Consider the following 114,718-nt stretch of genomic DNA (forward strand, 5'->3'; position numbering starts at 1 on the left):
GTAACTGCCCAGTTCGGTGGTTGTGATGGAAAAATCCCAAATTGCTTGCCGATTGTCGACGGTTGGAATTATACCGTTCGGCTTTATCGCCCGGATCAATCCATTCTCAACGGCGAGTGGACGTTCCCTGAAGCCAAACCCTTAAACTAAAGCATATCGGCAATATGCGGGCACCATACGGACGGATGGTTGTCCGTGCTATTTCTTGAGGAGTAGGTGAATGTTGTCGAAGATCTATAAAATGACCTGCGTCACTGCCGTAGCATTATTGTCTGGCCAAACCATCGGTTCGGCGATCGCGGAAACAGCGGCTGGACCAAAGGTGACGGATCCACACTTTCATCTCACTCCCGGCTATCTGCAACCCAATGATTTGCCCGATAGCCGTGTTTTGCTGGGACCTCCTCCGGCGGCCGGCAGTGCGGCACTTGCGCGTGATGAGGCTGCAAGAGAAGCAACACTTGCGCTGCGCGGAACAGCACGCTGGGATCTGGCGCGAAAAGTTGCAGATTTGCAATTTCCCCAGCCTGCTAAGAATTTCTCTTGCGCTATGGGTGCAGAGATCAGCGAAGAGAAGACGCCGCATCTTTATGGTTTGATGCAACGGGTGCTAACCGATGCGGGGCTATCAACCTATGGCATTAAGAATGAATATAACCGAACCCGCCCGTTCGTCGCGCATAGTGAGGGCACATGTCAACCGGATGAGGAAGACGTGCTGCGTCATGACGGTTCCTATCCATCTGGACATACAGCTGCAGGCTGGGCATGGGCACTCACTCTGGCCGAAATAAACCCAAAGCGCGCTGATAATCTGTTCAAGCGCGGATTGTCATTCGGGCAAAGCCGGGTGATCTGCGATGCGCATTGGCAAAGTGACGTCGATGCGGGACGCATTATGGGGGCTGCAACCGTTGCTAGACTGCATAGCAGCCCCGAGTTCCTCGCTGATATTCAATCTGCTCGTAAAGAGTTAGAGACCGCGAGCGCTCCATCGAACGACTGTGGTGTCGAGGAAGTGCTACTTTCGTCACAGTAGCAAAGGTTATGTCGCATTTTTTTACTTCTGCTGAGCTATAACGCCACCGCTGTAGGGTAGTTTGGTGGACAGCTAGCGAATGACAGTTGATTTCGAAGGGGCTCATGCGCGTCAAGGCTTGAACCACACCGTCTCCCCAAAAGCCAATCTTCCAACTCGCTATCGCGATGTTTGAGGAACTCGCAGCATAAATTGCACCCAGAGGTAACGCAGCATTTGATCTAATCAAAAATTTGCTACAAAACCTTTCTTCGAAACCTGTGTCACACATGTCGAGCTTCTAAAATGCCTGCAATTCGCATCCTTCCGGCTGATGACAAAACCAATGGCTGGAGCAAAATACTGCCTGTCCGCAAGCCTTGCGCGGCATTGAAAGGCTATATCAAAGCCGACTGGATCGTGCTTGGTGCGGGTTACGCGGGCGTGGCTGCGGCACGAAGGCTGGCCGAAAACCGCCCTGATGATCAGATCGCATTGATCGACGCGCAGGAGGTCGGCAAAGGCACGTCAGGACGCGCTGCCGGTTTTGCAATTGATCTGCCGCACAATGTCAGCTCGTCCATGGAGGAACTGGCCAAGTCACACAGCTATCGCGCATTGGCACGCGCAGCCATTGATCACCTCAAACAGCAGATTGATCGCTTTAACATTGACTGCGACTGGCGAAAGGACGGCAAGTTTCACGCAGCCGTTTCCGATCAGGGTGTGCGCGACGTTCTCACACCGACCATCAAAGAACTGGAACGCCTCAAAGAACCTTTCGACTACCTTGAAGGCGATCAACTTGCCAAACGGCTTGGCACGAACCATTTCAAAGCAGCAATTTTTACCTATGGCACCTCGCTGCTCAATCCCGCCGCCTTGGTGCGGGGCCTGGCCGACAGCCTACCCGACAATGTCACGCTTTATGAAAACTCTGCCGTGATCAAAATCGATTATGGCGAGCATATTCTGATCACCACCGCTAAGGGCAGTATTCAGGCCCCGGCCATGATCCTGACGGTCAACGGCTTTGGTGAGCAGTTCGGATTTTTCAGGCGCAAGCTTCTGAATTTCGCAGCCCATGCAAGCCTCAGCCGCCAGCTTGAAGAGCACGAATATAAAGCCATCGGTGCGCCTGATCCATGGGGGCTGACACCAGCCAATTCTTTTGCTGGCATCACCATGCGCCTCACCTCTGACCGGCGCATACTGGTTCGGCAGAACGTGCATTTCTGCCCGTCGCTGCGCCAGTCAGATGCGCGACGGCAAACAATCAAGCGTGAGCACAAACGGCTGTTCGATGAGCGTTTCCCGATGCTGTCGAACGTGGATATGGAACACACATGGACCGGCTTCATCTGCCTGTCACGCAATGGTGCGCCGGGCTTTGGCCAGATAGCCAAGAATGTTTACACGTCGCTTTGCCAGAACGGCGTCGGCATCACCAAAGGAACTATCGGCGGCATCCTCGCAGCCGACATGGCCTGTGACGTGGATAATCCGCTGATTGATGACATGATGAAACTCGGTGGCCCAACGACACTACCGCCCCGGCCAATCCTTGATATTGGCGTTCGCGCACGTTTTGCCTGGGAGTTATGGCGTGCACGTAGCGAAGTCTGACCCGAAATTTACCGCTCAAATGTTGTAACAGGCGCACAGATCAATGTTCTTTGGGGCTTTTCGGCGGGTTTTCAGCGATAAAGCTTGCTTATTGGCGCTTTTGAGTTGTATCGGGAAAAAGATATAGCCAGAACAATCGCAAGCAATAAAATTGCGCATGAAAAACCGGGGAATGGTTCCAAAGGCAAATGTGTTTGGAACAAACTCAAATCAAAACCGGTCGTGATTGAAGCGGGTCTTTCGGACATGAAAGGGCAAATGCCTGAATGTGCGAGAGCCAGTGAATCGATGTGCCTGAAAAGGTACATTTCATTTTCAATGACGACAAAGAACAAGGAATCTCAATGTGAGTCAGATCGCCTTCTGGGGTGCGGTCGAATTGGGCCTCGTCTTCTCTTTTGTCGCTATCGGCGTCTATCTGGCTTTCCGCGTGCTTGATTTCCCCGATCTGACCGTGGATGGCTCATTTCCACTTGGTGCGGCTGTTACCGGCGTGCTGATCCTTGCCGGCTGGAATGCATGGCTTGCAGCAGGTGTTGCGATGATCGCGGGTTCGCTTGCAGGTCTTGTGACAGCCACGCTCAATGTGCGCTTCAAAATTCTCAACCTGCTGGCATCCATTTTGACGATGATCGCGCTGTTCTCGGTCAATCTGCGCATCATGGGACGTCCGAATATTGCGCTGATCAATCAGGACACGATGCTATCGCCGTTTTTCGGGCATGGCATCCCTGAATATTATGTGCGTCCGGCCTTCCTATTCGTGCTGGTTGCAATTACCGTTTTCCTCGTCTGGCGTTTTCTGGAAAGCGATATGGGCCTTGCCATGCGTGCAACCGGCGCTAATCCGAAAATGGCCCGCGCGCAGGGCGTACGCACCGATCGCCAGATCTATCTCGGGATGGCACTCTCAAATGCGCTTGTGGCACTTGGCGGCTCGCTTTTCGCCCAGACAAACGGCTTTGCAGACGTGACATCCGGCGTTGGTACGATCGTTGTCGGTCTTGCGGCGGTGATTATCGGTGAAACATTGCTGCGCACCCGTCTTATTCTGGTCATTCTCATCGGCTGTGTGTTGGGCTCGATCATTTATCGTATCGCCATTCAGCTTGCACTTTCCAATGGAAGTATGGTTGGCCTCCAAGCCTCCGATCTTAATATCGCGACGGCGCTTCTCGTTACATTCGCACTGATATTGCCGCGTCTGCGCCGCGGAGGAGCATCCTCATGATCGAATTATCCAATCTCGAGGTCATCTTCGGTCGTGGAACCCCACTGGAAAAGCAGGTGCTCAACAAAATCAACCTGACAATGGATAAAGGTTCTTTTGTCACGGTGATTGGCTCCAATGGGGCTGGCAAGTCAACCATGCTGGGCGTTCTGGCTGGCGACGTCATCCCTACGGCTGGCAAAGTGGTGATCAGCGGGCAGGATGTCAGCCGCAAACCAACCGCTGATCGCGCCGGTCTGGTGGCTCGCGTATTTCAGGACCCGTTGGCTGGCAGCTGCGGAACACTGACGATTGAAGAAAACCTCGCACTGGCTGCATCTCGTGGAACACGCCGCGGCCTAACCCATGCGTTGAACTCCACGCGTCGGGAATGGTTCCGCGGCCGAGTGGCTGGTCTTAATCTCGGTCTTGAAAACCGTATGCACGATCGCATGGAACTGCTGTCTGGAGGACAGCGTCAGGCGCTTTCACTGATCATGGCAACTTTGGCTGGCTCAGAAGTACTGTTGCTTGATGAACATACGGCAGCGCTCGATCCGGGTATGGCCGAGTTTGTCATGGAACTGACCCGCACTCTGGTCACTGAAAACAAGCTTACAACGCTGATGGTGACACATTCCATGCGTCAAGCACTTGATTACGGCGACCGCACGATCATGCTGCATGGCGGCAAGATCCTGCTCGACGTAACCGGCGACAAGCGTAAGACCCTTGGCGTTGAAGACCTCATCGAAATGTTCCGCAAAGTACGCGGTCAGACACTTGATGACGATGCGCTATTAATAGAATAGCACTTGCAAACAACTTTGTTCCACAGCCGCCGCGCTTCAAGACCGGCGGCTGTTTTGTTTGAAAGCGAATTGCGCTAGTTAATCTTCATGGCGCAGAAAAAAGCACACGAAGTAGACCAGTTCATTGGCAAGCCGAGCAGCTCGTTTCCGGTTGTGCTTCTCTATGGCCCGGATAAGGGGTTGGTGAGCGAACGCGCACGCCGCTATGCCAAGGCCACCAAGCTGCCGCTGGACGACCCCTTCGCCGTCATCCGCATGGAAGCAGACGAGATCGATGCCGATCCCGCAAAGCTCGCCGACGAAGCACGCACGATTTCCATGTTTGGCGGCGAACGGCTGATCTGGATCAAGAATGCTGCCGGACAAAAGAAGCTGGCCGATGCCGTGAAACTTTTGGCGACTGAGCCGCCGCATGAGACATATATTCTGGTTGAAGCTGGTGATCTGAAGAAGGGGGCAAGTCTGCGCAGCGCTGTTGAAAACGCTTCTGCTGGCATGGCCCTGCCCTGCTACAGCGACGACGCGCGCGGCATAGACGGTGTGATCGACGATGTTCTGACCGAGTGGAAAATGCAGATCACCATGGACGGGCGCCAGCTGTTGCGGGCAAGCCTTGGCGGCGATCGTTTAGCCACGCGCGGCGAGCTGGAAAAGCTGTGCCTCTATGCACGCGGCAAGGAACGCATTGATATTGATGACGTGCGTGAAGCCGTTGGCGATGTAGCCGGGCTTTCGACTGATGAAGTGGTTGATGCGGTTCTGATGGGTAACCTGCCGCATTTCGAGATTACATTTGACCGGGTTGTGAAATCTGGGACTGCACCCTTTCTGGTGCTGAATACCGCCGCACGCCAGTTCCAGCAGATACAGACGCTACGTCATATTTCAGACACCGAGCGCAAAAGCGCTTCTGTCGTGGTCGCTTCTGCCCGTCCGCCTGTCTTTTTCAATCGCAAGAAGCTGATTGAAAATGCTGTTAGCCGCTGGAATGCTGAAAGTCTCACCCGCGTGATGGAACGTCTGCAACGCGCCGTGCTTGAAAGCCGTCAGAATGCGGCTCTGGCGGTGCCGATTATCCGCCAATGCCTGCTCGCAATCTCTGTGGAAGCCGTGAAACTATCGCGCAGATAGGTTAAATGTTTCAAATCTATCCAAGCTTAACTTGTGTGCTTTCCTGATATTTCCGCCATAGTGAAATAAGCCAGCCGCCAAAATAGCCCGCTGAAGCGCCTGAGACCACAGCCGTTACATACATCAGGGTGGTATGTTCTTCTGGATGGATTACATTCAGAACTGCCAGCACATATTGCGCACAGAAGAAGATCACGTTCCGTATCAGCGGCAGCGCTGTGCCTGCGCGTTCTATGCGCTTGGTTTCACGATCGACTGCCAGAATGCGCGGCCCGGTCAAAAACCCCAGCGGCGCAAACAATGCCAGTCCTCCGAACCAGGCCATCAGAAAAGAACTGAACTGGTTCGACGTGTCATCAAAGTGCAAGAAGCCAACGCCGATAAAAATGACCGGCACAAAAAGCATTCTCCAGAGCGAAACTGTTTGTGTTTCACGCCCTTTGATCCCGGTAATGATCAGATAGACCAACAATCCCCATACGTAGACAGGCGTATGAATAATGATTTGCGTCAGCAGTTCCATGAATTGCGCTCTCTCCCCGCCCCTCTGATCTGGGCACTTTGACTCTCAATCATATAGGACTTTTAGCGCTTCGATGAAAAGCCGTTAAAAGCAGGCACAGTACAAAGGTCCAGAACCCGTTCAACAGGCTGTGAGATCATCATCGCGATCTTGAGATTGTACTTCTGTTCGTCAATATTAGAGCCAACGGAATAATCGACAATTCCCTTATTCTGGTCCCTTATTCCGCATCTCAGGTCAGGCGGCCATTCTTATACAAGTCATTGGAATAAATGCATGATTGGCTGCATCCCTCCTATTCTCCTGATCATGATCGGCGCAACTCTCGGCTGGCTGATTGGCGGCGACTACGGAGCTTTCTGGGGAGGTGCGGTGGGTGCTATCATTGGTGTTATCACCATGATCATCGTCGTCTTTGCGCTCATCAAGGCACGCACAAGATAAAGAAAAAGCCGTGAAACAAATCACTGTTCCACGGCTTCAGATTTCAAACGCTCAAAAGAAACGATCAGCTCTGCAAGCGACGGCAAATCTCATCAAGCTGTTCCAACGAGCTATAGCGCACTTTCACTTCGCCACCACGTTCGCGATGATTAATTTCCACCTTCATGCCCGTGACATCGGACAGCAGCTTTTCAAGTGCCTTGGTGTCAGCGTCTTTCTCAACAGGCGCACTCTTGTTTGGCTTGGGCTCTGCACCATTGCGTGCCTGCGACAGGGCTTCAACCTGACGCACGGACAAGCCTTCCTTGACCACGCGCTCCGCCAATGCGGTCGGATCTTCCATGGTGATCAGGCTACGCGCATGACCGGCGGACAAAGCACCGTCCGAGATGAAATCCTGCACGCGCTGTGGCAGCTTCAGAAGCCGCAAAGTGTTGGCAACATGACTGCGACTTTTGCCAATGACCTGCGCGAGATCATTCTGCGTATAGTCGTGATTATCGATAAGCTGCTGATATCCCATAGCTTCTTCGACTGAATTGAGATCTGCACGCTGGACGTTTTCAACGATTGCAATTTCAAGCGCGACACGATCATCGACATCGCGGATGATGATCGGGATCGTATCCACACCGGCACGCTGCGACGCACGCCAGCGGCGCTCACCGGCAATCAGTTCAAAGCGATCGGGCTCACCCGGTGCCGGACGCACGACAATCGGCTGAACAACGCCATGTTCCTTGATCGATTGCGCCAGATCTTCCAGTTCCACTTCAGAGAACATGCGGCGCGGGTTGCGTGGATTGCGCGTTACGAATTCAATCGGAACGTTGCGCTCACTGGAAATAGGCACCTTGCGCTCTTCCGCCGGGCGATCGATTTCACCAATCAGGGCAGCCAAGCCGCGGCCAAGGCGCTTTTTTGAAGGATCATCGTTCATCGTCATCAGTTCCTGAAATTGTTACGGTGTCGAATCGGTATTGGCACCGCCAGCGCGATGCTGGCTATTTATGCAGCTTTAAGTTGCCGCTCGCGTTGAATAACTTCGGATGCAAGCTGCAAATAAGCCTGACTGCCTGCACATTTCAGATCATAAAGAATGGCAGGTTTGCCATGCGACGGCGCTTCCGACACCCGCACATTGCGCGGAATGACGGTCCGATAGACTTTTTCGCCCATAAATGCTCGAACGTCATCCACGACCTGCGAAGCAAGATTGTTACGGCTATCAAACATTGTCAGGACAATTCCCTGAATTGTCAGCTCTGAATTGATACTGGAACGAACTTGATCGACTGTCTGCAAAAGCTGACTAAGCCCTTCCAGAGCGAAAAATTCGCATTGCAAAGGCACCATAACGGAATCAGCCGCAGCCATTGCGTTTAGCGTCAGCAAGTTCAATGATGGTGGGCAATCTACGAGAATATAGGAAAACTTTTCTGCAACGACGGAATCAAAGCGCAATGCATCACGCAAGCGACGGGTTCGATCCGGTGCCTGTGCAATTTCCATCTCGATACCAAGAAGATCAAGCGTAGACGGCACGATATAGAGGTTTGGCACATCGCTTTGCATCGCTGCATCATTGGCAGAAACAGCCTGAGTCAGCACATCATAGGATGACAAAGGACGGTTCAGGCGATCAATACCCAGACCCGTGCTGGCATTGCCCTGCGGGTCGAGGTCTACAATCAGCACTGTTTCGCCAATTGCCGCCAGCGCCGTGGCAAGATTGATGGCTGTCGTTGTCTTGCCAACGCCACCTTTCTGATTTGCAATGGTTATGATCCGAGATCTTTTGCTCATTACCGTCGCCCTGCTGCTTTCTGCCATATCGATTCCGGATTAGTCTGAGATACGTCGCAAATTGCTGATCTCAAGTATCACCGAATGGTTATCGATAGCACTTTCATGTTGTACCAGATCAAAACTCCAGCCGACACGGCTTTCATCGATTTCCCTCTGGTAATCCCGACCTTTTTGAAAAAGCGCCTTGGAACCGTTGGTCAACCATGGTTCGGTAAGCTCAAAAAGTAAATTCAGCGAAGCCAGTGCACGTGCCGTAACAACCTCGGGCGCTTCAATTTGATCCCACATCGCTTCTATACGCGATGCATGAACGCGCGCAGGAACACTCACATGCCCGGCAGCTGTGCGCAGAAAGGCCGCTTTCTTACCGGCGCTTTCGACGAGATCAATAGATGCGTCTTTTCGTTCGGCCAGAAAACACGCCGTAACAATGCCCGGAAATCCACCGCCTGATCCCAAATCAAGCCAGCGTTTCGCATCGGCTGCGAGTGGAAATACCTGTGCACTATCCAGAATATGGCGATTCCAAAGATCGGCAAGTGTGGATGGCGAGGCCAGATTTATCGCTGTCGACCACTTGCGAAACAATTCTTCAAAAGCAATCAACTTATCCACTGTTTCACGTGAAACAGTCGGAACAATCTTTTGAATACTCTTGTAGCGAGGATCCGCAATCATGCTGCGCCCTGTTCCGCTGTAAGATTAGCGGCGGCGCGCTCCCTTGCACCATGCTTTTTAATATGTGTAATAAGCAGAGCGAGCGCTGCAGGTGTGATGCCTTCGACGCGTTGCGCTTCGGCAATCGTCTCCGGCTTGCGCTGCTTAAGCTTAGCTTTAAGCTCATTCGACAGTCCAGAAATACCGTCAAAATCCAGCGAAGCCGGAATAAACAGACGCTCTTCACGTTCCATCACAGCAATATCACTTTGCTGGCGATCCATATAGACCGAATACTGCGCTTCGATTTCCAAAGCTTCGCGCGTCAAAGCATCAATGCTATGCAACTCAGGCCAGATCGTTTGCAGTTTAGCCAGATCGATGTTCGGGTAAGACAGAAGATCATAAGCCGAACGACGTACCCCATCCTGATTGAGATGAAGTTCGTGGTGACTCGCCTGATTTGGTGTAATAGACAATTCCTTAGTCTTCTCACGTGCCGCCGATAGCGCATCCTGACGATCTGCAAATTTTTCGCGGCGATCAGCACCCAAAATTCCGAGCTGATCAGCAAGCGGCGTCAGACGCTGATCGGCGTTATCAGCTCGCAGAGACAAGCGGAACTCTGCCCGCGATGTAAACATGCGATAAGGTTCACTAACCCCACGCGATGTCAGATCATCAACCATAACGCCGATATAGGCTTCTGTGCGCTGTATAATAACCGGCTCGTTGCCCCCTGCTCGCTTAGCAGCATTCAATCCAGCAAGCAAACCTTGAGCAGCCGCTTCTTCATAACCGGTCGTCCCATTGATCTGCCCGGCCAGGAAAAGACCCGTTACCCGACGTGTTTCAAGACTGCGCTTTAACTCTCGCGGATCAATAAAGTCATATTCAATCGCGTAACCAGGCTGCAGCATAATTGCCTTCTCAAGCCCAGGGATTGTCTTGAGATAAGCGAGCTGAACCTCTTCCGGCAAAGAAGTCGAAATACCATTCGGATAGACGGTGTGATCGTCCAGTCCTTCTGGTTCCAAGAAAATCTGGTGGCCATCACGATCACCAAACTTCACAATCTTGTCTTCGACGGACGGACAGTAACGGGGACCCACCCCTTCAATCGAACCTGAATACATCGCGGACCGATGGAGATTGGCGCGAATGATAGCGTGGGTTTCTGGGGTTGTGCGCGTAATACCACAATCGATCTGCGGTGTGGTGATCTTATCCGTCATTAATGAGAACGGAACTGGGTCCTCGTCTGCCGACTGCATATCAAGACTCTGCCAGTCAATGGTACGACCATCTAGACGCGGTGGTGTGCCTGTCTTCAAACGACCAACCGCAAAACCAATGCTGCGCAATGTATCGGAAAGGCCAAGAGCCGGTTTCTCACCCATGCGGCCTGCGGGAATTTTCTTCTCACCGATGTGAATAAGGCCGTTTAGAAAGGTACCCGTGGTCAACACCACAGCTGCACAGGCCAGCTCGCGCCCATCGCCAAGAACAACGCCCGTGATGAGGCCGTCAGTCACGCGAATATCCGATGCGCCACCTTCAACGACCGTTAGGTTTTTCTGTGCGGAAATCAGCTCTTGCATAGCAAGTCTGTAAAGCTTTCGATCAGCCTGAGTTCTCGGCCCGCGAACCGCTGGACCCTTACGCCGATTGAGCAGACGGAACTGGATCCCGGCCCTATCAGCGACCCGCCCCATCAACCCATCGAGCGCGTCGATTTCGCGAACAAGATGGCCTTTGCCCAAACCACCGATCGCAGGATTGCAGGACATAACGCCAATCGTATCAAAACGATGGGTGACGAGTGCCGTGCGAGCGCCCGCGCGTGCGGAGGCCGCTGCAGCTTCGCAGCCCGCATGTCCACCGCCAATGACAATAACGTCGAAGGCTGGCACTTCGGTAGAACTTGTAGTGCTCATCCAGATGCATCCGAATCCAAATTAGAAAGTAGTCTCTTTGACATGATTAGGCTTTTAACGAAAGGGCTAACCCGCCATAGCCGCGATCAACTCTTTGATAAACCTGAAATGAAACTCGACTCATGGATAAAGATGGGAGTCAACAAGCCAGTGAAGATTCCACAGATGTTTCACGTGAAACATTTCTTGCGGTCATCCGGCTATAGCAGCTGTTTCACGTGAATCACTCACTTGCCAATGCAGAACTGCGAGAAAATAACGTCGAGAATTTCTTCAACGTCCACATCTCCAGTGATGCGTCCGAGATATTGAGAAGCCCGGCGCATATTCTCAGCACGCAACTCCAATGGAAGGTCTTCGCGTTCAGCGGCGGTTTCAATTTCAGTGATCGTTGATTGAAGAAGATTAATGTGCCTTTGACGTGTGGGCACTGCATCATTGATAAGGCCGATCCGTTCTTCGGCGAATATCTGTAAGGCATTTAACAATTCGTCTAGCCCATCAGCGGTCTTGGTCGAGATACGATATTGCCAATTTACAGCATTAGTTGGGCTAAGATCAGCTTTGGTGCCAATGCTCCAAATGCCAGCAGCGCTTTTATCAAGAGATACCGGAATTGGGTTCTGCATATCTTCGAGCAGTAGAACCAGATCCGCTTCAGCAGCACGTTCGCGCGCGCGTTCAATACCAATGCGCTCGACTTTGCTTTCCGTCTCCCTCAATCCAGCCGTGTCTGTCACATAGACCGGGATACCGCCTAGATTGAGTTTAACCTCAAGCAAATCGCGCGTTGTGCCTGCCTCCTCTGAGATGATTGCTATTTCGCGGCCAGCGAGAAAATTAAGCAAGCTGGATTTGCCAGCATTGGGCGCTCCAGCAATCACAACATGCAAACCATCCCGGAGCATCGCGGCACGTTTGCCGCTTTCGATATGGCGGCTGATCTCGGTGCGTAAGGATTTAAGTTGTTCCCACACTTGGCCTGATACAGAACCGGGAACGTCGCTCTCATCGGCGAAATCGAGCTCCGCCTCAATGAGAGCGCGCGCACGAATAAGCCTTTGACGCCAATCGGTATAAAGTTGGCGTTGCGAACCGGATGCCACCTGCAATGCAAGGCGACGCTGACCTTCCGTTTCCGCGGCAATCAGATCGGCCAGACCTTCGGCAATGGTCAGGTCCATTTTACCATTGGTGAAAGCACGACGGGTAAATTCCCCGGCTTCTGCAAGTCGGCAATTTGGCAAAGTGCCGAGTTCTTCCAGTAGCTTTTCAACCACTGCTATACCGCCGTGAAGATGAAATTCAGCGCAATCTTCGCCTGTAAAACTGTTTGGTCCGGGGAAGAAAATTGCCAGCCCGCGATCAATCGCATCGCCATTTCGCGCACAAAATGTTTTATAAGCGGCGAAGCGCGGTTTTAACGGTTTTCCAATAATCGTTTCGATTACGAATCGAACTCGCGGTCCGGATATACGAACCACTGCAACGCCAGACGGAAGCCGTCCGCTCGACAATGCAAAAATCGAATCCTGAAGATGTTGCCGCTCGCTCATTTGATTTCCCGTTCTATATAGATAATCACGTGATATTCATTCGTGGCAGGAAAGAAAAGGCTTATGACAGATATCAGCAGCAACCGGCTTGGGCGCGAGCCAAGCGCCTATCTGCGTCAGCATGCCGATAATCCCGTTCATTGGCAGCCATGGGGTGAGGATGCACTACAAGCCGCGCAAGAAATGAACCGCCCTATCCTGCTGTCGATCGGATATTCCGCCTGCCACTGGTGTCATGTCATGGCGCATGAGTCTTTCGAAGATGCGCAGGTGGCGGAGTTAATGAATACACTCTTCGTCAATGTAAAGGTTGATCGAGAAGAACGGCCCGATATTGATCAAATCTATATGGCGGCTTTAAGCGCAATGGGTCAACAGGGTGGCTGGCCACTAACCATGTTCCTTCGACCAGATGGAAAGCCTTTTTGGGGTGGAACGTATTTTCCGCCACAAGCACGGCATAACCTGCCCGGTTTTACCGATGTTCTGAAGGCCGTAAATAATCTCTGGCAAGGAAATCAAGATAAAATTAACCATAATACGGACGCCGTATTTAGTCATCTTGAAGCAAAGCTCGGCGCACAAAGCGAAGCATGTGCAAACGAGGTTACACGCTTTAGCGATATTGCCGACCGAATTTATACAATGTTTGATCCCATTCGTGGCGGTATAGATGGGGTTCAAAAATTTCCCAACGCGCCATTCATGGATGCTTTGTGGCTCTCATGGCTTTATAATCAGGAAACAAATCACCGCGATGCTTTTGTTTTGTCGCTGAAAACCATGCTACAAGGCGGCATCTATGATCATCTCGGCGGCGGGCTTTGCCGCTATAGTGTTGATGCAAACTGGCTCGTGCCGCATTTTGAAAAGATGCTTTACGACAATGCTCAGCTCATTCGACATGCGACTTACGCTTATGCTGAAACGCAGGATGAATTGTTTCGTATCCGAATCGAAGAAATTATCGGTTGGCTGCTACGCGAAATGAGGCTACCTGATGGCAGTTTCGCATCCAGCCTTGATGCGGATAGTGAAGGCGAAGAAGGCAAATTCTATATCTTCACAGATACGGAAATTGAAACTGTACTGGGCAAAGAGGCCAAAAGATTTAATGAATTTTATGGGATAAAATCTGGTGGAAACTTTGAAGGCAAGACTATTCTCAACCGGCTTCATGCGGTTGATGAAACACCGGTGTTACCAGATGAGATTAAAGCCGCGAAAGAAAAACTTCTGAACTATCGCAACACGCGTGTTCGCCCGGGTCGTGACGAAAAGGCACTAACAGACTGGAACGCGTTTACAATCCGTGCACTGGCAGAAGCAGGGCGCAGCTTCGACAGGTCTGACTGGATCGAATATGCAATCATTGCCTATCGTTCGATAGGTTCATCTTTTCAAAATAGTCGGATGGCGCATTGCCGCATGGAAGAGGTGTTGCTGTACCCTGCCCTTTCATCTGACTACGCTTCTATGATGAATGCAGCATTGTCACTTTATGAAGCAACGGGAGACAAGACCTTTGTCCGGGATGCGATTGCGCTCAAAGACGCACTTGACGCGGCCAACAAAGACGCATCCGGCAATTACCGGTTTTCAGCGCTCAATGCCCAGGATGTCATTCTTCATGCCTATGGTGATTATGATGAGGCAATTCCAAGTGCGACCAGCCAGATCATCGAAGCCCTCACGCGCCTTTTTCTCGCAACAGGCGATCTGCATCTTTATTCTCAAAATGAACGACTGGTCGAACAGGCCATGGGACGCGCTCTGGTTCAGCAGTACGGTCAGATCGGTATATTGAATTCGAGCCGCTTTGCAGCCGAACCACTGTCTCTGGTCATTACAGATGAAGGTGCTGATGGAGCGCTTGTTTCAGTGGCACGACGAACACCTGATCCACGTAGACTGGATAAGTTTGTACAATTTGAAGCGGGTAAAACGATAGAGCTCCCAACAGGTGGTATAGCCCACGCAGAAAACCCCACTGCGTGGCTTTGTAAGGGCCAAGTCTGCCTTCCGCCGGTTGAGACCAAAGCAGCGCTCGAAATCCTTCTCAGAGGCCATTCCTGACTGTTTCACAGATCTACAAATAAAAACGCCGCGCCGAATTCTCAATGCGGCGTTTTCTAAACTGAACAATTGATCGTCTAGGTATTCATTGAATCGAAGAAATCGCCATTGCTCTTCGTCTGCTTGAGCTTGTCGATCAGGAATTCGATCGCATCGGTGGTTCCCATTGGAGCCAGAATACGACGCAGAACGAAAATCTTCTGAAGATCGGCGCGTGGAACAAGCAGGTCTTCCTTACGCGTGCCGGATTTGAGAATGTCCATCGCAGGGAAGATACGCTTATCAGCAACCTTACGATCGAGAACGATTTCCGAGTTACCAGTGCCCTTGAACTCTTCAAAGATCACTTCGTCCATACGCGAACCGGTGTCGATCAGCGCGGTTGCGATGATGGTGAGCGAGCCACCTTCTTCGATATTACGCGCGGCACCAAAGAAGCGCTTTGGACGCTGCAAGGCGTTCGCATCCACACCACCGGTCAGAACTTTACCTGACGATGGCACAACGGTGTTGTAAGCGCGGCCAAGACGGGTGATGGAATCAAGCAGGATCACGACGTCACGGCCATGTTCGACAAGACGTTTGGCCTTTTCGATAACCATTTCAGCAACCTGAACGTGGCGCGTTGCTGGCTCATCAAAGGTCGAAGAAACAACTTCACCCTTCACCGAGCGCTGCATGTCGGTGACTTCTTCCGGGCGTTCATCGATGAGGAGAACGATCAAATAGCATTCAGGATGATTTGCTGTGATCGAATGCGCGATGTTCTGCAACAGAACCGTTTTACCAGTACGCGGCGGAGCAACGATCAGACCACGCTGGCCTTTGCCGAGCGGTGCAACCAAATCGATAACGCGCGAAGAGAGATCCTTCGTTGTCGGAACTTCGAGTTCCATCTTGAAGCGCTCATTTGGATAGAGCGGCGTCAGATTGTCGAAGTGGACCTTGTGTTTGATTTTTTCAGGGTCGTCAAAATTGATCGTGTTGACCTTGAGAAGTGCGAAATAACGCTCGCCTTCTTTCGGACCACGGATCGGGCCTTCAACCGTGTCGCCGGTCTTCAGCGAGAAGCGACGCAATTGGGAAGGCGAAATATAAATATCATCCGGGCCGGGCAGATAATTGGCGTCGGCAGAGCGCAAGAAGCCAAATCCATCTTGCAAAACTTCCACAACGCCCTCGCCGATAATTTCGACGTCCTGAGCAGCGAGGCTTTTGAGGATCGCGAACATCAGTTCCTGCTTGCGCATTGCGCTCGCATTTTCGACCTCAAGCGTATCAGCAAATGCCAGCAGCTCGACCGGAGTTTTATTTTTAAGTTCTTGTAGTTTCATTTCCTGCATGGGTGAGGAACTCTTTTGAAATATAAGGAGAAAAATGCAGTTGTTCGGAAAGGTGGGTCACTTGGATCGTGACCGGCATCGAAGGCCTGCTGTCATGGTGGGAAGAGGACTCACTCATACCTTTTTGCGGTATGAAGAGCAAGTCTCAGATAAGGATTAACGATAGTTTCTTCAATAGGAAAAAAGTTGAAGCCCGGAAAAACAACAGAATTTCCGGGCTTCTTTAAAAAATCATTCGCAATTAGAATGGCTTCACGATCACCAGAATAACAATCAGGATCATCAAAACGGTTGGAACTTCGTTAACGATTCGCCAATGTTTGGCTGATTTCGTGTTCTTATCCTGCGCGAAAAGACGTGTAGCCTTCGACAAATAGCCGTGGACACCGGACATCAGCACCACCAGCAAAATCTTTGCGTGCAACCATCCGCCTTTGAACTCAAAGATTTCCCATGCGAGCCAGAGACCGGCAATCCACGTTACAATCATAGCGGGATTGATAATAAAACGCAGCAACCTGCGCTCCATGATTTTGAAAGTTTCTGACGTTTCAGAGCCAGGCATCGCAGCACTATGATAGACAAAAAGCCTTGGCAGATAGAGCATTCCTGCCATCCAGGCGATCACAGCAATAATGTGGATCGACTTGATCCAAAGATAAGCATCAGTTGGATTCACGTGAAACAATCCCCATAGACCCAGCGCCAAAATCACCAGAGCGACAACTGTACGGATCAGAGCAGCCTTGCCGCTGTTTGTTTTATCGGAAGCGTTCATCAGTAGCCTCCCCTGACCCGATTGATCATTCGTTCAACATTTTCAATGGGTGTTTGCGGAGTAATTCCATGGCCCAGATTAAAGATCAGCGGTCCGTGGCCGAGATTTTTAAGGATCGCATCCACACCTTCATCAAGCGCTTCGCCCCCAGCCACCACACGCAGCGGATCAAGATTTCCCTGCACAGGACCTTCATTTTGCAATTCACGGGCAAAGGACATTGGCACAGACCAATCAAGGCCCAAAACATCAACACCGGTCTTTTCGCGATAACCTGCGTAAAGCATCCCAGCGGCTTTTGGGAAACCGATGATGCGTGCTTCAGGATAAACAGCCCTTACCTTCTGAACGATACGGGCAACCGGACGCACACAGAAACGTTCAAAGCAATCTTCATCCAGAACGCCTGACCATGAATCGAAAATCTGCACAGCATCTGCGCCTGCATCAAGCTGTTCGATAAGATATTCGGCCGAAACATCCGCCAGATCATTCAAAAGCTTTTCAAATGCATCCGGGTGGCGATAAGCAAACAGACGTGCGGGAGCCTGATCCGGAGTGCCATGACCAGCGATCATATAGGTCGCAACGGTCCAGGGAGCGCCACAGAAGCCCAGCAGGGTAGTTTCGTCAGGCAGCTGCGCCCGCAACAGACGAACTGTCTCATAGACCGGCTCAAGCCTTTTGGCGACACCTTCTGTTTCAAGCCATAATATCTCATCTGCATCAATCGGGGTCATTAAAGGCCCCCTGCCTTCTTCAAAGCGCAAGTCTCGTCCAAGGGCGTGAGGGACAACCAGAATATCTGAAAATAAAATGGCTGCATCAAAGCCATAACGGCGGATTGGCTGAAGCGTTACTTCGACTGCCAGATCGGGTGAATAGCAAAGGTCGAGAAAGCTTCCTGCCTGTTTGCGCACTTCCCGATATTCGGGAAGGTGACGTCCGGCTTGCCGCATCATCCAGATTGGTGGTGGGAAAACAGCCTCACCGTCCATGACTTTCAAGACCTTGCGTTTCATTTCACTCCACCTTGTTGATCTTAGCCGATCTTATTTTTGGTTTTCCTGGTTTATGGTCGAGAGTTTTCCCCTGCGGTTTCCATAAAGAAAGGATGAATCTTGAATCTTTTGATTCTTAGAGTCTGTTGGAATCGGGGATTAAGCTTTGTCCGTCTTTTCCCCACAGTTGCGTTCCAACCATCTCAGCCTGTGCGAACATTCACTGATCATCTTGTCAAAAGCAATGAAAACTCAAATTTTTGATTGAATCTAAGGAGTTACCAATTGCCGCACTTTGGGGTTGTTTGTGGAAAAGCTGGGTATATCAGCTGGCTTTCAAAATGTTGCGAGTCTTGTCCACAAGTGTTCTCTTAAACTCCCCACATGTGCACTCGCTGTGGATGACTTGCCAAGTTTTCCACGACCTGCCATGGCTTGTGGATGGAGCCTGTTGTTTACGCACAGTCGTCAACAGGGGTGGGAGAAAACTGTGACCAGACCGCTTTCTTACTTTCATCTTCACCTGATTTCTGATGCGACGGGAGAGACTCTCCTGGCCGCAGGACGCGCTGCGGCGGCGCAATATGCCAATGCGCGGGCTATTGAGCACATCTATCCGCTCATTCGTACCGAGAAACAATTGCGTAAGGTTGTGGAGAATATCGATGCCGAGCCGGGCATCGTTCTTTACACAATTGTCGATCAGAAACTCGCAGCCATCATTGATGAAGCCTGCGCAGAAATGGGTGTTCCGAGCGTGTCGGTGCTGGAGCCCGTACTCAATACGTTTCAATCCTATCTCGGAGCGCCCGCGCATCGCCGTGCCAGTGCGCAACATGTCTTGAATGCCGATTATTTTCGCCGCATTGATGCGCTCAATTTTACCATGGAGCATGATGATGGCCAATTGCCGCTCGATATAGAAGAGGCAGACCTTATTCTGGTGGGAATTTCCCGCACTTCCAAGACACCAACCAGTATCTATCTGGCCAATCGTGGCATCAAGGCGACCAATGTGCCAATCGTGTTGGGCATCCCTCTGCCCGAGGTGCTTTTTACCGCAAAGCGTCCGATGATTATCGGGCTTGTGGCCACAGCTGAACGCATTTCGCAGATCAGGCAGAACCGTCCGCTTGGCACAGCGCCTTCCCTTGATACCGGACTTTATACAGACCGCGTTTCAATTTCCGAAGAACTGGCCTATGCCCGCAATCTCTGTAACCGCCACGGCTGGCCGCTGATTGATGTGTCGCGCCGCTCAATAGAGGAAACAGCAGCAGCCATTCAGTCGCTGCTGCGTGATGGCAAGAAGGAAGATCAGTCATGACCGCAAAACTTATTCTCGCCTCTAAAAGCCCGTTTCGGTCCGCACTTTTGAAAAATGCCGGCATCGAATTTTCGACTGCAAGCGCTGACATTGATGAGCGCGCAGTCGAAGCACCGCTTTATAAGACGGGTGCTGTGCCTGAAGAAGTGGCGCAGGTTCTGGCCGAAGCCAAAGCCTTATCGGTCAGCGAAAATAACCCCGATGCTGTGGTGATCGGCTGCGATCAGACGCTTTCGCTTGGGGATCAGATTTTCCACAAGCCTGTTGATATGGAAGCGGCACGCCGCCAGTTGCTGCAATTTTCCGGCAAGACGCATCAGCTGAATAGCGGTGTTGTGCTGGTCAAAAATGGTAAAACCCTGTGGCGGCATGTTTCAGTCGCGCGCATGACGATGCGTGATCTCGATCCGGGTTTTATCGGACGCTATCTTGGCCGCGTTGGTGATATTGCACTTTCCAGCGTCGGCGCTTATCAGGTCGAAGGTCCGGGCATTCAGCTTTTTGAGAAAATCGAAGGCGATTATTTCACCATCGTCGGGTTGCCGCTGCTGCCGCTTCTTCATGAACTCAGGAAAGAAAATCTGATCGATGGCTAATAAGGCTTTTGTCACCGGATTTCCGATTAAACATTCGCGCTCGCCGCTTATTCACAGCTTCTGGCTCAATGAATTTGGCATTGACGGTTCTTATGAAGCTATTGAAGTGGCACCCGAAAATTTCGGTGAATTTGCTGCCTCGCTTGCGGAAAATGGCTTTGCTGGCGGCAATGTTACGATCCCGCATAAGGAAGTGGCTTTTGAGAGCGTGGAAAGCCGCGATAGCGCAGCCGAAGCCATTGGCGCGGTCAACACGCTCTGGTTCGAGAATGGAAAGCTCTGCGGCGGCAATACGGATGCTTATGGCTTTGCCGCTAATCTTGATGCACTGGCTACAGGCTGGGACAACGCCGACACCGCGCTGGTTTTGGGCGCAGGTGGCGCAGGACGTGCGATTGTGCACGCTTTGCAAACACGTGGCTTCTCTCGCATTTTGATCGTCAACCGCACGCTGAGCCGCGCGCAAGAACTGGCAAGCCATTTCGGCGCAGGGGTTTCAGCGTATGGATGGGATGCGGCACAGGCTTTAGTCAAAGATGCCGGTCTGATCGTCAATACGACTTCGCTTGGTATGAGCGGACATGGCGAGGTGGAAGAGTTTCCGCTTGATCTAAGCCAGGCGCAAAAATCAGCCGTTGCGACCGATATTGTCTATATTCCGCTCAAGACGCCGTTTTTGACAAAGGCTGAAAGCGTTGGTCTCAAAACGGTCGATGGGCTTGGCATGTTGTTGCATCAGGCCGTTCCGGGATTTGAACGCTGGTTTGGCAAAAGACCGCAAGTGACAGAGGCGCTGCGTGAGCATATTCTGGATGATATGAAAAAGGCTGGCGCTTTATGATCATCCTCGGACTGACTGGCTCCATCGGCATGGGAAAAACCACTGCGGCAAACATGTTTGCAGACGCTGGCGTGCCGGTCTATAGCGCCGATGATGCCGTGCATCGCTTATATGCGGGCCGCGCGGCACCTCTGATTGAAGCTGCCTTCCCCGGAACTGTTTCGGACGGGACGGTTGATCGGACAAAATTATCAGGAGCGGTTCTTGGCAAGCCGGAAGCGCTCAAAAAGCTTGAATCGATCATTCATCCACTCGTGCATGAAGAAGAAGCGAGCTTTCTTGACCAAGCGCGTGCGGATGGTGCCGATATTGCCCTGATCGATATTCCGCTGCTGTTTGAAACAAGCGCCGAAAGTCGTGTGGACAAGGTAGCCGTCGTTTCGGCCCCTGCTGACATTCAGCGTGAGCGTGTTTTGTCGCGCCCCGGCATGAGCGAAGAAAAACTTGAAGCCATTCTTGCGCGACAGATGCCGGATGCTGAAAAGCGTGCGCGGGCTGATTTCATCATCGATTCATCGGGCAGTTTTGAACAAACGCGCCTACAGATTGAATCTATCATTGCTGAATTGCGTGGATAGCTTGCCATTCAGCCCTGAGAGCAGGCTCGGCTGTGTTATAAGGCAAATCAGATCGGTATCCTTAACCCATAGTTTTAACGCGCATCTTATTCGAAAACCGCTTCGCACTTTTCGGGACGCGCTTTGAAAGGTTTTTCCATGCGTGAGATCGTTTTCGATACGGAAACCACTGGCCTTGAGCGGCTGGAGGATCGCGTCATAGAAATCGGTGGCGTGGAAATGATCAATCGTTTTCCCACTGGCAAAACTTTCCACAAATTCATCAATCCGCAGGGACGCAAAGTGCATCCCGATGCATTGGCCGTTCACGGCATCACCGATGAGCAATTGCTCAAAGAGCCGAGCTTTGCGGAAATCGTTGACGAATTTCTGGATTTTTTCGATGGTGCGCAACTTGTCGCGCATAATGCCATGTTCGACCTTGGCTTTATCAACGCGGAACTGGATCGTCTTGGTAAGCCGGGAATTGCGGTTGATCGTATCGTCGATACACTGGCGCTCGCGCGCCGCAGAAATCCGATGGGTCCGAACTCGCTCGATGCGCTGTGCAAACGCTATGGCATTGATAATTCGCACCGCACATTGCACGGCGCTCTGCTCGATTCTGAAATTCTGGCGGAAGTTTATATCGAACTCATCGGCGGTAAGCAGACCGCACTTGGCTTAAGCAGCTCTGGAAATTCCGGTAACACTAACGGTTCGGATAATAATAGCGGTATCGTGCTGCGTCAGCGTCCAGTTCCGCTTGCATCACGTATTTCCGACAAAGAGCGCGCGGCACATGATGCGCTTGTGGCCAAAATAGGTGATAAGGCCATCTGGAAGAAATATGTAAACTGATTTTAGAATAAAAAAAACCCCGCTTTATGCGGGGTTTCCTTTTAGTACAGATCCAAGATCAGCTCTTTACAGCGTTCTTGGCTTCTTCTTCGGCCATACGAGCCTGGAACATCTGTGCGAAATCGATTGGATCGATCATCAGCGGTGGGTAGCCACCATTGCGGGTTGCATCAGCAACGATCTGACGTGCGAAAGGGAACAGCAGACGCGGGCATTCGATGAACAGCAGCGGGAGCATATGTTCCTGCGCGATCCCCTGAATGCGGAATACGCCGCCATAGGTCAGTTCAGTGTTGAACAGAACGTCTTTGCCATCAACCGCCTTGGCTTCGAGCGTCAAAACAACGTCGAAATCTGTTTCTGAAAGCGGATTGGCGTTTACATTCACATTGATATTGATCGAAGGAGCTTTGTCGCGTGGGCGCAGCGACAAAGGCGCGCCTGGGCTTTCAAAAGAAAGATCCTTGATATACTGGGCCAGAATGTTGAGGGAAGGCTGGGCGGTTGCGCCATTGCCATTCTTTACTTCGCCTGCAGTAGCCTTATCGCTCGGCGTTTTTGCCATTATTGGAATGCCTTCTATTAAAGTGATTAAACTCATTGCCTGTAAAGCAGTGATGCTTGGCTAGCATGTGTGTGGAGATGAGGCAAGGAACGCTTTATAGGTTAGTATTCGCGCAATCAGCGATCTTTGCGACCCGAATTCCATGGGGAGTTTTCATCGGGCTTTGTAGTGTAATCTTCCGGGTTGAGATCAATCACATTGCTGTCGTTTGGCTCGTAGGGTCGATAGGATTGCGAATAGCGCGTCGATGCGGTGGCAACAACAAGACGATTGCGTACAAACCTGTTCCAGACCAGATCGCGGATGAAAGGCACAAAAAGCAATAGTCCAATGGCACTTGTGACAAAGCCCGGCACGATCAACATTATGGCGGCGACAACGATCATCGCGCCATGCATCATCTCGCGGTCTGGCACGCGTCCGGCGGCACTTTCAGTGCGGATACGCTGCAACAGCCCAAAACCCTGCACACGCAGCAGGAAAAAGCCGAGCATGGCGCTCAGAATAATAAGGCCAAGTGTAGCCAGCACGCCTATTTCGCTGCCAACGATCACAAATCCGGCAATCTCGATGAATGGCATTGCCAGCATGACAAGAGGGGCTAAAGAAGAGGGCACGGCAGTTATGACCTTATGTTGGTTAGAGCGCGGTGTGATCTGGACGGGTAAGATCGGTGCTCTCATCATTTATCTTAAAGCGCATCTTTTCCGAAAACAGTTTCATATTTCGGGATGCGCTCTCGTGTTTGAGCCAAAGAAACGAATTTCAGGCAATCTATCATGAATTAACACATAGGTATTCGCGATCGGGATTTGAATGATCAATCAAGCCGATCTATATGTATATGTAGCAAAATTTATGACGTGAGGAGGGATTCGTCATCCCGATCCGGCAATTGGTGGCAGGCGGTATGGAATTTTTTGATTTTGGCACGATATTTTTCTTCATCGCAGCGGTGGTTATCTTTCTACAGCTGAGAAATGTTCTTGGTCGTCGTACCGGGAGTGAAAAACCGCCATCCGATCCCTATACATCTGCACGAAATACCGATGCACAGACATCGGGCGTTGAAGCCGACAATGTCGTTTCATTACCGCAGCGCCCCGGTGAGAAGGACTTTACAGCGATCGACAAGATCGCGCCGGTTGGAACATCTGTAAATGACGGCCTGCGCGCCATTCAGGCAGCAGATCCTTCTTTCAATCCCCCTGTCTTCGTCGATGGCGTGAAGATTGCTTATGAAATGATCGTCATGTCTTTTGCCGATGGCGACCGTAAGGTTCTGAAAAATCTGCTTTCGAAAGAAGTCTATGAAGGCTTCGTTTCGGCAATTGATGATCGCGAAACCCGTGGCGAAACTGTGCGTTCAACCTTCGTTGGCATCGATAAGGCGGAAATCGCCAATGCCGAAATGAAGGGCTCAGAAGCGCATGTAACACTCAATATCGTCAGCCAGATGATTTCTTCCACGCTCGATAAGGACGGCAATGTGATCGAAGGCGATCAGGAAAATGTCGTTGAGATCCGCGATCTCTGGACCTTTGCCCGTGACACACGTTCGCGTGACCCGAATTGGAAGCTTGTAGCGACGGAAGCGGAAGACTAAAGAAAGTTTATGAATCAGGGTCGCTAATTTAGCGGCCCTTTTAATTCTTGACGGATGTGGCTTGTGCATAATCTGGCGAAACTTTTACGCCCAGTCAGTTTTAGCGATTGTCCCGGCTGGTCGCGGGATGATCAGGCTTTGGCTTTTGCAGCCTTTCGCCGATCTGCTGATTATGCTGAGAATAACAATTATAATAGCGGCAGCCTCGGTATCAGTTTCGAAGCGCTGCAACCGGCTTTTGCTGCTGCGCGTTTGCTCGATAGTCCCGATGCATCTCAGGGCCGTGCTTTTTTTGAAAGACATTTTGTCCCCTGCCTGATCGAGGCAGACGGCTTTGTGACCGCTTTTTACGAGCCGGAAATCGACGCATCGCTTACGCCGGACGCGCATTTCACCGTGCCATTTCTCCGAAAGCCCGATGATCTTGTGAAGGTCACGGACGAAAACCGCCCTCACGATATGGATGTGTCATTCGTTTTCGGCCGACAGGTGCCGCAAGGCATTGTGGAATATCATGATCGCTGTGCGATCGAACAAGGCATTCTTAAAGATCGGGGTCTGGAGCTTGCTTATGTTGCCGACCGGGTCGATGCTTTTTTTGCGCATGTGCAAGGCGCGGCGCGTTTAAAGCTTAACGATGGCAGCACGATGCGTATCACTTATGCAGCCAAGACTGGCCATCCTTTTACTGGTATCGGGCGTATTCTGGTGGCCCAGGACGAGATTGCAGCAAAAGACATTTCGATGCAGACGATCCGCCAGTGGCTGAAAGAACACCCTGAAAAAGCCGATGACCTTATCTGGCAGAACCGCTCTTACATTTTTTTCCGAGAAGCCCCCGTCGATGATCCACATGTCGGACAGATTGCTGCCGCCAAGGTTCCGCTGACGGTTGGCCGTTCCATTGCGGTGGACCGGCTTTTGCATACATTCGGAACGCCGTTTTATATTGTTGCGCCGAGCGTGACCGTATTTGATCATGCGCCTTTCTCTCGACTTATGATCGCGCAGGATACGGGAACGGCCATAGTGGGCCCGGCGCGCGGTGATCTGTTTGCAGGCTCCGGCGATGCGGCAGGCGAAATTGCTGGCGCCATCAAGAACAAAGCTGATTTTTATGCGCTGGTTCCGCGCGCGCTTTTGCGGGCTTAGCCGATGACATCAAACAGCGAAAAACCAGCCAAAGACTATCTGCGTGCCGAGGATCGTATTCTGTGGGAAACCGTTGCAAAGACAGCCAAACCGCTTGCTGGCAAAAAGCCTCAGGCGGAAGAGTTTCCCGATTTCAAAGAGGTGATGGCGCAGGAGTTCAATAAGAAATCTGCCGCCAGATCACCCTCGCCTGTGGCTGCAACGGCAGAACCGAAAAAGAAGCTCAATACACTCAATGAAATGCCGATCCATGCCTTTGATCGGCCCACGCACCGCAAGATTTCCAAGGGACGTGTAGATATTGAAGCGCGGATCGATCTGCATGGGCTGACGCAGAACGATGCCTATGAGTTGCTCTACGGATTTTTGCTCAGCGCCCATGCGCGCGGGCTCAAGCATGTGATGGTGATTACGGGCAAAGGTCGCTCCTTTGGCAGTGAAGGCGTTCTGAAACAGGCTGTGCCGCACTGGTTTTCAACGCCGTTGTTCCGGCTTCTGGTCAGCGCCTACGAAGATGCAGCACATCATCATGGCGGGCATGGTGCGCTTTATGTGCGACTGCGCAAGCAAACGCAAAACGGAGGTCTTCTGCGATGACACCGTTTGGCAAGCGTTTGCGAGAGTTGCGTGACGAACGTAATGTTACCCAGAAAGAAATGGCAGCGGCTTTGCGCGTATCGCCAGCCTATCTCTCGGCGCTGGAACATGGACGGCGCGGCCAGCCAACCTGGGATCTGCTGCAACGCATCATCACCTATTTTAATATTATCTGGGATGAAGCGGAGGAGCTGCAAAATCTCGCGGCCGTTTCGCATCCGCGTGTGGTGATTGACACATCAGGCCTTTCCCCACAGGCAACGGAGCTTGCCAATCTTCTTGCACGTAACATCCGCATCATTGATCGCGAGACGATCAAGCACTTAAGCGATGAAATTGAAGCCGCCCGCAAGCGCCGCCGGGGCTTGAAGCCTTTAGCCTAAAACCTGCCCTAAAACAGCGCCTTCAGCTCATCAAGCTTGGTGTTGACCAGCCAGCCATAATAGTTTTCCTGCGGCATCACAGGTGCCTGACCAGATGCCTTGCGCTGGGCATTTTCATTGGCAAGTGCGCGGGCGCGAGAATCTGCACCGCCTGTATTATAAAGCGTTGCCGTAATGCCGGGGTTTTTTGAAATGTCGAAATCGGCAATCTGACGATAGGCGGTGATCGACTGTTTGAGCGTTGCCGCGATATAGGGCAGCGTCAGATCAGGGTCCATAATCGTCTTATAGACCGTGTTGCCGTTTTCAGCATTGAGCTTTGGAAGGCCAGATACACGATTGACCATATCCGACATCTGCAAGGCCGTCAGCGGATTGATCTGGCCCAGGCCAAAAGTCTGGCCAGCATAGAAAGGCTGGAAGAACACGGCGCTGAACCGGTTGTTGGGATAGGCTTTGCCACCCACCGATTTGCCGCGGAACTGCTTGTTCCAGATCGCTTCGCGGCAGCCCCACAGCGAATAGCTGTCCTTGAACTTGAGGCATTCCGAGAATTCAGGGCGCTTGACGAACTGACCGATGCTTTCACCATTATAACCAAAGCTCACGCCCTGGTTCACATAGGACATGGCCTTGACGTAATAGGTCTGGAGCCGGTCATAAACATCGACATTGTAGGTATGCTCGCCAACAATTGCCCCGACGATATGGATGGGGTCGATGCCGTAAGCCGAAGCTGTCGACTTGATTTTCGAGCGCAGCGAAGCGTCTTTTTTCAGGAGGTTATATATCTTGCGATATTTGGCTTCGTAGGTTGTGCTTAACTCGCGCGTGCGCTTAGCCGAAGCACCGGGAATGGGCGGCTGCTCGACATTGCGGTTTCCGGGCGGCACAGCAACCGCTGCAAAGGCGCTCTGGCAGGAGAAAGCGATGGCAAGGCAGATGCCTGCAATACGGTTCAGTCGACTGGTCATTGCGCGGAAACGGCCTCAATAAGGTAAATGATCTATAAATTTGGCCGCAAATTAAAAAAACCCCTCGATGAAGTCGAGGGGTTTCTTGTCTTTGTGCAGAATGCCACCGCAGCGTGGCTTTCCGGTCACGTTCGAAGTTTATAGAATGAAGCGCGAAAGGTCCGTATTTTTGGCAAGATCGCCAACAGTCTTGCGGACATAGTCGCCATCGACCGTGAAGGCCGAACCTGATTTATCAGGCGCATTATAGGAAATGTCATCAAGGACCTTTTCCATAACCGTCTGCAAGCGGCGCGCACCGATATTTTCGACCGTCGAATTCAGATCAACCGCAATATCGGCCAAAGCGTCAATGGCGTCATCGGTAATATCAAGTTTCACCTCTTCCGTTGCCATTAGCGCAATATATTGCTTGATCAGGCTGACCTCTGTTTCCGTCAGAATCCGTCGGAAATCTTCACGCGTCAAAGCGTTCAATTCTACACGAATTGGCAGACGACCCTGCAACTCCGGCAGAAGGTCGGAAGGCTTGGAAACGTGGAACGCGCCCGATGCGATGAACAGGATATGATCGGTTTTCACCGGGCCATATTTCGTCGCAACGGTGGTGCCTTCAACGAGCGGCAACAGATCGCGCTGCACGCCTTCGCGTGATACGCCTGCTCCCATTCCGCCTTCGCGCGAAGCGATCTTGTCGATTTCGTCCAGGAAAACGATACCGTCATTTTCGGTTGAGCGCAGGGCTTCCTGAATGAGCTGATCCTGATCGAGTAGCTTGTCAGACTCGTCGTTGATCAGGATTGCATAGGATTCCTTGACCGAGGTTTTGCGCGTTTTAGTACGCCCGCCCATCGCCTTGCCGAAAATATCGCCGATATTGATCATCCCGATATTGGCGCCTGGCATGCCCGGAATTTCGAAATTCTGACCGCTACCTGTATCGGCAACCTCGATTTCGATTTCCTTGTCGTCCAGTTCGCCTTCACGCAATTTCTTGCGGAAGCTATCGCGTGTGGCAGGGCTTGCAGTTTTGCCAACAAGGCCGTCCAGCACGCGCTCTTCGGCATTGATATGCGCTTTGGCCTTCACTTCCTCACGCTTCTTTTCACGTACGAGGCCGATTGCAGCTTCGACCAGATCGCGGATAATCTGTTCAACGTCGCGACCAACATAGCCCACTTCGGTGAACTTGGTGGCTTCAACCTTGATGAAGGGCGCGCCTGCAAGCTTGGCGAGACGACGGGAGATTTCCGTCTTGCCAACGCCGGTCGGTCCGATCATCAGAATGTTTTTTGGCATGACCTCTTCGCGCATCTGGCCTTCCAACTGCTGGCGACGCCAGCGATTGCGCAGAGCGATTGCCACGGCGCGCTTGGCATTGTTTTGGCCGATGATGAAGCGATCGAGTTCGGAAACGATTTCACGGGGGGAGAAATTACTCATAATTACAATCCACTTTGCCACTGCCTGATGAACTCGAACGGATGCAGCAGCATGATCACGTTGAGCGTAAGATTGTCGCGAATAATAATCAGCGCCAGAATTTCAAAGAAAAGCGCTATAGCGACGGTGATTTTGGTTGGCAGTTTTGCAGCCAGCAGAAAGCCGACAAGGGCAGCGACCGTGTCGGAAACTGAATTCACGATGCTATCGCCAAAATAGTCCACCGAGGACGTGTTGGCGCGATAGCGCTCGATGATGAAATTCGAGTTTTCGACCAGTTCCCAGACGGCTTCAACGCCAACGGCCATGGCAAGCCTCAAGCCCAAAGGTGCTTTTGGCGCGATGAATGTCAAAAGCCAGTAGAACAGAAAGCCATGAATGATGTGCGAGAGCGTATACCAGTCGGTGATATGCTGTGAATTCTCGGACATCAGCGAACCGGACCATAATTTTATGGTGCCGCATTCGCACATGGGTATCCGCCCATCGAGATAAAGCCAGAAGGCCTGTATCGCGAGAATGGCAAGAACAATCAGAGCACCTAAGCCCCAACGCTGTGTTTTAGAGGCTGAGGCTTGCACGCTTGCGGTCATTCGGCGTTGAGGCTTTCAAGGAGAATGCTGTGATTGGTGTAGATGCAGATGTCGGCTGCAATCCCCATTGCCTTGCGGGCGATTTCCTCGGCATCCAGATCGGTATCAACGAGAGCTCGCGCTGCGGCCAGCGCATAATTGCCACCAGATCCGATGGCCATAACGCCATGTTCCGGTTCAAGTACATCGCCTGTGCCGGTCAGTGCCAGCGTAACCTTGCTGTCGGCTACAAGCATCATGGCTTCAAGTTTGCGCAGGTAGCGGTCGGTGCGCCAGTCTTTAGCGAGTTCGACGGAAGCGCGCATGAGCTGGTCGGGATATTGCTCCAGCTTGGCTTCAAGGCGCTCAAGCAGCGTGAAGGCATCAGCCGTGGCACCGGCAAATCCGGCAATGACATTGTTGCCCTTGCCGATGCGGCGCACTTTTCGCGCATTGCCTTTCATGACAGTGTTGCCGAGCGATACCTGCCCGTCACCGGCGATAACGACCTTGTTACCCTTGCGAACGGTGACAATGGTCGTGCCGTAAATTGTTGTGGGATTGTGTTCGATCATGGATCACTCCTTTGGCGGCCTACAGGTTTCCATATGGCAAACGCATAAGCCCCTGATATGGGTCGAAGCCTTTTGAATCGGTTTCGTTGTGAATATTTAAGAACGAGCTGGCAAAATGCAAATGGGTTCAAGCGCATTCCAAAAAGTGGGAACCGGTTTTTGAATAAAATGCGCGTGCGGAAATAAGCGCATTCTAAAAAGTGGGAGCCGGTTTTTGGATAAAATGCGCGTTAACAGAAAAATCCAGATTATTGGTAGGTGGCCTAAAAGCATTGGCAAAAGCATCAAGCTGTTCTAGAACGCGAAAAGATTTCAACAGAGGAAATGCTATGACGGCTGAAAGCGCCCGCAAAGCAAGCATCGAACGTTCGACGAAAGAAACGAGCATCGCCGTTTCGGTCGATCTGGACGGTAACGGCAAGTTCGACATAACCACAGGTGTCGGCTTCTTCGATCATATGCTGGAGCAGCTTTCCCGGCATTCGCTCATCGACATGCGCGTGATGGCCAAGGGCGATCTGCATATCGATGATCACCACACCGTCGAAGATACCGGCATTGCGCTGGGTCAGGCTGTTGCGAAAGCGCTTGGCGAGCGTCGTGGCATCGTGCGTTATGCGTCAATGGATCTTGCCATGGACGACACGCTGACGGGGGCGGCGGTTGACGTATCGGGCCGTGCATTTCTGGTCTGGAATGTGAATTTCACGACGGCCAAGATCGGCACATTCGACACCGAACTGGTGCGCGAGTTTTTTCAGGCTTTTGCGATGAATGCCGGGATCACGCTGCATATCAATAATCATTATGGTGCCAACAACCACCATATCGCCGAATCGATCTTCAAGGCCGTGGCACGCGTTCTGCGCACAGCGCTTGAAACCGACCCGCGCCAGAAGGATGCAATTCCATCGACCAAGGGGTCGCTGAAGGGATAAGTTCATGGCGCAATTCGTCGTTCTGGAGAAAGAAAGCGCGAACAGCGCTGAAAACTCTGTCTTTGTGCGCGACGGATTCTACGCTTTGGCACTGATCCTGCCGGTTGTCTGGCTTTTGTCGCAGCGGCTTTGGTTTGAAGCAATTGCTGCTCTCGGCGTGACGATCCTGCTGGGTGTTGCGGGTTCCGCTTTTGGTGTCACCGATGCGGTTCCCCTGATCACTTTATTGTTTTCGCTCTTTGTTGCGCTGGAAGGCGTGAACTGGAAGATCGCAAAACTCAAGCGTCAGGGATTTACCGAAAAGGCCGTGATCGAAGCAGCCAATCTGGAAGAAGCGGAAATCCGTTATTTCTATGGTCTCGCTGAAGTTGATCAGCCTGAAACAGTCCCTGCGCAAGCGCAAGCGCCTGTATGGGCGCAACAGACCCCTCATCCCACTTATTCCTCATTTGGCTCGACGATAGGCTTTGTCGGTCATCGCGGAGAAAACTGAAAATGCGTGTTGCAATTATCGATTATGGTTCCGGCAATCTTCGCTCGGCCACCAAGGCCTTTGAGCGTGCCGCCCATGAGAGCGGCTTAAAAGCCGAAATCGAACTGACGGCAGATGCCGATCGCGTGGCGAGCGCTGATCGCATCGTGCTTCCGGGCGTTGGCGCTTATGCCGATTGTCGCCGCGGCCTTCATGCCGTTCCCGGCATGGTGGAGGCGCTGGAAGACGTAGTGCTGAAAAAGGCGCATCCGTTTCTTGGCATCTGCGTGGGCATGCAGCTGATGTCCGAACGCGGGCTTGAAAAAGAAATCACTAAAGGTCTCGGCTGGATTGAAGGCGATGTGCGTGAAATGACGCCGTCCGATCCGACGCTCAAGATTCCGCAGATCGGCTGGAACAGGATTCACGTGAAACATTCGCATCCGGTCTTTGACGGTATCGAGACCGGCGAGAACGGTTTGCATGCCTATTTCGTGCATTCCTATATGTTCAATGCCAAGAACAAAGCGGATGTGCTGGCCGTCACCGAATATGGCGGCGACGTTACCGCAACGGTTGGTCGCGACAACATGATCGGTACGCAGTTCCATCCAGAAAAGAGCCAGCTGCTTGGCCTTTCGCTTATTGCAAATTTCCTGAAATGGAAGCCTTGAAGATATGATCCTTTTTCCCGCCATCGATTTGAAAGACGGTCAATGCGTGCGCCTCAAGCTTGGCGACATGGATCAGGCCACTGTTTACAATGAAGACCCGGCAGCACAAGCCAAGGCTTTTGAGGATCAGGGCTTTGAGTGGCTGCATGTGGTTGACCTCAACGGTGCCTTTGCCGGTGAAAGCGTCAATGGCAAGGCGGTTGAGGCGATCCTGAAAGCCACCAAAAATCCGGTGCAGCTTGGCGGCGGTATCCGCACGCTTGCCCATATCGAAAGCTGGCTTTCCAAAGGTCTGCGCCGCGTCATTCTTGGTACGGTTGCCGTGCGTGATCCAGCGCTGGTGATCGAAGCCTGCAAGCAGTTTCCGGGTCAGGTTGCGGTGGGCATTGATGCCAAGGGCGGCTATGTCGCGGTTGAAGGCTGGGCGGAAGCATCCGAGCTCGGCGTGGTCGAATTGGCGAAGAAGTTTGAGGGCGCAGGCGTAGCTGCCATCATCTACACCGACATCGACCGCGACGGTGTTCTGGCTGGGATCAACTGGGATTCAACGCTTGGTCTTGCAGACAGCGTGTCCATTCCGGTGATTGCATCGGGCGGCCTTGCCTCCATGGATGACATCAAGCGCCTCGCTGCACCCGATGCGCGCAAGCTGGAAGGCGCTATTTCTGGTCGTGCGCTTTATGATGGCCGCATTGATCCGGCGGAAGCGCTGGCATTGTTGAGGGCTTCGGTATGACACTCAAAGCACGCGTAATTCCTTGTCTGGATGTTAAGGATGGCCGCCACCGCCTGCCCGCAACGAACAGTCCGGCGCAGGCCGGACCGCGAGGACAGGCAAAGCAAAAAAGAGACGCGGCAGATCGAGAACAACAATGCTGAAAGCAAGAGTAATACCGTGCCTTGATGTGAAAGATGGCCGCGTCGTCAAAGGCGTAAACTTTGTCGATCTGATTGATGCCGGCGATCCGGTTGAAGCAGCGCGAGCCTATGATGCGGCCGGTGCAGACGAATTGTGCTTCCTCGACATCACGGCGTCTTCGGACAATCGCGAGACAATTTTCGACGTGATCGCGCGCACGGCAGAACAATGCTTCATGCCGCTGACGGTTGGCGGTGGCGTGCGTCAGGTAGCTGACATTCGCAAGCTGCTGCTGGCCGGAGCCGATAAGGTTTCGATCAACACGGCTGCGGTTAAAAATCCGGAATTTGTTGCCGAAGCCGCTGACAAGTTCGGCAATCAGTGCATCGTTGTGGCGATTGATGCCAAGAAGGTTTCAGTCGCAGGTGAAAGCGACCGCTGGGAAATCTTCACCCATGGCGGTCGCCAGACGACCGGCATAGATGCAGTGGAATTTGCGCAGAAGGTCGTGAACCTTGGCGCAGGCGAAATCCTGCTGACGTCAATGGATCGTGATGGCACCAAGGCTGGTTATGACGTGGCGCTGACCCGCGCTGTGGCGGACAGCGTGCGGGTTCCGGTGATTGCATCGGGCGGCGTTGGCAATCTCGATCACATGGTTGCGGGTATCCGGGATGGTCATGCAACGGCAGTTCTGGCCGCATCCATCTTCCATTTCGGCACCTATACGATTGGCGAGGCCAAGCGATATATGGCCGAAGCTGGTATCCCGATGCGGCTCGATCCGGTCGCTTGAAAACAAGATTTGAGGAAATCCGATGACTGAGTTCACACTTTCCGACCTTGAACGCATCGTCGCGGAACGTGCAAATTCGACGGATGGATCGTCCTATACCGCAAGCCTGATCGCCAAGGGCCAGACACGCGCTGCCAAAAAGCTCGGCGAAGAAGCCGTGGAAACGGTGATTGCCGCAGTCGAAGGCGACCGCGCAGAACTGGTCACGGAAAGCGCTGATCTGCTTTATCATCTGCTGGTGGTTCTGAAGATTGCAGATGTGCCGCTTGATGAAGTTCTTGCAGAATTGCAACGCCGCACGGCACAGACAGGCCTTGAGGAAAAGGCCGGTCGTCCGAAGGCATAAAGCATGACTCCAAAAAGTAGGAACCGGTTTCTGGATAATGACATGCGTGAAAGCAACTGATCAGAGCATTTTCTCTGCTTTAAAATGGAAATGCTCTGAATGCAGATTAAACAGGATATATGTGAATTGGCGTTGAGGGAGAGCAGCGACAATATGTGGGAAAAAGTGGACCAGCTGACGCCGTCACGCTATTCGCCGTACCGTTTCTTTTCGGCGACCGAATGGGCGGGCTTTCGTGCTGATACCCCCCTCACCCTCACCTATGAAGAGGTCAAGCGGTTGCGCTCGCTGGGCGATCCGATTGATCTGGATGAGGTGCGGCGCATTTATCTGTCGCTGTCGCGACTGCTCTATGCACATGTGGAGGCCAGTCAGCTTCTGTTTCGCCAGCGTCAGCAATTCCTTAATATGGAGGACAGTTTCAAGACGCCGTTCATCATCGGTGTTGCCGGATCGGTGGCGGTGGGAAAATCCACGACCGCGCGTATTCTGAAAGAACTGCTCGCCCGCTGGCCTTCAAGCCCGAAAGTCGATCTTGTGACAACCGACGGCTTTCTCTATCCCAATGCAGTTCTGCGCACCCAAAACATGATGGAGCGCAAGGGCTTTCCCGAAAGCTATGACGTGGGTGCGGTTTTGCGCTTTTTGTCAGCTATCAAGGCGGGTATGAGCCAGGTGAAAGCGCCGCTCTATTCGCATTTGAGCTATGACGTTCTGCCGGGTGAATATCAGATTGTCGACAAGCCCGACATACTGATCTTTGAAGGCATCAATGTTTTGCAGGTGCGTGATCTGCCTGAAGACGGCAAGATGGTGCCATTCGTTTCGGACTTTTTCGACTTCTCGATCTATATTGATGCGCAGTCGGAACTGATCCACAAATGGTATATTGATCGTTTCATGCGGCTGCGTGAGACGGCCTTCGTCAATCCGCAATCATTCTTCCATCGCTATTCAGAGCTTTCCGAAGAAGCGGCCCGTTCCATCGGCGAAGGTCTGTGGAACAATATCAATATGAAGAACCTGCGTGAAAACATTCTTCCTACCCGCCCCCGCGCCGATCTTATCCTGCGCAAGGGCAGCGATCATCTGATCGAAGAAGTGGCGCTCAGGAAGATATGAAAAGGGCCGGTTGAACCGGCCCCTTTGAATTCTTAAGCCTTACAGCGGCGGAATGCGCAGCACCTGACCCGGATAGATTTTGTCCGGGTGCGTCAGCATCGGCTTGTTGGCTTCAAAGATGATGTCGTTCTTTGCGCCCTTGCCTTTGCCATATTGGGCTTCAGCGATCTTCCAGAGATTGTCGCCCTTCTTGACTGTGTAGAAGACAGGATCAGCCCCTGTGCCTGCGCCTTCAACCGTCAATTCCGAAGCTTCCACCTTGGAAACTCCAAGCGAATTGCCGACAGCGATAATCGCTTTTTCAAAGGCAGACTGGTCTTTCACATTGCCGGTGAGAACGGCTTTGTCGCCCTGAACGCTAACCTGCACGCCATCGGTGCCAAGATTATGCGAATCGAGTTCTTTCTTGAGGTCATCGGCTTTTGGCTCACTTTCCCCGAAACCAAGCTTGGTTCCGACCGACTTTACAAAATCGAAAATTCCCATGTAACAAATCTCCCTGCTTGTTGAAAATTCATAGCAATGCACTCTATGGATGCATAAGATTGGCACTTTAAGCCAAAAGTAAAGCAGATTTTGCTGGTGGTTATCCTATCCTATAGTGCAATCGCTTAAGAAGCGCATCAGATACCGATCGAAAATCGCTGGCGTTTCACGGAATGGCGCATGGCCGGCATTGTCGATGACGTGGGTTTTGCCTTCCCAAAGATTACCGAATTTTACCTTGGAGACGAAGTCGAGTTCGACGAAAGGTTCGTCGCGACCATTAACGACCGCTATGGGAAGCTTTGCTTGAGCGACGATGTCGCGCTGGTTGCCGCCGGTTCCATTGCCAAATTTTTCAAACATGATGCGGCGTGCGCGTCCATCCGTGCGGGCAACAATATCGAGAAGTGACGCCTCGAATGGTTCGCCACAGGTGCTGCGTGCGTAAGAATCCACATCGCGCTCGGAAAAGACTTCCTGTCCGGCAAGCGCCATGTCGGGTCCGCTCTTGAACCCCTGCCCCACTTCCTCACGCGCCACGGGTGGCGTTCCGGTAATCATCAGGCCACGCATTTCTGGATAACGGGCTATCATCTCGATACCGATATGGCCACCGAGCGACCAGCCGAAAACAACAGCATCGGCAATGCCGAGCTTCTGCATGACTTCCGTCATCGCATCCGCATAGCCTTCCATCGAATAGCTGTGTTCAGGATCAATCGCATCGGAAGATTTGCCATGGCCCGGAAGATCAGGCGAGATGACGCGCCATTTTTTGCCGATCTCGCCTTCGAGCTGCGGTGCGAAAACTGCGCCGGAACTTGAATTGCCATGTATCATCAGGAGAGGAGCGCCCTCGCCTTCACTTTCACGCACAGCAATGCGGCCATGGCTGGTTTCAAGCTCGTGATAATTGATAGTCATGTTGTGTGTTCCCAAAATGCGATAGTCTACTTGTTTTATCGCGCATCTTTTTCCGATCGAAGCGGGACCAGAAATCAGTCCGGTGAACTGATTTCCCCGCGTAGGCGGTTCCCACTTTTCGGGATGCGCCTAGTCGTAAGAAACCTTGCCACGGCCTCTCTTGATGTCCGAGCGCCCGGACTTGGCCTTGAGGCGACGTTCGACAGAGCCTTTGGTTGGCTTCGTCTTTCGGCGGGGCGGCGGCGGTGGAACGGCGGCTTCTTTGATCAGCGCGATCATCCGCTCGCGCGCATCTTCGCGGTTGCGCTCCTGTGTGCGAAAGCGATTGGCTTCGATCAGAATATCGCCGTCTTTGGTGCGTCTCTGACCGGCAAGCTTGAACAGGCGTGAGAGTACGTCTTCCGGTAGCCCGGAACGCGCCGCATAAAAGCGCAACTGCACGGCGGTTGAAACCTTGTTGACGTTCTGTCCGCCGGGTCCGGATGAGCGAATAAAGCTCTCCTCCAGATCATCATCATGGATGGTCAGGCGGTTGGTGATGCGGATGATGTTGCGGCTTTCTTCCATAAGGGCAAGTGATACACCGCTTTCTAACGCATGTCTCCCAAAAGTGGGAACCGGTTTTGGGATAAAGACATGCGCAAAAACAAATGGATAGAGCGAGCGAGGTGGATACGATCAAGCGCGACACGCTTTATCCATTGCAAAAAAGAAAAACCCGGCCTCTCGGCCGGGCTTCCCCTCCTCCTCAGGATGTCTATTTCGCTTATTCAGCCGCAATCCGCGTTGCTGGCGCTGCATCGCGCACATCGTGATCGACATGGCTCTCGAACTTTTCAAAGTTGTTCACGAACATATCGACAAGCTTTTTGGCCTGTGCGTCATAAGCAGCCTTGTCGGCCCATGTCGAACGCGGATCGAGAATGGCTTTATCGACGCCCGGCACTTCGACCGGAACGGCAAAGCCGAAATTCGGATCTGTGCGGAACTCGGCATCATTGAGCGAGCCGTCGAGAGCCGCAGCAAGAAGTGCGCGGGTTGCCTTGATCGGCATGCGCTTGCCGGTGCCATAAGCGCCGCCGGTCCAGCCGGTATTGACCAGCCAGCAATCGACGTTGTGCTGAGCGATCAGCTGACGCAGCAGATTACCATATTCCGATGGATGGCGTGGCATGAATGGCGCGCCAAAGCAGGTCGAGAACGTGGCTTCCGGTTCGGTGACGCCTTTTTCCGTGCCTGCAACCTTAGCGGTGTAGCCGGACAGGAAGTGATACATGGCCTGTGCCGGTGTGAGCTTGGCAATCGGAGGCATCACGCCAAAGGCATCGGCGGTGAGCATGATGATGTTCTTTGGCTGGCTGCCCTTGCCTGATGCGGATGCGTTGGGAATGAAATCGAGCGGATAGGCGCAACGGGTGTTTTCGGTGAGCGAACCATCGTCAAAATCCGGCTGGCGGTTTTGATCCAGAACGACATTTTCCAACACCGTGCCAAAACGTTGCGTGGTCGCGTATATTTCGGGCTCTGCTTCAGCTGACAAACGAATGGTCTTGGCATAGCAACCGCCTTCGAAATTGAAGACGCCGTGTTCGCCCCAACCATGTTCGTCATCGCCAATCAGCGTGCGCGTCGGGTCTGCCGAAAGCGTGGTCTTGCCAGTACCGGAAAGGCCGAAGAAAACAGCCGTATCGCCGTTCGGGCCTTCATTGGCCGAGCAATGCATTGGCATAACGCCCTTGGCAGGCAACAGATAATTGAGTGCTGTGAAGACTGATTTCTTCATTTCACCGGCATAAGAAGTGCCGCCGATCAGAACGATCTTGCGGGTGAGATCAACCGCGATCACCGTTTCGGTGCGCACGCCATAGCGTGCCGGATCAGCCTTAAACGATGGCAGATCAATGATTGTGAGTTCCGGCACGTAAGAAGCAAGCTTTGCTTCTTCGGGGCGGATCAGCAGATTGCGAATGAACAGCGAATGCCATGCATATTCGGTAACAACGCGCGCATTGATCTTGTTGTCTTGGTCTGCGCCGCCGATCAGATCCTGTACGAAAAGCTCCTTGCCCTTCGCATGATCAATGAAATCGGCATAGAGAAGCTCGAAAGCCTCCGGTGTCATCGGCTTGTTGTTGTCCCACCAGACCTGATCTTCGGTGTTTGCATCGCGCACAACGAACTTATCTTTCGGCGAACGGCCAGTGTGCTGACCAGTGCGTGCAACAAGCGCACCCTGTGCCGAAAGCTCTGCTTCGCCGCGCCGTATGGTCTCTTCATAGAGCCGTGCGGGGCCAAAATTATAATAGACTGCGGACAGCTCCTTCAGTCCTGAAGTCGCAATGGAAGCGGCAGAATTATGGATGCCGATCTCTTTCATGGTGTCTCCGCAATCTGGTTCAATAACGTTAGCCCCGACCTCTGTTTTAATTCGGGATGGCAGTCAGAAACAGATTAAATAAATAAAATCAAATATTTAATCGATTTAGAAAAATTGAAATATTTTTAAATCGTTTAATTATACCGTTATTGCGTGTATTGCGAAATTTATACACTGCGTGATTGCAGTGGCATATGTTCCTGCCAGCAATCTAGCTTTTCTGCGAAGTTTGAGCGCTGCCACATTTTGTACCTAATTTGTACTGCAAAAGCAGCGTGGTTATTATAGTATCGACGCGCCTAAGCATTTCCAGCAAAAGTGTGAAACGGTTTTGCGTAGGACAATGTGTAAAAACGCGTCGCGTGAATTATATCGCTGCTGTTTAAGGGCGATAAAAAAAGGAGAAGGTCCGCATGAAGGAAGCTTCGGCAACGCAGACAATCGCGCTGGTCGACGATGACCGCAACATTCTGACCTCCGTTTCCATTGCTCTGGAGTCGGAAGGCTATCGCGTGGAGACCTATACAGATGGGGCTTCTGCGTTGGATGGACTGACGGCGCGTCCACCGAACCTGGCGATCTTCGATATCAAGATGCCGCGCATGGACGGTATGGAACTGCTACGCCGTCTGCGCCAGAAAACGGATCTGCCGGTTATCTTTCTCACTTCCAAGGATGATGAGATCGACGAATTGTTCGGCCTCAAGATGGGTGCGGATGACTTCATCACCAAGCCTTTCTCGCAGCGTCTTCTGGTCGAGCGTGTGAAGGCTGTTCTGCGCCGCGTTGCTGCGCGTGATGGTACGGCAAAGCCGACCGGCCAGCAGGCAAAGTCGCTTGAACGCGGTCAGCTTGTCATGGATCAGGAACGCCACACCTGCACCTGGAAGGGGGAGCCGGTCACGCTGACAGTTACCGAATTTCTTATCCTGCATTCGCTTGCACAGCGCCCGGGCGTTGTGAAAAGTCGTGATGCGCTGATGGATGCGGCCTATGATGAACAGGTCTATGTCGATGATCGTACCATCGACAGCCACATCAAGCGCCTGCGCAAGAAGTTCAAGTCGACAGACGATGATTTCGAAATGATCGAAACGCTTTATGGCGTGGGTTATCGTTTCCGCGAAGCTTGATCGTTTTATTCTTTTTATTGCCGGGCATTGATTGTCCGGCAATGATTTAACAACATCAGACTGAGCGCGATGGTCGCAGAGATTAGCAAAGATAATGCTGCAAGCATGAGAGAACGCAGAGCGCGGCGGCAACGCTCGCTTTTTCTGCGTCGTCTTTTTGCGCCTTTCAGCAGGTTTCTTGGTCAGTTTCTGTTTTCCAGCCTGACGCGCCGTATCCTGTTTCTCAATCTGGCAGCCCTCGCTGTTCTGGTTTCCGGCATTCTTTATATGAACCAGTTCCGAGAGGGACTGATTGATGCCAAAATCGAAAGCCTGCTCACACAGGGCAAGATCATTGCAGCCGCAATTTCTTCATCGGCGACGGTCGATACCAACTCACTGATGATCGATCCGGAAAAGCTTCTGGAATTGCAGGCGGGGCAGAGCATCACCCCCTCGCCTGATTCCCCCGATAACTGGGAATTTCCGATCAACCCGGAAAAAGTTTCGCCGCTGCTGCGTCAGTTGATTTCACCGACCAGCACGCGCGCCCGCATCTACGATCATTATGCCAATCTGCTGCTTGATTCCCGTTCGCTTTACGCGCCGGCTTTTGCTTCCGGCGGTCCGGTGTTCCGTTACGATCTCCCCGCTATTGAAGAAGATGAGCCGAGCACGTGGGAACGCTTTACCGGCTGGTTCTCGCGTCTGTTTTATGGTGGCGGTCTGCCGCTTTATCAGGAACAGCCCGGCGGCAATGGTCTGGCCTATCAGGAAATCGTTCGTGCTTTGAGTGGCTCGCCGCAGACCGCACAACGGCGTAACCAGCAGGGCGAACTGGTGGTTTCGGTGGCAGTCCCAATTCAGCAATCCCGCGCAATCCTTGGCGTGTTGCTGCTTTCAACCGAAGGCGACGACATCGACAAGATCGTGCAGGGCGAACGCATGGCGGTTTTCCGTGTGTTCGGCGTTGTTGCGGCGGTGATGGTGATCTTGTCGCTGTTTTTGGCCTCGACCATTGCAAGCCCGTTGCGCAAACTTGCTGCCGCTGCCGACCGCGTGCGCCTCGGCGTGAAAAGTCGCGAAGAAATCCCAGATTTCTCCGAGCGTCAGGATGAAGTCGGCCATTTGTCGACCTCCATTCGCGCCATGACAGATGCGCTTTATACACGCATTGAGGCCATCGAAAGCTTTGCGGCGGATGTCAGCCATGAGCTGAAAAACCCCCTCACCTCGTTGCGCAGCGCGGTTGAAACGCTGCCGCTTGCCAAAAATGATGATTCGCGCAAACGCTTGCTCGACGTCATTCAACATGATGTGCGCCGTCTTGACCGCCTGATTACCGATATTTCGGACGCATCGCGTCTTGATGCTGAACTGGCGCGTGAACATTCCGATCGTGTTGATATGAAGTCGCTGCTCAACAACATCGTCAATGCTGCACGTGAAGTCCGCCGCAACAAGGTTGGTACCGAGATCGTGTTCAATACGGGCAAATTACCCACTGGCAAAAAAGGCTTTTTCGTCGCCGGCCATGATTTGCGTCTCGGACAGGTCATCAGCAATCTCATTGAAAATGCTCGGTCTTTTGTTCCAGAGGACACAGGACGTATCGTCGTCAATCTGGGTAGCGAAGGAAACTGGCTGCGCATTCTTGTCGAGGATAACGGCCCCGGCATTCCGATCGAAAATATTGAGCGTATTTTTGAACGCTTTTATACGGATCGTCCTGCGTCGGAGGCTTTTGGCCAGAACTCCGGTCTTGGCCTTTCCATCAGTCGCCAGATCATTGAGGCGCATGGCGGCACGCTGAGCGTTGAAAACATTATCGATGCTAAAAAGCCTGACGAGATGAAGGGCGCGCGCTTCATCATCGATCTGCCAGCGATTTCGTGATGCCGATATGACGCCAGAGCAGGAAAAAAGCGGGCTTCACGCAACGACAGTTCAGTTGCAGGGACATGGCGTGATGCTGATGGGTAAATCTGGCAGCGGAAAGACGGAGACTGCGCTTACTCTGATTGAGCGGGCGATCTTGCGTGGCGAACAGGGTTGTCTGGTTGCAGATGACCGGACGATTCTCATGAAAGATTCGGAAAAACTGATTGCCAGCGTACCGGAGCAGCTTCGCGGTGGGGTGGAAATTCGCGGTGCGGGCCTATTCACTGTTGCTTATGTGAAACAGACACCGCTTGATCTTGTGGTGATTCTCGTCAGTCAAGATGAAGCTGAACGCTATCCCAGTGGCAAAAACTGGCAGTTTGATGGTGTCGAAATTCCATGCCTATATCTTCCGGCTCTCTCGTCAAATGGCGATTCTAACGCGCTTTCGCGGGCGATTGAAGCCTGTCTGTTTTATAAACCATGGCCGTGAAACCGCGCTTGATCGTTCATTATATGTCAGGTCTCAAAAAGCATGCCCAACACTGCGGCATTTTGCTTTTTTCAAGGCAAATGTGAAATTTTTCACTTGCTATCAAGATTTGCCCTGCCAAGATGCACCACTCGCCAGTCTGCTACTGGTGGGAATTCGTATCATCTGCGCCTTTGACGGGTTGAAGCGGCGGGTACGCGACAGGAGCTTTTAAAGTATGATCGGACTCGTGCTTGTTACGCACGGAAGGCTGGCCGAAGAGTTTCTTCATGCTGTTGAGCATGTGGTTGGCCCGCAAGACAATTTCGAGACCGTTTGTATCGGTGCCGAAGATGATATGGAACAGCGACGTCGTGATATCGTCGAAGCAGTTTCGCGTGCCGACACCGGAGGCGGTGTCATCGTTCTCACGGATATGTTTGGTGGCACGCCGTCCAATCTGGCTATATCGGTGATGGAAGAAGGCAAGATCGAGGTCATCGCAGGCGTTAATCTGCCGATGCTGATCAAGCTTTCAAGCGTTCGAATTGGTGGTGACATCAAGACAGCCTTGCGCGAAGCGCAGGATGCGGGGCGCAAATACATCAATGTTGCAAGCCAGGTCCTCACAGGAAAGTAATTCATGCATCCCACGGTGGCCGTTACTGGCGAATACGATGCCGATAGCGCTCTGTCCCGGTCTTTTGAGATCGTCAATAAGCGTGGGCTTCATGCCCGCGCCTCGGCGAAATTCGTGCAGCTTGTGGATAGTTATGATGCACATGTGCGCGTCAGTAAGGATGGCATGACCGTGGGCGGAACATCCATCATGGGCCTGATGATGCTTGCGGCCTCTCCCGGCTGCTGCATTGATGTTCGCGCATCTGGCGAACAAGCCGATGCGGTGCTTGATGCCTTGGGTACCCTCATTGCCGATAAGTTCGGCGAAGAGTGCTGATTCCATCTAGCTTTTCTTTTTCTCTGGCGCGCATCTTTTGCGAAAGCCGTTTTACCCGTTTCGGGCTGCGCTCTAACTTCATTGATATGCACACATAAAGAACTCTTTATGTTGTGTTGTGCTGGTAGTGCTGATCTGCTAATCAGAACGCCAGACGAAGCCCTTTCGCATTTTTATCCGGGCTTCAAAATCAAATTGATTGGAGCAGATGATGACCGCAAGTCAGGATTTTGTCGTCAAGGATCTTAGCCTGGCCGATTGGGGCCGCAAGGAACTCGATATTGCTGAAACCGAAATGCCGGGCCTGATGGCTGCGCGCGAGGAATTCGGCAAATCGCAGCCTTTGAAGGGCGCGCGCATTTCCGGATCGCTGCATATGACGATCCAGACCGCTGTGCTGATTGAAACGCTGAAGGCACTCGGCGCCGATGTGCGCTGGGCATCGTGCAATATTTTCTCGACCCAGGACCATGCGGCCGCAGCGATTGCTGCAACCGGCACGCCGGTTTTCGCCATCAAGGGCGAAACGCTGGAAGAATACTGGACCTATACCGATCAGATTTTCCAGTGGTCGGATGGTGAGCCATCCAACATGATTCTCGATGATGGTGGCGATGCCACCATGTATATTCTGATCGGTGCGCGTGCTGAGGCTGGTGAAGATGTGCTTTCCAAGCCTGAAAGCGAAGAAGAAGAAGTTCTGTTCGCGCAGATCAAGAAGCGTATGACTGAGACGCCGGGCTTCTTCACGCGTCAGCGCGACGCGATCAAGGGTGTGACCGAAGAAACCACCACGGGCGTCAATCGCCTTTACCAGCTGCAGAAGAAGGGCCTCCTGCCCTTCCCGGCAATCAACGTCAATGACAGCGTGACCAAGTCGAAGTTCGACAACAAGTATGGTTGCAAGGAATCGCTGGTTGACGGCATCCGCCGCGGCACCGACGTCATGATGGCTGGCAAGGTTGCTGTCGTTTGTGGCTATGGCGACGTTGGCAAAGGCTCGGCGGCATCGCTCGCTGGTGCCGGTGCCCGCGTGAAGGTCACGGAAGTTGATCCTATCTGCGCGCTTCAGGCTGCAATGGACGGCTTTGAAGTCGTAACACTCGATGACGCAGCTTCCACCGCCGACATTGTCATTTCGACGACCGGCAACAAGGACGTCATCACGCTCGATCATATGCGCAAGCTGAAAGATATGGCCATCGTCGGCAATATCGGTCACTTCGACAATGAGATTCAGGTTGCAGGCCTGCGCAATCTCAAATGGACCAACGTGAAGCCACAGGTCGATCTGGTTGAATTCCCGGATGGCAAGCGCATCATTCTTCTTTCAGAAGGTCGTCTGCTCAATCTTGGCAATGCAACCGGTCATCCAAGCTTTGTGATGTCGGCATCCTTTACCAATCAGGTTCTGGGCCAGATCGAACTCTTCACGCGTCCTGACGCATATAAGAATGAGGTCTATGTCCTGCCGAAGCACCTTGATGAAAAGGTTGCGCGTCTGCATCTCGACAAGCTTGGTGCCAAGTTGACGGTGCTTTCCGATGAGCAGGCCGCTTATATTGGCGTCACTCCACAAGGCCCATTTAAGTCAGAACACTACAGGTATTAAGTATCTGTTAACCATACTGCTACATCTTGTAGGCCGGGCAATACAAAGTTGCCCGGTCTTTATTTTTACAACGAACACGCTTCACGTGGATTCACGGTGAGGGTATTGTGAAGACGAATCAATGTGTTTTGACGGGTGTTTGCGTTGGGCGTTTTTTGTCAGCAAAGGCAGAAGACGGGCGGCTTATTCACTCTGAGAGCGCATCCCGAAAAGTGTGAAACGGTTTTCGGATAAGATGCACCTCTTATAAAACTCGAAACATGTGTAGCTCTCAATTGCATTGTGGCGATGCGGGGCTGAGAGCAAAAGCATATTGAAATACGGCGGCGTTCTTTTGAATGGTGCTGCCGGGTGGCGGAGACAGGGAAAATATGCCAGTGGTCGGCTCATCGGGGAGCTTGCGGAGCAAATCCGCATTCAGCGCAGGCAGGCACCTGAAAGCTTCGCTTTCGCGTGGGCTTAGCCCTCTCAAACGGGTCATCCTCAAGGCAACAGTTTCCTTTGCCGCACTGGTTGCGGCGGCTCCCGCATGGGCGCAACACGCCACAAATTCCGCACGGATTGAACTGCCATTTGGCGGCAGCGTCGGCGCTTTCGAAGTTATTCAGTTTTCCATTTTTCTGGGTGCCATGGGTGCAGCCCTTTTGTCAGCTGGCTGGCTCATTCGCGATCGCTCGAAAATTGCCCACGAAAACAATGAATTGCGCACTCGCTTGTCCGATATGGGCCTCGTTGCGCAACGCAATGATGCGTTGCTTAATCTCAAAGATCAGCGCATTGTCGTCTGGGATGCACAGGGCACCCGCGCCGATGTCGTCGGACAATTGCCGATCGAGTGTGGTGCGCCGCAGGATCGCTCGAATTTTCTGGCCTTTGGGCGCTGGTTGCGCCCGCAAGCGGTCACAGAGCTTGAACGCGCGGTTTCGGCCTTGCGCGAGCAAGCCCACGCTTTCGATCTGACGGTTGAAACCGTCAATGGCACCTTGCTTGATGTTTATGGCCGCACGTCTGGCAGCTTTGCCGTGGTGCGGTTTTTAAGCCTTCAGGGCGTTCAGGCCGAACGTGCCGCCTTGCAGACGCAGAACCGGGAATTTTCTGAGAAGCTCGCCCTCTTCCGTCATCTGCTCGACCGCATTGAACAGCCGGTCTGGCTACGTGGCTCGGATGGACGTATCGAATGGGTCAATGGTGCTTACGCGCGCGCTGTTGATGCCGCAGATGGCACACAGGCAAGTTCAGAAGGTCGTGAGTTGTTCGGTGTTCAGGCACGCCAGCGTCTGGAACGTGATCGCTTTGCCGAACCGGATCTCTATGAAAAGCTGCCTGCCGTGGTGCGTGGCGACCGTCGTATCTATGACGTCACCGATGTGAGCACGGATGCAGGTTCTGCCGGTCTTGGCTTTGATCTGAGTGAAATCGAACAGGTTCGCGAAGAATTGAGCCGCACCTTGAAAAGCCATGCCGAAACGCTTGATCAGCTTTCTACGGCTGTAGCGATTTTCGATCCCGATATGAAGCTGCAATTCTTCAATCAGGCTTTCGTCTCGCTGTGGTCTCTTGATACGGCCTGGCTTGAGACGCGCCCAAGCAACACGCTGTTTCTTGATCGGCTCCGTTCCGAAGGCAAGCTTCCCGAGCAGCCGGAATGGCGCAAGTGGAAGGATTCGCTGCTTGCGGCCTATCGCGCGGTCGAGCCGGAAGAACACATGTGGCACCTGCCGGATACGCGCATCATGCGTGTTGTCGCCAATCCGCATCCGCAAGGCGGCGTGACATGGTTCTTCGAAAACATGACTGAGAAATTCGAGCTTGAAGGCCGCTATAACACGCTGATCAAGGTGCAGGGCGAAACGCTCGATCATCTGGCGGAAGCGGTTGCGGTGTTTGGTTCCGATGGCCGTCTGCGCCTTTCCAATCCGTCCTTTGCTGATCTCTGGTCACTGCCTGCGGCGATTGCCGTTGAAGGCACGCATATCTCCACCGTCGCCAAGCTTTGCAGCCAGCGCGGCGGCAACGGCATCTGGGACGATTTTGTTTCTTCTGTCACCGGCTTTCTCGATGAGCGCAACGGGCGCATGGGGCAGGTCGAGCTTGATGACGGTATTATCTTGTCTTATGCCGTGGTGCCGCTGCCAAAGGGGCAGACAATGCTGACCTTTATTGATGTCAGCGATACGGTGCGGGTGGAACGCGCACTTAAGGAAAAGAACGAAGCGCTGTCGCTTGCGCATCAGATCAAGAATGATTTCGTGCAGCATGTTTCCTATGAGCTACGCTCGCCGCTGACCAATATCATCGGCTTTACAGAATTGCTGCAAACGCCTGCTTTCGGCTCGCTCAATGAGCGCCAGCTTGAATATCTCGATCATATCGGCACGTCATCTGCGGTTCTTCTGACCATCGTCAATGACATTCTTGATCTTGCGACGGTGGATGCCGGGATCATGCAGCTCGATATTGATGATGTCTCGGTGATGGATGAAATATCGGCGGCTGCAAAACGGGTCAGTGAACGTCTGCAAGAACACGACATCGGCCTGAGCATCGAGATTGCCGACGATGTTGAAACATTCCGCGCCGATGCCAATCGCGTGCGTCAGGTGCTGTTCAATCTTCTGTCCAATGCTTCCAATTATGCGCCGGAAGGCTCAAGCGTTTCCCTAGATGTGAGACGTGACGGCACAGAGATCCTGTTTGCCGTGCATGATGATGGTCCGGGCATGCCGAGCGATGTGTTGGATACTGTTTTCAAGCGTTTTCAGGCTTATCAGAATGGCGGTCGCAAGCGCGGTGTAGGCCTTGGCCTTTCCATCGTCAAAAGCTTTGTCGAGCTGCATGGCGGGCGTGTCGAGATCGAAACCGGTGCAGATATTGGCACAACCGTCATTTGCCGTTTCCCATCGGAGGCGCGCAGCTTCCGTGTTGCCGCCGAATAAGGTAAATGGGGCTCATGAGCACCCCAATTCACAGTCTTGAGCTTTTCCTGCCCGATGAGACCGCCACAAAGCGCTTTGGCGAAGATTTTGCCTTGGCGCTGGTCAAGGGCGATCTGGTCACCCTGTCTGGCGATCTTGGCGCCGGTAAATCCTCGCTCGCACGCGCCGTCATTCGCGCGATTGCCGATGATGAGGGGCTTGAGGTGCCAAGCCCGACATTCACGCTGGTGCAAAGCTATGAAGCGTTGCGCTTGCCCGTCGCTCACGCTGATCTTTACCGGATTTCGCACGGCGAAGAGCTGGACGAGCTGGGGCTGGTCGAGTTTCTCGACGATGGCGTCGTGCTGTCGGAATGGCCGGAGCAGGCGGAGGGTTTTTTGCCGGAGCCTACCTTTGCCGTCACGCTTACTCATGAAGGGGCAGGGCGGCGTATTACTGTCGCGGGAGCGGATGTCGCAATTACACGTCTTGAGCGCACGCTCACAATCCGCAATTTCCTGGAAAACAATGACCGTGCAAAGGCCACGCGCCGCTATTTGCAGGGCGATGCTTCACCGCGTAAATATGAGATTATCGACAGTGCGCACGGCGTTGAAATTCTGATGAATGCGCTCGCGATGCCCTACGATCCGCCATTGCGCAACGGCAAGTCCTATCGCCAGCTTGCGCATATTGCAGAAAATATTCAGGCTTTCGTGGCCATTGATGATCTGCTTGCGAAAAATGGCCTGCGCGTGCCGCAAATGCGCGCTGTTGATATTGATGCAGGACTGCTGATCCTCGAAAATCTTGGGCTTGAGGGCATCAGGGCTCCATCGGGTGAGCCGGTGGCTGAACGCTATGAAGCGGCTGGACGGTTTCTTGCACATCTTCATGGGGTTCAGTGGCCTGATCATGCGCCTGTTGCGGGCTATCCAGATCACATCATTGCACCTTTTGATCGTGATGCGATAGTCATGGAAGTGAGCCTTGTCGGGCAATGGTATGCGCCACGCATGATGGGCCGCAAGCTGACGGACGCCGAAGCGCAGGCTTATAAAGCGGCATGGGACAAAGTTCTCGACGCTATTGCCGATTGCGAAAAAAGCCTGCTGCTGCGCGATTATCATTCGCCAAATCTGTTCTGGTTTGAAGATGCGCAAGGCGCAAACAAGATTGGCACAATCGACTTTCAGGACGCGATGATCGGCCCTGCTGCCTATGATGTCGCGTCGCTGGCGCTCGATGCTCGCGTGACGATTACGCCGGAGCTCGAAAAGGCAGTGGTTGATGCTTATTGCGATGAACGCCACAAGCTTGGCCATGTGTTTGACGAAATGGCTTTTCGGATGGCCTATGCCGTGATGGGTGCGCAGCGCAATTCAAAGCTTCTGGGCCTGTTTGTCAGGCTCGATGAACGAGATGGCAAGCCACATTATCTCGCGCATCTGCCGCGCATTCACGACTATCTCAACCGCGTCTTGAAGCACCCGGTCATGGCGCCGGTCGCCGCATGGTTTGACGATCTCGCTTTGCTGGAGAAACAATGACACGTCCTGATACAGCGATCATGCTTGCGGCAGGTCTTGGCAAGCGTATGCGACCGATCACGGAAACCAAGCCCAAGCCACTGGTTAAGGTTTCCGGCAAGCCGCTGATCGACTGGGGGCTGGATGCGCTGGCGGTAGCAGGCGTTGAGAATACAATCGTCAATGTTCATTACTTAGCCAACCAACTGATTGACTACCTTGGCAGCCGCTCAGAGCCGAAAATCACGATATCCGACGAGCGTGATCTGTTGCTCGATTCCGCGGGTGGTATCGTCAATGTGCTGCCACAGCTTGGGGGTAAGCCGTTCTACGTACTCAATGCGGATACATTCTGGGTTGGTGATGAGGTGCAGCCGAATATTTCGGCGCTGGCGCATGTCTGGGACGATGCCCGGATGGATATCCTTCTCATGACCGCAAAGCTTGATCAGGCGACCGGATTTGAAGGCAAGGGTGACTTTGTTGCAGATGATGAGGGGCGCTTGCGCCGTCTGCGTGACGTTGCGGGCGATCCGTTGATTTATGCTGGTGTTGCAATCATCCATCCGCGTATTTTTGCTAAAGCTGAGCCGGGTGTTTCATCGCTCAATCGCTATTTTGATGAAGCCATTGCAGCCGGGCGTCTTTATGGTATGCCCATGATCGGGCATTGGCTGACGGTGGGAACACCGGAAGCAATCGGCGAGGCGGAGGCTGTCCTATCGGCTTTGGCGTGAAAAAGGAATCGACATGAGGCGACCAAAGCTTTTTTCCATTCCATCCGGCACAGCTTTTCTGCCAGCCTTTGCCAAGGCACTTCTGGAAGGCCGTCTGATTGAAGGCTTTCCGGGCAACGCTTCTGATCCACTGGCATTAGCGAACGCGACCATTTATGTGCCGACGCGCCGTGCAGCGCGTGCGCTTCGGTCGATTCTGGTGGATATGAATCCGGCTAAGTCAGCTATACTTCCGACCATTCGTCCGCTGGGCGATGTGGACGAGAACTCAGCTTTTTTCAATGCAGCAACAACCGGCGTATTTGATCTCAATCCGCCAATTGGCAAGGCTGAACGCCTGCTGCTCTTGGCGCGGCTCATTCGTCCGTGGCGTGAATCGCTGCCTCAACATGTGCGCGCGCTGTTTGGTGTCGAGGATGTTTCGGTTCCCGCAACAACTTCGGATGCAATCTGGCTGGCACGCGATCTCGCCGGTCTGATGGATCAGGTCGAAACCGACAATGCCAAATGGAGCGAACTTGCCAGCATTGCGCCCGATGATCTTGCCGACTGGTGGCAAGTCACGCTCGGCTTTCTCGATATTGTCACGAAACTCTGGCCGGAAATTCTGGAAGAGCGCAAGCTGTCTAATCCCGCAGCGCACCGCAATGAACTGATCTGGGGCGAGGTGCGGCGACTGCGCGATCATCCGCCTCAGGGCCCGGTAATTGCGGCGGGTTCCACCGGCTCTATTCCTGCGACCGCCGAACTCGTTTCGGTGATTGCAAAACTCCCCAATGGTGCAGTGGTTCTGCCGGGGCTGGATCGTGATCTTGATGAGAGCGCTTGGAACCTACTTGGTGCGTCAGACGATAATCCATCTACTTTCGGACATCCGCAATATGGTCTCCACAAGCTGTTGCAGACCATTGGGGTACTGCGCGAGGATGTCGATCATATCGAAGATATGCCGGTTAAAAAGCGTGTAATGGAACGGGTTGTAAGTCAGGCGCTGCGCCCGGCGGAAACCACCGACGCATGGAGCCAGCTCCACAACCACCCCGATATGCAGCCGGACGTGCTGCGTCAGTCGGCACATAAGATCGATCTGATTGAGACCGCCAATGAGCGTGAGGAAGCGCTGGCAGTGGCCCTGGCGCTTCGCGATGCGATCAGCGATGAAAACAAGACCGCCGCATTGGTTACTGCCGATAGAAATCTCGCACGCCGCGTAGTGGGCGAACTTGCCCGTTTTGGCATCGACGCCGATGATTCCGGTGGCCGGCATTTGCGCGATATTGAGACCGCAACGCTGATGCGGCTTATGGTCGAAACCGTGTTTAATCCGGGTGATCCGGTAGCGTTGCTGGCGTTGGTCAAGCACCCGATGTTACGGCTTGGCGGCAAACGTATCGAGCGGCGACTGGCTGCCGAAACACTCGAACTGGTGGCGTTCCGGGGTGGCACGGGCAGGGCGTCTATTATCGATCTGCCTGCATTTTTCGACCGTCGCATGGAAGAGAGTGCCAGCCAGTCATGGCAACCGGCATGGCATTCAACCGTCACGCAGGATATGCTGGATGCAGCGCGCGCGCTTTGTGTGAGCTTGTCGGAAGCTGTTGCGCCGCTTGCACCTTTCGCGGTGATTAACCGACGAACGGATATTGGCGAGATTACACGGGCAACTGTGGAGGCGCTCGAAAATCTGGCCCGCGATGAGAGCGAAAGCGTCACGCGTTATTATTCTGGCGAACATGGCGAGAAGCTGGCTTCATTTCTGCGTCAGTTGGTGTCGAGCGAAGCGGAACTCGATTTCGAAGCCATCGAATGGCCCTCAGTTCTTGAAGCGCTGATGTCGGGCGAAACCGTGAAGCCGCATCCGGGTGGTCATCCGCGTGTTTTCATCTGGGGTGCGCTGGAAGCGCGTTTGCAGACCATGGATACGTTGGTGATTGGTGGTCTCAACGAAGGCACATGGCCCGCCAAGACGCGCAACGACCCGTTCATGTCGCGCCCTATGAAAGCGATGATCGCGCTTGATCCACCTGAGCGCCGTACCGGCCTTGCAGCACATGATTTCCAGATGGCGCTCGGCATGGATCACGTCGTGCTGTCGCGTTCCCAGCGTTCGGATAATGCACCAACCATTCCGTCGCGCTGGTTGCAGCGGCTTGAAACAGTGCTGGGTGCAGACGTGACCAGGGATATGCGCTCGCGTGGGCAACGTTTTATCCACTGGGCGCGTGAAATCGATCAGGCACCGGATGTGCCTTTCGTCAAACGCCCGGAACCGGCACCACCCGTAAGCGCACGGCCAAACCATTTTTCGGTGACGGAAATCGAAACCCTGCGTCGCGATCCTTATGCGATTTTCGCCCGAAAAATCCTGAAGCTACGTCCGCTGGAGCCATTGATCCGCGATCCGGCAGCAGCAGAACGCGGCACTTTGTTTCACGATATTCTTGGACATTTTACCGAGGAAGGTGTCGATCCGCTGGCGCCGGATGCGGCCACGCAACTTGAAGAATTTGGCCGGCATTTCTTTGGCGAAATGGATCTACCCATTGAGATCGAAGCGGTCTGGTGGCCGCGATTTACGGCGCTTATTCCGCAGTTTCTCGAATGGGAACGCGAACGCGCCTATAATGTTCAGACCCGCTTTGCTGAAATTTCGTCGGATAAGCGCGAGGTTGAAAGTCTTGGCATCACTTTGTCGGGCCGTGCGGACCGTATTGATCTGATGCGCGACGGAACTGCGGAAGTGATCGACTATAAGACCGGCTCCACCCCATCGCCGCGACAAGCGCATGTCCTCTTGTCGCCACAGCTGGCGCTTGAAGCCGCTCTTCTCGTGCGCGGTGCGTTCCGCGAACTGGGCGCAGTTCGCGCCTCTGATCTCACTTATGTGCGACTGCGCGCAGGCGGCGAAGTGAAGCCGGAATCGATTTTGAAAATCGGCAGGCCACCCTCTGAAAAGACGGCTCCAGCGCTTGGCGAAGAAGCATGGCAGCGGCTGGCGCAGTTGCTTTTCGAATATCAGAATCCGGCTAAGGGTTATCTTTCTCGCGCTTTGCCATTTCGCGAAACGGACTTGACCGGCGACTATGATCATCTGGCGCGTGTGCTGGAATGGTCCGCTGGTGGTGATGCTGGCGGGGAGGGCGGCGAATGAAAAAGCAACGTGTGATTCCACCGGAAACGATTTCAGCGCAGGCCAGTGCGGCCAATCCGCTGGCCTCTGTTTGGGTATCGGCCAATGCCGGTTCCGGCAAGACACATGTTCTGACCGAGCGTGTTATCCGGCTGCTGCTCGAAGGTACTGATCCGTCTAAAATCCTCTGCCTGACTTATACTAAGGCGGCAGCAGCCGTCATGCAGAACCGCGTCTTTGCGCGATTGTCTGAATGGGCAATGTTGCCGGATGAGGATTTGGGGGAGCGGCTTTTTAATCTCGAAGGTCGTCGTGCAAATGAAGCACGCCTAAAAGTGGCACGCAGGCTTTTTGCGCGTGCAGTTGAAACGCCGGGTGGGTTGAAAATCCAGACCATTCACGCATTCTGCGAAGCGATCCTGCATCAGTTCCCGCTGGAGGCGAATATTGCAGGCCACTTCGAGATGATGGATGATCTCATGCAGGTCGCCCTTGTCGGCGAAGCGCGACGCACCCTGCTTGAGACCGCACATGGCGGCGGTGATCCGGAACTGGCAAACGCTTTTGCTGATGTGATGCAGGCGGCGGGCGAGATGGGTTTGCAGGCACTGCTTGATGAGGCAGTGGGACGCCGCAATGGCTTGCAGCAATATATCTCCGCTCTTGGCGATGTCAGTCAGCGCAGCGAGGCTTTGCACCGGCATTTCCGTTTCCGGCCCGACACGCGTGAATCCGATCTGCTGGAGGATATGTGGCCAGTGCCAGAATTTTCCGATGATGCGCTTGATCTGATCTTGTCGATCCAGAAGGGTGCGGCGCGTGCGCATGACTTTGCATTGCAACTCAAGCAATATGAAAAGGTCAAAACCAGCTTCGACAAGGAAGCGGTGCTGCGTGCTTCTTTCCTCAAAGCGACCGGCGAGGCAAAATCTGGTTCTTATGTCGGATCGAGCGCCGTCAAAAAACTGCTGCCGGATTTTGAGGAAGATTATAATGCCGCTGCTTCTCGTGTCGAGCTTGGCCTCAACAAGATCAAGGAACTGCGGCTTATCCGGCTTAATCTTAGCGCGCTCACACTGATTGATAATCTGCTGCAACGCTATCATGATTTAAAGCGCAGACGTGGATTGCTTGACTTTGAAGACCTGATCACCCGCACCGTGGCGCTGCTGGCGCGTGATGGGGCAGGGCAATGGGTGCAGTATAAGCTTGATCGCGGCATTGATCATATTCTCGTCGATGAAGCACAGGATACCAGCCCCGATCAGTGGCAGGTTATCCGTATGTTGTCGGAAGAGTTTTTCTCGGGCCTCGGTCAGCGCAACGTGCAGCGCACGCTGTTTGCCGTCGGCGATGAAAAACAGTCGATCTATTCATTTCAGGGCGCTGTACCCGAAGATTTTGCTGCGCAGGGTAGGGCGGTCAGCCTTCGTGCGGCCGATGCAGAGCTTAAATTCGAGCGCGTCAGCCTCAACTTCTCGTTCCGTTCGGCCCCTGATGTTTTGCAGGCCGTGGACGAGGTTTTTGCACGTCCCGAGGCCAATCGCGGCTTGTCAGGTGCCACTGTTCACTCTGCCATTCGCTCCAATGAGCCGGGCGAGGTGGAAATCTGGGATATGCTGACGCCGGAAGCGGTGGAGGAACCAGACGACTGGCGCATTCCGGTCGATCATTTGCAGGCACCTGCCATCAAACTTGCCGAACAGATTGCATCCACCATTCGCTACTGGCTTGATCGCGGCGAGACTATTCCGGGTCAGAACCGCAAACTTGCGCCAAAGGACATCATGGTGCTGGTGCGCAAGCGCGATCAGTTCATGCCAGCGCTTTCGCGCGCGCTCAAAGAGCGCCATGTGCCGGTGGCTGGTGCCGACCGCCTCAAGTTGACAAGCCATATCGCTATTCAGGATCTGATGGCGCTGGGGCGTTTCGTGTTGCAGCCGTCTGATGATTTGTCATTGGCATCTCTCCTCAAAAGCCCGCTGTTTGGCTGGGATGATGACAGGCTGTTTGCGCTCGCTAATCCGCGCAAGAGCGGCGAAACGCTGTTTGAGCGGTTGTATCATGCATCGCTTGAAGAACCTGCATTGATCGGTGTGCACAAAACGCTGAGCCGTTGGCGCAATATGGCCGACACCATGCCGATCTTCGAGTTCTATGCGCGAATCTTAAGTGCCGATGGCGCAAGGCGTAAGCTTCTGGCACGGCTTGGACCGGAAGCAGGCGATATTATCGATGAATTCCAGAACTATGCGCTTTCGGCTGAACGCGCTGGCCTGCCGGGTATGCAGGCATTTCTGGAAACGCTTGATGCAGCCTCGCCGCAAATCAAGCGCGAGCTTGATCAGGGCCGCAACGAAGTGCGCATCATGACGGTCCATGCCGCCAAGGGTCTTGAAGGGGCTGTGGTGTTTCTGGTTGATCCGGGCAATGCCGTGTGGAGTGGAACGCGTGCACCAAAGCTTGTTCCATTTGATCTCACAAATGATGGACCACAGGTGAAGGGCTATCTCTGGCAGCCCAATGCTGGCTACCAGACCGGCTTCCTTGCTTCACAGATCGAGGGCCTCAAGACGCGTGCCGAAGAAGAATATCGCCGCCTGCTTTATGTGGGCATGACGCGCGCAGAAGACAGGCTGATTGTCTGCGGCTATCGTGGCTCGCGTGAAAGCGGCGAGACATGGCATAGGCTGGTCGAAGATGCGCTCACAACAAAAGCGGAAACCTTTGTGCATCCGGTTTCAGGCATAGCAGCGCGGCGCTATCGCAACACGCCGCGCGGTCTGACTGAAATTGCCGAGCCGGAAACTTTGGAAGTAGCAGAGTTTCCGCCGCTGCCTCTCGACTATCTGAAACCAATGAAGCCGGAACCCGGCCTGCCGCGTCCTTTGGCACCTTCCGGGGCATCGGCATTGATTGAAGCTGACGAAGAACCACCGCTTGATACGCTGTCGCCGGTTCTGGGGCAGGGCGGCGAGACATCTGCCTTCGCGTTGAGGCGCGGTACGGCGATCCACATGCTGCTACAATATTTGCCTGAGGTGGGCGTGGGTGAGCGCGAGAAGCTTGCACAGGACTATCTGGCACGCATCGCTGCCGACTGGCCGGAAATCGAGCGTGAAAAAGCCTGGGCGAGTGTCGCGACCATTCTGGCTGATCCGAAATTCGCGCCAGTCTTTACTCAAGGATCGCGTGGTGAAGTGGCGGTCATGGGGACTATCAATCTTGGTGGAAAAGATCATGCCGTCTCGGGCCAGATCGACCGCATCAGTGTCGATGAAAATCGCGTGCTCATTGTCGATTACAAAACCAATCGCCCGCCGCCAAAGACTGTTGAAGCCGTACCTTTCGCCTATCGCGCACAGCTAGCACTTTATCGGGAGCTGTTGGCACCGCTCTATCCGGGGCGGGTTGTGGAAGCAGCATTGCTCTTCACCGAAGGCCCGTATTTGCTGCCATTGCCAGAAGCTTCAATGGATGAAGCACTGAGAGCGCTTGGTGACTCTCAAGGAAAGGTTACTAACCAGAACTTGACGAATGATGGCGGACACGCCACATGATATGGTCAAAGGAGCAATTTCTCGCTGAGTCTTTTGCTCTCAAACAGATATGAGGATAGCCCTATGGCAACCGTAAAGGTCGATAACAGCAATTTTCAGTCGGACGTTCTTCAGTCGAGCGAGCCTGTCGTCGTGGATTTCTGGGCTGAATGGTGCGGTCCTTGCAAGATGATCGCTCCGGCTCTTGATGAAATCGCTGCTGAAATGGCTGGTCAGGTTAAGATCGCTAAGGTCAATATCGACGAAAATCCGGAACTTGCAGCACAGTTCGGCGTGCGTTCGATCCCAACGCTTCTGATGTTCAAGGATGGCGAACTTGCCGCCAACATGGTTGGCGCTGCTCCAAAGAGCCGCCTTGCTGACTGGATCAAGGCTTCTGCTGCTTAATCAGCTGAACTTATAAGATAAAAAAACCCGGCCCATGTAAATTGAGCCGGTTTTTTTATTTATGATCTAATTTTTTCCGGTCGTAATCACTGGGATTACATTTTTCTTGTGTGCCCGGAAGGTAAAACTTACCGTCAGCTGAGGGATTTGTTCCGCCATCACAACCGGGCATTGTTCCGATTGAGTTTCCGCCATCGCTATTTGGACCGTCACCACCATTGCCACCATCTGCACCAGATTGGGAGAATGAATGTGGTGTTGTTAAAATGGTTAGAAGGGCTGAAAACAATACAATTACTAACTTCATGCAAATCTCCAAAAACATAAGACTGACGAAGTAAAATTTAGCGTTTTGTATATTTATTCACATCCACAATTTCTTGATGGTACTTTGTTAACTTGGTGGGGTTCCATTCTCACGCAGGACTTCGCCCGCAAGATAAAGCGAGCCGCCGATCAGAATGCGCGGTGGGGCTTCATCATGCGCCCATGTATCGCGCAGGATTTTCAGCGCATTGGCAACCGAATGAACAGGCTCAGCCGAAAGGCCTGCCTTTTGTGCGCTTATCGCCAGCTCATTGTTTGGAATGCCTGCATCACTTGATGGGATCGGCACGGTAAAGACGTGCTTTGCCATCCCAGCAAAGGCCGCAAAATAGCCAACCGGGTCTTTGGTGTTGATCATGCCGGTGATCAGGAACAGCGGTCGCGTGGAGCGTTCTTCAAGATCGCCCAGCGCTTCTGCAATCACAGCGCCCGCGCCGGGATTATGACCGCCATCTAGCCAGATTTCAGACGCCGCAGGCGCGAGATCAACAAGGTCTCCGTGGGTTAGGCGCTGCATGCGTGCAGGCCAGTCGACAACCATCAGCGCCTTTTCAGCCGCCTTGTCGGTAATGGTGAAACCAGCCATCTGCACCGCTTCAATTGCGGCGGCAGCATTGGCAATCTGGTGACGTCCCGGCAGGCGCGGCAGCGGCAGATCAATCAGCCCGTCTTCGTTCTGGAACACCATGCGGCCATGTTCCTCGAATGCGAGGAAATCCTGTCCGTAAATCGAAAGCGGACAATCGAGCCTGTCGGCGGTCGAAATCAGCACTTCGCGCGCTGCATCAAAAAGCTGAAAGCCAATGACGACAGGGCAGTCCTTCTTGATAATACCGGCCTTTTCGATGGCGATAAGTTCTACCTTGTCGCCAAGATAGGCTTCATGATCAATCGAGATGGGCATGATCAGCGAAACGACTGGATCAGCAATCACATTGGTGGCGTCAAAACGTCCGCCAAGCCCCACTTCCATGATAACGACATCGGCTGGGTGTTCGGAAAACAGCACGAAGGCCACGGCAGTGAGGATTTCAAAAACCGTAATATGCTGGCCGCCATTGGCTGCTTCCACGCGTTCAATGGCTTCCGCCAGAACATCGTCAGAAACGAGTTTGCCGCCATTTTTGGAAGCGAGACGATAGCGTTCATGCCAGTTGACGAGATGCGGCGAGGTATGGACATGAACGCCAAAGCCGCTTGCTTCCAGAAGCGCACGGCAAAAGGCGGTCGCCGATCCTTTGCCGTTGGTTCCGGCAATATGGATGACGGGCGGCAGGTTCAGATGCGGATTGCCGAGCTTTTCCAGAAGATCGCGGATGCGGTCCAGTGAAAGATCAAACCCTTTGGGATGCAATTGCATGAGCCGTTCGATGACGGCATCCGCTTTTCCTGTCACGATTAAGCCGCCTTGCTGTCAGCTTCTGGCTTTTTTGGCGCAGGTGTCTTTACCGGTACATCACTGTTGGCTGGCTGCCGAGTCATGATTTTGAGCAGGCTTGCAATGGTTGATTTCAGCTCAAGACGCGAGCAAACCATGTCGACCATGCCATGTTCCATGAGATATTCAGCACTCTGGAAGCCTTCTGGCAGCTTTTCGCGAATGGTCTGCTCAATCACGCGAGGACCAGCAAAGCCGATCAGTGCGCCTGGTTCAGCAATGTGAATATCGCCAAGCATCGCGTAGGAAGCAGTCACGCCGCCTGTGGTCGGGTTGGTGAGAACGACGATGTAAGGCAGACCTGCTTCTTTGAGCATTTCGACCGCAACAGTGGTGCGTGGGAGCTGCATAAGCGACAGAATGCCTTCCTGCATACGGGCACCGCCCGATGCCGCAAACAGCACCAGCGGACGCTTGAGTTCAATGGCTTTCATGAAGCCCTGAATGATCGCTTCGCCAGCACCCATGCCGAGCGATCCGCCCATAAAACCGAAATCCTGCACGGTTGCGACAATCGGCAGGCCTTCAATCGTGCCAAGACCATTGGTGATCGCGTCTTCCATGCCGGTGCGTGCACGATAGTCTTTCAGACGATCAATATACTTCTTTTCATCGCGGAATTTCAGCGGATCGACTGGAACCTTTGGGCTTTCCAGCGTCGTGTATTCGCCATTGTCGAAGAAGAAACGCAGACGGTCCTTGCCCTTGATACGCATGTGATGGCCTGAGCCAGGAATCACGAACTGATTGCTTTCAAGGTCTTTATGGAACACCATTTCGCCGGTCGATGGATCCTTGATCCAAAGATTTTCCGGCATCTCGCGACGTCCGAGCATCGAATTGATCTTGGGACGAACGTAGTTGGTGATCCAGTTCATGACGTTTGCTTCCGTTTCTTGTTCTTCAGAATATTCAACAGTGGCAGAGCGTGTCGCATTTATTCGTACTTACTGCGCCTGCTCTATCTCTCTATTTTTACGCATGTCTCCCAAAACCGGTTCCCACTTTTGGGAGACATGCTTCCAGCAGCCTAAATGGACGATTTATTGGGCAGCTTCAAGGCGTGTTGCACGAACACTTGCTGCCAATGCACTGACAAGTTTGGTCACAGCGGCTGCCGGATCGCCCTTTACCTTGCCGTGATCATTGAGTTCGGCTGCGACAGCATTGACGATTGCAGTACCCACAACCACACCGTCAGCAGCTTCCGCAATGGCTGCGGCCTGTTCCGGGGTCTTCACACCAAAGCCCACACAGATTGGCAGATCGGTGCTTTTCTTGATATGACGGACTGCATCCGCAACGCGGCTGGTATCGGCAATCGCCGAGCCGGTAATGCCGTTCATTGAGACATAATAGACAAAGCCCGATGAATTATGCAGCACTTTTGGCAGACGCTTGTCGTCGGTGGTTGGTGTGGTCAGGCGGATGAAGTTGAGGCCTGCCTGCGTTGCCGGAATGCACAGTTCCTTGTCCATTTCGGACGGCAGATCGACAATGATGAAGCCATCAATGCCAGAAGTCTTGGCATCAGCAAGAAAGCGCTCCACGCCATAAATATAGATTGGGTTGTAATAGCCCATCAAAACGATCGGCGTTGTATCATCTTCTTTGCGGAAGTCTGCTGCCAGTTGCAGCGTTTTCTTCAATGTCTGGCCGGCTTGCAATGCGCGCAGACCCGCGGCCTGAATGGCCGGACCGTCCGCCATCGGATCGGAGAAGGGCATGCCAAGCTCGATCACATCGGAACCAGCTTTTGGAAGCGCTTTCATGACAGCGAGCGAGGTTTCATAATCCGGGTCGCCGCCCATGAAATAGGTAACCAGCGCCGGGCGTCCTTCGGACTTGAGCGATGCAAATTTGGTGTCGATGCGTGTGGTCATACCGTGCCCCGTGGCAAAATGCGCGTCAGATAATCGGCGGTGGATTGGCCGGACATGGCCGTTTCCATCCAGGCGCGCCGTTCAAAGTCGATAATTCCCAGCTCCCATACACAGGCCATCAGGAGAGGCTGCGCTGGCTCAAATTCGATCTCGTCCCCGAGTTCGGCCAGTTCGGATTGCCAGAGAATCTGGGTTGCGATGCCGCCTTCCAGCCACCAATGCAGAAGCAGCCACAGGCTTTCTTCACCCTGATGCAGAATGGCAAAGCCCGCGCCAAGATGCGGCGTGTGCTCAAGCTTCTCTGCCGCAGCTGCAATCTGCCTGCGGGCGATGCCGACAGCGGCTTGTCCAAGCGGATTTGAAGGATTGGCTTCAATGATATTGAGCTTGATCGTCGCCGACCCACACTCCGTCAGCCCGTCGAACCATGCGGCGCGCGGTCTGTAGGCATTTGTGTCAACGACAACTTGGCTCATTTCGTCCTCACATATCCATGCCGAGCAGCTGCCCGACCGTGTGAACATCCTTATCGCCGCGACCGGAGAGATTGACGATCATCACCTGATCCTTGCTCATGGTTGGCGCCATTTTCACAGCTTGTGCAATAGCATGAGCGGATTCAAGTGCTGGAATAATGCCTTCAACGCGGGTGCAAAGCTGGAAAGCTTCCAGCGCTTCGTCGTCGAGAATCGGCACGTATTCAACGCGACCTGAATCCCTGAGCCATGAATGCTCAGGGCCAACGCCCGGATAGTCGAGACCTGCGGAAACCGAATGGCCTTCGAGAATCTGGCCATCTTCGTTCTGCAACAGATAGGTGCGATTGCCATGCAAAACGCCGGGGCTGCCTGCACTCATCGAGGCGCAATGCTCAACGCCATCAAGACCGCGACCGCCTGCTTCAACGCCAACAATCTTGACTGATGAATCATCTAAGAACGGATGGAACAGGCCAATTGCGTTGGATCCACCACCGACGGCAGCCACGATCACGTCTGGCAGACGGCCTTCCTGTTCAAGAATCTGCTTGCGTGCTTCGACACCAATCACCGACTGGAAATCGCGCACCAGTTCCGGGTAAGGCGCAGGACCGGCGGCGGTGCCGATCAGGTAATAGGTGTCTTCAACATTGGTGACCCAGTCGCGCAGCGCTTCGTTCATCGCGTCTTTGAGCGTACCATTGCCAGCAGTGACAGGCTTCACTTCAGCACCCAGAAGCTTCATGCGGAAAACATTTGGCTTTTGACGTTCAACATCGGTCGCGCCCATGTATACAACGCAAGGCAGGCCAAAACGCGCTGCAACGGTGGCGGATGCAACACCATGCTGACCAGCGCCGGTTTCAGCAATAATGCGAGTTTTGCCCATGCGCTTGGCAAGCAGAATCTGGCCAAGGCAATTGTTGATCTTGTGGCTGCCGGTATGATTCAGGTCTTCGCGCTTGAAGTAAATCTTCGCGCCGCCCAAATGTTTGGTCAGGCCTTCAGCATAATAAAGCTTGGAAGGGCGACCGGCATAATAGGTCGAGAGATTAGAAAGCTCAGCCTGAAATTCAGGATCAGTCTTTGCTGTCTCATAGGCTTCCTGCAATTCAAGGATCAGCGGCATCAGCGTTTCGGCGACAAAGCGTCCGCCAAAAATGCCGAACATGCCTTCTTCATCCGGGCCTGTCTTATAGGAATTGGGTTCAACCGGCTTGTTCAATGCTGCCACTCCGTCATGTGCAGGCTATTGTCTGGCATCAGACACAGCCTGGAAAAAATCATTGATAAGACGCACGTCCTTTTCGCCGGGCGCGCGCTCTAGACCGGACGATACATCGATACCCGGCGCACGCGTCTTGTGCAGCGCCTCGGCAATGTTGCCCGCATTTAGTCCACCGGAAAGCATGTAATCGACGCTGTCGTCAAGCGCGTCGAGCAATGCCCAGTCAAAGGATACACCATTGCCGCCCGGAAGGTCAGAACCTTTTGGCGGCTTGGCATCAAAAAGAAAGCGATCGGCAATACCCTGATACGGCGCAATCAACTGAAAATCCTCGGCCTCGCGAATGGCAAAGGCTTTTATCACCGGCAGGCCGTAACGTGCTTTTACGTCAGCAACCCGTTCCGGCGTTTCATGGCCGTGGAGTTGCAGCATGTCTGGCTGTAATTCACGCACGATTTCATCAAGCGTCTCATCATCCGCATCAACGCTGACTGCAACCACATTGGCGCGATCTTGCGCTGCTTCACGCAGACGACCGGCATCGGTAGGCGTTAAGTGTCGCGGGCTTTTGGGAAAGAAGATAAAGCCAATATGCGTCGCACCGCCATCAAGCGCAGCGGCGACTGCTTCCGGCGTTTTAAGGCCACATATTTTTATATCAAAAACCATGGCGTTTCCGTCGCACATATTGCAACGCTACTCAAGCTTTTCCGGGCAGTAGCGGGTCTAATCGCCTTCATAACCCTGCGCGATGAGATAATCATACGCTTCCATAACCTCAAGGGGAACTGCCTGCGCAATCTGAAAGCCAAGTGCCGGGTATTCAAGAATGCGACGCAGATCACCCACCATCTCGCGCACCAGCTTTTCAAAATCATGCCCTGCTGTCGGCTGATCTTCAAAAGACGTCGCGGGTGCGGTAATAAAAGCTCGTGCCTCCGGCCATTGCCTGTCAACGGTTGCTCGCACCCGACGCTGGGTCTGCGGTTTGGTCACAAAGATTGGGCTGATTGTTCCTGCAACCATGATTTCGCGTGCGAAAAGAATGTTCTCGCCGATATTGGTCGCTTTCGGCTCAATAATGATCGCGCTCTCAGGTACACCTTCAGCAATCGCGATTTCCGCAAAAGCTTCGGCTTCCGATGCTTTATAAAGCCCTCTGGTCCAGTTGCCGCTATGCCCTGTGAACATGAGCCAGTTGGCAAAGCCTTGCAGATAAAAATCGGCGGCGTGCTTTGCGACGCGGGCGTCGTAGCTGCCAAGCCCGATAATCACATCGGCGGCGACAGGTTCATCGGAGAGGCAATGGTAATCCCATAGCGCCCGTGCAGCAGTTTGAATCTCTGATGTCATGTAAAATCGATAGCCTGTAATGCGCTGCCATTGCGCTTGAGCCATGCTTTGCAGCGCTCGGTGTCGGGGCAAAGCTCTTGGCAGAGTTTCCAGAATTTCGGCCCGTGGTTCATCTCAATAAGATGGGCCACTTCATGGGCAACAAGATAATTAATGACGGGCGCTGGAGCCATGCCGATGCGCCACGAAAAAGAAAGTACGCCGTCAGAGGTACATGACCCCCAGCGGCTTTTGGTATCCTTGAACCGGACAGCCTTGGCTTTACGGCCCACGGTCGCCGTATGATGGGCAACAAGCTGTTCAATATCGCGTTTGACATCACGCTTGAGGTAATCTGCGATACGCCGCGAAAGATGTGCGGGATCGCCATGAACGAGCAGAACATTGCCTTCCAGCAAATCCACTGTGCCGCGTCCGGGCTGATGGGTGATGAGATGCGGAACACCGCGAATGGGAATTTTTAAGCCTGCACGCAATCCCGCCTGATCGGGCAGTTTGGCGATGCGGCTTTCGATCCAGCCCTCGTGGCGGATCAGAAAACTTTGAACGTCGCGGTCGGGCAGACCGGGTGGAATGGTGACACGCAGTCCCTTGCCGCCTGTTTCGATGCGTAAGGTCAGGCGTTTGGCGCGTGGGTTTTCAAGCACGCGCAAGGGCAATTCGCGTCCCGCGACCGCATGTATGCGTTCGCTTCTGACAATCGCCGAGTTTTTGGCCTTTGAGGAACGGAATAAGGAAAAGCCCATTCCTTAAAGATAAGTGATTCGCAAAAAAATCCAGAAATTTTTGTGAGATCTAAAAAAAACGGCGCGGATAATCCGCGCCGTATGAGTTGGCTAGCGCTTAAATATCAGTGACCTGATTGCCGCTGTCTGGTGTACGGGTGGCAGGCGTCGTTTTGCCATTTGCACGACGCTCATTCATGAAGCGGTCGAATTCTTCCTTGTCGCGTGCGCGGCGCAGTTCTGTTGCATAGGCTTCGAATTCGGCGCGGGCTTCTTCAAGCTTGCGGCGTTCGGCTGCCAAGCGCTCCAGCTCCGCGCGACGCCAGTCGTCAAAGGCTGCATTGCCGGTGGTGCCACCGAAGTTGAAGCTTTCGCTCTTGCCGCAATTGCGGAAGGAGCCGAAGACTGAGTCGGTCTTCTCGTTTACCTGGCGTTTGAAATCACCCAGGCGATCGCCCCAGATGATATAGGCCAGCATGGCAAGGCCAAGCGGCCAGAAAAGGATGAAACCCAGCACCATCAGCGCAATTGTCGCTGGCGTCCATGCTGGGCGGATCAATGCAGAATTGGTCATGGTCTACTCCGTGAGTTCCGGGGCCGTTTGCTGATCTCGCGGCTTGAAAATGACGTGGTGAACCAATTGCGGCTTTTCAAGAATATCCCTTGCCGATTCTCGCTAAGCGGGAGCTAAGCAATGTGATTATCTCGGAAATTTTTTACGTAAATGTTCGAGCGTTGCCACTAGAAGTCCAGCAACCAAGGCCCAGAAAGCGGAGCCTATGCCAAAAAACGCAATGCCGGACGCAGTCACTGCAAAGGTGACGATGGCCGCAAGCCGCTCTTCTTCAACTTTCAGCGCAAGTGCCATGGCGTTGATGAAAGGGCCGCTCAGTGCAAGGCCAGCAACCAGTGCGATAAGTGTGACGGGCAGGACTGCAAAGATCGCCACCAGCGAAGCACCGAACAGCGCAAACACCACATAATATGCGGCATAGACAGGGCCGGTCATCCAGCGCTTTTTAGGGTCTGGATGCGCATCGGGATTGGTGCAAAGTGCTGCGGAAATTGCAGCTAGATTGCTGGTTCCTGCACCAAAGGGCGCTGTCAGCAGCGAGAAAAAACCGGTCACGCGCAGAGCGGCACTCGTCGGTGGCTCATAGCCTGAGGCGCGTAAGACTGCAAAGCCCGGCAGGTTCTGCGAGGCCATCGTCACAATATAAAGCGGCAAAGCGATGCCGATCATTGCGCCGATGTGAAATTCCGGCCAGATCAGTGTGAGTGTCGAGATTTCCGGTGCAGGCAGTTCGGGTACACGCGCGGACATCAGTGCATAGGCCATACCAAGCACAAGCACTGCAATGACCGCCAACGACGGATTAAACAGCCGCACGATAAAAAACAAAATCACAAGGGGCAGCACAAAGGTGGGATCCAGCGAAACGGATTTTGCAGCCGCAATTACGAAACTAAGCAGCACACCCGCCAGCATGCCAGATGCGACGGATGCCGGAATGCGCGAAACCAATGTGGAAAGCGGACGGACAAGTCCAGTCAGGATCAGTGCGAGCGCCGTCACAATGAAGGCACCCACGGCTTCTTGCATGGTGAAGCCGACACTTGCGCCGATCAGCGCCAGCCCAGGCGTCGACCATGCCGCAATAATTGGCATTTTGTAACGGATACTGAGCCACGCGGAAGATGCGGCAATGGCGAGGCAGGCAGCCGTTACCCAGCTTGCAGTTTCGGCCTGCGTTGCGCCGAGCGCCTGCGCGGCCGCAATAATAAGCGCCAGCGTGCTGCCAAAGCCAACGATTGCTGCCACTGCCGATGATGCAAAAACGGAAAAGCGCATGATTATGCCCCGATTGATATGCGTTCGGCCAAGCCGGAAACGGTGCGGATCAGGAGATTCAGATCCTGCGGGCGCGAAAGGCGGTGGTCGCCATCGCGCACCAGCGTCAGCGTCACATCATCGACCGGAAGATGCTCAACGAGTTTAAGCGCATGTTGATAAGGCACCGCCTCATCTTGCATCCCTTGCAGAATATGCACCGGGCAACCCGTTTCGATGATTCCTTTGAGAACACGATTGTTGCGGCCATCTTCGATCAGCGCACGCGTGTAGATGTAGGGATTGGGCGAATAGTCCGAAGGCTCTTCAAAATAGCCCATTTCAGCAAGATCACGCTTTTGTGCATCGGTGAGTGTCGGTTCAACCAGTTCGGCGGTAAAGTCTGGTGCCGGTGCAATCAAAACAATTCCTGCTGGCGATTTGCCGATCTTCTTAAGTTCCTGCGCCATACGCAGCGCGATCCAGCCACCCATGGATGATCCGATGAGAATCTGCGGGCCTTGCGCATATTCGGCTAAAACCGCGAGGCTTTCATTCAGCCAGCGCGAAATCGTGCCGTCATTAAAGTCGCCGCCCGACTCACCATGACCAGAATAATCAAGGCGCAATGCAGAACGCCCGGTTTTTTCAGCCCATTCATCGAGAACAACTGCTTTGGTGCCAAGCATATCAGAGCGATAGCCGCCAAGCCAGACGACGCCGGGCGCGAGATGTCCGGACCGATTGCGAACCGCAATTTTCGCTCCATCTATATCAATGAAATCCGGCTGCGTTTCGCTCATCTTCGTCTCCTGATTTGGCAGGTAGTCTACTAACTATGGTTCATTTGCCATTTATGTCTGTTGGAGAAAACCTCTGCTGTGGCCCTGCCCTTGAAATATTAAGAAATGTGACCGATATGTCGCTTAACGCTCCCGAAATACTTCTTTATTTGTCGGGGGTGATTTCCCCAGTCAAAGATGCTATTGACTTTACCGCTCGCTTGGCCACATTTCCGCGTTAAACAGGGGTTTGATGGGGGAATGGCTTTTAGGGCCCACGAAATTAAGCCGCCTATGACGTTAATAATTAGGAGATAACGACCATTCGCCGACCGTTCAGAGCGACGCCGGTCCAGAAAGACGGACCGCGCTCCAACCGTGATATCCGGGTTCCCCGGGTTCAGCTCATCGATGCCGAAGGCCATAACCACGGCAGCATCCCGACGCAGGACGCCATTGCGATGGCAGAAGAAGCAGGCCTTGATCTTGTTGAGATCGTGCCAAACGCTGAACCGCCTGTCTGCAAAATCGTGGATCTCGGCAAGCTGAAGTATCAGAATCAGAAAAAAGCCTCCGAAACACGCAAAAAGCAGAAAACGGTTGAAATCAAAGAAATCAAGATGCGACCGAACATCGACACGCATGATTATGACGTGAAGATGAAAGCTGCACTGCGCTTCTTTGAAGATGGCGACAAGGTGAAGTTCACCCTGCGTTTCCGTGGTCGTGAAATGGCGCATCAGGAGCTCGGTATGAAGCTTCTTATCCGCGTTAAGGAAGACACTGCTGAAATCGCAAAGGTGGAAGCAGAGCCAAAGCTTGAAGGCCGTCAGATGATGATGGTTCTTGCTCCGCGCTGATAATCGATTTGCCGCCTTTGAAAAGCCGCCTTTGGGCGGCTTTTTCTTTGTCTGAGCGCATCCCAAAAAGTGCGAAGCGGTTTTTGGAACAAGATGCGCGTCAAAATAGACAGACAGAGCGTTCCTCTTTCAGAGATCATCATGAAAACACTGAGCGAATTGGGCAAATATCAGCAACGACGCCGTCTTGCGATTGCCATTGTGATTGGGCTTCTTGTTGTGGCGCTATTGTTCGTGGGCTCGCAATCTGACGGGTATCTGCATGAATATATCGAGGCTTTCGGCATCAGCCTGATCGTCGCGGCGATTCTGGGTCGTATGTGGTGCACGCTTTATATTGGTGGCCGCAAAAGTGCCGAGATCGTGCAGACCGGCCCTTATTCGATGACCCGTAACCCGCTTTATGTGTTCAGCAGTATCGGTGCGATCGGTATCGGCGCACAAACGGGGAGCATCATCATAGCGCTTGCTTTTGGCGTGCTGTGTTATCTGGCTTTTGCGGCTGTCATTCGCACGGAAGAGAAGTTTCTCAAGGCGAATTTCGGCAAGCCTTATGAAGATTATTGCGCGCGTGTCCCGCGTTTCTTTCCGCGATTCTCATTGTTTCGCGATGATGACGAATTGAGGGTCAAGCCGGATCGGCTGTATCGAACATTTGCCGATGGTCTGGTGTTTTTCGTGGCCTATCCGTTCTTTGAATTCATCGAATATCTACAAAACATAGACGTATTGCCGGTTTTGCTGCGACTTTATTGAGTTTGAATGCCGATTCAGGCATTGCGTTTTCTGGCCTTTAAGCGTACAAGGCCGCGTTCGAACCGCCCGGCAGGGCATGCCGTGGCGGTTTCGTATGCTTTTCAGACTTGGTCGGTCTGGAAGTAAAAACAAGGTTCTTTGTCTGTCGCAAGCACACGCGCCTTTAAAAACAAGAGGCGTGGAGTGCCGAAGGCACGACGGGGAATGCAAAATAGGAGTAGCAAAATGCCCAAGATGAAGACCAAATCGGCTGCTAAAAAGCGGTTCAAAATTACAGGCACTGGCAAAGTTGTAGCTGCGGCTGCAGGCAAGCGCCATGGCATGATCAAGCGCTCGAACAAGTTCATTCGCGATGCACGCGGCACCATGGTGCTCTCGGACGCAGACGCGAAGATCGTAAAACAGTTCCTGCCTAACGGCCTCTAAGCCGTCTATCCTCTAAGGAGATCATCACATGGCACGTGTAAAACGCGGCGTAACTTCCCACGCCAAGCACAAAAAAGTTCTCGATCAGGCTTCCGGTTTCCGTGGCCGTCGTAAAAATACAATCCGCACCGCTAAGGCTGCTGTTGATCGTTCGAAGCAGTATGCTTACCGCGATCGCAAGAACCGCAAGCGTACATTCCGCGCTCTTTGGATTCAGCGTATCAACGCTGCTGTTCGTGAGCATGGTCTTACATATGGCCGCTTCATCGATGGTCTTGGCAAAGCAGGTATCGAAATCGACCGTAAGGTTCTTTCCGACATCGCAATCCATGAACCAGATGCGTTCGGTGCGCTGATTGCTTCTGCTAAGAAGGCACTCGAATACCTCAAGGGTACAGAGACGCCAAACGCTTTTGAAGGCGCTGTTCGTTAAGCCAGCCCTTCCCAAGCGATATTTTGAATTTTGGGAACCCGCGCTGGCTTGGCTGGCGCGGGTTTTTCTTTCTTATCTGGTGTCGAGCGCGAGCGGAAAGCCAAACAAGAGGCGTGGAGTGCTGCAAGCACGACAGGGAAATAAATCAAGAGGCGTCGAGTGTCCCCTGGACACGATAGGGATGTAAACCAAGAGGCGTGGAGTGCCAGCGGCACGACAGGGATATAGACAATGAGCGATCTTGAACAACTCGAACAAACGATTATGGGCGAAATCGCCGCCGCCAGCGACGAGCAGGCGATTGAAGCAGTGCGCGTGGCGGCACTCGGCAAAAAAGGCACCATCTCTGAAAAGCTGAAGACACTGGGTTCCATGTCGCCGGAAGAGCGTCAGGCACAGGGACCAGCGATCAACGGCTTGAAAAGCCGCGTCACCGAAGCGCTGAACGAGCGTAAGACAGAGCTGCGCCGCCAAGCCATTGCAGCGCGCCTTGAGCGTGAGAAGGTCGATGTGACGCTTCCAGTTCGCGAAGGTGCGGCATCGCGCGGCCGCATTCATCCGATTTCTCAGGTTATCGACGAAATCACCGCGATCTTCGCGGATATGGGTTTTTCGATTGCCGAAGGCCCGGATGTCGAAACCGATTACTATAATTTCACGGCGCTGAACTTCCCCGAAGGCCATCCGGCGCGCGAAATGCACGACACATTTTTCTTCAATGCGGATGAGAAAGGCGAACGCAAACTGCTGCGCACGCATACCTCGCCGGTGCAGGTGCACACGATGGAGAAGTTCGCAGCACTTCGCGACAAGGAAGGCCGCGACGAGCCTATCCGCATCGTCATTCCGGGCAAGACCTATCGCATGGATTCCGATGCCACCCATTCGCCGATGTTCCATCAGGTCGAAGGTCTGGTTGTCGATAAATCGGCCAATGTCGCCAATATGAAGTGGGTGCTTGAAGAGTTCTGCAAGGCGTTCTTTGAAGTGCCAAATGTCACGATGCGGATGCGTCCGAGCTTCTTCCCGTTCACTGAGCCATCGGTTGAGGTTGATATTCAGTGCGACCGTTCCGGCCCGCATGTGAAATTTGGCGAAGGCACGGACTGGCTCGAAATTCTGGGCTGCGGCATGGTACATCCGAATGTACTGCGCGCTTCGGGCTATGACCCGGACGTCTATCAGGGCTTTGCATGGGGAATGGGTATCGACCGTATCGCCATGCTGAAATACGGCATGCCTGATCTGCGCGCCTTCTTCGATGCCGATGTGCGCTGGCTCAACCACTATGGTTTCCGACCACTCGACCTGCCGACGCTTTTCGGCGGTCTGAGCGCGTAAAGACAGGAAGGAATAGAGAAATGAAATTCACACTTTCCTGGCTCAAGGATCACCTTGAAACCGATGCGACGCTCGATCAGATCGTCGAAAAGCTGACCGATATTGGTCTGGAAGTGGACGGGGTCGATGACCGCGCCGCTTTCAAAGCTTTCAAGATCGCCAAGGTTCTGAATGCTGTTCAGCACCCGGATGCCGATAAGTTGCGCGTTCTCACCGTTGATACGGGCGAAGGCCAGCCGGTTCAGGTTGTTTGCGGTGCGCCCAATGCCCGCACAGGTCTGGTCGGCGTTCTGGGGCGTCCGGGCGACTATGTGCCTGGCCTTGATGTCACGCTTTCGGTTGGCAAAATCCGAGGTGTTGAAAGCTTCGGCATGATGTGTTCCGAGCGCGAGCTGGAACTTTCTGACGAGCATAATGGCATTATCGATCTGCCCGAAGATGCGCCTGTTGGCACAAGCTTCGCAGCCTATCTCGGTATTGATGATCCAATCATCGAAATCGGTCTGACGCCAAACCGTGCGGATTGCACCGGCATTCGCGGCATTGCGCGTGATCTGGCAGCAGCCGGTCTCGGCACGCTCAAGAATACGCTGCCAGAAGCGGTCAAGGGCGAAGGCGAAACGCCGGTTAAGGTCATTCTCGAACAGGACGCGGAAAACCCGTTCTGCAACGGTTTTGCGCTGCGTCTGGTCAAGGGCGTGAAAAACGGCCCAAGCCCGAAATGGATGCAGCAGCGTCTGAAAGATATTGGCCTGCGCCCTATCAATGCGCTGGTCGACATCACCAATTATGTAACGTTTGATCAGGGCCGTCCGCTGCATGTTTTCGATGCGGCCAAGGTTAAGGGCAATCTGACAGTGCGTGTGGCCAAAGAGGATGAAACCATCCTTGGTCTTGATGGGCGCGAGCATAAGTTCAAGCCGGGCATGTATGTGATCGCCGATGAAAACGGCCCCGAATCGATTGCCGGTATCATGGGCGGTGAGCATTCGGGCTGCGATGAAAACACTGTCGATGTGTTGATCGAATCCGCTCTTTGGGACCCGCGCACAATCGCACGTACCGGCCGCGAACTGGGCATCGTCACTGATGCGCGCTATCGCTTTGAGCGTGGCGTCGATCCAGAAATGATGATTCCGGGTGCAGAACTGGCAACCAAACTGGTTATAGAACTTTGCGGCGGTCAGCCGACAGTTCTCGACGTGGTTGGTTACACGGCACCGACCGCGCGCGTGATTGATTTCCCTGTTTCGGAAGTCAAGCGTTTGACCGGCATTGAGGTTTCCTATGACGCATCGTTCGACATTCTGAAGCGTCTTGGCTTCGGGGTTGAAGGCGATGGCAAGGTCATCAAGGCAACCGTTCCGACATGGCGCAATGACGTGGAAGGCAAAGCTGACCTCGTTGAGGAAGTCATGCGTATTCATGGCATCAACCAGATCGCACCACAGCCGCTGCCGGGTCTTGGCACTGTCAATGGTCGTATTCTGACAACATTGCAGATCCGCACGCGTCTGGCACGCCGCACGCTTGCTTCGCGCGGCATGATGGAAGCTGTGACCTATTCGTTTATTTCGGAAGCACAGGCCAAAGCTTTTGGCGGTGGCAAGCCGGAACTGAAGCTGGCAAACCCAATTGCAGCGGATATGTCGGATATGCGCCCATCGCTTCTGCCGGGCCTGCTCGCAGCCGCGCAGCGCAATGCGGATCGCGGCTTTGGTGATACCGCATTGTTTGAAGTGTCGGGCATTTATGAAGGCGACAAGCCTGAACAGCAGCGTCGTGTGGCTGGCGGCATCCGTCGTGGCACGGCTGGCGTTGAAGGCTCGGGCCGCTTCTGGTCGGGCAATGCAGCAACCGTTGGCGTGTTCGATGCCAAGGCCGATGCACTGGCGGCGCTTGAAGCTGCGGGTGCGCCGGTTGATCGTATCCAGATCGAAGCCGGTGGACCAGAATGGTTCCATCCGGGTCGTTCAGGTACGTTAAAGCTTGGTCCAAAAGTTGTGCTGGGTTACTTCGGTGAGTTCCACCCGGATACGCTGGAAGCGCTTGATGTGTCGGGCGCGCTCTGCGGCTTTGAAGTCTATATCGATGCGATCCCTGAGCCGAAGGCAAAGGCAACCCGCACCAAGCCAGCTCTCAGCCTCTCGCAGTTCCAGAGCCTCAAGCGCGATTTTGCCTTCGTAGTGGATGCAAATGTTGAGGCTGGTAATGTCGTGAAGGCCGTTTCATCGGCTGACAAGAAGCTGATTGCTGGCGTTCAGGTGTTTGACGTCTTCACAGGCGCGTCGCTTGGTGAAGGCAAGAAGTCGATCGCGGTTGAAGTGCTGTTGCAGCCGCAGGACCGCACGCTGACCGATGAAGATCTGGAAGCATTGTCGAAGCAGGTGATTGCAAATGTCACCAAACAGACCGGCGGCGTCCTTCGCGGATAAGAATAAATGAAAAGAAAACCCCGCTCGTGAGAGCGGGTTTTTTTCTAGCCTCGCAAGCCGATGCAATTGCCCCATGGGTCTTTGACCTGACACATGCGCATACCGTCCTGAATATCGAGTGGTCCGCGATAAAGCGTGCCGCCAATGGCGATCAAATGCGCGAGCGATTGATCGAAACCCTCGACGTGCCAATAGACCACGCTGCCCGCAGCACCCGATGAAACTTTTTCATCGGCCGGAACGATCTCCAGATCAACATCGCCGATTTGCAGGTAGCTGAAATCATAAGGTTCAAGATGTTTGAGAACTGCGTGCGGGAAGGCTTTGTGATACCACTCGATTGCTGCCTTAACATCACTGACATGAACCAGAACAGCCGATATGGCGCCACTCATGCAGGCACAACCAAGCGTGGAGGCATGGCAAGCATCGCCATGTCGATGATTTTCTGCACAGCCGCGCGTGAATTTCCATCGCGGGCTTCAAAAGAAATGCTCTGCTGAATCATATGATAGAACTCGGTCATCTGCACGATGTCGGTGTGCACTGGCAAGTCACCCGCCGCTATGGCGCGCTCCAGACGCTGTGAAAGCTGTTCGTGATTGGTGTGACGGACATCCTGCAGAAACGCCTTCACGTTGGCGTTTTCCGGTTTACACTGAATGGAGCTTACACTGATCATGCAGCCGCCAGCAGGGCAAGCGAAAGCGCTGTCGGCACTGAGTTCAAGCCATTGGCGCATACCGTCCTGAATCGTCGTCGCTTTTTCAAGTGCATTGAAAGGAACAGCGCCGATTGTGCGGGTATAATAGTCCACGGCCTCGCGAAACGCCTGTTCTTTATTGCCAAAGGCGGCATAAAAGCTTGGCGGAGTAATGCTGATCGCCGATGTGAAATCATTGATCTGGGCGCATTCATAGCCCTTTGCCCAGAAAACTTTCATGACTTTTTCCAACGCAGTATCGCGGTCGAAACTGCGCGGACGTCCGCGCGGAACCATTTTTCGCCCTTTCTGTAGTCATCCTTATATAATTTGCTTGACGCTCAGGCGCAAGACGATATGAATTATGTAGTATCGACTATATAAATAGGATTCGTCCCATGAACGAAGTGTGTGATTCTGCCATTGCGGCGGAAGGGGTTTCTGCGTCTCCAAGCCAGGCGCGCGAGATTCCACTGGTGGTCTATTGCCTGACATTGGGTATTTTTGCGCTGACTACATCTGAACTGATGATTTCCGGCATGATGCCAGCGCTTCAGGAGGCTTTCGGGCGCTCTGTTTCCGATATTGGCAATCTGATTTCGGTCTATGCTTTGGGCATGACGATTGGTGGCCCGCTGGTGACGGTGCTGTTTCTGGCGCTAAAGATTGAGAACAAGCGCGGACTGCTGTTTTTGTTGATTTTCTATGCACTCGCACAAAGTGTTGCGGCTTCCACCAGCAACTTTCATGTCATGCTTGTAGCCCGGGTTCTCACCGGAATGGCTGCGGCAACCAGCTTTGGTTTAATGCTGGCAATCACAGCGCAGCTTGTTACGCCTGAGTTGCGCGGGCGTGCGTCCTCGCTGGTTTTTGCGGGCCTTATGTTGTGCACCGTGCTGGGAGTGCCGCTTGCAACTCTCATCACCAACAGCTTTGGCTGGCGTGCAGGTTTCTGGGCGATTGTCGTTCTCGTGCTGTTTTGCGCTCTGGTGATCGCAATCAAGATCGAAGCAAGGCCAAACAATGCCGGAATAAACTTATCTTCCGAACTCAATGAAATGCGCAAGCCAAGGCTCTGGGCAGCTTACGCAACCAGCGCGCTGGTGATTGGCGCATCTTTCTCGGTCTACAGCTATCTGTCGCCAATCACTTCACAGCTTGCGGGCTTTCCGGAAGCGCAATTGCCATTTCTGCTGGCTATCTATGGGGCAGCCAATATCATCGGAAATTACGTCATCGGACGCTTTGCTGACCGCCATACCATTGCGACCATCTTTATCGGTATTCTGATCATGCTGGCAGCAATGCTGATCTTTGCGTTGTTTGCTGAACTGAAAATCGCAACAATCCTGGCTATCATCATGATTGGGCTAACGGGTATTGCGCTTAATCCCGCTTTCATAGCGCGTGTTATGCGGATTGCGCATCCCGGCGCACTGGTTAATGCAATGCATGCATCGGTCATCAATATCGGCCTGGGGCTTGGGCCATGGGCGGGCGGCTTTGCGCTCTCAACGGGCTACAGTCTTTATGCGCCCCTTTGGGTGGGCTTCATCATGACGTTTCTTGGTCTGCTGACACTCGCACCGCGTGCCATGCGCCGGATGTGATTCTATCATTTGCAAAGGCCGCACCATGATGCGGCCTTGCATTTTTTGGTTTAACCTATCCCTCAATCATGCCATCCATAGCCTCAAACAGTTTGCATCACCAAATGCATTGAAAAGGGATCGGCATGTTTCAATGGGGTATTCTTTCCACCGCCAAGATTGGCGTAACGCAGGTTATTCCGGCACTTTGTGCTTCGGACAATGGTGTGGTTCATGCTATTGCCAGCCGTGATCAGGCGCGCGCGCGTGCTGTCGCTGATCGCTTTGGCGCACCGCTGGCCTTTGGTTCCTATGAGGAATTGCTGGCAAATGACGAAATTGATGGCGTCTATATCCCGCTGCCAACCTCGCAGCACATTGAGTGGACGCTGAAAGCAGCTGAGGCTGGCAAGCATGTGTTGTGCGAAAAGCCGATTGCGCTTAAAGCCGACGATATTGATCAGCTGATTGCCGCGCGCGACAAGCACAAGGTCACTATCGCTGAAGCCTTTATGGTTTTTTATCACCCGCAATGGATTAAGCTGCGTTTTCTTCTCGAAGAAGGTGCGATTGGAACGCTCCGTCATGTGCAGGGTGCATTCAGCTATTTTAACAATGACCCATCTAATATGCGTAACCAGCCGGAACTTGGCGGCGGAGTGCTGCCGGATATTGGTGTTTATCCGACTGTGGTCACACGCATGGTGACTGGCAAGGAGCCGCTTTCGGTTCAGGCATCGGTGGAATTTGATCCAAAATTCGGCACTGATCGCTATGCAAATGTCTCGGCGCGATTCGATGGTTTCGATCTAAGCTTCTATGTCGCCACCCAGCTTGCTGGTCGTCAAACCATGGTTTTCCATGGCGACAAGGGCTTCATCGAAGTTCACGCACCTTTTAACACTGGCAAATATGGTCATGGCCGCATTACACTCTATAATGCAGGGCATACGGAGGCGACAGAATGGTCATTCTCCGATACAGACCACTATAAGCTTCAGGCGGAAAACTTCGTGCGCGCCACGAAGGGTGCCAAGGGAGAAAGTAGCGTGATGCTGTTTTCTCTGGAAAACTCAAAAGCCAATCAGAAATTTATCGATGCGATTTATCGCGCTGGTAAAAGCGACGGCTCCGTGAGTGTCTAAGAGCTGGAAATTTTAACGGGCGGGAATTTTCCTGCCTGAAACTTATGACAGGCAGGAATTTTTCATTGTCACACAGCTTGTGACTTGCAGTGAAAAACAGCCTTTCTTATATACGCCTCGCACAGGGCTTTGATAAAAGGCCGGGTGGCTTGAAAAACGCTTCCCGACTTCACACCTTGAAGCAGGCATTGTGAAACCGATAGGAACCGCTCATGAAACGCTCGGTAGAGGTTTTTGCGGTTTGCTGAATGGAGAGAAATATGGCTAAAGTTATTGGTATCGATCTGGGAACGACCAACTCCTGCGTAGCCGTCATGGACGGAAAAACCGCGAAGGTCATTGAAAATGCTGAAGGTGCGCGTACGACACCTTCGATCATCGCTTTCAGCGATGGTGACGAACGTCTCGCTGGCCAGCCTGCGAAACGTCAGGCTGTCACCAACCCTGAAGGCACTCTGTTTGCCGTAAAGCGCCTGATTGGCCGCCGCTTTGATGATCCAATGGTTGCCAAGGACAAGGATCTTGTGCCTTACAGCATCGTCAAGGGCGACAATGGCGATGCATGGGTAGAAACTCACGGCAAGAAATATTCGCCATCGCAGGTTTCCGCGATGATCCTTCAGAAGATGAAGGAAACCGCTGAATCTTACCTCGGTGAAACTGTGACGCAGGCCGTTATAACGGTTCCGGCATACTTCAACGATGCTCAGCGTCAGGCAACCAAGGATGCCGGCAAGATCGCTGGTCTTGAAGTTCTGCGTATCATCAACGAACCAACAGCCGCAGCCCTTGCTTACGGTCTCGACAAGAGCGAAGGCAAGACGATCGCTGTTTACGATCTTGGTGGTGGTACGTTCGACGTTTCGGTTCTTGAAATCGGCGATGGCGTGTTTGAAGTAAAATCCACCAACGGTGATACGTTCCTCGGCGGTGAAGACTTCGACATGCGTCTGGTTGAATATCTGGTTGCCGAGTTCAAGAAGGAACAGGGCATCGATCTTAAGAAAGACAAGCTTGCTCTGCAGCGCCTCAAGGAAGCTGCTGAAAAGGCCAAGATCGAGCTTTCGTCCGCTCAGCAGACCGAAATCAACCTGCCATTCATCACCGCTGACCAGTCTGGTCCTAAGCACCTTGCAATCAAGCTTTCGCGCTCGAAGTTCGAAAGCCTGGTTGACGATCTCGTGCAGCGCACGGTCGAGCCATGCAAGGCAGCGCTCAAGGATGCAGGCCTCAAGGCTGGCGACATCGATGAAGTTGTTCTGGTTGGCGGTATGACCCGTATGCCGAAGATTCAGGAAGTCGTTAAGGCTTTCTTCGGCAAGGAACCACACAAGGGCGTGAACCCGGACGAAGTTGTTGCCATGGGTGCAGCAATTCAGGGCGGCGTATTGGCTGGCGACGTCAAGGACGTTCTGCTGCTTGACGTAACCCCGCTTTCGCTTGGCATTGAAACGCTGGGTGGCGTGTTCACACGCTTGATCGAACGCAACACCACGATCCCGACCAAGAAGTCGCAGACCTTCTCGACCGCTGAAGACAATCAGTCGGCTGTGACGATCCGCGTGTTCCAGGGCGAGCGTGAAATGGCTGCCGACAACAAGATCCTCGGCCAGTTCGATCTCGTTGGTATTCCACCAGCACCACGTGGTGTGCCGCAGGTTGAAGTGACTTTTGACATCGACGCAAACGGCCTCGTCAACGTGTCTGCAAAAGACAAGGGCACCGGCAAAGAACACCAGATCCGCATTCAGGCATCGGGTGGTCTTTCGGACGCCGACATCGAAAAGATGGTCAAGGACGCGGAAGCAAATGCGGAAGCCGACAAGCAGCGCCGTGACGCAGTTGAAGCCAAGAATCAGGGCGAAAGCCTCCTTCATTCGTCTGAAAAGTCGCTGAAGGAATATGGTGACAAGGTTTCGGCTGAAGACAAGCAGGCCATCGAAGGTGCAATCGTAGCACTTCGTACCTCGCTTGAAGGTGACGATGCTGAAGACATCAAGGCGAAGACGCAGGTTCTTGCCGAAGCTTCGATGAAGCTTGGACAGGCCATGTATGAAGCAGCGCAGGCTGCTGAAGATGCAGGTGCTGCCGGTAGTGAACAGGCTTCTTCGAACGACGATGTTGTCGATGCCGATTACGAAGAAATCGACGACGACAAGAAAAAGTCGTAAGCCTAGTCTGTAAACGCGCAAGCCCGGGTCACTCCCGGGCTTTTGCGGCCTTTCGGGACGGTTGCACCGGACGGGTAAACCAAGACTATTCCAGCAGGCAAAACAATGTCTGCACGAAATGGGACCGTGGAGCCGCAAACATTGCATGCGCTCCTGCCGTCGGGATAACGAACGATGAAGATCGATTATTACGAAGCTCTCGGTGTGGAGCGTACTGCAGATGATAAGGTGCTTAAAACCGCCTTTCGCAAGCTTGCTATGGAATACCATCCGGATCGCAATCCGAACAATCCGGAAGCTGAAGTTAAGTTCAAGGAAATCGGCGAAGCCTATGAAACGCTGAAAGACCCGCAGAAGCGCGCAGCCTATGATCGCTATGGTCATGCAGCCTTTGAAAATGGTGGCATGGGCAATGGCTTTGGCGGCGGCGGATTTGCTGGCGCGGGTGGTTTCTCCGATATTTTCGAAGATATTTTCGGCGAGATGATGGGTGGCGGCGGTCGCCGCCGTTCCAATGGCGGACGCGAACGCGGTGCCGATCTGCGCTACAATATGGAAGTCAGTCTTGAGGAAGCTTTTTCCGGCAAGGCAGCACAAATTCGTGTGCCGACCTCTATCACTTGTGATGAATGCTCAGGTTCAGGTGCGAAGGCTGGTTCGCAGCCAACCACTTGTACAATGTGCGGCGGTGCGGGTCGCGTGCGTGCGGCACAGGGCTTCTTCTCGGTAGAACGGACTTGCCCGACCTGTAATGGTCGCGGCCAGATCATTAAAGACCCTTGCGGTAAGTGCCATGGTCAGGGCCGTGTCACGCAGGAGCGTTCGCTTTCGGTCAATATTCCGGCTGGTATCGAAGACGGCACCCGTATTCGCTTGGCAGGCGAAGGCGAAGCTGGAACACGTGGCGGACCTTCGGGCGATCTCTACATATTCTTGTCGGTCAAGCCGCATGAGTTCTTCCAGCGCGATGGCGCTGATCTTTATTGCAAAGTGCCGATCTCAATGACGACGGCGGCACTGGGTGGCGAGTTTGAAGTTTCCACGCTTGATAGCACCCAGACCCGGGTAAAAGTGCCGGAAGGCACGCAGAATGCCAAGCAGTTCCGCCTCAAGGGTAAGGGCATGCCGGTTCTGCGCCAGCAGGCGATGGGTGATCTTTATATCCAGATCGATATTGAGACACCGCAGAACTTGTCCAAGTGTCAGCGTGAGTTGCTTGAGGAATTTGAACAACTCTCGTCCAAAGAGAACAGTCCCAAATCGGCTGGTTTCTTCGCCCGGATGAAAGAGTTTTTTGAAGGTATTGGTGAGTGATGAAAAGGGAGCCGTTCGGCTCCCCTTTTTTTATTCATCTCCCTATTCCTGCCTTGCTTAAGTCATCTGATGCGGCATAAACTTGTCTGATAACGACAATGGGAGCAATTGAGAATGGCAGGACAACTCGGCAGGAAACTGGCCGCTAAGTTCGATGAGGAAATCCGTTTTTTCAAAGGCTGGATAGACGGACCGAAAGCGGTTGGCGCGATATTGCCGACAAGTTCGATTACAGCACGACGCATGGCGAGTGTAATCGATAGAAAATCAGGGCTGCCCGTTCTGGAGCTCGGACCGGGTACTGGCGTTATCACCAAAGCCATTCTTGCGCATGGTGTGAAGCCATCCGATCTCTATTCGATCGAATATTCTCCCGCTTTTGTCGAACATCTCGAAAAGGCCTACCCGGATGTGAATATCATTGAGGGCGATGTCTTTGATCTTGATACGGCGCTTGGTGCCATGAGAGATCAGCAGTTCGACAGCATTATTTCAGCTGTCCCAATGCTGAATTTTCCAATGCCAAGCCGTATTCAGCTGATGGAAGATCTTCTGTCACGCATTCCGCATGGTCGTCCGCTAATTCAGATAACCTATGGTCCGCGCCCGCCGGTTCCGGCTGGCAAAGGCAATTATACGGTGCAGCATTATGATTTTGTTGTGCGCAATGTCCCGCCCGCACAGCTCTGGGTCTATCGTCGCCCGATCATCTGATAGCCCATCATCACATCGTTGGAGAAACCATGAGCGCACGTATTCTTGTTTTTGCGGGTTCTGTCCGCACAGGTGCATTTTCGGCCCATATGGCGGACGCAGCTGAAAAGGAACTCACGCAACAGGGTGCGGAAGTCACGCGCATAACGCTTGCCGATTATCCACTGCCCATCATGAATGAGGATCTGGAAGCCGAAGAAGGCATTCCAGAAAACGCTATCAAGCTTGGTCGTCTGATGGCTGGCCAAGACGGGTTGATGATCTGTTCGCCGGAATATAATGCATCAATCCCGCCGCTTCTGAAAAACACGATTGACTGGGTCAGCCGCATTTCAAACGACGGCGATAAGCCATTCAAACCTTATGTGGGTTTGACGGTCGGGCTTTGTTCAACTTCCAACGGTGCCTTTGCCGGTATGCGCGGACTTTATCACTTGCGTGCCGTGTTGATGGCAGTTGGCACACAGGTTATTACCGAGCAATGCTCTGTGAGCGGTGCTGCCGATGCGTTTAATGATGACGGCACACTTAAAAACGAACGTCAGGCAAAAATGCTGAGCGGTGTTTGCAAAAGTCTGATTGCGCATTCGGCTAAATAGACACGCGATAGTCAATAGTTTGCATATTTCAGGGCGCGGTATCTTTCGTACCGCGCCCTGTTGTGCGAATAAACTAGAAATTACAGCGGAGATTTCCATGACGATGAAAGATTTGCGCGATCAGTTGATCGTGGGCCTCGATGTGCCAACCGTTAAAGAAGCGGAAAAAGTAGTCGAAGAGCTCGGCGATGCAGCCACTTTCTACAAGATCGGCTATCAGCTTGTGTTTGCTGGTGGTCTTGATTTCGCAAAGAGTCTGATTGCGGCAAAGAAAAAAGTCTTTCTCGATATGAAGCTCCTCGACATTGACAACACCATCGCCAAGGGCGTGGAAAATGTCGCGAAGATGGGCGTTTCGATGCTCACGCTGCACGCTTATCCAAAGGCGATGCGCTCGGCTGTTCAGGCCGCGCACGGCTCCGATCTCTGCCTGCTTGGCGTGACAGTTCTGACATCTATGGATGGAGCTGATCTAAAAGAAGCAGGCTATTGCGATACGCCGGAAGCGCTGGTGCTTAAACGTGCGCAACAGGCGCGCGATGCGGGCATGGGCGGCATTGTGGCATCGGCTGCAGAAGCTTTCGCCATTCGTCAAGCCATTGGCCCCGATATGGCGGTCGTTACCCCTGGCATTCGTCCGGCTGGAGCCGAGAAGGGCGACCAGAAGCGTGTGATGACACCCGCCGATGCGCTGAAAGCCGGTGCAAGCCATCTCGTTGTTGCGCGACCAATTGTCGGAGCACCCGATCGCAGGGCTTCGGCGCTTGCCATTCTGGAAGAAATGCGCTCGGTTCAATAGTCTTAGAGGAGGACACTATGACCAAAGCCTATTGGATTGCCCGCGTGGATGCTCGTGATACGGAGCGCTACAAGGATTATGTCTCAACCGCCAAGCCAGCTTTCGAACGCTATGGGGCAAAGTTCATCGCACGTGGTGGTAAAGCTGAAGCCGTCGAAGGTCCGGGCCGCGCCCGCAATGTCATCATCGAATTTGAAACGATGCAACACGCGCTCGATTGCTACAATTCGCCAGAATATCAAGCTGCGAAAGCCATCCGCCAGACAGTAGCGGAAGGCGAAATCGTTATCGTCGAAGGCGTTTAACCTTTAAAGCCTGACCGGCGGATCGTGACGCCCGCTGACCGAAAGATCAAGCAATATGACTTTGCCCGCATGCGGATCAGCATTGCGGGCATTTTCATTCATACCTTCATGGGCGCTGGTGACAATCAGAACAGATGCATCCGCGCCGATGAAGGCAGGACAAGTCGGTTGTGTCACTGGAAGCTTGATTGAGCGGAGCAAACGCCCTTGTGGTGAATAGGCATTGAGCGCACTGCCGCCCCAACAGGCGTTCCACAGTGTTCCCTCTGCATCCACCACAGAACCATCGACACCACCATCCTCGACACGATGATGAAACACGCTTTTTTCAGATGTTGGAAGGCCTGTTTCGGGATCGGTATCGACGCGCCAGATGATGTTGCGGTCAGTATCCGCAAAATAGGCGATTTTTCCATCCGGCGAAAAGCAGATCGAGTTGGTGATGGTGATGCCGGAGAAAAGCTTTTTCAACTGACCTTCGCAATACCACCAGATTGAGCCCGCATCCTTTTCGGCTTTCTTGCCCATGGTCCCGATCCAGAAGGAACCCGACGGATGCACACGCGCATCATTTGAACGGGTCACGTCATTATTGGCTTCGAGCGGATGGTGCAGCGTTAACCGGCCATTGGCGCGCTCCCGCACAAACAGCCCATGTTCGCTGACAATCAGTTGCCGCTCGCGATCAATCACGGCAAGCGCACTGGCTTTCATGCCAAGATCATGGGCAATGATTTCACCGCTATGATCTCGTTCAATCAGCCGTTGGCCGAGAATATCGAACCACCAGCACTTGCCGGTCAGCGGGTCATAACCCGGACCTTCTCCAAGTTCTGCGATATGCTCAGAAAATATGGTTGTGTTGACTGCGCTCACCTGTTCCTCCCGGGCTTTGCCGTTTCAACATAATGAAGGGCAGGTTTGCAATCTAGCTACAAATATTTGTGTAAGCAGAAAGGACTATATTGCCTGCAAAATCCGTTTTAAGTTCCGGCAACGAAGAATCGCGAGGAAATCATGTCGCTAAAAGTTGCGGTCCAGATGGACCATATCAGCACGGTCGGTATCAAAGGTGACACCACTTTTGCTCTGTCGCTTGAAGCGCAGAAGCGCGGCCACGAGCTTTATCACTACACGCCCGACCGCCTATCGATGCGCGATGGCGTTGTTTCGGCGCGTCTTGAAAAGCTGGAAGTCCGCGACATCAAGGGTGATCATTTCACACTTGGCGAGCCTGAGCGTCGCAACATGCTGGACATGGATGTGGTGCTGCTGCGTCAGGACCCGCCGTTTGACATGAATTACATCACCAACACACATCTGCTGGAGCGTATTCATCCAAAGACACTGGTGGTTAATGATCCGGCATGGGTGCGCAATAGCCCGGAAAAGATTTTCGTCACTGAGTTTCCCGATCTTATGCCGGAAACGCTGATCACCAAAGACCCGCAGGAAGTGCTCGAATTCCGTCGCGCGTTTGGCGACATTATCCTAAAGCCACTTTATGGCAACGGCGGCGCAGGCGTGTTCCATCTGGCCGATGGCGACCGCAATCTGACTTCGCTTCTGGAAATGTTCGGACAGCTTTTCAAAGAGCCATTTATCGCGCAGCGTTATCTCAAAGATGTGCGCTCGGGCGATAAGCGCATCATTCTTATTGATGGTGAGCCGGTTGGCGCGATCAACCGGGTGCCTTCAGAAACCGATGCGCGTTCCAATATGCATGTCGGTGGCCGTGCGGAGCAAAGCAAGCTGACGCCGCGTGAGCAGGAAATCTGCGCCCGCATCGGACCCTCGCTGAAGGAGCGTGGTTTCATTCTCGTCGGCATCGACGTGATCGGCGATTACATGACCGAGATCAACGTGACTTCGCCAACCGGCATCCGTGAAATCGAACGTTTCGACGGCACCAATATCGCCGCCCTGTTCTGGGATGCGGTGGAAGCCAAGCGCAAGTAACGTACAATCACCGAGAAAACTTATAGGGCAGGTTTGACGCAATCAGATCAGCCCTTTCTCTTGATTGCATCAATCGAAAATGCTTAAATCCTCTGGTTGTACTTAAGCATTTTCTCACGTTCGAGATGTGCTGCGTTTTATGCGGGGGCATATGGTAGCGCGGGTGGGAACGGTTGCCTTTCAGGGCATAGAGGCGGTGCCTGTTGATGTGCAGGTAATGGTGGCGCCGGGCAAGATGGGCATGTCGATTGTCGGTTTACCCGATAAGGCCGTGGCCGAAAGTCGCGAGCGGGTGCAGGCAGCGCTGCATGCTTCTGGTCTTTCCATGCCGACCAAGCGGGTGACAGTCAATTTGGCGCCTGCTGATCTGCCCAAGGAAGGCTCACATTACGATTTGCCGATTGCCGTGGGACTGATGGCCGCTATTGGTGCCATTCCGGCGGATGCCATTCAATCCTATCTGGTGCTTGGTGAATTATCGCTCGATGGCACAATCACCGCCGTTGCAGGCGTATTGCCTGCCGCAATCAGTGCCAATCGCGAGGACAAGGGGCTGATCTGCCCTCATGCTTGCGGCTCGGAAGCTGCATGGGCAGGTGCCGATATTGATATTCTAGCGCCGCGCAGCCTGATCGCACTGGCAAACCATTTTAAGGGCACACAGGTGCTAACCCCGCCCGAACCCTCTATGCGTGTCTCAAGCGAGGTCCAGCCTGATCTGGCTGACATCAAAGGGCAGGAGACAGCCAAACGCGCACTGGAGATTGCAGCGGCTGGCAATCATAATCTGTTGCTGGTTGGCCCTCCCGGATCAGGCAAGTCGATGCTGGCGCAGCGCCTGCCTTCGATCCTGCCGAAACTCAGTCCGCGCGAGTTGCTTGATGTTTCGATGATCGCTTCTATTGCGGGCGAACTTTCAGGCGGAAAACTGTCAGATCGCAGACCATTTCGTGCGCCACATCATTCGGCATCTATGGCGGCAATGGTGGGTGGAGGACTGCGTGCAAGACCGGGAGAGGTATCGCTTGCGCATAATGGCGTGTTGTTTCTCGATGAGTTTCCAGAGTTTACGCCGCAGGTGCTCGATTCGCTCCGCCAGCCGCTGGAGACCGGTGAATGCATGATTGCCCGCGTCAATCATCGCACGAGCTATCCGGCGCGTTTTCAGTTGATTGCCGCTATGAATCCCTGTCGCTGCGGTATGGCAGGAGAGCCGGGACATACATGCGCACGCGGACCGCGCTGCCAGAGTGATTATCAGGCCCGTATTTCCGGCCCCTTGCTGGATCGCATTGATCTACGGGTGGATATGCCTGCGGTATCCGCGCTTGATCTGATTCAGCCATCACAATCTGAAAGAAGCGAGAGTGTCGCCAAACGAGTGGCGCGAGCGCGGGCTATCCAGAGCGCACGTTATGCAGCACTTGGGCTTGATGCATCGTTGACCAATGCACATTGCTCGGCAAATCTAATTGAGGAGGTGGCAAAGCCGGATGCCGCAGGTATAAAGCTATTACGCGATGCCAGTGAGCAGATGCGATTTTCTGCGCGTGCATATCATCGTATTTTGAAAGTGGCCCGCACTCTGGCTGATCTTGATGGCGTTGATCAGGTCAGCAGGATACACCTTGCCAGTGCTATTACCTATCGAATGGGGGCGGAGAGACTGGCTATGTCAGCCTGAAATTATTTGACTGCGCCGACCAGCATGTTGTCCGGGCTTTCAATCGTGACCCAGCGACCGGTGTGATTGGCGGCTTGACGCTTCAAATAAGTGTATTCTGTTTCATCCCAGCGCAGAACTTCATCGGTCAGATTGTCGAGAACGAAATCGCCGCGATCTGTGCGAACGGTGAGAACTGCATGGCCTTCGCCGTCAGGCTTACGCACAACGGTGATCAGCAGGTCTGTCATCGGAACGCCAGCGTTTGCCAATTCACGCTGCTTGAGCAGAACATAGTCTTCGCAATCGCCAACGGTGGTTGGATAGGCCCAATATTCCTCAACGCCGTAGATTTCCATGTCGGTCATTGGTTTGATGCGCTCATTGGCCGAAAGATTGACGGTCTGGATAAGCTGCCAGTTGTTGTTGTTGAGCGAGAGGGCGCGTGTATCGCGGCTGACGATGTTGCATTCAGCAGTTTCGCGCTTACAGAATTCGTAATGGCCGATCGGCTGTGAGGTCAGTTTGCCGGTCTGCATATAAGCGCCGGTTCCAGCCTGTGCACTAAAGCTCATAACGAGAGCAGTAATGCCGATGCTGACAGCAGCGATAAACTTCAAACCTGAGCGAACTACACACAACATACTCAACGCCCTTTTCACAGCCCGCATTGGGCATTTATTAACGAAAAGTTAAAGTATGAAACATGGTCTGAGTCAATTCGAAGTGCCGCGTGTTCGCCCTACTTCTTAATTAATGGTTAACACGGGTACTGTTCGGTTAATGCATCTTTTGCGTGCATGTACGCGTGCAAAAAAACCGCCATGGGAGCCCATAGCGGTTTCAAAACATGCAATTAGTTATTGAGTCAGAGCGGCGTGAAGCACACATTTGTGTGGCCGGCATTGATAAAGCCGAGGCGCTGCGCAGCACCCTTGGATAGATCAAGCACACGTCCCTTAATAAACGGTCCGCGATCATTGATGCGGACGACAAGAGACTTGCCATTGCGCTGGTTGGTGACTTTGACCTTGCTGCCGAGAGGCAGTGTCTTATGGGCGGCTGTTAAGCCCGCAGGGTTCATGCGTTCGCCCGATGCCGTGCGGGACGTGAGTGCATACCAAGAAGCACCACCACAGCGCGCGGCCTGAGCTTCCATTGCGGTGATCGAGAACAGACCGGTTGTCGCAACGGCGAGCATAGCCATACGGATTTTGAAGTTCATCGTGATTCCAATAGTCGTTTCGAAGAGCCTTCTCAGTCATGGCTGGTAAAGGCGGGTGCCACTTGGAATCTAAATGTGGCGACGACGTGATGTTATTGGGAGTATAATGAGATGATTGAATCGCATATATAAGCGGAATATCATCCTATACTCAGCGTTATTTATTTAAATTATCAAGAAAAACTCAGGAATATTTTTAATTGAATCACGTTGTTTCTATGAATCTATATAAGATTCACAGGGATTCAACGCAGGACCGCGCCGATCCATGTTTTTAAGCGCGATTCTCAAGAAAATTTGCTTACGGCCAAGCGATTGCTTAGCCGAGACAATACAATCTTTATTTGTATCGCTAGTGTTCGTTCTGGTTTCACAAGATGACTAAATCCGGCCTTTTTTGGTTGAAATACAACTTATTCGTGTTCCTTGATCGGTAAAGTTTGGAGTCTTGTCTGTAACTTTTGTTGAAATCCCTCGTGATGACGCCATTTTGACCACGCGCCCTATGCATGCAAAAGCCAAAATCCTGCTATAAGCGCGCATCTTCAGAATGGATTATGATGCAGGATAACCCGAAAAAGGACGATACAGAGACGCCGCTACCGCCAATCTCAGCGGGCAAGCGCATTCTTTATCTGTGCCTTGGCTTCTTTATGGTGGCGCTAGGGATTATTGGTGCCATTCTGCCGGTCATGCCGACCACGATCTTCATTATTCTCGCTGCATGGTTTTTTGCGCGTTCCTCACCAAAGTTCGAAGCGCGTCTGCTGGCAGATCCACGTTTTGGTCCGATGATTATCAAATGGCGTGAGCGTGGAGCCATTCCGCCAAGAGCCAAACTCTATGCCTGTCTCGGCATGACGTTTGGTTACGGCATGTTCTGGTGGGGCGCACAGCCCGGACCATTGCTCGCTATCAGTGTCACAATTTTTATGCTGGGTTCCGCGATCTATGTTCTTACTCGCCCAAGTCAGTGATTCATAATATTAGGTAAATTGCATCTACAGGCACAAATGCGGCTGCATCCGTGAATGACACGGAGCTGTAACACTACTGTCATATGACTGTTATATAGAGCGCGTAGATGGCTGCTGACGTTTTCACGTCATGTGTTTTTCTACAACAGGGACTGGTGTTCATGAACAAGATGATTTCCTCGACCGCAGCGCTTGCAATAGCAGCAGTATTGTCTGTTTCCGCTGCAAACGCACGCGAACAGATTCAGGTTTCCGGTTCCTCGACCGTTCTGCCTTATGCAAAGATCGTTGCCGAAACTTTCGGCGAAACCTATCCTAACTTCAAGACGCCGGTCATTGAATCGGGCGGCTCTGGCGCAGGTATCAAGGAATTCTGTAAGGGCGTCGGTGAAAACACCATCGATATCGCCAATGCATCGCGCGCTATGAAGAGCACGGAACTTCAGTCCTGCATCGACGCTGGCGTTAAGGACGTTCAGGAAGTTCGTTTCGGTTATGACGGCATCGTTTTTGCGACTGACGCAAACGGCCCAGATTGGAAGCTCGCTCCAGTTGATCTTTACAAGGCACTCGCTGCCAAGGTTATTGTCGATGGCAAGCTCGTAGACAATCCAAATACCAAGTGGAATCAGGTCAATGCAGACCTGCCAGATTGGGACATTGCTGCTTATATCCCTGGCGAAAAGCACGGCACCCGTGAAGTTTTCGAAGAAAAGCTTATGGCTGATGGCTGTAAGGAATCGGGCGCTCTTGAAGAAATCAAGAAGACCGGCCTTGATGACAAGGCTGCCGCTTCTGCCTGTATCGCTGTTCGTAAAGACGGCAAGGCTGTCGACATTGATGGCGATTACAGCGAAACGCTGGCGCGCATCGACTCCAACAAGCAGGGCGTTGGTGTTTTCGGCCTCTATTTCTTTGAAAACAATGCAGACAAGCTCAAGGTTGCAACTGTTAATGGCGTAACGCCATCGGCAGAATCCGTTGCTTCGGGCGAATATCCTGTATCGCGCCCACTGTTCTTCTACGTGAAGAAGGCTCACCTGGGCGTTATTCCAGGCCTGAAAGAATATGTTGACTTCTTCCTGTCGGAACAGATGGTCGGCCCAGATGCACCACTTGCTGAATATGGCCTGGTTCCAGCACCGGATGCAGAACGTGAAGCACAGCGCGCTTCGTTTACTGAAGGCAAGGTTCTTGCAGTCAAGTAAGCTTTGATCTGTGGAATGCGGGGAGTTTTAGCAATAAAGCTCTCCGTGTTCTTTCTCTTTGGCGCAAGTTGGATAAGACAGGCGCATTCGCGTGGAAATGGTTCACTACAAATATTGTATGAAAGACTGTTTCTGCATTTTTAGGGGCAACCGGGGAAATTGAATGTCCTTCTTTCTGGTTCTCGTCAGTGTCGTTGCAATCGGACTGATCGGATTCTTCATAGGTCGACAGCGTGCCGTTGCAATTGACAAGGCGCATCCTGTCGTCAGTTCAGGTTCTTCCGCAGAGAAAATGCATTCCCGTCCGCTGTATCATGGCTGGTGGGTTTTCCTCGTTTCCGCATTGCCCGCAATTCTGTTTCTTGCAATCTGGGCAGTCGGCACATCCGTTTATCTTGATCACACGGCCACTGCGCGTATGCCTGCGGCCGTTGAAGATGGCACTTATTCCGAGCGCAGCTTGCAGCTTGGGATGATCCGCAGTCTGTCAGATGGCTTGCAAAAGCTCACACCTGCTGAAATCGACAGTTTACCGCAGAGCTATACGCAAGCGCGTGATGTTCTTGGCTCAAAGGGCGTAGCGCTCGCGACTGAAGGCCAAGACTATATGGTCCCGGTTGCAGTCTTTCTCGATAAAGCCAGCAAGATTGCGCACACCGTTGGCAGCGCGATTGCTCTCGTTATCGCAGTAGCTGGCCTGATTTTTGGACTTTCCGGCATCAAGCGTCGCACGCGCGCCCGTAACAATGTCGAGCGCATTGTGTTGTGGGGGCTCATCGCAGCGTCCGGCATCGCTATTCTGACCACCATCGGCATCGTGTTCTCTGTTCTGTTCCAGACAGTCAGTTTCTTCCAGTCGATTGCCCCGATGGACTTCTTCTTTGGAACCGTCTGGGACCCACGTTTCGCAGCCGCAGGTTCGGGTGGTGAAGTCGGTCAGTTTGGTCTGATCCCGCTTCTGGCCGGTACACTTTATATCGCGTTTGTCGCCATGCTGTTTGCGGTGCCAGTCGGCCTGTTCTCTGCAATCTACATGGCCGAATATGCCTCGCCGCGCGTACGCACCGTCGTTAAGCCGCTGCTCGAACTTCTGGCCGGTATCCCGACCATTGTTTACGGCTTCTTCGCATTGATAACGGTTGGTCCGTTCCTGCGTGATCTCTCCGCTGCCATTGCTGGTGGTCAGGGTTTCATCATGGCGCAGAGCGTGTTGACCGCTGGTCTTGTCATGGGCGTGATGCTGATCCCGTTTGTGTCGTCTCTGTCTGATGATATTATTACGGCGGTTCCCGGTTCACTGCGTGATGGCTCGCTGGGTCTGGGTGCAACGCGCTCTGAGACAATCAAGCGTGTCGTTCTGCCAGCAGCACTTCCGGGCATTGTCGGCGCACTTTTGATGACGGCCTCGCGTGCTATCGGTGAAACCATGATCGTGGTGCTTGCAGCCGGTGTTGCGGCCCGCCTTTCAGGCAATCCGTTTGAAGCGATGACGACGATCACTGTTAAAATCGTTAGTCAGCTGACAGGTGATCTTGAATTCGACTCGCCGCAAACACTCGTCGCTTTTGCGCTGGGTCTTACGCTTTTCGTCCTGACGCTGATCATGAATATCTTTGCGCTCTACATCGTCCGCAAGTACCGGGAGCAGTACGAATAATGACCGATTCAACATTGAATGCCGGCACTGCTGTAACAAAGCCTGAGCGCCGCGATATCGGGATCAAGCGTCGCTACGCTGCTGAACGTCGCTTCCGTCTCTATGGCATCGTTGCCATTGCGATTGGTGTGTTCTTTCTTTGCGCGCTTTTGTTCTCGGTCTTCTCCAAGGGCTACACGGCTTTCGGACAGACGACGATCTATCTGCCGGTTAAGCTTGATGCGCAGGTTATCGATCCGGGCAACAAGCTTGCGACCGATCCGAATGTGCTGATCACCGCCAACTATCCGCTTTTGGTGCGTAACGCCTTGGCTGAAAAGCTGGGTGTGCCAACGACGGATCGCGCTGAAATGCGTGAGGTTGGGCGTTTCTTCTCGGATGGTGTCCGCGTTCAGCTTCGCCAGATGGTGATGGATAACCCATCATTGATTGGCACCACACAGACAGTTCCTGTTCTGGCTGCTGCTGATATTGACTCCGCCTATAAGGGGCAGATCGATTTTGCAGTACCGGAAGCAAACCGCAAGGTTTCAGACCGTCAGTTTGAGTGGATCAAGACGCTTACAAATGAAGGCATCATGAGCCAGGCCTTCAACTGGGGCTTGTTTACCAATGGTGCTTCCAGCCGTCCTGAAACCTCTGGTCTTGGTGTGGCGCTGGTCGGTTCGTTCTACATGATGATGATCGTGCTGGTTCTCGCACTGCCTATCGGTGTGGCCGCTTCGATCTATCTTGAAGAATACGCCAAAAAGAACCGCCTCACCGATATTATCGAAGTCAACATCAACAATCTTGCTGCTGTGCCGTCGATTGTTTTCGGTCTGCTTGGACTTGCGGTCTTCATCAACTTCTTCAATCTGCCGCGTTCAGCGTCAATTGTCGGTGGTCTTGTGCTGACATTGATGACGCTTCCCACAATCATCATTGCGACACGTTCCGCGCTTCGCGCGGTACCGCCTTCGATCCGTGCGGCAGCTCTTGGTCTTGGTGCTTCAAAAACGCAGATGGTGTTCCATCATGTGTTGCCGCTCGCTGCACCCGGTATTCTGACCGGAACGATCATTGGTCTCGCTCAGGCGCTGGGTGAAACTGCTCCACTGCTTCTGATCGGTATGGTGGCCTTCGTTGCCAATATGCCTGCAACCCCGATGGATCCTGCAACGGCTCTGCCAGTGCAGATTTTCATGTGGGCCAATGAAGCCGAACGTGCCTTTGTGGAACGGACATCGGGCGCTATTATCGTGCTGCTCCTGTTCCTTGCGGTCATGAACATCTTAGCAATTATTCTGCGCCGCCGCTTTGAGCGCCGCTGGTAAACGGGAGAGAAATGATGAATCTTATGACAGAACGATCTCTCGAAAAAGCCGTAGGAGACAAAATGAACGCCAACGCTCCATCCATTAAAATGCGTGGCGACAAGGTCTGCGTGTTCTATGGCGAAAAACAGGCTCTGTTTGAAGTCGATCTCGACGTGCCGGAAAAGATGGTGACAGCGCTGATCGGTCCTTCGGGCTGTGGCAAGTCGACATTCCTGCGTTCGCTGAACCGCATGAATGATACGATTGAAGGTTGCCGCATCGTCGGTAACATCACGCTCGACAATGAAGACATCTACGATCCGAAGATCGATGTTGTTGAACTGCGTGCGCGTGTTGGCATGGTATTCCAGAAGCCAAACCCGTTTCCAAAGACGATCTTTGAAAACGTGGCTTATGGCCCGCGCATTCACGGCCTCGCACGCAACAAGATCGACCTGGAAGAAATCGTTGTCACAAGCTTGAAGAAGGCCAGCCTTTTTGAAGAAGTGAAAGATCGTCTTCACGATGCAGGAACCGGCCTTTCTGGTGGCCAGCAGCAGCGCCTGTGCATTGCACGCGCTATTGCCGTCAGCCCTGAAGTGATTCTGATGGATGAGCCTTGCTCGGCTCTCGATCCAATCGCAACCGCAAAGGTTGAAGAGCTGATCGACGAGTTGCGCCAGAACTACACCATCGTGATCGTCACGCACTCCATGCAACAGGCCGCACGCGTTTCACAGCGCACGGCGATGTTCCACCTGGGTAATCTGGTGGAAGTGGGCGACACGGATGTGATGTTCACGGCACCGACCGAGAAGCGCACACAGGACTATATCACTGGTCGTTTTGGCTAATAATTTCGCAGAGGCAGGAACCGCTTCGGTTCCTCTTCCGTGCCATTCTTACTTTGAGGTCTATTATGGCGTCCCAGCACACCGTTAGCGCTTACGATGAAGAACTTCAGTTCCTGACCCATAAGATTGCCGAAATGGGTGGTCATGCAGAACGTATGGTCGAGCAATCCGTTGCAGCCATCGTCAACGCCGACAACGCATTGGCACAGCGCGTTATTTCCGACGATCTGATTCTCGATGCAAGTGAGCGCGAGATCGACGACAAGGCCGTGATGATCATCGCCAAGCGTCAGCCAATGGCTGTTGATCTGCGTGAAATCATCGGTTCAATCCGCATCTCGGCTGATCTGGAGCGCGTTGGCGATCTTGGCAAAAACATTGCAAAGCGCGTTGCAGCTGTGTCGGAATCGCGTCAGCCGGGCAAGCTTTATCGCGGACTTGAAACGCTGGCAGAACTGGCACTTACCCAGCTTAAAGACGTGCTGGATGCTTATGCGACACGTTCAATACAGCAAATCAATATCGTCCGTGATCGCGATGACGAAATTGACTCGATGTATACATCGCTGTTTCGCGAGTTGCTGACTTATATGATGGAAGATCCGCGCAATATTTCTGCCTGCACGCATCTTCTTTTCTGCGCAAAGAATATTGAGCGTATCGGCGACCACGCAACCAACATCGCTGAGACGGTCTATTATATTGTGACTGGCCTGCAGATGCCTGCGGAACGGCCGAAAGAAGACCTGAGCCACGGGATTGTCGTGGATGAGGCTCGTAAATCCTAATGGTTATTTGCGCCGTTTCATTGCGGCGCAAATTCTTAGCATTTGTAAGAATAGCGCGGCGGCACGCGGTCGATTGGGGGCTTGTATCTTCCGCTCGCTGATTTGTAGATAGGAAATATTGGATGTCACAGGCACCCAAAATTGCTGTGGTTGAAGACGAAGAAGCGTTGAGCGTGCTGTTGCGCTATAATCTTGAAGCCGAAGGCTATCACGTCGACACCATATTGCGTGGCGATGAAGCCGAGATTGCACTGCGTGAAAACGTGCCGGATCTTCTGATTCTCGACTGGATGCTGCCGGGCGTATCGGGCATTGAACTATGCCGCCGTCTGCGCCAGTGGCCCGAAACCGAGCGCCTCCCGGTGATCATGTTGACTGCGCGCGGCGAAGAAAGCGAGCGCGTTCGGGGCTTAAGTGTTGGTGCTGATGATTACGTCGTGAAGCCTTTTTCAACACCGGAACTGCTGGCGCGTGTCAAAGCCATGTTGCGTCGCGCAAATCCAAGCGTGCTCTCGCATGTGCTTAAAGTCGGCGAGCTGGTTCTCGACCGTCAACAGCACCGCGTTTACCGTAAGGAAAAGGAAATCCGTCTCGGACCGACAGAGTTCCGCTTGCTGGAATATTTCATGATGTCGCCGGGCCGCGTTTTTTCGCGCAGTCAGTTGTTGGATGGTGTCTGGGGACCGGATATTTACGTTGATGACCGCACTGTCGATGTGCATGTCGGGCGTTTGCGCAAAGCGATTAATCTCGGTCGCGCGCTCGATCCGATCCGCACGGTACGCGGCGCTGGTTATTCCTTTGGATAACAATTCAGAGGCGCTTTGAACGTATAATTGTGTCTCGCTGCTTGATAAACGCAGCGGGACTTTCTTTTGAGAACGACTTCTTTTTAATTCGCCGATTCGGAAATTATACCCTTCGGCAGTGCCAAAATGGCCAATCTCACGCGATATTACAGTTTTGTCGATAAAGTTGAATGCTGCCTTTTTAGGCGCTGAAAACAGCTTTTTTGAAGAGCTTTTTTGGTTGAAAATTCTGATTGCTAAAAACTTGAAAGAAAAGATGAATTGGGGCGCCGATGTGGCCTGCTTCAATGATGTTTGAATCTCATAAAATCAATAACTTATCAGAATTGATAGGCCCTATTAAGGAATTATTAATATATTTGAATGGCTTGCAGAGAAAACTAAGCTTTCGATTCAAGTTGACTTCAATGATTTCACAGCGACGATCCGAATTTCCTAATTTGACGCTTTGCCATTTTTTGGCCTAAAAATTCCAAAACTTTAAGACGCTGAAGTGACAGCAGAACATTCGATTTTGATTTTCGTTCTATTTGGCTTTGCATCATAGCCGGTTTTTCAAGCGCCTTTTGGGTGCGGATCACTGGCTGGATCAGGTAAGGGTTCTAATTATGAGATTTGTCCGTTGACGCGCGCCGCTGGATGGAAATGGCCTGTTCTTATCGGGCTGCTCGTAGCACCGTTTTTGGTGACGGGTTGCACGACGACAGGTGGCACAACCAAGGCAAAAACTGACAAGACCGCAGCTGCAAGTCACGTCAAGACAATCAATGGCGTCAAAACTTTCACTTACACTGCCAGAGACCGCGAATGCCTGCAGCGCGCGATGTTCTTTGAATCGAACCGTTCAAGCCCTGATGGCCTGATGGCTGTTGGCACAGTTGTCATGAACCGTCTCGCATCCGGTAGCTATCCCGATACGATCTGTGGTGTCGTCGGTCAAAAGAACCAGTTCGCACCCGGCGTTCTGACCCGCAAGATGAACTCTCAGGCGCTGCCCGATGTTCAGGCTGCAGCCGATGCAGTTCTCAAGGGCAAGCGTCACTCCAAGTTGAAGAATTCGATGTTCTTCCACACGGCTGGCCTTAAATTCCCATACAATAACATGCATTATGTGCTGGTTGCAGGCGGAAACTCCTTCTATGAAAAGCGCGGTCGTGACGGCGAGTTGCAAAACCCGGTTCCGCAGACGCCTTACAATCTGGCTTATGCATCGACGCCGCAGTCACCTTCCATGCCGGAAGGTCCATTTTATAATGTGACGTCACAGCAGGATATTCCTGTGCCGCAGGCGCAGCCGAGCGTACAGGTTGCGATGGCCGAGGCGTCGAAGACTGTTGAAACGCAGCAGAATGGTGGCGTGGGTCCGCAGGCCCGTGGTGATCGTTTGGCGACTTTGCCGGTCAAGCCTGCTGAAAAGCCAGCACTGATGCAGGTTGCAAGCTATCAGCCGACATTCGATGAAACGGCTCCGGCTGTTGAAAATGTATCGCTGGGTTACACCGCTGATAAGAAACATGTCGATGCAATTGGGGCTTTGCTGCTTTCGCAAGAGCGTCCGGACGCACCACTTTAAAAGTTAGAGTTTTGTGAGCCTATTTGGGTGTAGACAGCTTGATCTGAGTGTCAAAATTATAATCTATTTTAAAAATTAACGCGTTTGGATTTGCCAATCCAAACGCGTTTGAAGTTTATCTATTAATCATCTCTATTTTTGATACTATTTGCGATGAAAGCACTTTGTATTCGCTTTATATTAGAGCGATTGTTAATCTCGAGCTGTAATAGACAGTTAGAGTAAGAATCGCTATTTCTTTGAAACTGCAATGAATCGCATGTATTCATATCTTTTTGACGTGATGTCATGCAGCCAGTTAAAGAAAGTGCGAATAGAAAAACGCAAAAAATTTTATTCATAAATAATAAACATCCAAATTAAAAAACATATTTAATATGAGGTAATTTAATTTCATATTGCATTATAATCAATACAACTAATGTTACTTATTTTTAATAATTACTGGAGTTGTTTGATAAACTATTGTGGGCATATTATAGCGATCTTCTCTAATCTGCCACGCACGGCGATCAGCATTGCGATCGAGATCAAGCTGCATCAGACAATTAGCGAGAGCATCGGAGTTCTGCTTGAAGCCGTAATTGCGGCAAGTCTGCTCATCCGCTGCACGGCGTTGTTCCGGTGTCATGGTTTGGCAACCGGCAAGAAGCCCTGCGATGCCGACGACAATCAAAACATTTTTCTTCATAACCGTTGCTTTCATTAAAGTGAAAACTGCCCAACAGAAGGCTCAATATAACGCAGTCACACGAAAAAGCGTGGTGAAATTAAGCCGTCTGATACACTGCCGCTGATTCTATCAAACACGAGGTTTGTAGCCCTATGGCACATGATAACAACGCCCCCGTTATCGATCCGGTAAAACTCGAACGCCTGGCCGAAGTTGCCGTGCGTGTTGGGCTTCAATTACGCGAAGGGCAGGATCTTGTCATCACAGCTCCCGTTGTCGCGTTGCCTCTTGTGCGCCTGATTGCAAAACATGCCTATAAGGCAGGTGCCGGTCTGGTTACGCCGTTTTTCTCCGACGATGCAATCGCGCTGGCGCGTTATGAAAATGCGTCGGACGAGAGCTTTGATCGTGCCGCTGACTGGCTCTATGAGGGCATGGCCAAAGCCTATGCCAATGGCGCGGCCCGCCTTGCGATTGCGGCCGACAACCCGATGCTCTTGTCCTCACAAGACCCGGCAAAGGTTTCGCGTGCCAACCGTGCTAATTCCAGAGCCTATCAGCCAGCGCTTGAAAAGATTGCAGGCTTTGACATTAACTGGAACATCATCTCCTATCCGAACCCGGAATGGGCGAAGCTCATGTTCCCGAACGAAACGGAAAATGTTGCAACCCGCAAACTGGCAGATGCGATCTTTGCGGCATCGCGCGTTGATGTCGATGATCCGGTCGGCGCTTGGGCTGCGCATAATGCGGCACTGCGCACCCGTACGCGTTTTCTGAATGCAAAGGCCTATAGTGCACTGCATTTCAAGGGACCGGGCACTGACCTTACCGTCGGATTGGCGGATGGTCACGAATGGCATGGCGGTGCATCGACCGCAAAGAACGGCATTACCTGCAATCCGAATATTCCGACCGAAGAAGTGTTCACCACACCGCATGCGCTGCGCGTGGATGGCCATGTGTCGAGCACCAAGCCGCTGTCGCATCAGGGCACGCTGATCGATAATATCTCGGTGCGCTTTGAAGGCGGACGCATTGTCGAAGCCAAGGCAAGCCGTGGCGAGGAAGTGCTCAACAAGGTGCTGGATACGGATGAGGGCGCACGTCGTCTTGGCGAAGTGGCACTGGTGCCGCATTCCTCCCCGATCTCGCAAAGCGGCCTTTTGTTCTACAACACATTGTTCGATGAGAATGCAGCAAGCCACATCGCGCTCGGCCAGTGCTATTCGAAGTGCTTTGTTGATGGGGCAAATCTGTCGCCCGAACAGATCAAAACCCAAGGCGGCAATTCCAGCCTGATCCACATCGACTGGATGGTCGGTTCGGACCAGATCGATGTCGATGGCGTCAATGCAGATGGAAGCCGCGAGCCTGTCATGCGTGGCGGCGAATGGACGAATTGATAAACAAAAGGCCGGGAAATTCCCGGCCTTTTCCTTTTGCAGGCCGTCAGAGCGCCAAAATCAGTTCTTTTCCTGAACGTGGGCTTCCAAGAACCACAATGATTTATCAAGGCTGCGCGATGCGGCTGTGAAAATATCAGCTGTTGTGTCGTCGCCTGCTTCATCGGCATCCTTGATCGACTGGCGCACGAGATTGGCAACATCGCCATAGCGCTCAATCAGGGCTGACAGATGGTCATGCACGGCGTAAATGTCGGTCGGATAGGCCTTTAGCTTGGTGTCTTTTGCGACAACCTGCGTGGTGCCATAGGCCGTGCCGCCAAGCTGTACCGCACGTTCCGCGATCGTGTCGACATGCTCATCAAGATCGCTGCGGAAGGTGTCCAGCAATTCATGCACGGCGATGAACTGCGGTCCCTTGAGGTTCCAGTGCGCCTGTTTGGTGATCAGCGAAAGGTCAATGGTTACGGCCAGATTCTCGTTGAGAAGCGCGATCATCGTCGTCTTGGTATTGGATGGAAGATCGTTGCGGGTTGCATGAATCGACTTCTTGGACATTTTATCCTCATATCCTTTTGCATGATCCGGCTCAGTTTCAGCGAGGGCGCTCATCAAGGGAGGAGTTTGCGCGTTTCATATATCAACTCGGCTTGGCCAGATCTTTGAAAAAGCCGATTTGCAAAAATGATATGATTAAAACGCCCGGCACCCATCTTATCAAACGCTTTACACGGCATTTTGTTCCAGCCGGTGATATAAAATTCAAAGGGTCTTATGCGTTTTGCTTGTAGCAGAACGATTTCTGTTTTACGCGATGGCTCATGAAGATACTTGCCCTTGATACAGCTTCCTCCTGGTGCGCCGCCGCGATCTATGAATCTGGCTATGATTCTGGCGCTGATGTCGTTCTTGCTCAAATAAGCGAGAATATCGGCAAGGGACATGCCGAAGTCCTGATGGACTATATCGGGCAAGTGCTGGCTCAATCTGGAATCGCCATGACAGAGCTTGATCGCGTTGCGGTCAATATTGGCCCCGGTTCCTTTACCGGCGTACGCATCGGCGTGTCGGCAGCGCGGGGTTTTGCGCTTGCGCTGGGGCGTACGGCAATTGGTGTCAGCGCTTTCGATGCGCTTGCTGCGGAAGCAGCAATCAGCCATCCGGGCAGGCCTGTTCTGGTTATGCTGGAAGCGCATCGCGGTGAAATTTACGCGCAGGCCTTTGGTGCCGATAACGATGCCACAACCGGACCGATGGTACTGGCACGTGAAGAAGCAATCATGCTGATCAAGCAGCAAAGCTTTGAAACAGTTTTGACGGGTTCTGCAGCAAGCGCCCTGAACGAAATGCTTGCAGGCTCATTCACCGTTGCAAGTCTTGAGCCGACTGGACGCATCGGCACTTTCGCAAAGCTTGCAGCATTGCGCGAACCGGGCGAGGCGCCAAAGCCGCTATATATGCGCGGACCTGATGTGAAGCCGCAGACGGGATTTGCCCTGCCGCGCAAGACGGATGGCAACGTGAAATGATGGGCCTTTCGTTTCTACGCTTTCGGAGCAAGCCCGTTTCGGTGGAAAAGCTTGGCGCGCCGGATAGCGGTGAAATCCAGCGTGTTCATGCGCTTTCTTTCCATCACGCTTGGAGTTCCGATGATTTCCGCTCTCTGATTTCGCAGAATAATGTTTTTGGCTTTGTAGCAAGGCCCGAGGGCAAACCTGGCAAGGCTTGCGGATTTGTGCTGGCGCGTCTGGTTGCGGGCGAGGCGGAAATCCTCACAATTGCTGTTTCCGATGAGGTGCGCAAACAGGGCGTCGGGCGCGCGCTGATGGATGCGGTGCTGCGTTATCTTTATCAGGAGCGGGCGGAAACGTTGTTTCTGGAAGTCGATGAAAACAATGTTGCAGCGCTCGCTCTCTATCGCCGGATTGGCTTTAACAAGGTTGGCGACCGGCCTGCTTATTATGAAACGGACAATGGCCGCTCCTCGGCCTTGATCTTGCGGCGCGATCTGGTGAGGCCGCAATGATCGGTGCGATCCGCATCATTCTGGTTGTTGCAGCGATGGTGGCGCTCAGCCTCTCGCTCATTCCGGTGCAATATGTGTTCTTGAAGCTCAAGAATACTTGGAAGCGTCGCCTTCCCAATATCTTTCACCGCATCGTTGCGCGCCTGATCGGCTTTCGGATCACGACCATTGGTGACATGGCGCAAGGCCGACCGCTGTTGCTGGTCTCCAATCACACCTCATGGAGCGACATCGTCGTTCTGTCGGCCACGGGGCAGGTGTCTTTCATTGCTAAATCCGAAGTCAAAAGCTGGCCGGTTTTTGGCTTCTTTGCAGTGTTGCAGCGCACAGTTTTTGTCGAACGCGAACGGCGCGGCAAGACCGGCGAGCAAACATCAAATATCGCAAAACGTCTGGCTGATGGCGATGCCATGGTGCTTTTCCCCGAAGGAACGACTTCCGACGGCAATCGCGTATTGCCATTCAAGACGGCGCTGTTTGGTGCAGCCCATGCAGCAATCCGTGAAGCGGGCGTGCCAGAAGTGATCGTGCAGCCAGTAGCAATTGCCTATACCGGTGTGCATGGCATGGCGATGGGCCGTTATCACCGCCCGATTGCTTCATGGCCGGGTGATGTGCAGCTGATGCCACACCTCAAGGGCATTTTGCGGGAGGGTGCGATCGATGTGGAAATACTCTTTGGCGAGCCGATTGTGGTGACTGCTCAAACGGACAGGAAAGCGCTTGCCCGTACCATGGAGAACCGTGTGAGAGCACTGTTACAAAGTTCGCTTCTCGGACGCGAAGTCGCGGAAGATTGATAGCGGGTAAGTTTGTCGCCTTCCAAATTGGCGATAAAAACGCTAGATAGCGGCCATGAGCGAAAATATGACCGATATTCAAAAAACACCGGATGGCAGCAACACACGTAAGGTCTTTGTGAAGACCTATGGCTGCCAGATGAATGTCTATGACAGTCAGCGCATGGCGGATAGCCTTGCAGCCGAAGGCTATGTCACGACTGACACGCCGGATGATGCCGATCTGGTCCTGCTCAACACCTGCCATATTCGCGAAAAAGCATCGGAAAAGCTTTATTCTGCGCTGGGTCGCCTGCGCAAAATGGCGGATAAACGCGGACCAAACGGTAAGGAACTGACCATTGGCGTTGCCGGTTGTGTGGCACAGGCTGAAGGTCAGGAAATTCTGCGCCGTGCGCCCAATGTCGATCTGGTGATCGGACCGCAGACCTATCATCGTTTGCCGAATGCGCTTGCGCGTGTGCGTGGCGGCGAAAAGGTGGTCGAAACCGAATATGCCATTGAAGACAAGTTCGAGCATCTGCCCGCACCAAAGCGCGAGGAAACCCGCAAGCGTGGTGTGTCGGCGTTTCTCACGGTTCAGGAAGGTTGCGACAAGTTCTGCACCTTCTGTGTGGTGCCTTATACGCGTGGTTCGGAAGTCTCGCGCAGTGTTGCGCAGATCTTGGCGGAAGCCGAGCGTCTGGCCGATAGCGGCGTGCGCGAACTGACCCTTCTGGGCCAGAACGTCAATGCATGGCATGGCGTGGGCGATGATGGCCGCGAATGGGGGCTTGGTGAGCTTCTGTTCCGCCTTGCACGGATTCCCGGCGTGGCGCGTCTGCGTTATACGACCAGCCATCCGCGCGACATGGACGACGCGCTGATTGCAGCCCATCGCGATCTGCGTCAGCTGATGCCTTACCTGCATTTGCCGGTTCAGGCGGGTTCGGATCGTATTCTCAAGGCGATGAACCGTCGTCACAAGGCGGACGAATATATCCGCCTTGTCGAACGTATCCGTGAAGTGCGCCCGGATATGGCGCTTTCGGGCGATTTCATCGTCGGCTTTCCCGGCGAAACCGATCAGGATTTTGAAGATACGATGCGACTGGTGCGCGAAGTGCATTATGCGCAGGCCTATTCGTTCAAATATTCGCCGCGTCCGGGAACGCCGGGTTCTGATCTTCCCGATCATGTGGAAGAAGCGGTCAAGGATGAACGCTTGCAGCGTCTGCAGGCGCTGCTCAACGAACAGCAATACGCGTTTCAGAATTCGCTGGTCGGCCGCGAAATGGATGTTCTTCTGGAAAAGAAGGGCCGTTTCGAGCGTCAGATGGTTGGCCGTTCGCCATGGCTTCTGCCAGCCATCATCGATGATAATGACGATCAGGTTGGCGACATCATTCACGTAAAAATTACGGGGACTGGCACCAATAGTCTTATTGCGCAAAAGCTCGTCTAAGCGCATGATAGTACGAAGGCAGTAGTCGCGGTGCGTAGTCTTTGACCGAACGTCCTGCCGGTACTGCGATTGCAATGCGTGAACCTTAGGGAGATGCGTTTGAGCGCTACGGAAAAACTAAAGCCTGCCAAGCCAACCATCCATACGCAAACAAACACAATTTCAAGCCCGGCTGCGAGTTCTGCAACAGGTGTGACCTCAGGGGCCTCTGACATGGCCCACATCGTACTTACCTTCGACAATAATCGCCTTGCCAGTGCGCTTTACGGCCAGTTCGATGAGAATCTGGCGCGTATCGAGCAGAAGCTTGGTGTCGATGTTCGTTCAAAGGGAAACGAGCTTTCCATCCGTGGAGAGGCAACTGCGACCGAACAGGCGCGCCGCACGCTTGATCAACTCTATGAATATTTGCAAAAGGGAAATGAGCTGACCGCTTCGGATGTCGATGGCGCGATCCGTATTGCCGTTGCTGCGGATGATCAGCTCACATTGCCAACGCTTGAAACCAAGGGCAAAATGTCGGCTGCGCAAATCTCGACTCGTAAGAAGACAATCTTTGCCCGCACGCCGGTTCAGGACGCCTATATGCGTGCGCTTGATCGCTCGGAACTGGTTATGGGTGTTGGTCCCGCTGGTACGGGTAAGACTTATCTTGCGGTTGCTCATGCAGCCATGCTTCTTGAGCGCGGTCTTGTGGAACGCATTATCCTGTCTCGTCCGGCGGTTGAAGCGGGTGAGCGACTGGGCTTTCTGCCGGGCGACATGAAGGAAAAGGTCGATCCTTATCTGCGTCCGCTTTATGATGCGCTTTACGATATGATGCCTGCGGAAAAGGTCGAGCGTGCCATCACGGCAGGTGTGATCGAAATCGCACCGCTTGCCTTCATGCGTGGGCGCACATTGGCGCATTCTGCCGTCATTCTTGATGAAGCGCAGAATACGACATCAATGCAAATGAAGATGTTTCTGACGCGTCTTGGTGAAGGCTCGCGCATGATGGTCAATGGTGATCCGAGCCAGATCGATCTTCCGCCGGGGCAGAAGTCCGGTCTCGTCGAGGCATTGCGCGTATTGGAAAACGTCGAATCGGTTGTCAAAGTGCGCTTTACCGAGAAAGACGTGGTGCGTCATCCGCTGGTCGCAGCTATTGTCAGCGCCTATGATAATGATGCGAAAAATAACACGGTCACCTTGCAATCACGCGGGTGAATAACGATTTAAAAGCACTCTGTCTGCCAATCGCAGGCAGGGTGTTTTATTAGAGCGCCATGCGTCCGAGTGGACGCATAAGAACGCTCTAAATTTTAAACTAAGCATCGTACTTCCCAAAAATCGACATCGTTTTTTGGATCGATGCTGAAACCGGAAGGATAGAGCGGTTGCCTCATCGCAAGCCGCGATAGAAGTGTCAGACAACGCGATCCAGATCGATATTATGATCGAAGCCGGCAATTGGCCGGATGAAACAGCCCTCGAAGGGCTTGCAAAGCGCTCGGTTGAAGCTGCGTGGAATAATCTCCGGCTCAAACCCGCTCAAAGCGAATTGAGCCTGGTTTTTACAGATGATGCCTCCATTCAGGCGATCAATGCCGAATGGCGCGGCAAAGACAAGCCGACCAATGTTCTGTCTTTCCCGGCTTATCCTGTGAAGGCTGGTGAGCAGCCTGGGCCCATGCTCGGCGACATCATTATTGCGCGTGAAACGGTTGAGCGCGAAGCGCTTGAAGAAGGCAAATCGCTCGAAAATCACCTCACACATCTTGTGGTGCATGGCTTTTTGCATCTTTTGGGTTACGATCATGAGACTGATGAGGAGGCCGAGGAGATGGAGCGTCGCGAACGCGAAATCCTTCATGCTCTTGCCATCCCCGACCCTTATGCTGTATCCGATTTAAACGTTGAAACAGATTGAGCCATGGCTGACCATAACAACTCACCCACCGCTGGCGATAGCCGAAGCGACACACAAGACGCCGAAGGGCAAAGTACGCAGCGCTCGCAAACGAGCGAAAAGCGTTCCCTTCTGTCAAATATTTTTCCATTCATGCGTTCGCGCCAGTCATCTTCCTTGCGGGAAGATCTGGCCGACGCGATAGCCAGCACCGAGGACGATCAGGGTTCGGTGTTTTCGCCTGAAGAAAAGGCGATGCTCAATAACATCTTGCGTCTGCGTGAAATCCGCGTCGAAGATGTGATGATCCCGCGTGCTGACGTCGTGGCAATTGAAATTTCCACGCCGCTTTGGGAAGCGCTGGAGCTGTTTGAAACCTCCGGCCATTCGCGTATGCCGGTCTATGCTGAAACGCTGGATGATCCGCGCGGCATGATCCATATCCGCGATGTGCTCAATTATATCACCAGACAGGCACGTCAGAAGGCAGCAACCCACACGACTGATACCAGCGCTAGCGCTGCAATGTTCGACATGGGTCGTATCGATCTCAACAAAACGATTGGCGAGCTTGATCTCCTGCGTAAGGTTCTGTTCGTGCCGCCGTCGATGATGGCGAGCGGATTGATGGCACGCATGCAGGCTGATCATATCCAGATGGCGCTGGTCATTGACGAATATGGCGGCACCGATGGTCTGGCGTCGCTGGAAGACATCGTTGAAATGGTTGTTGGTAATATCGAAGACGAGCATGACGACGAAGAAATCATGATCGCCGAAGAAACTGACGGTGTATTTGTCGTTGATGCACGTGCAGATCTTGATGAGCTGTCGCAGAAGATGGGCTCTGCATTTGAAATTGGAGAGCATGGTGATGACGTCGATACCGTCGGCGGTCTCATCTTCTCTGTTTTGGGTCGCATTCCGTTGCGTGGGGAAATGGTACAAGCCGTTGAGGGCTATGAGTTCCATGTGCTTGAAGTCGATCCGCGTCGCGTGAAACGGGTTCGTATTGTCCCGCTTTCAGAAGCAGACGGCCACAAGCGAGAGCATACGGGCAGCGCGGATGATGCATCCGACAATGCCACGGAAACGACGACAGCAACGACCTAAAAATCTCAGATGATTTTTGGAAAATACGATGCTTAGATAAAATTGTTGAGAGCGTCCTTTGTGTTTACAAGGACGCACGGCGCTCTAGAGAGGCTTGATGATAGAGAGACTTGCTGGGAAGATCTCTTCATTGAGCGGATGGCGTCGCGGGTTGACCGCTTTTTTGAGCGGCGCTGTCGCGACACTCACACAGCCGCCATTCGACATTTTCATCGCAGGTTTTCTGGCCTTTCCACTTCTGGTCTGGCTCATTGACGGCGCTATTCCCCATAGAGACAAAGGTCCAATCAAGCGCTTTTTGCCCGCAGGCATCATCGGCTGGTGGTTTGGTTTCGGCTATTTTGTATCAGGCCTGTGGTGGATCGGAACTGCACTGCTTGTCGATGCTGAGCAATTTGCCTGGGCGATTCCCTTAGCGGTTCTCGGCCTGCCAGCATTTCTTGCGATCTTCTATGGCGCGGGCGCGATGATCGCACGCTTGTTCTGGTCGCAGGGCATAGGACGCATTTTTGCGATTGCCTTCGCCTTTGGCTTCGTCGAATGGCTGCGAACCTTTGTTTTCACTGGTTTTCCGTGGAATGCGCTCGGCTATGCCGCAATGCCTGTACCCATGATGATGCAGTCGGTGGAAGTCATCGGCCTCGTCGGTATGAGCGCGCTTGCGGCGCTTGTTTTTTCCGCACCCGCCTTGTTGAGCGGAGGGCATCTTGCAAAAAGTGGCCTCGCTCTGGCCGGACTCTTGCTTGCAGCGCATATTGGCTTTGGCGCTTGGACTTTATCGCGCGCGCCAGCACTCGATACGGATCGCACGACCCTTTCTCTGCGCATTGTTCAGCCATCCATTTCACAAAGCATGAAATGGGATGACAATGAACGCCGGGCGATTTTCGATAAATTCATTGCCATGACAAAGCAGACACCAGCAGAGGGCAAGCCAAAGCCTGATGTGGTCATTTGGCCAGAAACCGCCGTGCCCTATATCCTTTCGCTCACACCAGAGGCACTCAAGAGCATTGCTGATGTGATCGACGACGATCAGGTACTGCTCACCGGTGCTGTGCGTGAAGAACGCGTGCCGCGGCGTGATCCGCGCTATTACAATTCGATCCTGACAATCAATGGTGACGGTAGAATTATTGACTATACCGACAAGGTGCATCTGGTGCCCTTTGGCGAATATCTGCCGTTCGAAAAAACTTTGCGCAGTTGGGGCCTACAGGAAATAGTGGAAATGCCGGGCGGTTTTACCGCCGCAAAGGCGCGTCATGCGATCAATGTTATGGAAGGCCAGACCTTCCTGCCGCTGATCTGCTATGAGGCGATTTTTCCCGACGAGCTGTCTTATACCGGGCGCAAGGCGACAGCGATTGTCAATGTCACCAACGATGCATGGTATGGTGATACGCCAGGACCCTATCAGCATTTCAGACAAGCACAGGTACGCTCTGTCGAGCAGGGACTGCCGCTTGTTCGTGCTGCCAATAACGGTATTTCAGCGGTTGTTGATTCATACGGTCGAATCATTGAGCAACTGCCACTTGACGCCGTGGGTGTAATTGATGCTTATTTGCCTGAAGAGCGTGTACCATTTTGGGGCACTGCACCCGGTGGCAAGCAGACTCTTGCGCTTCTGTTAACCCTACTCGCCATATGCGTGTGGTTCAGATTGTCTTTCCGCAGGCGTTTTCATTGACACGGCAATTTTGTTAAGTTGTTATACTGGGGCGGTGACGGCTTAATGCACAAGCCAGTCTGACTACCTCCCACAATGATTTTTATCGCTGTTCAGATGAACAGGCCATGAATGAAAGCTCGCGGTTGCGAGGAGTGATACTGTATGATTGAGAATAAAAAGAAGCCCAATCCCATTGATGTGCATGTGGGTAGCCGCATTCGCCTTCGCCGCAATATGCTGGGTCTCAGTCAGGAAAAATTAGGCGAAAGCCTTGGCATCACATTCCAGCAGATCCAGAAATATGAAAAAGGCACCAACCGCGTTGGGGCAAGCCGTCTTCAGGCGATTTCAACTATTCTTACAGTTCCGGTTTCTTTCTTTTTTGAAGATGCACCGGGGTCCGCTTCGAGCACCCAGGCAGGCTTTGCCGAGGACAATGAAGCGACTTATGTCGTCGACTTTTTGAGCTCGAATGAAGGCGTTCAGCTAACCCGCGCATTTACCAAAATCGCGGACCCGAAAGTGCGTCGCAAGATTATCGATCTTGTGAAGTCGCTCGCCGCCGACGGCGAATAATTCCTGATTATCGCGAAAAAAGACGTCTGCCGGTAGGTTTTTTCCGGCAACGGGGTGTCGCAACAAGAATATGCATTGACGGTTTATTCCCAACTTCGCTAACACTGAGATGTGCCCGGAACCGGATAAATTGGTTCTGGGCGCTACTGTGTTTCCTAGGCGGATAAGTGTTCCGTTGGATTTTCAAGAGGGGTTACCCGTGTCGCGCAGTTCTTATCTCTTCACCAGCGAATCGGTGTCTGAAGGTCATCCGGACAAGGTTTGCGATCGTATTTCCGATGAAATCGTAGACATGATCTACAAGGAAGCGCGCCGTTCAGGCGTTGATCCATGGTCTGTCCGCGTTGCATGCGAAACGCTTGCCACCACCAATCGCGTGGTTATTGCCGGCGAAGTGCGTGTGCCTGAAACTTTCCTGAAGAAGAATAAGGACGGCACCATCGCGCATGATGCGGCCGGACATCCGTTGATCAACCCGTCACGCTTTCGTTCAGCAGCGCGCAAAGCGATCCGCGAAATCGGTTATGAGCAGGACGGGTTTAACTGGCGCACCGTGAAGATCGATGTGCTTCTGCATCCGCAATCTGCCGATATTGCGCAGGGCGTGGACAATGCAGCCGACCGTCAGGGCGAAGAAGGTGCTGGCGATCAGGGCATTATGTTCGGCTATGCTTGCCGCGAGACGCCCGATCTCATGCCTGCTCCGATCTATTATTCGCACAAGATTCTCGAAAAGCTTGCTGAAGCCCGTCACAAGGGTGAGGGTGATCCAGGCAAGCTCGGCCCTGATGCCAAGAGCCAGGTGACCGTGCGTTACGAGAATGGGGAAGCTGCGGAAGTTACCCAGATCGTTCTTTCCACGCAGCATCTGGATGCAAGTTGGGATTCCAAAAAAGTTCGCTCGGTTGTCGAGCCTTACATTCGTGAAGCGCTTGGTGACCTTCCGATTGCAGCAAACTGCAACTGGTACATCAATCCAACCGGCAAGTTCGTTATTGGCGGACCAGACGGTGATGCGGGACTTACGGGCCGCAAGATCATCGTTGATACCTACGGTGGTGCTGCCCCGCATGGTGGTGGTGCATTTTCCGGCAAAGATACAACCAAGGTTGACCGATCGGCTGCTTATGCGGCCCGTTATCTTGCCAAGAATGTAGTCGCTGCAAGTCTTGCAGATCGCTGCACGATTCAGCTTTCCTATGCTATTGGCGTTGCTCAGCCTTTGTCGGTCTATGTAGACCTTCATGGCACCGGCAAGGTGGATGAAGCCGCCGTCGAGTCAGCATTGCGCAAGGTCATGGACCTTTCGCCAAGTGGCATCCGCAAACATCTTGATCTCAACAAGCCGATCTATGCCAAGACTTCGTCTTACGGTCACTTTGGCCGCAAGCCGGGCCGTGACGGTTCTTTTTCATGGGAAAAGACCGATCTCACAAAGGCATTGAAAAGCGCTCTTTCAGCGTGATTATTTTTAAATGAGCGATGAAAATCATCCTGTACGTGCGGCCGGAAACTTTTTCGGCCGCCGTCATGGCAAACCGCTGCGCCCGCATCAGAACAATCTGTTTGAGGGTTTGCTGCCGCGCCTGAAACTTGATCTCAATACACCTGCACCACAGGATTTGCGGACATTGTTTGATGCGCCGGTCGAAAATGTGCGTATGGAAATCGGCTTTGGCGGTGGCGAACATCTGTTTCATGAGAGCGGTCGCTATTCGCAATCGGGTTTCATAGGCGTTGAGCCTTTCGTCAATGGCATGGCCAAAATGCTGGCAGCGCTTCACGAAGACGAGCGCCGCAATCTTCGCCTATACGATGAAGATGCCACCGATGTTCTTGACTGGCTACCAGATGCATCGCTTGCAGGTATTGATCTGTTTTATCCCGATCCATGGCATAAGCGCCGCCACTGGAAGCGCCGCTTCGTCAGCGATGCCAATCTTGATCGTTTTGCACGGCTGTTAAAGCCGGGTGCAAAGTTCCGTTTCGCGTCTGACATTGAGCATTATGTCAATTGGACGCTTCAGCATTGCCGCAGACATGATGCCTTTGAATGGCAGGCCGAACAATCGTCCGACTGGAATAATGCCTATGATGGCTGGCCGGGAACCCGCTATGAAGCCAAGGCTTTTCGCGAGGGTCGCCGCGCCGCTTATCTAACATTCATCAGGCTTTGAGTGTTGCGTGAATTGCGGCCTTGAAAAAAGCCGCGTCGGCTGGTATATAAGTTTCAAATTCTTGGTCGTTTGAACAAGAGTGGGCCCTCCCGGACCCGCTCTTTTTTGTTACCTGCGACCCAGTGAAGAAGGTTTATCGAGTGAGCGAACACGAACAGGCAAACGAAGCCGTAAGCGCAGATGAGCGTATCATTCGCGAAACGGGTCTCGATGCAAAAGTAGCGGGCATTGTGGAGCCGGTGATCAATACGCTGGGTTTCCGCCTTGTGCGTGTGCGCCTGTCGGGCCTCAATGGTCAGACATTGCAGATCATGGCCGAGCGTCCTGATGGCACCATGACGGTTGAAGATTGTGAATTGTTGAGCCGCACCGTGGCTCCGGTTCTGGACGTCGAAGATCCTCTGAGCGGCAAGTATCATCTTGAGATTTCGTCGCCGGGCATCGATCGTCCGATGGTTCGCAAGTCTGATTTTACCGATTGGGCCGGGCATGTTGCCAAGGTTGAAACCTCTATCGTTCATGAAGGCGGCAAGAAATTTCGCGGTCGTATCGTGATCGGCGATGCGGATTCAATCGTTATTGAAAGTGATCAGATTTCATATGGTAACGAACCGGTTGTTCGCATTCCATTCGATCTGATTTCGGATGCGCGTCTGGTTTTGACCGATGATCTGATCCGCGATGCGTTGCGCAAGGATAAAGCCGTGCGCGAAGGCCGCATCGTCGGTGATATTCTGGGCGATGATCAGACGACAGACGAAGACAACCAAGACGCCGTGACGACCGAATCCGATACGGAACAGAAATAAGTTTCAAAGTGAGTTTTAGGCATTCGGTGCTCGAATAGAGCCGGATGCATCACCAAGGAGAGACCTATGGCAGTCAGTGCAAACAGGCTGGAACTTCTGCAGATCGCCGATGCGGTCGCACGCGAGAAGTCTATTGACCGCGAGATCGTTCTCTCGGCCATGGCAGATGCGATCCAGAAGGCAGCGCGTTCGCGTTACGGTCAGGAAAGCAACATCCGCGCCGACATCAATGCGAAGTCCGGCGAGATCAAGCTCCAGCGCTTGCTCGAAGTGGTCGAAACTGTCGAAGATTACTCCACGCAGATTTCGCTGTTCACTGCACGCGACCGCAATCCGGATGCACAGATTGGCGATTTTATTGCCGATCAGCTGCCACCAATGGATTTTGGCCGTATCGCTGCCCAGTCGGCCAAGCAGGTCATCGTGCAGAAAGTGCGCGAAGCCGAGCGTGACCGTCAGTATGACGAATTCAAGGACCGCGTTGGCGAAATCGCCAATGGTACCGTCAAGCGCGTTGAATATGGCAATGTGATCGTTGATCTTGGCCGTGGTGAAGCGATTGTGCGTCGTGACGAGCTGATCCCGCGTGAAGCATTCCGCTATGGCGACCGCATTCGCGCTTATGTTTACGACGTGCGTCGCGAACAGCGTGGCCCGCAGATTTTCCTGTCGCGCACCCATCCATCTTTCATGGCGAAGCTTTTCAACATGGAAGTGCCGGAAATCTATGATGGCATTATCGAAATCAAGTCGGTAGCCCGTGATCCGGGTTCGCGCGCCAAGATCGCCGTTGTTTCGCGTGATGCGTCGATTGATCCGGTCGGTGCCTGCGTTGGTATGCGTGGTTCGCGCGTTCAGGCTGTTGTTGCTGAATTGCAGGGCGAAAAGATCGACATCATTCCATGGTCGCCAGATGCGGCTTCCTTCATCGTCAACGCGCTTCAGCCTGCTGAAGTTGCCAAGGTTGTTCTCGATGAAGATGCGGAACGTATTGAAGTTGTCGTCCCGAATGACCAATTATCATTGGCAATTGGTCGTCGTGGTCAGAATGTGCGCCTTGCGTCACAGCTGACAGGCTGGGATATCGACATCCTGACCGAAGATGAAGAATCCGATCGCCGTCAGAAGGAATTCGCTGAGCGTTCAAACCTCTTCATGGAAGCGCTCAACGTTGACGAAATGGTCGGTCAGGTTCTGGCTTCGGAAGGCTTTGCCTCGGTTGAAGAAATTGCCTACGTCGAAGCGACTGAAATCGCTTCCATTGATGGCTTTGACGATGATACTGCCGGCGAAATTCAGGAACGCGCTCGCGAATTCCTGGAGCGTATCGAAGGCGAACAGGACGATCGCCGCAAAGAACTCGGCGTTGAAGACGAGCTTCGCGAGATTCCAGGCCTCACCACAGCAATTCTGGTTGCAGTTGGCGAAGACGGTGTGAAGACCATCGAAGACTTTGCTGGTTATGCTGTTGACGATCTCGTTGGCTGGCGTGAACGCAAGGATGGCGAAACCATCGCTCACACAGGTATCCTGTCGTCGTTCGATGTTTCCCGCGTCGATGCGGAACAGATGATCCTGACTGCGCGTTTGAAAGCTGGCTGGATCACAGAAGACGAATTGGTTGCAGTTGAAACCGATGAAGAAGTAGAAGCTGGCGACGAAGAAGCCGCTTCTTAAGCAAATGATCAGAGCGTTTCCTACGATCCAATCGAAACAGGAAACGCTCTAATCAGAGTTTGATATTGTGATGTGGCCCTAGCTCTGCTAGGTCGCTGCCAGTTTTAGAGTTGAATAAAGGCAGTTTATGGCAAAGCCAGCGTTGCGTGCGGAGCAGGATATGAATGACAGAACCTGTATCGTCACGCGCGAAAGCGGTTCTGCTGATAATCTGATCCGTTTTGTGGCTGGGCCTGATGGTTCGGTTGTCCCGGACCTGAAGCGGAACCTGCCGGGCAGAGGCTGTTGGATCAAGGCGGAGCGGCGACTGGTTGATGAAGCCGTCAAGCGCAAGTTATTTGCGCGGGCGCTTAAGGATGATGTGAAGCCACAAGCTGATCTTGGCGCACTGGTTGACCAGTTGTTGACAAAATCTGCTTTGGGCAGTCTGGCACTGGCTCGTAAGTCCGGTGCTCTCGTCTCTGGTTCGACCAAGGTCGATCAGGCAATTCGTTCCGGTGCCGCGGTGCTGGTACTGCATGCCAAGGAAGCGGCCTCTGACGGGGTGCGCAAACTTGATCAGGCCCGCCGTGTGGTGGTGCATATGGATGGCCCCAAAATTCCGGCCTTCTCTCTTTTTACAGGAGAAGAAATGGATTTGGCATTTGGGGGCGGAAATGTGATACATGCAGCCGTGCTTGGTGGAAAAGCCGCCGCCGGGGTCGTACCAAGGCTGCTTTTATTGCATAGCTATCGTGGCGAAAGCCCGGCGGCTAAAACGGCGGATTAAATCGGCAGTCCGACACTGCTGTGGTATAAATTAGTAGAGCGGTTCTCTTGAATTCCGAGAAGACGGGATCCGCTCTGGAGCATAAACCGGATCATAGGCTTGGTTGTCTTACCGGATTATGCGCTGAAGTGGATGACCGGAGCATTATTCAAAATGATGTGATCGCGTTGGGTAATGCTCGGGTAAAGCGGCAGAAGCTGCGAAGGAAACGGAAACGTAATGAGCGATAAAACAAACGACGACAAGACGCTGAGCGTCAACTCCAAGAAGACGCTGACCATTAAGCGTCCAGGCGTTGAACAGAGCACCGTGCGCCAGAATTTCAGCCACGGCCGCACGAAGGCTGTCGTCGTTGAAACGAAAAAGCGTAAATTCTCACGGCCAGATGAAAAGCCGGAAGTGGAAGTGGCTGCACCAAAGCCAGCGGCGCCCGCACCCGCAGCACCTGCTCCAGAAGCTGTAAAGCAAGCCGCTCCAACCGCATCTGCGGCACCGGTTGCAGCCCCAGTTGCTGCGTCGGTACCTGATGCTGTGGCAGCACCACCAGTTGCGGCTCCAGAAGCTGCTCCTGCTCCTGTAGCAGCAGCTCCTGCACCGACACCTGCGCCAAAGGTTGCCGCACCCGCAGCTCCTGCGCCAAGAGCAGCAGCGCCTGCCGCTCCGGCCGGTGCACAGAAGCCGCGACCCGGCCAGTCATCGCAGCCACAGCGCAACCAGCAGCAGCGTCCCGGCCAGCAGTCACAGCGTCCTCGCCAGTCTGATCGCTCGGGCATGGTTC

At 53.1% G+C, this 114,718-nt stretch carries 112 protein-coding genes and 1 pseudogene (1 of these 113 cut by a window edge); 75 read left to right on the forward strand and 38 right to left on the reverse strand.

What is annotated here, in order from left to right:
* Positions 1 to 220: 220 nt before the first annotated feature.
* The 5 genes from CEV31_RS04970 to holA all read left to right on the forward strand — a co-directional run bounded on the left by CEV31_RS04970 (position 221) and on the right by holA (position 5,797).
* Positions 221 to 1,039 carry an acid phosphatase gene (locus CEV31_RS04970; protein ID WP_235818036.1) on the forward strand — a complete coding sequence of 273 codons (819 nt, stop codon included), beginning with the start codon at positions 221 to 223 and terminating at the stop codon, positions 1,037 to 1,039.
* Between the two features lie 285 nt (positions 1,040 to 1,324).
* A complete protein-coding gene (locus CEV31_RS04975) occupies positions 1,325 to 2,644 on the forward strand; it encodes an NAD(P)/FAD-dependent oxidoreductase (RefSeq protein WP_094505824.1) in 1,320 nt (439 codons plus the stop codon).
* A gap of 346 nt (positions 2,645 to 2,990) precedes the next feature.
* Positions 2,991 to 3,875: an ABC transporter permease gene (locus CEV31_RS04980; protein ID WP_094505826.1), complete on the forward strand. Its 885-nt coding sequence runs from the start codon at positions 2,991 to 2,993 to the stop codon at positions 3,873 to 3,875.
* Positions 3,872 to 4,666 (forward strand): ABC transporter ATP-binding protein, encoded by a 795-nt coding sequence (locus CEV31_RS04985; protein WP_094505828.1) that lies wholly within the window; start codon positions 3,872 to 3,874, stop codon positions 4,664 to 4,666. Before CEV31_RS04980 ends, CEV31_RS04985 begins: the two co-directional genes overlap by 4 nt.
* Positions 4,667 to 4,753: 87 nt before the next feature.
* A complete protein-coding gene (gene holA / locus CEV31_RS04990; protein WP_094505830.1) occupies positions 4,754 to 5,797 on the forward strand; it encodes a DNA polymerase III subunit delta in 1,044 nt (347 codons plus the stop codon).
* A gap of 16 nt (positions 5,798 to 5,813) precedes the next feature.
* Here the strand turns inward: holA and CEV31_RS04995 are convergent, their stop codons facing one another.
* Complete coding sequence (locus CEV31_RS04995; RefSeq protein ID WP_094505832.1) at positions 5,814 to 6,320, reverse strand: DUF6622 family protein; 507 nt, start codon at positions 6,318 to 6,320, stop codon at positions 5,814 to 5,816.
* Positions 6,321 to 6,596: 276 nt separating this feature from the next.
* Between CEV31_RS04995 and CEV31_RS21050 the strand changes: the two genes are divergently transcribed.
* The gene (locus CEV31_RS21050) at positions 6,597 to 6,764 is read left to right on the forward strand and encodes a hypothetical protein (RefSeq protein WP_169717310.1); all 168 of its coding nucleotides are present in this window, start codon (positions 6,597 to 6,599) and stop codon (positions 6,762 to 6,764) included.
* Between the two features lie 64 nt (positions 6,765 to 6,828).
* On the opposite strand, the gene CEV31_RS05000 is transcribed toward CEV31_RS21050, so the two are convergent.
* The 5 genes from CEV31_RS05000 to mnmE all read right to left on the reverse strand — a co-directional run bounded on the left by CEV31_RS05000 (position 6,829) and on the right by mnmE (position 12,723).
* Positions 6,829 to 7,704, reverse strand: a complete 876-nt coding sequence (locus CEV31_RS05000) for a ParB/RepB/Spo0J family partition protein (protein ID WP_094505834.1) — start codon at positions 7,702 to 7,704, stop codon at positions 6,829 to 6,831.
* A 68-nt stretch (positions 7,705 to 7,772) separates the two neighbouring features.
* Positions 7,773 to 8,570: a ParA family protein gene (locus CEV31_RS05005; RefSeq protein WP_094506508.1), complete on the reverse strand. Its 798-nt coding sequence runs from the start codon at positions 8,568 to 8,570 to the stop codon at positions 7,773 to 7,775.
* Between the two features lie 39 nt (positions 8,571 to 8,609).
* Positions 8,610 to 9,251, reverse strand: coding sequence for a 16S rRNA (guanine(527)-N(7))-methyltransferase RsmG (gene rsmG / locus CEV31_RS05010; RefSeq protein ID WP_094505836.1), 642 nt, complete (start codon positions 9,249 to 9,251; stop codon positions 8,610 to 8,612).
* A complete protein-coding gene (gene mnmG, locus CEV31_RS05015) occupies positions 9,248 to 11,167 on the reverse strand; it encodes a tRNA uridine-5-carboxymethylaminomethyl(34) synthesis enzyme MnmG (protein WP_094505839.1) in 1,920 nt (639 codons plus the stop codon). The genes rsmG and mnmG overlap by 4 nt, the downstream gene beginning before the upstream one ends.
* Positions 11,168 to 11,394: 227 nt before the next feature.
* Entirely contained in the window at positions 11,395 to 12,723 is a 1,329-nt protein-coding gene (gene mnmE / locus CEV31_RS05020; protein ID WP_094505840.1) for a tRNA uridine-5-carboxymethylaminomethyl(34) synthesis GTPase MnmE, read from the reverse strand.
* A gap of 63 nt (positions 12,724 to 12,786) precedes the next feature.
* Here mnmE and CEV31_RS05025 point away from each other — a divergent pair, with 63 nt between their 5' ends.
* A complete protein-coding gene (locus CEV31_RS05025; RefSeq protein WP_094505841.1) occupies positions 12,787 to 14,799 on the forward strand; it encodes a thioredoxin domain-containing protein in 2,013 nt (670 codons plus the stop codon).
* A gap of 77 nt (positions 14,800 to 14,876) precedes the next feature.
* Here CEV31_RS05025 and rho read toward each other — a convergent pair whose 3' ends face one another.
* From rho to hemE, 3 genes are all read right to left on the reverse strand, one after another.
* Positions 14,877 to 16,142, reverse strand: a complete 1,266-nt coding sequence (rho, locus tag CEV31_RS05030; protein WP_094505845.1) for a transcription termination factor Rho — start codon at positions 16,140 to 16,142, stop codon at positions 14,877 to 14,879.
* A gap of 241 nt (positions 16,143 to 16,383) precedes the next feature.
* Positions 16,384 to 16,920: a protoporphyrinogen oxidase HemJ gene (gene hemJ / locus CEV31_RS05035; RefSeq protein ID WP_094505847.1), complete on the reverse strand. Its 537-nt coding sequence runs from the start codon at positions 16,918 to 16,920 to the stop codon at positions 16,384 to 16,386.
* Positions 16,920 to 17,942 carry a uroporphyrinogen decarboxylase gene (gene hemE, locus CEV31_RS05040; protein ID WP_094505849.1) on the reverse strand — a complete coding sequence of 341 codons (1,023 nt, stop codon included), beginning with the start codon at positions 17,940 to 17,942 and terminating at the stop codon, positions 16,920 to 16,922. Before hemE ends, hemJ begins: the two co-directional genes overlap by 1 nt.
* Positions 17,943 to 18,411: 469 nt before the next feature.
* On the opposite strand from hemE, the gene CEV31_RS05045 reads away from it, so the two are divergent.
* The 5 genes from CEV31_RS05045 to dnaQ all read left to right on the forward strand — a co-directional run bounded on the left by CEV31_RS05045 (position 18,412) and on the right by dnaQ (position 22,103).
* Positions 18,412 to 19,248 carry a pyruvate, water dikinase regulatory protein gene (locus CEV31_RS05045; RefSeq protein ID WP_094506509.1) on the forward strand — a complete coding sequence of 279 codons (837 nt, stop codon included), beginning with the start codon at positions 18,412 to 18,414 and terminating at the stop codon, positions 19,246 to 19,248.
* Positions 19,245 to 19,844, forward strand: a complete 600-nt coding sequence (locus CEV31_RS05050) for a Maf-like protein (protein ID WP_094505851.1) — start codon at positions 19,245 to 19,247, stop codon at positions 19,842 to 19,844. Before CEV31_RS05045 ends, CEV31_RS05050 begins: the two co-directional genes overlap by 4 nt.
* Positions 19,837 to 20,685, forward strand: coding sequence for a shikimate dehydrogenase (locus CEV31_RS05055; RefSeq protein WP_094505852.1), 849 nt, complete (start codon positions 19,837 to 19,839; stop codon positions 20,683 to 20,685). Before CEV31_RS05050 ends, CEV31_RS05055 begins: the two co-directional genes overlap by 8 nt.
* Positions 20,682 to 21,263: a dephospho-CoA kinase gene (gene coaE / locus CEV31_RS05060; RefSeq protein WP_094505854.1), complete on the forward strand. Its 582-nt coding sequence runs from the start codon at positions 20,682 to 20,684 to the stop codon at positions 21,261 to 21,263. The genes CEV31_RS05055 and coaE overlap by 4 nt, the downstream gene beginning before the upstream one ends.
* 138 nt (positions 21,264 to 21,401) lie before the next feature.
* Positions 21,402 to 22,103, forward strand: a complete 702-nt coding sequence (gene dnaQ / locus CEV31_RS05065; protein ID WP_094505855.1) for a DNA polymerase III subunit epsilon — start codon at positions 21,402 to 21,404, stop codon at positions 22,101 to 22,103.
* Positions 22,104 to 22,161: 58 nt separating this feature from the next.
* Here the strand turns inward: dnaQ and secB are convergent, their stop codons facing one another.
* Together secB and CEV31_RS05075 are read right to left on the reverse strand one after the other, a co-directional pair.
* Positions 22,162 to 22,668 (reverse strand): protein-export chaperone SecB, encoded by a 507-nt coding sequence (gene secB, locus CEV31_RS05070; protein ID WP_094505858.1) that lies wholly within the window; start codon positions 22,666 to 22,668, stop codon positions 22,162 to 22,164.
* 116 nt (positions 22,669 to 22,784) lie between these two features.
* The gene (locus CEV31_RS05075) at positions 22,785 to 23,285 is read right to left on the reverse strand and encodes an FxsA family protein (protein ID WP_094506510.1); all 501 of its coding nucleotides are present in this window, start codon (positions 23,283 to 23,285) and stop codon (positions 22,785 to 22,787) included.
* 293 nt (positions 23,286 to 23,578) lie between these two features.
* On the opposite strand from CEV31_RS05075, the gene CEV31_RS05080 reads away from it, so the two are divergent.
* The 4 genes from CEV31_RS05080 to CEV31_RS05095 are packed head-to-tail and all read left to right on the forward strand — an operon-like array spanning position 23,579 to position 26,406.
* A complete protein-coding gene (locus CEV31_RS05080) occupies positions 23,579 to 24,274 on the forward strand; it encodes a Tim44/TimA family putative adaptor protein (protein ID WP_094505860.1) in 696 nt (231 codons plus the stop codon).
* A 54-nt stretch (positions 24,275 to 24,328) separates the two neighbouring features.
* Entirely contained in the window at positions 24,329 to 25,426 is a 1,098-nt protein-coding gene (mltA, locus tag CEV31_RS05085) for a murein transglycosylase A (protein ID WP_094505861.1), read from the forward strand.
* Positions 25,427 to 25,429: 3 nt separating this feature from the next.
* The gene (locus CEV31_RS05090) at positions 25,430 to 26,023 is read left to right on the forward strand and encodes a Smr/MutS family protein (protein ID WP_094505863.1); all 594 of its coding nucleotides are present in this window, start codon (positions 25,430 to 25,432) and stop codon (positions 26,021 to 26,023) included.
* Entirely contained in the window at positions 26,020 to 26,406 is a 387-nt protein-coding gene (locus CEV31_RS05095) for a helix-turn-helix domain-containing protein (RefSeq protein WP_094505864.1), read from the forward strand. Before CEV31_RS05090 ends, CEV31_RS05095 begins: the two co-directional genes overlap by 4 nt.
* 8 nt (positions 26,407 to 26,414) lie before the next feature.
* Here CEV31_RS05095 and CEV31_RS05100 read toward each other — a convergent pair whose 3' ends face one another.
* The 4 genes from CEV31_RS05100 to hslV all read right to left on the reverse strand — a co-directional run bounded on the left by CEV31_RS05100 (position 26,415) and on the right by hslV (position 29,970).
* Entirely contained in the window at positions 26,415 to 27,380 is a 966-nt protein-coding gene (locus CEV31_RS05100; RefSeq protein WP_094505867.1) for a DUF1402 family protein, read from the reverse strand.
* A 138-nt stretch (positions 27,381 to 27,518) separates the two neighbouring features.
* Positions 27,519 to 28,823, reverse strand: coding sequence for an ATP-dependent protease ATPase subunit HslU (hslU, locus tag CEV31_RS05105; RefSeq protein WP_094505868.1), 1,305 nt, complete (start codon positions 28,821 to 28,823; stop codon positions 27,519 to 27,521).
* 2 nt (positions 28,824 to 28,825) lie between these two features.
* A complete protein-coding gene (locus CEV31_RS05110) occupies positions 28,826 to 29,416 on the reverse strand; it encodes a DUF2585 domain-containing protein (RefSeq protein WP_094505870.1) in 591 nt (196 codons plus the stop codon).
* The gene (hslV, locus tag CEV31_RS05115; protein WP_094505872.1) at positions 29,413 to 29,970 is read right to left on the reverse strand and encodes an ATP-dependent protease subunit HslV; all 558 of its coding nucleotides are present in this window, start codon (positions 29,968 to 29,970) and stop codon (positions 29,413 to 29,415) included. The genes CEV31_RS05110 and hslV overlap by 4 nt, the downstream gene beginning before the upstream one ends.
* A 329-nt stretch (positions 29,971 to 30,299) precedes the next feature.
* On the opposite strand from hslV, the gene hisB reads away from it, so the two are divergent.
* The 7 genes from hisB (at position 30,300) to coaA (ending at position 35,177) form a co-directional block, all read left to right on the forward strand.
* On the forward strand, positions 30,300 to 30,908 hold the full coding sequence (gene hisB, locus CEV31_RS05120) for an imidazoleglycerol-phosphate dehydratase HisB (RefSeq protein ID WP_007872453.1): 609 nt from the start codon (positions 30,300 to 30,302) through the stop codon (positions 30,906 to 30,908).
* 4 nt (positions 30,909 to 30,912) lie between these two features.
* Positions 30,913 to 31,401: a DUF2628 domain-containing protein gene (locus CEV31_RS05125; RefSeq protein WP_094505873.1), complete on the forward strand. Its 489-nt coding sequence runs from the start codon at positions 30,913 to 30,915 to the stop codon at positions 31,399 to 31,401.
* Positions 31,402 to 31,403: 2 nt separating this feature from the next.
* Positions 31,404 to 32,054, forward strand: a complete 651-nt coding sequence (gene hisH / locus CEV31_RS05130) for an imidazole glycerol phosphate synthase subunit HisH (RefSeq protein WP_094505875.1) — start codon at positions 31,404 to 31,406, stop codon at positions 32,052 to 32,054.
* Between the two features lie 4 nt (positions 32,055 to 32,058).
* Positions 32,059 to 32,790 carry a 1-(5-phosphoribosyl)-5-[(5-phosphoribosylamino)methylideneamino]imidazole-4-carboxamide isomerase gene (gene hisA, locus CEV31_RS05135; protein ID WP_094505877.1) on the forward strand — a complete coding sequence of 244 codons (732 nt, stop codon included), beginning with the start codon at positions 32,059 to 32,061 and terminating at the stop codon, positions 32,788 to 32,790.
* 136 nt (positions 32,791 to 32,926) lie between these two features.
* Entirely contained in the window at positions 32,927 to 33,709 is a 783-nt protein-coding gene (gene hisF, locus CEV31_RS05140; protein WP_094505878.1) for an imidazole glycerol phosphate synthase subunit HisF, read from the forward strand.
* Positions 33,710 to 33,731: 22 nt separating this feature from the next.
* Positions 33,732 to 34,055, forward strand: a complete 324-nt coding sequence (locus tag CEV31_RS05145; protein ID WP_094505880.1) for a phosphoribosyl-ATP diphosphatase — start codon at positions 33,732 to 33,734, stop codon at positions 34,053 to 34,055.
* Between the two features lie 153 nt (positions 34,056 to 34,208).
* The gene (coaA, locus tag CEV31_RS05150) at positions 34,209 to 35,177 is read left to right on the forward strand and encodes a type I pantothenate kinase (protein WP_094505881.1); all 969 of its coding nucleotides are present in this window, start codon (positions 34,209 to 34,211) and stop codon (positions 35,175 to 35,177) included.
* Positions 35,178 to 35,216: 39 nt separating this feature from the next.
* Here the strand turns inward: coaA and lysM are convergent, their stop codons facing one another.
* From lysM to CEV31_RS05170, 4 genes are all read right to left on the reverse strand, one after another.
* A complete protein-coding gene (lysM, locus tag CEV31_RS05155) occupies positions 35,217 to 35,663 on the reverse strand; it encodes a peptidoglycan-binding protein LysM (RefSeq protein WP_094505882.1) in 447 nt (148 codons plus the stop codon).
* A 105-nt stretch (positions 35,664 to 35,768) separates the two neighbouring features.
* On the reverse strand, positions 35,769 to 36,587 hold the full coding sequence (locus CEV31_RS05160; RefSeq protein ID WP_094505884.1) for an alpha/beta fold hydrolase: 819 nt from the start codon (positions 36,585 to 36,587) through the stop codon (positions 35,769 to 35,771).
* Between the two features lie 129 nt (positions 36,588 to 36,716).
* Positions 36,717 to 37,154 (reverse strand): alternative ribosome rescue aminoacyl-tRNA hydrolase ArfB, encoded by a 438-nt coding sequence (arfB, locus tag CEV31_RS05165; RefSeq protein ID WP_094505885.1) that lies wholly within the window; start codon positions 37,152 to 37,154, stop codon positions 36,717 to 36,719.
* Positions 37,155 to 37,353: 199 nt separating this feature from the next.
* Entirely contained in the window at positions 37,354 to 38,964 is a 1,611-nt protein-coding gene (locus CEV31_RS05170; protein ID WP_094505886.1) for a phosphoenolpyruvate carboxykinase, read from the reverse strand.
* Positions 38,965 to 39,377: 413 nt separating this feature from the next.
* Here CEV31_RS05170 and CEV31_RS05175 point away from each other — a divergent pair, with 413 nt between their 5' ends.
* The 12 genes from CEV31_RS05175 to trxA all read left to right on the forward strand — a co-directional run bounded on the left by CEV31_RS05175 (position 39,378) and on the right by trxA (position 57,257).
* Entirely contained in the window at positions 39,378 to 40,097 is a 720-nt protein-coding gene (locus CEV31_RS05175; RefSeq protein ID WP_094505888.1) for a response regulator transcription factor, read from the forward strand.
* A gap of 69 nt (positions 40,098 to 40,166) precedes the next feature.
* Positions 40,167 to 41,972, forward strand: a complete 1,806-nt coding sequence (locus tag CEV31_RS05180) for a sensor histidine kinase (RefSeq protein WP_094505889.1) — start codon at positions 40,167 to 40,169, stop codon at positions 41,970 to 41,972.
* Between the two features lie 7 nt (positions 41,973 to 41,979).
* Entirely contained in the window at positions 41,980 to 42,450 is a 471-nt protein-coding gene (locus CEV31_RS05185; RefSeq protein WP_094505891.1) for an HPr kinase/phosphorylase, read from the forward strand.
* 217 nt (positions 42,451 to 42,667) lie between these two features.
* Positions 42,668 to 43,069, forward strand: coding sequence for a PTS sugar transporter subunit IIA (locus tag CEV31_RS05190; protein ID WP_094505893.1), 402 nt, complete (start codon positions 42,668 to 42,670; stop codon positions 43,067 to 43,069).
* A gap of 3 nt (positions 43,070 to 43,072) precedes the next feature.
* Positions 43,073 to 43,387 (forward strand): HPr family phosphocarrier protein, encoded by a 315-nt coding sequence (locus CEV31_RS05195; RefSeq protein ID WP_094505894.1) that lies wholly within the window; start codon positions 43,073 to 43,075, stop codon positions 43,385 to 43,387.
* 211 nt (positions 43,388 to 43,598) lie between these two features.
* Positions 43,599 to 44,999: an adenosylhomocysteinase gene (gene ahcY / locus CEV31_RS05200; protein WP_094506511.1), complete on the forward strand. Its 1,401-nt coding sequence runs from the start codon at positions 43,599 to 43,601 to the stop codon at positions 44,997 to 44,999.
* Positions 45,000 to 45,337: 338 nt separating this feature from the next.
* Positions 45,338 to 47,935: a sensor histidine kinase gene (locus tag CEV31_RS05205; protein WP_210190888.1), complete on the forward strand. Its 2,598-nt coding sequence runs from the start codon at positions 45,338 to 45,340 to the stop codon at positions 47,933 to 47,935.
* A gap of 14 nt (positions 47,936 to 47,949) precedes the next feature.
* Positions 47,950 to 49,464 (forward strand): tRNA (adenosine(37)-N6)-threonylcarbamoyltransferase complex ATPase subunit type 1 TsaE, encoded by a 1,515-nt coding sequence (gene tsaE, locus CEV31_RS05210; protein ID WP_094505895.1) that lies wholly within the window; start codon positions 47,950 to 47,952, stop codon positions 49,462 to 49,464.
* Positions 49,461 to 50,180, forward strand: a complete 720-nt coding sequence (locus CEV31_RS05215; RefSeq protein WP_094505897.1) for a nucleotidyltransferase family protein — start codon at positions 49,461 to 49,463, stop codon at positions 50,178 to 50,180. The genes tsaE and CEV31_RS05215 overlap by 4 nt, the downstream gene beginning before the upstream one ends.
* 13 nt (positions 50,181 to 50,193) lie before the next feature.
* Positions 50,194 to 53,331 carry a double-strand break repair protein AddB gene (gene addB, locus CEV31_RS05220; RefSeq protein WP_094505898.1) on the forward strand — a complete coding sequence of 1,046 codons (3,138 nt, stop codon included), beginning with the start codon at positions 50,194 to 50,196 and terminating at the stop codon, positions 53,329 to 53,331.
* Positions 53,328 to 56,870: a double-strand break repair helicase AddA gene (addA, locus tag CEV31_RS05225; RefSeq protein WP_094505899.1), complete on the forward strand. Its 3,543-nt coding sequence runs from the start codon at positions 53,328 to 53,330 to the stop codon at positions 56,868 to 56,870. The genes addB and addA overlap by 4 nt, the downstream gene beginning before the upstream one ends.
* A 63-nt stretch (positions 56,871 to 56,933) precedes the next feature.
* A complete protein-coding gene (trxA, locus tag CEV31_RS05230) occupies positions 56,934 to 57,257 on the forward strand; it encodes a thioredoxin (RefSeq protein WP_007872546.1) in 324 nt (107 codons plus the stop codon).
* 55 nt (positions 57,258 to 57,312) lie between these two features.
* On the opposite strand, the gene CEV31_RS20870 is transcribed toward trxA, so the two are convergent.
* From CEV31_RS20870 to CEV31_RS05285, 12 genes are all read right to left on the reverse strand, one after another.
* Positions 57,313 to 57,564 (reverse strand): hypothetical protein, encoded by a 252-nt coding sequence (locus CEV31_RS20870; protein WP_143850907.1) that lies wholly within the window; start codon positions 57,562 to 57,564, stop codon positions 57,313 to 57,315.
* 87 nt (positions 57,565 to 57,651) lie between these two features.
* Complete coding sequence (locus CEV31_RS05235) at positions 57,652 to 58,944, reverse strand: bifunctional folylpolyglutamate synthase/dihydrofolate synthase (protein ID WP_210190897.1); 1,293 nt, start codon at positions 58,942 to 58,944, stop codon at positions 57,652 to 57,654.
* 38 nt (positions 58,945 to 58,982) lie between these two features.
* Positions 58,983 to 59,900: an acetyl-CoA carboxylase, carboxyltransferase subunit beta gene (gene accD, locus CEV31_RS05240; RefSeq protein ID WP_094505902.1), complete on the reverse strand. Its 918-nt coding sequence runs from the start codon at positions 59,898 to 59,900 to the stop codon at positions 58,983 to 58,985.
* Positions 59,901 to 60,065: 165 nt separating this feature from the next.
* Positions 60,066 to 60,905, reverse strand: coding sequence for a tryptophan synthase subunit alpha (trpA, locus tag CEV31_RS05245; RefSeq protein WP_094505903.1), 840 nt, complete (start codon positions 60,903 to 60,905; stop codon positions 60,066 to 60,068).
* Positions 60,902 to 61,381 (reverse strand): hypothetical protein, encoded by a 480-nt coding sequence (locus tag CEV31_RS05250; RefSeq protein ID WP_094505905.1) that lies wholly within the window; start codon positions 61,379 to 61,381, stop codon positions 60,902 to 60,904. Before CEV31_RS05250 ends, trpA begins: the two co-directional genes overlap by 4 nt.
* A 7-nt stretch (positions 61,382 to 61,388) precedes the next feature.
* Entirely contained in the window at positions 61,389 to 62,609 is a 1,221-nt protein-coding gene (gene trpB / locus CEV31_RS05255) for a tryptophan synthase subunit beta (RefSeq protein WP_094506513.1), read from the reverse strand.
* 24 nt (positions 62,610 to 62,633) lie between these two features.
* Entirely contained in the window at positions 62,634 to 63,281 is a 648-nt protein-coding gene (locus CEV31_RS05260; RefSeq protein WP_094505906.1) for a phosphoribosylanthranilate isomerase, read from the reverse strand.
* Positions 63,282 to 63,338: 57 nt separating this feature from the next.
* A complete protein-coding gene (locus CEV31_RS05265) occupies positions 63,339 to 63,965 on the reverse strand; it encodes a YdcF family protein (RefSeq protein ID WP_094505907.1) in 627 nt (208 codons plus the stop codon).
* A complete protein-coding gene (locus CEV31_RS05270) occupies positions 63,962 to 64,711 on the reverse strand; it encodes a M48 family metallopeptidase (protein ID WP_094505908.1) in 750 nt (249 codons plus the stop codon). Before CEV31_RS05270 ends, CEV31_RS05265 begins: the two co-directional genes overlap by 4 nt.
* Before the next feature lie 97 nt (positions 64,712 to 64,808).
* The gene (locus tag CEV31_RS05275; protein WP_094505910.1) at positions 64,809 to 65,264 is read right to left on the reverse strand and encodes a DUF2852 domain-containing protein; all 456 of its coding nucleotides are present in this window, start codon (positions 65,262 to 65,264) and stop codon (positions 64,809 to 64,811) included.
* Positions 65,265 to 65,390: 126 nt separating this feature from the next.
* Positions 65,391 to 66,542: a benzoate/H(+) symporter BenE family transporter gene (locus CEV31_RS05280; protein ID WP_094505911.1), complete on the reverse strand. Its 1,152-nt coding sequence runs from the start codon at positions 66,540 to 66,542 to the stop codon at positions 65,391 to 65,393.
* Between the two features lie 2 nt (positions 66,543 to 66,544).
* Positions 66,545 to 67,324 carry an alpha/beta hydrolase gene (locus CEV31_RS05285; RefSeq protein WP_094505912.1) on the reverse strand — a complete coding sequence of 260 codons (780 nt, stop codon included), beginning with the start codon at positions 67,322 to 67,324 and terminating at the stop codon, positions 66,545 to 66,547.
* Between the two features lie 302 nt (positions 67,325 to 67,626).
* Here CEV31_RS05285 and infC point away from each other — a divergent pair, with 302 nt between their 5' ends.
* The 6 genes from infC (at position 67,627) to pheT (ending at position 73,554) form a co-directional block, all read left to right on the forward strand.
* Positions 67,627 to 68,163 (forward strand): translation initiation factor IF-3, encoded by a 537-nt coding sequence (gene infC, locus CEV31_RS05290; RefSeq protein WP_094505914.1) that lies wholly within the window; start codon positions 67,627 to 67,629, stop codon positions 68,161 to 68,163.
* A 141-nt stretch (positions 68,164 to 68,304) separates the two neighbouring features.
* Positions 68,305 to 68,919 (forward strand): methyltransferase family protein, encoded by a 615-nt coding sequence (locus CEV31_RS05295; RefSeq protein WP_094506514.1) that lies wholly within the window; start codon positions 68,305 to 68,307, stop codon positions 68,917 to 68,919.
* Between the two features lie 225 nt (positions 68,920 to 69,144).
* Positions 69,145 to 69,345, forward strand: coding sequence for a 50S ribosomal protein L35 (gene rpmI / locus CEV31_RS05300; protein ID WP_007872654.1), 201 nt, complete (start codon positions 69,145 to 69,147; stop codon positions 69,343 to 69,345).
* Positions 69,346 to 69,373: 28 nt separating this feature from the next.
* The gene (gene rplT, locus CEV31_RS05305; RefSeq protein WP_094505915.1) at positions 69,374 to 69,778 is read left to right on the forward strand and encodes a 50S ribosomal protein L20; all 405 of its coding nucleotides are present in this window, start codon (positions 69,374 to 69,376) and stop codon (positions 69,776 to 69,778) included.
* Positions 69,779 to 70,009: 231 nt separating this feature from the next.
* Complete coding sequence (gene pheS, locus CEV31_RS05310; protein ID WP_094505916.1) at positions 70,010 to 71,119, forward strand: phenylalanine--tRNA ligase subunit alpha; 1,110 nt, start codon at positions 70,010 to 70,012, stop codon at positions 71,117 to 71,119.
* Between the two features lie 20 nt (positions 71,120 to 71,139).
* A complete protein-coding gene (gene pheT, locus CEV31_RS05315) occupies positions 71,140 to 73,554 on the forward strand; it encodes a phenylalanine--tRNA ligase subunit beta (protein WP_094505918.1) in 2,415 nt (804 codons plus the stop codon).
* Positions 73,555 to 73,598: 44 nt separating this feature from the next.
* Here pheT and CEV31_RS05320 read toward each other — a convergent pair whose 3' ends face one another.
* A complete protein-coding gene (locus CEV31_RS05320) occupies positions 73,599 to 73,949 on the reverse strand; it encodes a VOC family protein (RefSeq protein WP_094505919.1) in 351 nt (116 codons plus the stop codon).
* Complete coding sequence (locus CEV31_RS05325) at positions 73,946 to 74,554, reverse strand: TetR/AcrR family transcriptional regulator (protein ID WP_094505921.1); 609 nt, start codon at positions 74,552 to 74,554, stop codon at positions 73,946 to 73,948. Before CEV31_RS05325 ends, CEV31_RS05320 begins: the two co-directional genes overlap by 4 nt.
* Before the next feature lie 101 nt (positions 74,555 to 74,655).
* Between CEV31_RS05325 and CEV31_RS05330 the strand changes: the two genes are divergently transcribed.
* From CEV31_RS05330 to CEV31_RS05365, 8 genes are all read left to right on the forward strand, one after another.
* Positions 74,656 to 75,867: an MFS transporter gene (locus tag CEV31_RS05330; protein ID WP_094505923.1), complete on the forward strand. Its 1,212-nt coding sequence runs from the start codon at positions 74,656 to 74,658 to the stop codon at positions 75,865 to 75,867.
* 125 nt (positions 75,868 to 75,992) lie between these two features.
* A complete protein-coding gene (locus tag CEV31_RS05335) occupies positions 75,993 to 76,991 on the forward strand; it encodes a Gfo/Idh/MocA family protein (RefSeq protein ID WP_094505925.1) in 999 nt (332 codons plus the stop codon).
* A 260-nt stretch (positions 76,992 to 77,251) separates the two neighbouring features.
* Complete coding sequence (gene dnaK, locus CEV31_RS05340; protein WP_094505926.1) at positions 77,252 to 79,162, forward strand: molecular chaperone DnaK; 1,911 nt, start codon at positions 77,252 to 77,254, stop codon at positions 79,160 to 79,162.
* 174 nt (positions 79,163 to 79,336) lie between these two features.
* Entirely contained in the window at positions 79,337 to 80,476 is a 1,140-nt protein-coding gene (gene dnaJ, locus CEV31_RS05345) for a molecular chaperone DnaJ (RefSeq protein WP_094505928.1), read from the forward strand.
* 114 nt (positions 80,477 to 80,590) lie between these two features.
* Complete coding sequence (gene pmtA, locus CEV31_RS05350) at positions 80,591 to 81,190, forward strand: phospholipid N-methyltransferase PmtA (RefSeq protein WP_094505929.1); 600 nt, start codon at positions 80,591 to 80,593, stop codon at positions 81,188 to 81,190.
* Between the two features lie 29 nt (positions 81,191 to 81,219).
* Positions 81,220 to 81,789, forward strand: coding sequence for an NADPH-dependent FMN reductase (locus CEV31_RS05355; RefSeq protein WP_094505931.1), 570 nt, complete (start codon positions 81,220 to 81,222; stop codon positions 81,787 to 81,789).
* A 97-nt stretch (positions 81,790 to 81,886) separates the two neighbouring features.
* On the forward strand, positions 81,887 to 82,588 hold the full coding sequence (gene pyrF / locus CEV31_RS05360) for an orotidine-5'-phosphate decarboxylase (RefSeq protein WP_094505933.1): 702 nt from the start codon (positions 81,887 to 81,889) through the stop codon (positions 82,586 to 82,588).
* Positions 82,589 to 82,605: 17 nt separating this feature from the next.
* Positions 82,606 to 82,893 (forward strand): DUF1330 domain-containing protein, encoded by a 288-nt coding sequence (locus CEV31_RS05365; RefSeq protein ID WP_094505934.1) that lies wholly within the window; start codon positions 82,606 to 82,608, stop codon positions 82,891 to 82,893.
* A gap of 3 nt (positions 82,894 to 82,896) precedes the next feature.
* Here CEV31_RS05365 and CEV31_RS05370 read toward each other — a convergent pair whose 3' ends face one another.
* Positions 82,897 to 83,769, reverse strand: coding sequence for an SMP-30/gluconolactonase/LRE family protein (locus CEV31_RS05370; RefSeq protein WP_094505936.1), 873 nt, complete (start codon positions 83,767 to 83,769; stop codon positions 82,897 to 82,899).
* A 141-nt stretch (positions 83,770 to 83,910) separates the two neighbouring features.
* Here CEV31_RS05370 and gshB point away from each other — a divergent pair, with 141 nt between their 5' ends.
* Positions 83,911 to 84,852, forward strand: coding sequence for a glutathione synthase (gshB, locus tag CEV31_RS05375; RefSeq protein ID WP_094505938.1), 942 nt, complete (start codon positions 83,911 to 83,913; stop codon positions 84,850 to 84,852).
* Positions 84,853 to 85,003: 151 nt separating this feature from the next.
* On the forward strand, positions 85,004 to 86,536 hold the full coding sequence (locus CEV31_RS05380; protein WP_094505939.1) for a YifB family Mg chelatase-like AAA ATPase: 1,533 nt from the start codon (positions 85,004 to 85,006) through the stop codon (positions 86,534 to 86,536).
* A 2-nt stretch (positions 86,537 to 86,538) separates the two neighbouring features.
* Here the strand turns inward: CEV31_RS05380 and CEV31_RS05385 are convergent, their stop codons facing one another.
* Both CEV31_RS05385 and CEV31_RS05390 read right to left on the reverse strand, forming a co-directional pair.
* Complete coding sequence (locus CEV31_RS05385; RefSeq protein WP_094505941.1) at positions 86,539 to 87,159, reverse strand: transglutaminase-like cysteine peptidase; 621 nt, start codon at positions 87,157 to 87,159, stop codon at positions 86,539 to 86,541.
* Positions 87,160 to 87,383: 224 nt separating this feature from the next.
* A complete protein-coding gene (locus tag CEV31_RS05390) occupies positions 87,384 to 87,740 on the reverse strand; it encodes a septal ring lytic transglycosylase RlpA family protein (protein WP_094505942.1) in 357 nt (118 codons plus the stop codon).
* A gap of 560 nt (positions 87,741 to 88,300) precedes the next feature.
* Between CEV31_RS05390 and CEV31_RS05395 the strand changes: the two genes are divergently transcribed.
* The 8 genes from CEV31_RS05395 (at position 88,301) to CEV31_RS05435 (ending at position 96,904) form a co-directional block, all read left to right on the forward strand.
* Positions 88,301 to 88,717 carry a YbaN family protein gene (locus CEV31_RS05395; RefSeq protein WP_094506515.1) on the forward strand — a complete coding sequence of 139 codons (417 nt, stop codon included), beginning with the start codon at positions 88,301 to 88,303 and terminating at the stop codon, positions 88,715 to 88,717.
* A 161-nt stretch (positions 88,718 to 88,878) separates the two neighbouring features.
* A complete protein-coding gene (locus CEV31_RS05400; RefSeq protein WP_094506516.1) occupies positions 88,879 to 89,925 on the forward strand; it encodes a PstS family phosphate ABC transporter substrate-binding protein in 1,047 nt (348 codons plus the stop codon).
* A gap of 163 nt (positions 89,926 to 90,088) precedes the next feature.
* A complete protein-coding gene (gene pstC / locus CEV31_RS05405; RefSeq protein WP_094505944.1) occupies positions 90,089 to 91,582 on the forward strand; it encodes a phosphate ABC transporter permease subunit PstC in 1,494 nt (497 codons plus the stop codon).
* A complete protein-coding gene (gene pstA, locus CEV31_RS05410; protein ID WP_094505945.1) occupies positions 91,582 to 92,898 on the forward strand; it encodes a phosphate ABC transporter permease PstA in 1,317 nt (438 codons plus the stop codon). Before pstC ends, pstA begins: the two co-directional genes overlap by 1 nt.
* A gap of 62 nt (positions 92,899 to 92,960) precedes the next feature.
* A complete protein-coding gene (pstB, locus tag CEV31_RS05415; protein WP_235818037.1) occupies positions 92,961 to 93,734 on the forward strand; it encodes a phosphate ABC transporter ATP-binding protein PstB in 774 nt (257 codons plus the stop codon).
* Between the two features lie 65 nt (positions 93,735 to 93,799).
* Complete coding sequence (gene phoU / locus CEV31_RS05420; protein WP_094505947.1) at positions 93,800 to 94,522, forward strand: phosphate signaling complex protein PhoU; 723 nt, start codon at positions 93,800 to 93,802, stop codon at positions 94,520 to 94,522.
* 122 nt (positions 94,523 to 94,644) lie between these two features.
* Complete coding sequence (phoB, locus tag CEV31_RS05425; RefSeq protein ID WP_094505949.1) at positions 94,645 to 95,331, forward strand: phosphate regulon transcriptional regulator PhoB; 687 nt, start codon at positions 94,645 to 94,647, stop codon at positions 95,329 to 95,331.
* A 622-nt stretch (positions 95,332 to 95,953) separates the two neighbouring features.
* Positions 95,954 to 96,904: a cell wall hydrolase gene (locus CEV31_RS05435; protein WP_094505953.1), complete on the forward strand. Its 951-nt coding sequence runs from the start codon at positions 95,954 to 95,956 to the stop codon at positions 96,902 to 96,904.
* A gap of 424 nt (positions 96,905 to 97,328) precedes the next feature.
* Here CEV31_RS05435 and CEV31_RS05440 read toward each other — a convergent pair whose 3' ends face one another.
* Entirely contained in the window at positions 97,329 to 97,595 is a 267-nt protein-coding gene (locus tag CEV31_RS05440; RefSeq protein WP_094506518.1) for a hypothetical protein, read from the reverse strand.
* 134 nt (positions 97,596 to 97,729) lie between these two features.
* Here CEV31_RS05440 and CEV31_RS05445 point away from each other — a divergent pair, with 134 nt between their 5' ends.
* The gene (locus CEV31_RS05445) at positions 97,730 to 98,983 is read left to right on the forward strand and encodes an aminopeptidase (RefSeq protein WP_094505955.1); all 1,254 of its coding nucleotides are present in this window, start codon (positions 97,730 to 97,732) and stop codon (positions 98,981 to 98,983) included.
* A gap of 60 nt (positions 98,984 to 99,043) precedes the next feature.
* Here the strand turns inward: CEV31_RS05445 and dps are convergent, their stop codons facing one another.
* Positions 99,044 to 99,541 (reverse strand): DNA starvation/stationary phase protection protein Dps, encoded by a 498-nt coding sequence (dps, locus tag CEV31_RS05450; RefSeq protein ID WP_094506519.1) that lies wholly within the window; start codon positions 99,539 to 99,541, stop codon positions 99,044 to 99,046.
* Positions 99,542 to 99,804: 263 nt separating this feature from the next.
* On the opposite strand from dps, the gene tsaB reads away from it, so the two are divergent.
* The 15 genes and pseudogenes from tsaB to infB form a co-directional block, all read left to right on the forward strand.
* A complete protein-coding gene (tsaB, locus tag CEV31_RS05455; RefSeq protein ID WP_094505957.1) occupies positions 99,805 to 100,512 on the forward strand; it encodes a tRNA (adenosine(37)-N6)-threonylcarbamoyltransferase complex dimerization subunit type 1 TsaB in 708 nt (235 codons plus the stop codon).
* A complete protein-coding gene (gene rimI, locus CEV31_RS05460; RefSeq protein WP_094505959.1) occupies positions 100,509 to 101,009 on the forward strand; it encodes a ribosomal protein S18-alanine N-acetyltransferase in 501 nt (166 codons plus the stop codon). Before tsaB ends, rimI begins: the two co-directional genes overlap by 4 nt.
* Positions 101,006 to 101,809, forward strand: coding sequence for a lysophospholipid acyltransferase family protein (locus CEV31_RS05465; protein ID WP_094505961.1), 804 nt, complete (start codon positions 101,006 to 101,008; stop codon positions 101,807 to 101,809). The genes rimI and CEV31_RS05465 overlap by 4 nt, the downstream gene beginning before the upstream one ends.
* A gap of 55 nt (positions 101,810 to 101,864) precedes the next feature.
* Positions 101,865 to 103,253, forward strand: coding sequence for a tRNA (N6-isopentenyl adenosine(37)-C2)-methylthiotransferase MiaB (miaB, locus tag CEV31_RS05470; RefSeq protein WP_094505963.1), 1,389 nt, complete (start codon positions 101,865 to 101,867; stop codon positions 103,251 to 103,253).
* Between the two features lie 99 nt (positions 103,254 to 103,352).
* A complete protein-coding gene (locus CEV31_RS05475) occupies positions 103,353 to 104,462 on the forward strand; it encodes a PhoH family protein (RefSeq protein WP_210190889.1) in 1,110 nt (369 codons plus the stop codon).
* A 196-nt stretch (positions 104,463 to 104,658) separates the two neighbouring features.
* Complete coding sequence (gene ybeY / locus CEV31_RS05480; RefSeq protein WP_094505965.1) at positions 104,659 to 105,165, forward strand: rRNA maturation RNase YbeY; 507 nt, start codon at positions 104,659 to 104,661, stop codon at positions 105,163 to 105,165.
* Positions 105,166 to 105,168: 3 nt separating this feature from the next.
* Positions 105,169 to 106,179, forward strand: a pseudogene (locus CEV31_RS05485) (hemolysin family protein); the annotation flags it as partial.
* Between the two features lie 175 nt (positions 106,180 to 106,354).
* A complete protein-coding gene (lnt, locus tag CEV31_RS05490; RefSeq protein ID WP_094505969.1) occupies positions 106,355 to 107,950 on the forward strand; it encodes an apolipoprotein N-acyltransferase in 1,596 nt (531 codons plus the stop codon).
* Positions 107,951 to 108,094: 144 nt separating this feature from the next.
* Positions 108,095 to 108,508, forward strand: a complete 414-nt coding sequence (locus CEV31_RS05495) for a helix-turn-helix domain-containing protein (protein WP_094505970.1) — start codon at positions 108,095 to 108,097, stop codon at positions 108,506 to 108,508.
* 199 nt (positions 108,509 to 108,707) lie between these two features.
* Positions 108,708 to 109,973: a methionine adenosyltransferase gene (gene metK / locus CEV31_RS05500; RefSeq protein WP_094505972.1), complete on the forward strand. Its 1,266-nt coding sequence runs from the start codon at positions 108,708 to 108,710 to the stop codon at positions 109,971 to 109,973.
* 10 nt (positions 109,974 to 109,983) lie between these two features.
* A complete protein-coding gene (gene trmB / locus CEV31_RS05505) occupies positions 109,984 to 110,685 on the forward strand; it encodes a tRNA (guanine(46)-N(7))-methyltransferase TrmB (protein ID WP_094505974.1) in 702 nt (233 codons plus the stop codon).
* A 140-nt stretch (positions 110,686 to 110,825) separates the two neighbouring features.
* Positions 110,826 to 111,494, forward strand: a complete 669-nt coding sequence (rimP, locus tag CEV31_RS05510; RefSeq protein WP_094505975.1) for a ribosome maturation factor RimP — start codon at positions 110,826 to 110,828, stop codon at positions 111,492 to 111,494.
* Between the two features lie 66 nt (positions 111,495 to 111,560).
* Positions 111,561 to 113,171 (forward strand): transcription termination factor NusA, encoded by a 1,611-nt coding sequence (gene nusA / locus CEV31_RS05515; RefSeq protein WP_094505977.1) that lies wholly within the window; start codon positions 111,561 to 111,563, stop codon positions 113,169 to 113,171.
* A gap of 127 nt (positions 113,172 to 113,298) precedes the next feature.
* A complete protein-coding gene (locus CEV31_RS05520; protein WP_235818038.1) occupies positions 113,299 to 113,940 on the forward strand; it encodes an RNA-binding protein in 642 nt (213 codons plus the stop codon).
* Between the two features lie 219 nt (positions 113,941 to 114,159).
* Positions 114,160 to 114,718, forward strand: partial view of a translation initiation factor IF-2 gene (infB, locus tag CEV31_RS05525; RefSeq protein WP_094505979.1) — the 5' end (the start) only. It continues 2,423 nt past the right edge of the window; the window shows 559 of its 2,982 coding nt (coding positions 1–559); its start codon is at positions 114,160 to 114,162; its stop codon lies off the right edge, out of view.

The organism is Brucella thiophenivorans (assembly GCF_002252445.1).
GTDB lineage: Bacteria > Pseudomonadota > Alphaproteobacteria > Rhizobiales > Rhizobiaceae > Brucella > Brucella thiophenivorans.

Excerpts from the sequence above, each read along its gene's own strand:
- CEV31_RS04970 (WP_235818036.1), top strand. The coding sequence starts at position 221 with ATGTTGTCGAAGATCTATAAAATGACCTGCGTCACTGCCGTAGCATTA.
- CEV31_RS04975 (WP_094505824.1), top strand. The coding sequence starts at position 1,325 with ATGCCTGCAATTCGCATCCTTCCGGCTGATGACAAAACCAATGGCTGG.
- CEV31_RS04985 (WP_094505828.1), top strand. The coding sequence starts at position 3,872 with ATGATCGAATTATCCAATCTCGAGGTCATCTTCGGTCGTGGAACCCCA.
- holA (WP_094505830.1), top strand. The coding sequence starts at position 4,754 with ATGGCGCAGAAAAAAGCACACGAAGTAGACCAGTTCATTGGCAAGCCG.
- CEV31_RS04995 (WP_094505832.1), bottom strand. The coding sequence starts at position 6,320 with ATGGAACTGCTGACGCAAATCATTATTCATACGCCTGTCTACGTATGG.
- CEV31_RS21050 (WP_169717310.1), top strand. The coding sequence starts at position 6,597 with ATGATTGGCTGCATCCCTCCTATTCTCCTGATCATGATCGGCGCAACT.
- CEV31_RS05000 (WP_094505834.1), bottom strand. The coding sequence starts at position 7,704 with ATGAACGATGATCCTTCAAAAAAGCGCCTTGGCCGCGGCTTGGCTGCC.
- CEV31_RS05005 (WP_094506508.1), bottom strand. The coding sequence starts at position 8,570 with ATGAGCAAAAGATCTCGGATCATAACCATTGCAAATCAGAAAGGTGGC.
- rsmG (WP_094505836.1), bottom strand. The coding sequence starts at position 9,251 with ATGATTGCGGATCCTCGCTACAAGAGTATTCAAAAGATTGTTCCGACT.
- mnmG (WP_094505839.1), bottom strand. The coding sequence starts at position 11,167 with ATGAGCACTACAAGTTCTACCGAAGTGCCAGCCTTCGACGTTATTGTC.
- mnmE (WP_094505840.1), bottom strand. The coding sequence starts at position 12,723 with ATGAGCGAGCGGCAACATCTTCAGGATTCGATTTTTGCATTGTCGAGC.
- CEV31_RS05025 (WP_094505841.1), top strand. The coding sequence starts at position 12,787 with ATGACAGATATCAGCAGCAACCGGCTTGGGCGCGAGCCAAGCGCCTAT.
- rho (WP_094505845.1), bottom strand. The coding sequence starts at position 16,142 with ATGCAGGAAATGAAACTACAAGAACTTAAAAATAAAACTCCGGTCGAG.
- hemJ (WP_094505847.1), bottom strand. The coding sequence starts at position 16,920 with ATGAACGCTTCCGATAAAACAAACAGCGGCAAGGCTGCTCTGATCCGT.
- hemE (WP_094505849.1), bottom strand. The coding sequence starts at position 17,942 with ATGAAACGCAAGGTCTTGAAAGTCATGGACGGTGAGGCTGTTTTCCCA.
- CEV31_RS05050 (WP_094505851.1), top strand. The coding sequence starts at position 19,245 with ATGACCGCAAAACTTATTCTCGCCTCTAAAAGCCCGTTTCGGTCCGCA.
- CEV31_RS05055 (WP_094505852.1), top strand. The coding sequence starts at position 19,837 with ATGGCTAATAAGGCTTTTGTCACCGGATTTCCGATTAAACATTCGCGC.
- coaE (WP_094505854.1), top strand. The coding sequence starts at position 20,682 with ATGATCATCCTCGGACTGACTGGCTCCATCGGCATGGGAAAAACCACT.
- dnaQ (WP_094505855.1), top strand. The coding sequence starts at position 21,402 with ATGCGTGAGATCGTTTTCGATACGGAAACCACTGGCCTTGAGCGGCTG.
- secB (WP_094505858.1), bottom strand. The coding sequence starts at position 22,668 with ATGGCAAAAACGCCGAGCGATAAGGCTACTGCAGGCGAAGTAAAGAAT.
- CEV31_RS05080 (WP_094505860.1), top strand. The coding sequence starts at position 23,579 with ATGGAATTTTTTGATTTTGGCACGATATTTTTCTTCATCGCAGCGGTG.
- mltA (WP_094505861.1), top strand. The coding sequence starts at position 24,329 with ATGTGGCTTGTGCATAATCTGGCGAAACTTTTACGCCCAGTCAGTTTT.
- CEV31_RS05090 (WP_094505863.1), top strand. The coding sequence starts at position 25,430 with ATGACATCAAACAGCGAAAAACCAGCCAAAGACTATCTGCGTGCCGAG.
- CEV31_RS05095 (WP_094505864.1), top strand. The coding sequence starts at position 26,020 with ATGACACCGTTTGGCAAGCGTTTGCGAGAGTTGCGTGACGAACGTAAT.
- CEV31_RS05100 (WP_094505867.1), bottom strand. The coding sequence starts at position 27,380 with ATGACCAGTCGACTGAACCGTATTGCAGGCATCTGCCTTGCCATCGCT.
- hslU (WP_094505868.1), bottom strand. The coding sequence starts at position 28,823 with ATGAGTAATTTCTCCCCCCGTGAAATCGTTTCCGAACTCGATCGCTTC.
- CEV31_RS05110 (WP_094505870.1), bottom strand. The coding sequence starts at position 29,416 with ATGACCGCAAGCGTGCAAGCCTCAGCCTCTAAAACACAGCGTTGGGGC.
- hslV (WP_094505872.1), bottom strand. The coding sequence starts at position 29,970 with ATGATCGAACACAATCCCACAACAATTTACGGCACGACCATTGTCACC.
- hisB (WP_007872453.1), top strand. The coding sequence starts at position 30,300 with ATGACGGCTGAAAGCGCCCGCAAAGCAAGCATCGAACGTTCGACGAAA.
- CEV31_RS05125 (WP_094505873.1), top strand. The coding sequence starts at position 30,913 with ATGGCGCAATTCGTCGTTCTGGAGAAAGAAAGCGCGAACAGCGCTGAA.
- hisH (WP_094505875.1), top strand. The coding sequence starts at position 31,404 with ATGCGTGTTGCAATTATCGATTATGGTTCCGGCAATCTTCGCTCGGCC.
- hisA (WP_094505877.1), top strand. The coding sequence starts at position 32,059 with ATGATCCTTTTTCCCGCCATCGATTTGAAAGACGGTCAATGCGTGCGC.
- hisF (WP_094505878.1), top strand. The coding sequence starts at position 32,927 with ATGCTGAAAGCAAGAGTAATACCGTGCCTTGATGTGAAAGATGGCCGC.
- CEV31_RS05145 (WP_094505880.1), top strand. The coding sequence starts at position 33,732 with ATGACTGAGTTCACACTTTCCGACCTTGAACGCATCGTCGCGGAACGT.
- coaA (WP_094505881.1), top strand. The coding sequence starts at position 34,209 with ATGTGGGAAAAAGTGGACCAGCTGACGCCGTCACGCTATTCGCCGTAC.
- lysM (WP_094505882.1), bottom strand. The coding sequence starts at position 35,663 with ATGGGAATTTTCGATTTTGTAAAGTCGGTCGGAACCAAGCTTGGTTTC.
- CEV31_RS05160 (WP_094505884.1), bottom strand. The coding sequence starts at position 36,587 with ATGACTATCAATTATCACGAGCTTGAAACCAGCCATGGCCGCATTGCT.
- arfB (WP_094505885.1), bottom strand. The coding sequence starts at position 37,154 with ATGGAAGAAAGCCGCAACATCATCCGCATCACCAACCGCCTGACCATC.
- CEV31_RS05170 (WP_094505886.1), bottom strand. The coding sequence starts at position 38,964 with ATGAAAGAGATCGGCATCCATAATTCTGCCGCTTCCATTGCGACTTCA.
- CEV31_RS05175 (WP_094505888.1), top strand. The coding sequence starts at position 39,378 with ATGAAGGAAGCTTCGGCAACGCAGACAATCGCGCTGGTCGACGATGAC.
- CEV31_RS05180 (WP_094505889.1), top strand. The coding sequence starts at position 40,167 with ATGGTCGCAGAGATTAGCAAAGATAATGCTGCAAGCATGAGAGAACGC.
- CEV31_RS05185 (WP_094505891.1), top strand. The coding sequence starts at position 41,980 with ATGACGCCAGAGCAGGAAAAAAGCGGGCTTCACGCAACGACAGTTCAG.
- CEV31_RS05190 (WP_094505893.1), top strand. The coding sequence starts at position 42,668 with ATGATCGGACTCGTGCTTGTTACGCACGGAAGGCTGGCCGAAGAGTTT.
- CEV31_RS05195 (WP_094505894.1), top strand. The coding sequence starts at position 43,073 with ATGCATCCCACGGTGGCCGTTACTGGCGAATACGATGCCGATAGCGCT.
- ahcY (WP_094506511.1), top strand. The coding sequence starts at position 43,599 with ATGACCGCAAGTCAGGATTTTGTCGTCAAGGATCTTAGCCTGGCCGAT.
- CEV31_RS05205 (WP_210190888.1), top strand. The coding sequence starts at position 45,338 with ATGGTGCTGCCGGGTGGCGGAGACAGGGAAAATATGCCAGTGGTCGGC.
- tsaE (WP_094505895.1), top strand. The coding sequence starts at position 47,950 with ATGAGCACCCCAATTCACAGTCTTGAGCTTTTCCTGCCCGATGAGACC.
- CEV31_RS05215 (WP_094505897.1), top strand. The coding sequence starts at position 49,461 with ATGACACGTCCTGATACAGCGATCATGCTTGCGGCAGGTCTTGGCAAG.
- addB (WP_094505898.1), top strand. The coding sequence starts at position 50,194 with ATGAGGCGACCAAAGCTTTTTTCCATTCCATCCGGCACAGCTTTTCTG.
- addA (WP_094505899.1), top strand. The coding sequence starts at position 53,328 with ATGAAAAAGCAACGTGTGATTCCACCGGAAACGATTTCAGCGCAGGCC.
- trxA (WP_007872546.1), top strand. The coding sequence starts at position 56,934 with ATGGCAACCGTAAAGGTCGATAACAGCAATTTTCAGTCGGACGTTCTT.
- CEV31_RS20870 (WP_143850907.1), bottom strand. The coding sequence starts at position 57,564 with ATGAAGTTAGTAATTGTATTGTTTTCAGCCCTTCTAACCATTTTAACA.
- CEV31_RS05235 (WP_210190897.1), bottom strand. The coding sequence starts at position 58,944 with ATGCAATTGCATCCCAAAGGGTTTGATCTTTCACTGGACCGCATCCGC.
- accD (WP_094505902.1), bottom strand. The coding sequence starts at position 59,900 with ATGAACTGGATCACCAACTACGTTCGTCCCAAGATCAATTCGATGCTC.
- trpA (WP_094505903.1), bottom strand. The coding sequence starts at position 60,905 with ATGACCACACGCATCGACACCAAATTTGCATCGCTCAAGTCCGAAGGA.
- CEV31_RS05250 (WP_094505905.1), bottom strand. The coding sequence starts at position 61,381 with ATGAGCCAAGTTGTCGTTGACACAAATGCCTACAGACCGCGCGCCGCA.
- CEV31_RS05260 (WP_094505906.1), bottom strand. The coding sequence starts at position 63,281 with ATGGTTTTTGATATAAAAATATGTGGCCTTAAAACGCCGGAAGCAGTC.
- CEV31_RS05265 (WP_094505907.1), bottom strand. The coding sequence starts at position 63,965 with ATGACATCAGAGATTCAAACTGCTGCACGGGCGCTATGGGATTACCAT.
- CEV31_RS05270 (WP_094505908.1), bottom strand. The coding sequence starts at position 64,711 with ATGGGCTTTTCCTTATTCCGTTCCTCAAAGGCCAAAAACTCGGCGATT.
- CEV31_RS05275 (WP_094505910.1), bottom strand. The coding sequence starts at position 65,264 with ATGACCAATTCTGCATTGATCCGCCCAGCATGGACGCCAGCGACAATT.
- CEV31_RS05280 (WP_094505911.1), bottom strand. The coding sequence starts at position 66,542 with ATGCGCTTTTCCGTTTTTGCATCATCGGCAGTGGCAGCAATCGTTGGC.
- CEV31_RS05285 (WP_094505912.1), bottom strand. The coding sequence starts at position 67,324 with ATGAGCGAAACGCAGCCGGATTTCATTGATATAGATGGAGCGAAAATT.
- CEV31_RS05295 (WP_094506514.1), top strand. The coding sequence starts at position 68,305 with ATGAAAACACTGAGCGAATTGGGCAAATATCAGCAACGACGCCGTCTT.
- rpmI (WP_007872654.1), top strand. The coding sequence starts at position 69,145 with ATGCCCAAGATGAAGACCAAATCGGCTGCTAAAAAGCGGTTCAAAATT.
- rplT (WP_094505915.1), top strand. The coding sequence starts at position 69,374 with ATGGCACGTGTAAAACGCGGCGTAACTTCCCACGCCAAGCACAAAAAA.
- pheS (WP_094505916.1), top strand. The coding sequence starts at position 70,010 with ATGAGCGATCTTGAACAACTCGAACAAACGATTATGGGCGAAATCGCC.
- pheT (WP_094505918.1), top strand. The coding sequence starts at position 71,140 with ATGAAATTCACACTTTCCTGGCTCAAGGATCACCTTGAAACCGATGCG.
- CEV31_RS05320 (WP_094505919.1), bottom strand. The coding sequence starts at position 73,949 with ATGAGTGGCGCCATATCGGCTGTTCTGGTTCATGTCAGTGATGTTAAG.
- CEV31_RS05325 (WP_094505921.1), bottom strand. The coding sequence starts at position 74,554 with ATGGTTCCGCGCGGACGTCCGCGCAGTTTCGACCGCGATACTGCGTTG.
- CEV31_RS05330 (WP_094505923.1), top strand. The coding sequence starts at position 74,656 with ATGAACGAAGTGTGTGATTCTGCCATTGCGGCGGAAGGGGTTTCTGCG.
- CEV31_RS05335 (WP_094505925.1), top strand. The coding sequence starts at position 75,993 with ATGTTTCAATGGGGTATTCTTTCCACCGCCAAGATTGGCGTAACGCAG.
- dnaK (WP_094505926.1), top strand. The coding sequence starts at position 77,252 with ATGGCTAAAGTTATTGGTATCGATCTGGGAACGACCAACTCCTGCGTA.
- dnaJ (WP_094505928.1), top strand. The coding sequence starts at position 79,337 with ATGAAGATCGATTATTACGAAGCTCTCGGTGTGGAGCGTACTGCAGAT.
- pmtA (WP_094505929.1), top strand. The coding sequence starts at position 80,591 with ATGGCAGGACAACTCGGCAGGAAACTGGCCGCTAAGTTCGATGAGGAA.
- CEV31_RS05355 (WP_094505931.1), top strand. The coding sequence starts at position 81,220 with ATGAGCGCACGTATTCTTGTTTTTGCGGGTTCTGTCCGCACAGGTGCA.
- pyrF (WP_094505933.1), top strand. The coding sequence starts at position 81,887 with ATGACGATGAAAGATTTGCGCGATCAGTTGATCGTGGGCCTCGATGTG.
- CEV31_RS05365 (WP_094505934.1), top strand. The coding sequence starts at position 82,606 with ATGACCAAAGCCTATTGGATTGCCCGCGTGGATGCTCGTGATACGGAG.
- gshB (WP_094505938.1), top strand. The coding sequence starts at position 83,911 with ATGTCGCTAAAAGTTGCGGTCCAGATGGACCATATCAGCACGGTCGGT.
- CEV31_RS05380 (WP_094505939.1), top strand. The coding sequence starts at position 85,004 with ATGGTAGCGCGGGTGGGAACGGTTGCCTTTCAGGGCATAGAGGCGGTG.
- CEV31_RS05385 (WP_094505941.1), bottom strand. The coding sequence starts at position 87,159 with ATGTTGTGTGTAGTTCGCTCAGGTTTGAAGTTTATCGCTGCTGTCAGC.
- CEV31_RS05390 (WP_094505942.1), bottom strand. The coding sequence starts at position 87,740 with ATGAACTTCAAAATCCGTATGGCTATGCTCGCCGTTGCGACAACCGGT.
- CEV31_RS05395 (WP_094506515.1), top strand. The coding sequence starts at position 88,301 with ATGCAGGATAACCCGAAAAAGGACGATACAGAGACGCCGCTACCGCCA.
- CEV31_RS05400 (WP_094506516.1), top strand. The coding sequence starts at position 88,879 with ATGAACAAGATGATTTCCTCGACCGCAGCGCTTGCAATAGCAGCAGTA.
- pstC (WP_094505944.1), top strand. The coding sequence starts at position 90,089 with ATGTCCTTCTTTCTGGTTCTCGTCAGTGTCGTTGCAATCGGACTGATC.
- pstA (WP_094505945.1), top strand. The coding sequence starts at position 91,582 with ATGACCGATTCAACATTGAATGCCGGCACTGCTGTAACAAAGCCTGAG.
- pstB (WP_235818037.1), top strand. The coding sequence starts at position 92,961 with ATGAACGCCAACGCTCCATCCATTAAAATGCGTGGCGACAAGGTCTGC.
- phoU (WP_094505947.1), top strand. The coding sequence starts at position 93,800 with ATGGCGTCCCAGCACACCGTTAGCGCTTACGATGAAGAACTTCAGTTC.
- phoB (WP_094505949.1), top strand. The coding sequence starts at position 94,645 with ATGTCACAGGCACCCAAAATTGCTGTGGTTGAAGACGAAGAAGCGTTG.
- CEV31_RS05440 (WP_094506518.1), bottom strand. The coding sequence starts at position 97,595 with ATGAAGAAAAATGTTTTGATTGTCGTCGGCATCGCAGGGCTTCTTGCC.
- CEV31_RS05445 (WP_094505955.1), top strand. The coding sequence starts at position 97,730 with ATGGCACATGATAACAACGCCCCCGTTATCGATCCGGTAAAACTCGAA.
- dps (WP_094506519.1), bottom strand. The coding sequence starts at position 99,541 with ATGTCCAAGAAGTCGATTCATGCAACCCGCAACGATCTTCCATCCAAT.
- tsaB (WP_094505957.1), top strand. The coding sequence starts at position 99,805 with ATGAAGATACTTGCCCTTGATACAGCTTCCTCCTGGTGCGCCGCCGCG.
- rimI (WP_094505959.1), top strand. The coding sequence starts at position 100,509 with ATGATGGGCCTTTCGTTTCTACGCTTTCGGAGCAAGCCCGTTTCGGTG.
- CEV31_RS05465 (WP_094505961.1), top strand. The coding sequence starts at position 101,006 with ATGATCGGTGCGATCCGCATCATTCTGGTTGTTGCAGCGATGGTGGCG.
- miaB (WP_094505963.1), top strand. The coding sequence starts at position 101,865 with ATGAGCGAAAATATGACCGATATTCAAAAAACACCGGATGGCAGCAAC.
- lnt (WP_094505969.1), top strand. The coding sequence starts at position 106,355 with ATGATAGAGAGACTTGCTGGGAAGATCTCTTCATTGAGCGGATGGCGT.
- CEV31_RS05495 (WP_094505970.1), top strand. The coding sequence starts at position 108,095 with ATGATTGAGAATAAAAAGAAGCCCAATCCCATTGATGTGCATGTGGGT.
- trmB (WP_094505974.1), top strand. The coding sequence starts at position 109,984 with ATGAGCGATGAAAATCATCCTGTACGTGCGGCCGGAAACTTTTTCGGC.
- nusA (WP_094505977.1), top strand. The coding sequence starts at position 111,561 with ATGGCAGTCAGTGCAAACAGGCTGGAACTTCTGCAGATCGCCGATGCG.
- CEV31_RS05520 (WP_235818038.1), top strand. The coding sequence starts at position 113,299 with ATGGCAAAGCCAGCGTTGCGTGCGGAGCAGGATATGAATGACAGAACC.